This window comes from Paenibacillus sp. DMB5, assembly GCF_001517085.1.
Lineage (GTDB): Bacteria > Bacillota > Bacilli > Paenibacillales > Paenibacillaceae > Paenibacillus_AQ.
This window is the reverse complement of record NZ_LRAC01000010.1, coordinates 1-84797: the sequence shown is the minus strand read 5'-3', so window position 1 is coordinate 84797 and position 84797 is coordinate 1. Positions and strand designations below refer to the sequence as shown.

The window sequence follows — 84797 nt, the reverse complement described above, 5'->3', positions numbered from 1 at the left end:
GTACTCCGCCGCCGCGCCGGGGCTCAGCGCGGCTCCGGCAAGCAAGCTGCCCCCGTGCTGGTCCGGGGACAGCGGAAACCCCGCGGAGGCGTGGCTGATCGCCGGCTCCAGCACCTCCGCGAAGGACAGGCGGCCGTATTCACCCTGGACCGCCGCCCAGCTGTCCGCCATTCCGGGCACCGTAATGGCGCTGCGCACACCGCGCCGGGGAATCGCAGCTTCCCCGGCGTACAGGTCCCGGCGGACGCCGTAGCCGGACCGTCCGCTGCCGTTATAGGCCCGAACGCGCCCTTCGCCTGCGCTGTACGTGAGCCAAAAAGCATCGCCGCCCAGCCCCGTCATGTGCGGATATACCACGGCCAGCGCCGCGCTGACCGCCACCGCCGCATCAAAAGCATTGCCGCCTTTGTACAGGATTTCCGCACCTGCGGCGGAAGCCAGGTAATGGGGGCTGACCACCATTGTTTTTGCACCGGTCACCGGCTGTTTCATCATGCGCCATCCCCCTCTGCAGTTCGCTTAAAGTTACCGTCATTTAACCGTACGGCAAATTCCCCTGTCAATGCACTAAGAACAAACTCAAATTCAGGACACCTCTTTTTGTATACGGTGCACAAAGATTCTGGCATACCGCGTTTTCCCGGTAGTTGACCGGCAACGGCTGGTATAGAATGTTCCAAAACCATGTTCCGTTTCAGCTGCTGCATAAATGTACTATCTTGCTGAAGTCCGGCTGTCCTGCATACATCTCTTAGCAGGGGTTCTGTGAAAAAAGCCAAAAATGATTATGTACAGCTTGCCGTTGCCATGTGCAGAACAGGCATACTCGGTTACGGCGGAGGGCCTTCTGTCATTCCGCTGATCCGCCATGATGCCGTAACCCGGTACAACTGGCTTAGCGACGACGAATTCGGGGAGACACTGGCCATCGCCAACGCCCTTCCCGGCCCGATCGCCACCAAAATGGCAGCCTATCTCGGGTACAAGCTGAAGGGAGTCCGGGGAGCCTTCCTCTCCGTTCTTGCCCACATTTTACCCAGCTGTATTGCGATGATCGCCCTGCTCTCGGCCGTCAATTATTTAAGCGGCTCCCGGACAGTAGCGGGTATGATTGCTGCTGTTTCACCTGTGATCGCGGTTATGCTCGGGATGATGGCTTATGAATTTGCCCAAAAGGCGTTTAAAGGGCTGGGGAAATGGATCGGAGCTGCTTTTCTGCTGCTGGCCCTGGTGCTGCTGGAGGTGCTGCATGTGCATCCGGCCATCGTAATCGTGCTTTTTCTGGGCTATGGAACCGTTCACTACCGGATACTCGCCAAAAAGCAAAGCAAGGGGGGAAACAGCTAAATGGAATGGCTTGAGCTGATCTACGGCTTTTTTATGGCAAATCTGCTGGGCTACGGCGGCGGCCCCTCCTCCATCCCGCTGATGTATGAGGAAATTGTCCCCCATTTCGGCTGGCTGACCGATGAGCAGTTTTCCAATATGCTGGCGCTCGGCAATGCCCTGCCGGGTCCGATTGCCACCAAAATCGCTGCTTTCGTCGGCTATGACGTCTTCGGCTGGTTTGGCGTAGTCTTGGCGCTGACCGCTACAGTCCTCCCTTCGGCCGCCGCCTTGATCATCCTGCTCCGGATCATGCAGAAATACAAGCAGTCGCCTGTCGTTAAAGGGATGACGCTGCTTGTACAGCCGGTTATCGCAGTTATGATGACTGTGCTGACGATTAAAATGGCCCAAGGCCCGGCAGAAGCCATCGGGATCTGGCAGACGCTGATGATCGCCGCTGTTGCTTTTGCCGCCATGAAGTGGCTGAAGCTGCATCCCGCACTGGTGATTGTGGCCGCTTTTGCCTATGGAGCGCTCGTGCTCCCTTATACCATCTGATACTAACGCCGGAACATTATTTCAGAATATACTGTGACAGCACCGCCTGCACCTCATAAATATTGACCGATTTATTGAATGTCTTCTTCAGCGGCAGGCTACTGCCCGATACATACAGACACAGCTCCGCATCCAGATCGAAATGACCTGCCGTTTCCACAGAGTAATGGGAGATGCTTTTATAAGGGATCGAATGATATTGTGTTTTCTTGCCGGTCATACCTTGTTTATCCACGAGAATCAGCCGCTTATCGGTAAAAATAAACATATCCCGGATCAGTTTGTATGCCCGCTCGATTCTCTCGCCTGGAGCCAGAATCCGTGCGTATTCACGCTGTACATCAGCAAGCTCCACCTGGGTCGCATTCCCCAGCAGACCGTCAAAAATCGTCATATCCCCGCCTCTTTCCTCAGAAAAGTTTCCGGGCGCCGCCGCGCCCTTTTACATCCTACTTGTTCCGCCGAAGATATATGATTGCAGTAATCAGGCTTTTTTCTCTTGCATCTTTCGGCGATATTGGTTAAACTAACCTTAAATTTGTAAAAAGGAGGTGTGGGGAAATGGATCACAATGTGACTAATAGTGTTAACAGCCGGCTGATTACTATCATGTCTGGCATCGTTCATGTAAATGCCAACAACGGGAGAAGTCTGTCCATTTACAAGAACTCAATAACACTACACAATTGTGAAATGCCTTTCCAGCCACACTTCAACGGATAAGCTATACTACCGGAGAATGTTCAGGGCCGCGGGGAAATTTCCTCGCGGTCTTTTTGTGTCCATTTTCGCCCCTCTATCCGGGAGAACAGCGGCTGCAGGCATTATATAAAGGAGAATACCTATGATTATCTCATGTCAAAATGTCCAGAAATACCACGGTGCCCAGCTTGTTCTGAGCGACATCACCTTCGATATACGCCAGGGCGAAAAAATCGGCCTGATCGGCCGCAACGGCTGCGGCAAAACTACCCTGTTCCGCCTGCTGAGCGGAGAAGAACGCCCGGATCAGGGGCAGATCTCCATCCGCCGGGGCAGTATTGTCGGCCTGCTCGCACAGATTCAGGAGGCCGAGACCCGGGACACCGTCTATACCGTGCTCCAGCGCAGCTTCGCTGAGCCTCTCGCCTGGCAGAGCCGCCTGCGGGAGCTGGAGCAGCAGATGTCCGGACTTGACGCCGGGACGGATGAAGCCGCCTGGAACAGGCTGCTCAAGGAATACGGCGTCCTGCAGGAGAAATTCGAAGCAGCAGGCGGATATGAAATTGATGCCTCCATCCAGCGTGTCGCCTCAGGACTCGGCATCGCCGCCTCCCAATACGACCGCGAATTCGCTTCTCTTTCAGGCGGCGAGAAAACCAAGGTCGGCCTGGCCGAGCTGCTGCTGCGCCGTCCGGATGTGCTGCTGCTCGATGAGCCGACCAACCATCTGGATATGGGGGCTATTGAATGGCTGGAGCAATATCTCCTGGCCTATGATGGCACCGTGCTGGCGATTTCTCATGACCGCTATTTTCTGGATGCCGTAGTCAAGAAGGTTGTCGAGATCGAGGATGGCGAAGCCATCACCTATCACACCAATTACAGCGGCTATCAGGTGGAAAAGGAAGCCCGGCTGCTTCAGCAGTTCGCCGATTACCAGGAGCAGCAGAAGAAGATCAAGCAGATGCAGGAGAGCATCAAACGGCTGATTGAATGGGGCAACCGTTCCAATCCGCCTAACCCTTCCTTCCACCGCCGGGCTGCTTCGATGCAGAAGGCGCTTGACCGGATGGTCAAGATCAAGCGGCCGGTTCTGGAGCGCAAAGCTATGGATCTGCAGCTGCAGCAGGAGGACCGGACCGGCAATCAGGCCGTCACCCTCGACCAGATCAGCAAAAGCTACGGCAGCCGCACCCTCTTCACCGGCGCCAGCGACATTCTGAGATACGGTGAAACGGCCGCGCTGATCGGCGGTAACGGTGCAGGCAAGAGCACGCTGCTGCGGATGATTCTCGGCCAGGAGACGCCGGACAGCGGAAGCTGCATGCTCGGCTCGCGGGCGGCCGTCGGCTATCTTGCCCAGGAGGCTGTGCCTGAGGACGGCAAGCTGTCTGTGCTCCGCTACTTCCGCGAGGAAGCAGGCATGGAGGAAGGCGAAGCCCGCGGGCAGCTGGCCCGCTTCCTCTTCTACGGCAGCGATGTGTTCAAGACTATCGCGGGTTTGTCCGGCGGGGAATGGACGCGGCTGCGCTTCGCGGTGCTGATGCACCGCCGGCCGAACCTGCTCATCCTGGATGAGCCGACCAACCATCTGGATATCGATTCCCGGGAAGCGCTGGAAGAAGCCTTGGAGGAATTCCCGGGCACGGTGCTGGCAGTTTCCCATGACCGCTATTTCATCAACCGCTGCTTCGGAAAGCTCTGGGCGATTGAGGACGGCCGCTTCCACGCTTTTAACGGCAACTATGAGTACTACAAGGAGAAACAGGCTCAGGCGGAACAGGCTGCTGCCGCTTCCAGTGCACCTGCGGGTAACGGAGGCCTGCCTGCCGGCAAGGGCGGGCTACAGCATAAGGTTCCTTCCCCGTCAAACGGCACAGCCGACTCCCGTAAACAGCGCACAGCTGCAGCCTGGGAGCAGGAAATCGCCGCTGCCGAGGAGCGGCTCGGCCGGATTGACGCCGAAATGCTTGAACCCGGCATCGCCAGTGATGCAATGAAGCTGGCTGAGCTGCAGCATACCCGTAATACGGCACAGTCGGAGCTGGATGAGCTGTATGCAGCCTGGATGGAAGAAACTGAGCAGTGAGGCCTCCGAGGAATATTTGCCCGTCACAACAATAAAAAAATAAAGGTGATAACAATGACACAAAACACAGCAATATCGGAATATTGGAAAGCTTACGTGGAGGAGCACCCTGAGGCGGCAGATAAATTCGACAGCGCCTGGGCCTTCGGCGACAGTCCGCGGCTGGCGGATGAATTGCTGGAGCTGGTGCTGAAAGGAATCAAGACCGGGACTGCCTCAAACAAGACCGTCTATGAACAGCAGGGCATCAGCCTGCCTTTTATCGGCGGACATTCAATCCTGCTGGACGGGGAGGGCGCGCCGCAGGCGATTATTGAAACTATCCGTATCGAGACTGTCCCCTTCAACGAAGTGACTGCAGAGTTCGCTTACTCCGAGGGCGAGGATGACCGTTCCCTGGAGTCGTGGCGCCATGAGCACGAGGTCTATTTCACAAGAGAATTCAAGCGTTACGGCATGTCCTTCGATCCGGCGATGCCCGTCGTGTGCGAGAACTTCCGTGTGGTGCATGTGAAGCAGCTCCCTTAACCGGAAGCTTAAAAGGCTGGTCCCTTCTCCAGGGGGCCAGCCTTTTTTATAACAGTCATGCAGCAGTAATGCTGTTTAAACCAAAAAGGCCGCTTCTTTGTCATAAAGAAACCGCCTTTATCCGTATTAGTATATTTAGTATAGCTATTATTTAGCGATGTGTTTACCGCCAAATTCCCATGATCCAGCCGAATACCGAGATCCATAAGGGAATGCTGATCAGGACGCCCCATACAAGCCCGGTAGCAATATTGCCTTCGGCAGGACGTACTTTGCTCTCCTGTGTAAGCGGAAGTCTTAACTCTTCTTGTTCCATTGCGATCCCCTCCTAAAATATCTTATCGTCACAGTAGAGGAAAAAATGTAGACCGCCTGGCCTAAAAAGATAGAATTTCCGCAACTTATTTTTAGATACAAAGGCTCAGCGGTTTGTTTTGTAACTGCTTTCATAATAATTATTAACCAATTTTTGTCTAATAAAACTTATAATAGCCCTGCTCTTCATTATATGCAGCAGCTTAGTCCAATATGACTGGTTTTTGGGGATTTTTGAGGAATTCAAAAAGCGTTCTAATCTGCTTCTCTGTGTTACGTTCCTGGGACAGCTCCGGAAGTTCATTTTCCGCAAAAAAGCCTACTCCGTCCGTCTCCACGCCTTCGGCTGCTTCCCCGCCCGTAATCCGGCACAGAATGAAAAATTTGTAGACATGATACGGCTCCGGCGGATGCTCATGAAACTTTTTGTCCAGCACCGCCAGCAGCCTCACCGCCTCTGCCTGATACCCTGACTCTTCGGCAATCTCCTTAACCGCTACTTCACTCGGCGATAGCCCGATATCCCCCCAGCCGCCGGGTAACGCCCAGTTCCCGTCCAGGTTTTCGCGGACCAGCAGAATCTTGTTGTCCTGAAAAATAACCCCGCGGATATCCACCTTTGGCGTGCAATACCCCTCATCCCCGGCAAAAGCGAGCCGGATCTTCTCCTTGCTCTCATAAGTATAGTTCGCCAGAATATCTACACTCAGCTCTCGCAGCGCCTGGTAACGTTCAATATCATAGACATCCTTCGCATATGTCAGCCCTGTCTGGGCAATGGCCTGGATTTCTTTGGCCCATGTTAACCATTTCTCTTCCATGCTCGTACCTCCACTCCAAGGATAAAATAATATGGCGGGTCGCCTTTACTTTACACACACAGCATCAAATGGCGGGAAAAAGCACCCTTGCGGGCCACACAGCGGTCGATAATCTCAAATCCGGCCTTGCTGATCATCTCATCCATCGCCTCTATCGCAACAATGACAACCCGGTCAGCAATTCTGCGGGCGTTGACGAGAATATCAAACTGCTCCTCCGGTGTAATACTGGAGTAGAGATTATAAGGCATGTCCACAATTGCTGCATCATAATGCTCCGTTATGTCTGCGATATCCCCTAAAGTGACCGGGGCCTCGAAGCCAAAGTGGGCAATGTTGGTCCGCGCCCCCTGGGCAATGAACGGATTGATGTCCCGGCCGACGATATCGATTCCCATGGACAGCGCTTCGATCATAACCGTCCCGATGCCGCAGCAGGGATCGATAGCCCGGATACCCTCCGGCTGCGGTACAGCCATGTTGACTGCCGCACGGGCTACACGTGTGCTGAGGGCAATGGAATAGCTGCGCGGCTTCTTGATCTGGCGGAACCAGGTCGCGTTGTTCTTATGGTAGGTTCCGAAATACCAGCGGCCGCCCAACGTCACGATGCCATATACCAGCTCCGGATGATTCACATCCGCTTCCCCTTCGATACGCAGGCCGATTTCGCGCTCGATCACCCTGCGTTCGTTGTATTCTATTTTGTGCTCGGGCGGCAGATCGTTGGTCTTCACAAAAATGACCTTGAATGTCTTTCCGTTCAGCTCAACCTGCTCCGTCTGGTCATAAATCTCCGGCAGGCTGTCGCCTATGTACATAACCTCGATCATTTCCTTGATGAACGGGCTGCGGCTGGGCTCTACCCTGATTCCGCTCCCGAAAATCCCCTGCGGGATGTCCTTCCCGAACAGGCAGCGCAGCTCCATTCCGCATAAATCCTGCTCGTCCCCCGAGCAAGCATACGTATAAATATAAGCAGGATCTGCTTCCTGCCGGTTCAATTGCCCTTCCTGCTCCTTGCCTGGTTCTATGTTCACTGACACTGTCACTCCCGCTCCTGTCTGCTCATAAGTCAGTTAAGTCTAGCACGGTTATGGGGCGTAATCAATAACTGCAAGTCTGCTTTGATTCCGGGAGCTTCTCCAGTATAATGGAGGCATTACACTGCCAAACCAGCCGGTGGTCAATTAACGGCCCGGTTGAGGTTTTGAGCTTTACCTGACGGTTATGCGCAGCGAAACTCCAAGGAGGTACATATCCCTTATGTCCTATGAACAATATTTTCAGGCTGAGCGTGAAGCTCAGCTGGACGAACTGAAGCAATGGCTGTCCATTCCAAGTATTTCTGCCCTTTCTGTACACAAGGAGGACGTTCAATCCGCCGCCATCTGGCTGACTGATACCCTGAAGCGCGCCGGACTGGAAAACATCGAAATCCATCCTACAGCAGGTCATCCCGTCGTTTATGCCGATTACCTGCACGCTCCGGGAAAGCCGACTATTCTGGTTTACGGCCACTATGATGTGCAGCCGGTTGATCCGCTGAATCTGTGGACCACCCCTCCGTTTGAGCCGGAGATCCGTGACGGCAAGCTGTATGCACGCGGAGCAACCGATGATAAGGGCCAGGTGTTCATGCACATCAAGGCTATTGAAGCCATTCTCAAGCAGGAAGGCACACTGCCAGTCAACATCAAGCTTTGCATAGAAGGCGAAGAAGAAATCGGCAGCATCCATCTGCCTCCGTTCCTGGAAGCTAATCAGGACAAGCTGGCGGCTGATGCCGTACTCGTCTCCGATACAGCCCTGCTTGAACGCGGACGCCCGGCAATCTGCACCGGACTGCGCGGTCTTTGCTCCATGGAGGTTACTGTTCACACGGCTTCCACGGACCTGCATTCAGGGTCGTACGGCGGCGGGGTACCCAATGCGCTGCATGCTCTTGTGTCCCTGCTCAGCTCCCTGCATGATGACCAGGGCCGCGTAGCTGTGGAAGGCTTCTACCAGGGCGTGCCTGAGCTGTCTGCGCTGCTGCGTGAGGAATTCGCCAAGCAGGGCGTGAACGAAGAGAAGATCAGACAATCCCTCGGCCTTGAGCAGCTCTACGGCGAAGAAGGCTACAGCTTCGTTGAGCGTGTAGGCGCCCGTCCGACCCTGGAGCTTAACGGCGTCTACGGCGGATTCCAGGGTGAAGGCAGCAAGACTGTTATTCCGAAGGAAGCCCATGCCAAAATCACCTGCCGTCTCGTCGGCGACCAGGACCCGCAGCATATCCTTGATGCTGTGGAAGCTCACCTGAAGGCGAACATCCAGAAGGGTGCCACCGTAAATGTGAAGCAGATGGAAAAAGCGCGCGCCTTCAATATTGATCCTTCTGATCCGATTCTGCAGACCGCAGCGGATGCTTTTGGCAAAGTCTACGGTACACGCGCCCTCTTCACCAAAGACGGCGGTTCGATCCCGATCATGGAGAGCTTCTCCCGCATCCTGAAGGCCCCCGTTGTGCTGATGGGCTTTGGCCTGGATGACGAGAACCTGCATGCTCCGGATGAGCACTTCAACCTGGAGAACTTTGATAAAGGCCTGCTGACCATTGTCGAGTTCCTCAAAACCGTCTAATCCCGGTTACATACAACAATAAAAGCCAGGGTCTCCGCAAAACGCGGGAACCCTGGCTTCTTATTTTACAGAACTACAGTATAAAAGCCTTTGAGATGATAACCAGCAGAATAAACAGGACCAGAATTGCAGCCGTAGAAGTCATTCCGCCGAAGCCTCCGCCATAACCAGCAACGTTCTCGCTCATGGATTTCTTCCTCCTTTGCAAGTGGATACAGCTTAGAATATGCCTGCGGGCTGTATATTGATTGGGTTCACCAGATAATAGCAGCCTATTTCAGGCTTTACCGGATGAAGCATTCTGCTGGAAGACGCAAAAAAACCCTTGCTGCGCAAGAGTTCGTGAATGTAATATTGGAGCGGGTGATGGGAATCGAACCCACGCTATTAGCTTGGAAGGCTAAAGTTCTACCATTGAACTACACCCGCGTAAATACAATGAAGACAAAGAGTATTGTATCATCCCACAGAATAAAACGCAACCCTATGGCTATTGTATTTTACATTTGTACCGTTATACCAAGCAGAGGCTTCAGGAAGGCCGCTTCAAATTCTGCCGCTTTGATCGGCTTGCTGAACAGATAACCCTGGGCTTCATGGCAATGCTGCTGGCGCAAAAAGTGCAGCTGGTCCTTGTTCTCCACGCCTTCTGCCGTAACCTTCAGCTTCAGGTGATGGGCCATTGACGTAATCGTAGAAACAATAGCCGCATTGTTGCTGTCCTCCATTACATCGGAGACAAAGGAACGGTCAATCTTCAGCCGGTCTATCGGCATGTTCTTCAGATAATGCAGCGAGCTGTACCCTGTGCCGAAGTCATCAATACTGATGAAAACACCCAGCCGCTTCAGACGGTTAAGCTGGTCGAAGGCAGTCTCCTTGTCCAGGGTCATGCTCTCCGTGATCTCCAGATCAACATAACACGGATCAAGTCCGATCTCCTGCAGAAGGGCGTCTATTTTACCGGCGAGGTTCGGCTGCAGAAATTGGCGCATGGACAGGTTAATCGAGACGCAGATGTGCCGGTAGCCCGCCAGTTGCCATTCCTTGTTCTGCTGGCAGGCTGTTCGCAGCACCCAATCGCCGATTGGAACGATCAGCCCGCTCTCTTCGGCAATCGGGATAAACTCGACGGGTGAGACAATCCCCCGTTTGGGATGCTCCCAGCGCAGCAGTGCCTCCATACCGACAATTTCTTCTGTTTCAAGCTGTACCTGAGGCTGATAGACAAGATAGAATTCATTCCGCTCCAGGGCCCGGCGCAGATCATTTTCCAGCTTCAGCCGTTCTTTGGCCTTCATCTGCATGGACGGAATATAACGCCGGATTTCCACATTCTGCTCTTTGGCATTATGCACTGCCGTATCCGCATTCTGAATCAGCTGCTCTGCTGTATTTCCGTCTCCGGGATAAATGCTCATCCCCAGGCTTAACGAAATATGATACTCTCCGGACTCGAGCTGAACAGGTGTTTCAAACAGCTGCAGCAGCTTGGATGCGCGGACCAGGCAGCTTTCCACCCCTGTCCGTTCTGTCATCAGGAAAGCAAACTCATCCGCTCCCATACTGAACAGCTCCTCATGAGTCTTTACCTCATTCAGGATCCGCTGCGATACGAGCTGCAGCAGAAGATCACCGGCATTATGCCCCAGGGAGTCATTGATATTTTTAAAATGGTTGATGTTCATGATGGCTACCGCCGAAAAACCGCCATTCCCTTTTGCTTTTACACTATGGGCCATCATTTCTTCAACACGCTGCATCAGCCGCCGCCGGTTGGGCAGGCCTGTCAGATCATCATGATAAGCCAGATAGTTAATTCTTGCTTCAGCCTGCTGGTTCTCATGAAACGGCTCTTCAATCGTCAGCCGGTAAACCCCGGTCAGCATCAGATAATAGGCGACCCCGCTGCTAAGCATGCCGAAGAGATTATCCATCTCCCCCACGCTGAGCAGATTCATGAAGAATACCTGGGCCAGCGCAAAAAAGATTAAAGCACGGATAATAATGAGCATTGAAGCGGATTTTTCAATTCTGCCCGGATATACGATCATTCCCACGCTAAGCAGATAGATAAACAGAACCGCCATATCTACCAGATGCTTGACCGTACCAAGCCAGGAGGAAGCCTGTAATTCCGGTGCAAGGACATCACTGAATACCAGCACCAGCAGTGAGAGAGCGATAACGACAAGGGACACAGTAAGTACTTTTTTCTTGCCTCTTACAGATACCGGCTCGTCTTCCTTGCTGAATATAAACAGGATGCCTAGGGCGCTGGCCAGACGCGAGAAGGTAAGCAGCCAGAGGGACTGGTCCGGACTGATGATCGAGGAGATTGCCGGTATACCCACAAAGCTCAATGTGTGTAAAAAGTCAAAAGTGCACACCCCTAGAAACAAAGCGGAGATGTACAGTCTGGATTTGGATAATGTATCGGAGAAAAACAGGCTGCCTTGGGCAAAAATCGCAAAACCGAATGCTATATTGCAGCAGCCGATTATAAGATAGAGCGCCAGCATTACATCCTGGTTCTCAATCTGGCTAAGCGGAGTACGGAAAATCTGAATCAGAAGGAACAGCACCGCCCCTAAAACTGCTGCCTGAATTGTCTTTCTCTCTTCTTGTCTCATAAGTCCCTCGCGTCTGAAATGATATCTATGATTAGTATGGATAATGTATTCAAGCTCTTCTATAAATATCGGCTTTAAAGTCCTGTAAAGTTACATTCCCCCCCATACAATATAAAAGAAAAAGCACTGCCCCCGATTAGAGGTCAGTGCTTCTGCCCAGATAAAAGCTATTTATCCCCGAAAGTAACCTCAGGTGTTGTCAGCTTATCGTAAAAGTCAACAGCCTTATCCTTGTCTTCCGATGCCCGCAGTGCCATCGCCGACCGCGGATGCTCGTCCAGGGTACCCGTAATCATGTACGGAATGATATATCCCCACTCTTCCTTTTCGCGGAGCGGAATCATCAGCTGCTCAATAACATCAAGCACCGGACGCAGCGTATATTTCGTGTTCTTCAAGTGGGTAACCAGCAGCTCGGTCGGGCAGTTGCCCGCGGCACGTCCCATTCCGTAACAGGAGGCATCCAGCAGTTCTACTCCGAGCTCTGAGGCAATAAGAGTATTGGAGAAGGCCAGCTGCAGATTGTTATGAGTATGCACGCCCAGCCGTTTGTTTGGAAGGTGGGTTTTGAACTTGTCCACCAGGTATTTGATGTCATTGTGATCCAGGCTGCCGTATGAATCTACAATGTATACCACGTCTACAACGCTATCGCGGATCATATCAAAGGCTTCCAGAAGCTCATTCTCCATTACATTGGACAACGCCATAATATTAATGGTCGTTTCATATCCGCGGTCATGGAAAATCTGTACCAGCTGCAGCGCCTTGTCCACATCCTTGCTGTAGCAGGCCACACGGATCAGATCCAGCATGCTCTCGCTGCGCGGCAGAATATCATTTTCATCGACCCGGCCGATATCAACCAGCGCAGACAGTTTGGTATTGCCCTTTTGAGGAATAACCTTGCACAGAAAATCATCATTTAGGAACCGCCAAGGTCCGGCGCTTTCCGCCCCCTTTAGCAGCTTAGGGGAATTTTTATAGCCGATTTCCATATATTCAACACCAGCCTCGTTCAGACCGGCATACAATTTTTGTACAAACTCGACGCTAAAATCCCAGTTATTAACAAGGCCTCCGTCACGGATGGTACAATCGACAATTTTACTCTGATTATTCTTCACAATTTGTTCTCCCTTCAGCGTATCCTTCATTATTTCCGCCAGCATAAGCTTACTATGCAATCATTATCGTACAATCATACTTTAATGAAGAATAAAATGTAAAGATTATTCTGCTATCCTCCATATCTGTTTTCAGCCCGAACGGCCGTGATTAAAATCATGGACAGCATCCGGACAAAATGCTACATTACAAGAAATTACTGAGATTGATTATCAGTCTCTTTTGGAGGGATTATTAATGGCCTCTACATCCTGCTCTTTACTTCGCTTACAACCGGGCACGACAGGTTCCATTTATAGAATTGAAGGTATGAATCCTATTCTGCGGCGGCGCCTTGCAGATCTAGGGGTGTCTGAAGGCGTTATGATTTCCCTGAAAGGTAAAGGTCCCTTCATGGGCCCTATCACACTGGAGTGTAACGGGCAGCTGTTTGCCATACGCCGGAAGGACGCTTCCCGGATCGAGGTGAACGTATCATGAGTTCAGTCGCTCTTGTAGGCAACCCTAATACGGGGAAAACCTCGCTTTTTAACACGCTAACCTCCTCTTACGAATATGTCGGGAACTGGGCGGGTGTAACCGTCGAGAAAAAAGTCGGCAGCCTGAAGAACGGCGCCGGCAAGCTGATCGATCTGCCCGGGATTTACTCTCTTCATCCGCTCTCCCGTGATGAGGGTGTGGCTGCGCAGTATTTAATCGAGGAATCTCCGGAAGCCTTGGTTAACATCGTTGATGCATCACAGCTGGAGCGCAATCTGCTTCTCACTCTGCAACTCCTTGAGTATGGAAAGCCTACTGTGCTGGGCCTCAATATGATTGACGTTGCCAAGGCGCGCGGTATTCAGGTCAGCCCTGAAATCCTGCAGAAGCAGCTGGGTATTCCAGTCCTTCCGCTTATCGCCAGAACCGGCAAAGGCAGCGGTGAAGTGCTTACTGTCCTGAAGGAAACCTCCAGCATTCCGCCGGTAAGCTTCCGGCTTAATTATGGGGAACTTGTTGAACAGGCCATCCAGGCTATCGAGCATGAGCTGCAGCAGACCGCCGGCTTGCCGAACCACCGCTGGATTGCTCTTCAGCTGATGGAGCAGAACCCGGTAGTCCTGGAGCTGCTACGCAAACGCTTTGATACCGGACGCCTGCTCGGCATCTGCGATGCTGTGCAGAGCGAGCTGCAAAGCCGGAAGCTCGCCCTGACGCTGCCTCAATGGATCCGTTCAACCCGCAAGGAATATATTCATTCCTTATGCCTTGAAGCAATGGATACAACTGCCCAGAAGCCGCATACTCTGACGGAAAGACTGGACTCCATTCTTACTCACCGTTATTTTGGACTTCCTTTGTTCCTTGTATTTATGTATGCCATGTTCAAAGCCACCTTTGACTGGGTTGGCGGCCCCCTCTCCGATATGGTTGACGGCTTCATAGCCGGCCCGTTCAGTGACGGTGCCAACTCTCTGCTCCAGAGCATCGGGGCTTCAGAATTCACCCATGCGCTTATTGTGGACGGTATTATCGGCGGTGTGGGCGGTGTAATTGTATTCGTTCCGCAGATCTTTATCCTGTTCCTGATGATTTCCTTCCTGGAAGACTCGGGATACATGGCCCGTGTGTGTCTGCTCATGGACAGTACTATGGAACGGATGGGGCTGAACGGAAAGGCCTTTATTCCCTTTATTATCGGCTTCGGCTGCAACGTTCCGGCGATAATGGCTGCGCGCAGCATCGAACAGCCTAAAGACCGGATGCTGACAACCCTGCTGATGCCGCTGATGTCCTGCTCTGCCCGGCTGCCTGTTTATCTCCTGTTCGCAGCTGTATTCTTCCCTGCCCAGCAGGCTACCGCAGTCCTGGCAATGTATGTGATGGGCGTTGTCTTTGCTCTGATTTTGTGCAAGCTGTTCTCGAAGCACTTGTTCAAGAATGAGTCCTCCGTATTTATCATTGAACTGCCTCCTTACCGCATGCCGCAGCTGAAGACACTCGGCCGCAGCACATGGGAGAAAGGAAAGGGGTTCCTGCGTAAAGCGGGAACAATCATTCTGGCAGGCTCAGTCATTATCTGGCTAATGTCCTATGCAGGTCCAACCGGCTTCAATGTGGATATGGATCACAGCTTCCTGGCCAAATTCGGCGGGCTGATTGCACCGGTCCTGCAGCCGCTCGGCTTCGGAACCTGGCAGGCCGGATCGACGCTGGTTCCAGGCTTCCTGGCCAAAGAGGTGGTTGTATCTACGATGAATATCATTTACCACACTCCGGATAACGCCGGACTGGAAAATCAAATTGCACAAGTGTTTACACCGCTTAGCTCCGTCAGCTTCATGGCCTTTATCCTGCTTTATATTCCTTGCCTGGCTACGGTAGGTGTAATCAAGAAGGAGACAGCGTCCTGGAAGTGGACTTTCTTTTCTATGGGCTATTCACTGGCGCTGGCGTATCTGGTGTCGCTTATTATTTTTCAAGGCGGACGGTTACTTGGATGGTCGTAAAGACCTGGGATGGTCATGAAGAAAGCGGGGAATAAATAATGATAGTCAATATTGTGATCGTAGCTGCGGTTTTCGGCTATTCCGGGTGGATGATCTACCGTCATGTGCAGAAAGGCAAGCAAGGGGCCTGTGCGGGCTGTGACAAGAGCAAGAGCTGCTCGGCAGCCTCGCTGGATTCGCCTTTCTCCTGCAGCTCAGGGGCGGCTGACGGCAAACTGTAGGGCTGCCAACTTCATACAGCAGGTTTAAACACTTTGGTATCGGGGTATGTTTGTTATAAGCAATTGCAGCTAGACCACTACCTAAGGAGGAATAACTATGAATACGAAAAAAACGTTATTTACTACCGCAGCATTGGGAGCAGTATATTTGCTTAGAAACAAAGACACCCGGAACAAGTTAATGAATGGTATCCAGTCCTTCACTAATCAAGTTAAGGCTAAACGTAACGGCTGAACCGACTCAGCCCGCACACAGGAAGTCGCCAATCACAGCTAATGCATGCTAATAAGCCGTAAAGTCCGTTCCCCGGACTTTACGGCTTTTTTGTTGGCCGAACGTTTCCCCTGTCCTTTCTACCTGCGCCCAGGCAGGCCCGGACCGGATTCCTCGCTGAGCCCAAGGAGATATTCCAGCAGCGTCCGGACCATGACTCCCGTGGCTCCCTTAGGATTGACGCCCCGCTCCTTGGACAGAAATGCCGTACCGGCTATATCCAGATGAATCCACGGAGCCCCTTCGGCAAACTCGCCGATAAACAGCCCTGCTGTAGAAGCCCCGCCGAATCGGCCTGCAGCATTGCGGATGTCTGCCACCTCGCTTCTCAGCATCTCGCGGAATTCGGGGTATACCGGAAGCTGCCAGATCTGCTCCCCTGACCTCTTGGAGGCATCCAGCAGCTCCTGTAAAAACTGTTCATCGTTAGTAACAGCACCGGTAGCAGTATCCCCCAGGATAGACAGAACAGCCCCTGTAAGCGTAGCTACGTCAATGAGCCGTTCTGCTCCCCATTCTCTGGCATAGGTCAATGCATCACCGAGAACCACCCTGCCCTCGGCATCAGTGTTCAGTACCTCTACCGTCTTTCCGCTCAGCGTAGTGATGACATCACCCGGTTTGAAGGCTCCTGCTGAAGGCATATTCTCAGCGGCAGGAATGACCATGACTACATTGATCTGCGGCCGCAATCTGCCGAGCGCTTCAATGACACCGAGCACAGTCGCTGCACCGCCCATATCGCTGATCATATCCTCCATACCAGGTGCCCGCTTGAGCGAAATACCGCCGGTATCAAAGGTGATTCCTTTGCCTATAATACCTGTCACATTACTCCATTCACTGGCTCCCTGATAACGGATGACAATCATCCGCGGGGGATGTACACTGCCTTTACCTACAGCAAATAGTCCCCCCATCCCCTTCTGCTCAATCTCCCGTTCATCCAGCACCTCCGCCGGTAGTCCATGCCGCTCAGCTATTTCAATGGCAGCCGCCGCAAGCCCGGATGGGGTCAGCAGATTACCGGGGAGATTAGTCAGCTCACGCGCCAGATTGGTTGCATCCGCAAAAGCCGATCCCCGCTGTATTCCCATAAGCCAGCTCTGTTCCAGCGCATCTTCTGCAGGGAGCTTCGGCTGCATTTTAACTGTTGACGGCACCTTATAGGAAGCCTGCTCCTGCTTGTAATGCTTCCTGCGGTATTCGCCAAGCAACAGCCCTTCTGTCAGTGCCTGTGCCGCCGTTATCCCCTGAGCCAGCAGGTATTCAGGTATCTCAACGGTAAGCACTGCAGCCTTCATCCGGACAGCCACCCGGGAGATATGTGCCGCAAGCACTCTCAGCTCACCCGCACCAGGAATCTCCTTTCCGCTTCCGGCCAGAATAACTGCAGAGTATCTGGACGAATCCGCTAGCGGGAGTATATATGTCTGATTCAGCTTGCCCGCAAAGAGCCCTGCTTTGACCACAGGCTCTATACTCTTGTTCCATTCTGCCGCAAGTCTGCCGCCATCCAGCTCGGTCTCGGATACAATAATACATAACACTTCACCTTCTGGCCCGGCAGAGAGGCTCTCGTTATTCCATTCAATATTCATTGTCTTTCCTCCCGCCATTCATGAAGCCTGCGGACCCTGGTCACGCAGATAAGGCTGACTTCCCGCACTAGCCGTGCAACACAGGAATCAGCCTCTTTAAGATCATTATATTATAATGCATGGCCCGCTCAGATAACAGCCCGACTATTGTATAAGGGGCAGGGAGATAACAAACCGAGTGCCCACATTGATTCTGCTGCTGACCGAAATGCAGCCGCCGTGGTTCTTAATAATCCGGTCACTGACGGACAGTCCGAGTCCCGTCCCATTCTCCTTGGTAGTGAAAAAGGGATTAAACAGCCGGTCAAGCGTACAAATATCCATCCCTTTCCCGTTATCAGAGATGAAGATGCGGACCTCTGCACCTTCTCTGCGGGCCCCGACCTCAATCTTGCCTATACAATCATCCGCTCGCTCTGTAATCGCTTCCATTGCATTTCTTATCATATTCAACACTACCTGTTTCATTTGCTTGGCATCTCCGGATATGATCATATTATCATGAAACGGATGGAGATCAATCTGGCAGCCCTTCATTAAGGCCTCGCTCTCCGTTAGCAGTACCACCTCTTTAAGCAATGCCGATACAGGAATCAGGGTTACCTGTGGGGCAGAGGGTTTGGATGATGTCAGAAACTCATGAATGATGTCATTGGCCCGGTCAATTTCTGCGAGAATAATCTTGGCATATTCCTCCTTGCCCAGCTGATGCAGATGGGGATGAAGGAGTTGGATAAACCCGCGGATTGCCGTCAGCGGATTCCGGATCTCATGTGCAATAGAGGCGGATAATTTACCCAGCATAGCAAGACTATCATTCTGGTAGGCGGTCTGCTCGATCAGCTTATAATCGGAAATTTCCTTAAACGTATACAGGTAGCTACCCTTCATCTGTTCACCGGTATGCAGAGTCACCCGCCAGTAACGGCCATATTCATCTACAAATTCGTAATTCGGCTTACCCTTCTGCACCATTTCCCGGTATCCGCGCAGTACCTGCTTTTTCTTAAAGCGGTTCAGCTGAATATTCGCCAGCAGGTGAGTCATTGTGCAGCCCAGAAGGGAATGGCGCGGAAGCTCAAGTATACCGTACATTTGTTTATTTAAAAAAGTCAAAACTCCATCTTCATCAAACAGCATGATTCCACTGTCAATGTGCTCCAGCACATCCTCATATGTAGAGTTCATCATCATGGATTGAAACGTTCTTGGCAAAAGCAAGCTTTCCTGAAATTGGCTTATCACGATACGAAGTTCCCCCTTTTACTGCATTTGGCATAGACGCTTAAGCGACATCAAATTACTATGTAAATGAGTATATGACGAAGCCGCCAGAACATTCGGAAATCGTATTATATTATCCAACCGTTTCAACTATATTCCAATCATATCCAAGAGAAGAAGACAACGCAATCAGAGAAACTGTCGAATGGCAAAAAACTTGTTAAAATGATTCTTAAGGCATACTAATTTTATCGTGATCCTCACATAACAGCGGAAAACCCGGTTTTATTATAAAATCCACGCAAAAAAGCCTCCGCTAACACGGAGGCCTTTACTGCAATATAGCCGTATCCGGCCAAAAACAAATGGAGAATGCTGCGAATCAGGCCTTCTGCTGCAGCCGGAGACGCCGCTGGCTCATTACAGCCAGACGTTTTTTAAGCTCCCGCTCCCATTTGCTGTCCCCGATCTGCTTGGCAACAGCCAGGAGGTCAAGCGCCATGTCAATCTGGCTCCGGATAATGGCCAGCGGGTCTTCGCTCTCCATATTAATGACATTCTCAAAAATCGCTTCCTCGTCTTCCATCACATAATCCTGAAAATCAACGTCAGTAACGCCATCTCCATGAGCATATTCCGCAAGAATCTCATACTCATTCTCGACTTTGTAATGTACCTCTACCCGGTGGCATACCGGGCAAAACAGCAGGGGAACATTATGGACTTGCGTGCGATAATGTTTAAGGGTTCCCTTCGTTCCAACCATACTCGCTCCACAGCAAAAGCTCATTATTGTTCACCCTCCTTGGGTATGTTCCATTGATTTCTTATTATTGTATTACAAAATGATACCGGAGATTCCTCTCCTACAGGCATTATATTAACCTCAGCGCCTATTTTCAAACAACAATCCTGGAAGTTACAGGCATTTTGTTGCAAAAAACCCCCTTGGCGGAAAAAGATTCCGGCAAGGAGGTTCTCATTAGTCTCTCAAAGAGCAGACAACCCTTACAGGTTCTTGTCGCCCGGTTTCCAGTTCATGGCGCACAGACCGCCGGATTGCAGAGCCTGCAGTACACGGAGTGTCTCTTCCACGCTGCGGCCCACATCGTTATGATTAACGACCTGGTATTTCAGTTCGCCGTCCGGATCGATGATGAACAGCCCGCGGAGAGCCACGCCTTCTTCTTCGATCAGTACGCCGTAATCACTGGCCACCTTCTTGGTGATATCCGAAGCCAGCGGGAAGTTTACCTGCCCAAGGCCGTTCATATCACGGGGTGTATTGATCCATGCTTTGTGGCTGTGGACAGAGTCAACGCTCACGCCGAGAATTTCGGTATCCAGCTCAGCGAAATCTGCTGCTGCATCGCTGAGTGCTGTAATTTCAGTCGGACACACAAATGTGAAATCAAGCGGATAAAAGAAGAATACAAGCCATTTGCCGCGGTAGTCGGACAAGCTAACCTTACCAAAATCTTTACCGTCGCCAGTTACTGTTTCCATTATGAAGTCCGGTGCCGGCTTACCTACCAAACGTTCTGCCATTGCTTAAATTCCTCCTTTAAATATGTAAGAAAAACAACCACTAGCATGATCCCCTGCCGAGGGAATGAGGCAATATGCTCTATTGATTGAATGAATTGGCCACTTACCTGTTGCTATAGACCAAATGGTATCATCGCACTAAATCAAAGTCAATATTACACTCATTACTTTTTTATAATTATTATAAATAAGCAACATTCTGTGAAGTTTATTGTCTTTCTGCGTCAAAGAAGGAATATAGCGGCAGATTTACGCTTTGCGGATTGCTGCAACAATCAGATCGCCCATTTCGGTAGTGCTAATCGCCTTGCTCTTATCTACAGCAATATCACTTGTACGGTGTCCGGCATCAAGCACCTCTGCCACAGCGGCTTCAATAGCCGCAGCTGCATCCTCATACCCGAAGGTCATGCGGAACATCAGAGCCAGCGACAGGATGGTCGCGATCGGGTTAGCCAGGCCTTGACCTGCGATATCAGGAGCAGAGCCGTGTACCGGCTCATACAAGCCATAGCTGCCCTCACCCAGTGAAGCAGAAGCAAGCATACCGATCGAACCGGTCAGCATCGCTGCCTCGTCACTCAGAATATCTCCGAACATGTTCTCAGTCACAATGACATCGAAGCTGGACGGACGGCGCAGCAGCTGCATTGCACAGTTATCAACCAGCACATGCTCGAGCTCTACCTGCGGGTATTCAGGAGCGATCCGGTTAACGACCTCACGCCACAGGCGGGAAGTTTCCAGCACGTTCGCTTTGTCCACGCTGGCCAGCTTGTTGCGGCGTTTACCTGCAATTTCAAACGCCTGGCGCACGATGCGCTCCACTTCCGTTACATTGTAAACGCAAGTATCTACTGCTTCTTCACCGTGTTCCCCCTGCCGGCGCAGCTTGTCCCCGAAGTAGATGCCTCCGGTCAGCTCACGCACAACCATCAGGTCTGTGCCTTCCAGCACTTCCGGCTTCAGGGTGGATGCATCCTTCAGGCAGTCAAACACATTGGCCGGACGCAGATTGGAGAACAGTCCCAGCGCTTTGCGGATGCCGAGAAGTCCGGTTTCCGGCCGCAGCTCTTTCGGGTTATTGTCCCACTTCGGTCCGCCGACAGCTCCCAGCAGCACAGCATCTGCACTGCGGCAGATTTCCAGCGTATCCTCCGGAAGCGGAGTTCCCCGCTCGTCAATGGCGATTCCACCAAACAGGGCATGCTCTGTTTCAAAAGCATAGCCAAATACCTCTTCCGCTTTTCTCAATACTTTTTCCGCTTCAGCCACAACCTCAGGTCCGATTCCGTCCCCGGCGATTACTGCGATTTTTTTAACGTCGCTCATTTCCGTCACTCCTTAAATGATCTGCTGTACGCAGGCATAGTTCTTCTGTATATTGTTGTAACATAACGGTCCAAGCTGTGCCAAATACATAAAAGCAATGACCTTGATAGGAAGCACCTATGAAGCGATGCTGCACTGAATTATACCGTTCCACTTTCCCATGGCAGATTTTTTTTGCTATCATCAATACAGGCAATATAATAATGAATTACGAAGGAAATTACGGAGGGAAATCATGAAGATATCAGCCGCTATGATTATAAAAAATGAATCAAGAAGCATCATCCGGTGTCTGAGCAGCATTGTCGACGCTGTGGATGAAATCATTATTGTAGATACAGGCTCGACTGACAACACAATTGAGTTAATCAGAGAATTTGACTTGCAGCATAAAAATAATATCCACATTTATAATTTTGAATGGGTGGATGACTTTTCAGCGGCACGTAATTATTCGCTCTCTAAAACGCAGTACGAATGGAAGCTCATTATTGACGGCGATGAATACCTGCATCCTGAGGATGCCAGGAAATTAAGCGGCTTTTGCAAAGAGGCAGCTGCTGATGGCACTAAGAATATTGTTATTGATATTGAGTACATCAACATTGCGGACAATGAAGTGATCGGTGTATTTAAAGAAGGGGTTGCCCGGCTCTTTCGAGGCGGAGATATCCGTTTTGAACGAAGAATCCATGAACAGCTTACCTTAAAAGGTGTAGCAGGAAAAAGGATTTCTTTACCGATACGCCTATATCACGATGGTTATGACCCTAAGCTGGTAAATAAGGAACGAAAGGCGTTGCGGAACGTAAAGCTGCTCGGAAGCTCGATGCAGGATGATCCTGGCGACTATATGAATCATATTTATTATGCAAGAGAAATTACGCACTACAATAAGGACTTAGCGCTTCAACATCTTGAAGAGGCTGAATATTTGTACAAGCAGCAAAACGTAAGAAATGAAATTGTTGAGAATTTTATTAAATTATCCAGATCGGAAATCGTTAACTCCTGACCTATTTGCTCTTCATTCCCGGGTTGGATACAATAAACATGCTGTTGTTTTCCATGAAGCACTGGTCTATTTCATAAAAGGAGTGAATGTGAAATGCAGTATACTAAGCTTGGAAAATCCGGTTTGAAGGTCAGCCGTCTCTGTCTGGGCACAATGAATTTCGGCCCTATTACGGACGAGAAGGAAGCCTTTCGCATTATGGACGCTGCGCTTGATGCAGGAGTGAATTTCTTCGATACCGCCAACATTTACGGCTGGGGCGAAAACTCCGGGCTTACAGAGACCATTATTGGACGCTGGTTCAAGCAGGGCGGCGGACGTCGCGAGAAAGTAGTGCTTGCTACCAAGGTGTACGGTGCCATGAGCGACAAGCTTGACGGCCCTAACGATGAAAGCGGTCTCTCCTCATATATAATCCGCCGCCACCTGGAAGGCTCCCTGCAGCGCCTGCAGACCGATCACATCGAGCTGTATCAGATGCACCACGTTGACCGCAGCGTGTCCTGGGACGAGCTGTGGGGCGCGTTTGAGCTTGCCGTGAACCAGGGCAAAGTCGGTTATGTCGGCTCCAGTAATTTCGCGGGGTGGGACATTGCCATTGCCCAGTCCGAGGCAAAGGCACGCGGCTTCCTCGGCCTGGTATCCGAGCAGCATAAATACAGCCTGACCTGCCGCCTGCCCGAGCTTGAGGTGCTTCCGGCAGCGCAGAAACTCGGTCTTGGCGTTATCCCATGGAGTCCGCTGGACGGGGGATTGCTGGGCCGCAACGCCCTTATGAAGATTGAGGGCAGCCGCAGCGGCGGCAATGCCGAACGCATAGAACAGCATAAGAGCCAGCTTGAAGCCTTTGCTGAGTTAAGCCGTGAGCTTGGGGAGCCGCAGGACAATATCGCCCTGGCCTGGCTGCTGGCTAATCCTGCTGTAACAGCGCCTATTATCGGACCGCGCACACTGGAACAGTTCGAAAGCGCACTGCGCTGCCTTGAGGTTGTGCTGGAAGAGAGCGTGCTGAAGCGGCTGGACGAAATTTTCCCGGGTCCCGGCGGAGCAGCACCGAAGGCGTATGCCTGGTAACAAACCTGACTATTAGCACTCCCTTAACCTCATACAGATCAGCAAAAAGGAGCAGCACCGCCGGACAATGTCCGGGCGGCTGCTCCTTTTGTTATTCGGCTGTATCTACAGTAATTGCACCGTTACTGGTTGACAGGGAAACCTCATGTTTTCCAGTCCCCAGCACTGCTGAACCCTGGTTATCTTCATCGCGGTTCCAGTTAACATTCCCCTTCAATCCGCCGTTGCTCGTCTCTGCATTGATCTCAGCGTCTGTTGCCGCCGGCAGGCTGACGGTTATTTTGCCGTTGCTGGAGTCCAGCTCCCAATCGCCTGTAACTGCAGAGTTAACGGTGATTCTGCCGTTGCTGCTCTCTGCCGACACTGAGCCGTCAATATTGGTAAGCGTGATTGCACCATTGGAGCTGGAAAGCTCGGTTTCCCCCTGCACATTCTGTACGGAAATGGTCCCATTGCTGGTGTGGGCATCAACTCCGCCGGTGATATCATGAATATCCAGTGTACCGTTGCTGGTATCGACCTCAATGCCTGCCGCAAGATTGGCGGCTTCAACTGCCCCGTCGCTGGTCTCTATCAGGGCCGCCAGATTCTGCGGAAGGCTGATATTCAAATACGGTTCCTTGGTATAGATGCCGAAGCGAATGTTTGACAGCCAGTTCGTCTCCAGATCCAGCTTCAGAACAAGCGTATCCCCTTCTTCAGACACCTTCCATTTCTTCTCCATAGCGTCCGCTGCTTCACTTTCGTCTTTGCCCGGAAGCTCAAGCTTGCCCTCATAATCAAGGGTGTTCCCGTCAGTCCCTTGAATCATAACCTTTCCGCTTGGCAGCTCAATCTTCACGCGCTTGATCTTGGACTGAATGTCCACTGTACCACTGAGCGGGGTCAGCTGCGTCCGGCCGAAAATTCCGCCGAGTGTTCCGCCAGCCAGCACGGTCTGCCCGCCGCTTGCCAGCACCAGCACGATAATCAGCAGAATGGCCCAGCCGCTGACACGGGTTTTGACATCTGACCGGATGAACAGCCGGATCAGCATTTCCAGTCCGAACAGAATAAGTAATGCCGGCCACAAATAACCCAGGGTATCGTATGAAACCACATCATATTGAGCCAAAACTATTAATACACCCACTGCGATGCAGCCGATTGCGGCAGAGAAGCTGCCGATTTTCCATCTCCCCATGGATGAAATCCCCATTTCCTATACTTTTGAGTTTTTTTTGAGCATTCTGAAGCCGTATCCGATCAGGGCCAGCGACAGAAGAATGGACCCGATATTCATATCGGTAAGAATACGCCAGAGCCACGGAAAAGCGGTAGCCACCAGCAGCAGGAAGCCTGCCGCCACACAGCCGATGCCCAGCCATACAGGATTTACATCATCCTGCGGATACTCCGATACCGGAGGCAAACCCATGCTCCACGGGGCTCCATAGCTGTCCGGATGGAACATCATCCGCTCATGCTCGGCGATCGTCAGCTTCATCCAGGCCGCTTTTTGCAGGGCATCAAATAATTGATAGAACCAGAGAGCGGCAAGTGCGAACGGGAACACCGTCGGCATGGATGGAATAAAAATGATACACGCCGAGGCTCCGATCATATACTGCAGTCCCAGCTTTTTAAAGCCAAGATATAAATGTCCCAAGCCAGGTACAAGCGCCAGGAAAAAGGTAAGCCAGCGTTTTTTCTTAATCATACTATATCCTCCTAAAAGTTTGGTGAGCATTACTTCTTCGCTTTGTTTTCTTTCAAAATTCGTTTCGTGATTCAATATCTGATTATGCTTCTATTTATGGCCGCCCTGGGCATTAAACCATGCTGTAACGGATGTCGACATCTGTCCATTGATCTCGGTGATGCCGTAGGCCAGATTCTCAAATACCCCGAACTGCAGCAGCAGGAACGTAAGGCCCACTGCAACTCCATAGTGCATCCATGAGGTGCCTGGTGCAGTACGGCGCCGGGCTGCTGTCGCTCTGACGGCGCGCTCACGGCGGCCCGCTTCAAGCTGTCCAATATGTTCCATTACGTCATTTGTTATATCGGGAAAATCCCATGAGTCCGCCGTTTCTAATCCGGCTTCCATCTCATTCCACAGTGCCGCGAGCGCTTTAGCCTCCTCCAGCCATGATGAGCAGCCGGGACAAGCTTCGATGTGCAGACGGAGATTCAGCTCCATCTCCGGAGACAGTGTGCCTTCGATATAATGCGGCATCCATTCTTTGACTGTTGCACAATTCATCGCCATTCCTCCCCGCTTTTCCTCATCATCTGTCTGGCTCTGTAGAGCTGTGATTCTACTGTTTTGACCGAGACGCCCTTCTGTTCGGCAATTTCCTGATAGGAGTGGTGCTGAAAATAATACAGCTGCACGACCGACCGGTACGGTTCCGTGAGGCTGTTCAGATTCTGATCCAGCTCCTGTGAGGCTTCCTTGCTGAGTGCTGCCTGCTCCGGCGTATGCGAGGTAACCCAGTCATTCTCTGTATAATCCGCCGTACTGCGGTGGCGCCATTCCCTGTCATTGGCCCGTTTCCAGTCCAGACAGGTCCTGTATGCAATCCGGTACAGCCAGGTAGAGAATGAGGACTGTCCCCTGAAGGAGGGGAGCGCCTTGTAGGCTTTGATGAAGACTTCCTGGGCCATATCCTTGGCCGACTCGGCTTCTCCCGTTATTTTGATGCACACTCGGTATACCATGCCCTGATAACGCGTCACCAGATGTCCAAAAGCCTGGCTCTGCCCGTTAAGCACGGCTGAAATCCATTCTGCCTCTTCCAAGTCGTTCTCCCCTCCTTCTTCATAACGTTAGACGCCGGGCAATCCGGTTCCCCTGCAGGCCTTAACGTTTTTTCAAAAAAGATTTCTCATACCTATTTTACCGTAGAATCCCCTGCAAAAGTCCGTAAACATTCTTGAATATAAGCACAAAAAAACACCCCACCAGAAGTTGGTTCATCAGGTGGGGTGTTTCATTGCTATGAATGTTATTTATCGTTTGAAAAACTATTCCTGTTTGTTGCGCGTTCTGAATCTTACGGCCAGGAAGATACCGAGAACCATAAGTCCTCCGCCTGTCAGATACAGCGGAAGCGGACTTTCTTCGCCTGTTTTGGGAAGATTGCCGGGCAGGCCGTTAATGTCATTATCCGAGTGAGTACTATTATCTGTACCAGTGTCATTATCAGGTACCGAACCGAGCGGTACTTCATCAATATCAACTTCAATGATAATCTCCTGCTCATTGCCGTCCTCATCCGTTACAGTGACGGTGAACTTATCCTTCCCGGTAAAGCCGGGATCAGGTGTATAAGTCCATGTTCCATCCGGTGTAACCACAACCGTACCATGTGACGGCTCCTCACTGATGCTCGGAATGCCGCCCAGCGGAATCTCGCCATCAATCGGGATATCCGAAATGGTAGTAGCTGTTGTAGCCTGCGGTGTTGGGGCACTGCTCACGGCAGGCGTTGCCGGACTAGCAGTTGGTCCTGGTGTTGTCAGGCCTGGTGTTGTCAGGCCTGGTGTTGCCGTTACACCTGGTGTTGGCGTTGCAGAAGGTCCTGGTGTAACAATAGCCCCCGGTACCGTAGAAGCGGTTGGTGTCGAAGCCGGAGTACCCGGATTTGACGTAGCTGGTGCCGGTGTGGCCGTTGCCGTTGGCGCAGCTGTCGGTGCAGGTGTTGCAGGTATTGCCTTATTGGTAATCTGCTGCTGCACGTTCGGCACCGCTATAGTCAGATTAGCGCTGCGCTCGGTCCCATTCAGCATGTAACCGACCGGGGCCACCGTTTCCTTGAAGGTGTAGGTTCCAAGCTTCAGATCCTTAAACTCCACAACGCCGTTAGCGTCTGTAGTAGCTGTTGCGACCACAGCATCGCTGGAATCGTACAGCTTGAACTCTGCTCCTGACAGCTTCTTCGTCGTATCATCCTGATCGACCTTGGTCAGCTTCAATGAGCCCAGGATTTCCTTATTCGTAATCTGCTGCTGCACATTTGGTGCAGCTATAGTCAGGTTAGCGCTCCGCTCCGTGCTATTCAGCACGTACCCAACAGGGGACACCGTTTCCTTGAAGGTGTAAGCGCCTAGCTTCAGATCTTTAAACTCCACAACGCCGTTCGCGTCCGTAGTAGCGGTTGCGACCACAACATCGCTGGCGTTGTACAGCTTGAACTCTGCTCCTGACAGCTTCTTCGTCGTATCATCCTGATCGACCTTCGTCAGCTTCAATGAGCCCAGGATTTCTTTGTTGGTAATCTGCTGCTGCACATTTGGTGCGGCCAATGTCAGATTCGCGCTGCGCTCGGTTCCATTCAGCACGTAACCGACCGGAGCTGCCGTTTCCTTGAAGGTGTAGGTTCCAAGCTTCAAATCTTTAAACTCCACAACGCCGTTCGCGTCTGTAGTAGCGGTTGCGACCACAACATCGCTGGCGTTGTACAGCTTGAACTCTGCTCCTGCCAGCTTCTTGGCGGTGTTATCCCCATCAACTTTAGTCAGCTTAATCGAGCCTAAAAGTTCATTATTGGTAATTTGCTGCACAATTTGCACGGCCGAAGTAATATTAACGCTGCGTTCAGCCGAATCCAGCACATAGCCGGACGGAGCCACCGTTTCCTTGAAAGTATAGGCTCCAAGCTTCAAATCCTTAAACTCCACAACGCCGTTCGCGTCTGTAGTAGCCGTTGCTACCAAAGCCTTGCTGCTGGCGTCATAAAGCTTGAATTCTGCTCCAGCCAGCTTTTTCGCCAGGTTAGCCGAGTCGACCTTGGTTAGCTTAAGCGAGCCGAGCACTATTTTATCATTAGTAACGGTTAAAGTTTTTTGTTGTGCCGGATCAATGGTTACAGCGGTACTGCCGGCAGTAATTACATATCCGTCCGGAGCCTTCGTCTCCTTAAGAGTGTAGCTTCCACCCATTAACTTGGTGAAAATCAATTCACCGCTGGCATTCGTAGTTCCGGAACCGACCAGTGTATTGGCTGAGTTATATAGCTCAAAGACTGCTCCTGCAAGTTTAGTAGCCGTATTTTCTTTCGCCACCTTGGTTACCTTGAGCGAACCGTTGAAATCATTGGTCACTGTCAACAGAACTGGTGTGGAGGAATTGATAGTCACCGTACGTTCTGTAGTATCAACCGCATAACCGGCTGGCGCCTTGGTTTCCTTCAATATATATTTTCCCGCACGCAAATCCTTGAACTCCAGGTTACCGCCGGAATCGCTGGTCGCATACTTTGTTTCCTTCAGTTCACTACCTACGATCCGGCCCAGGGAAAATTCGGCACCAGGCAGGATTAGCGATTGATCCGCATTGGTCTTAAGTACTTTGAGCGACCCTTTTACCCCGCTGCCCGTACCGCCGGTATCAACGATAGTAAAGCTGTTGCTGTATGAAAAAGGCTTGCTTACTGATTTTGAGCCCGTTCCGGTAAAAGAAACTGCGTTGGTTACCGCTACAGTTCCTACAGCCGTAATAACAGTCTGGTATTTAAGCACGTATGGTTCGGATATCGTATTCTTAAATGTCAGCTTAAAGATGTCCTTACCGCTGGAGTCTGTCAGGAATTCAAGAGTATAGTCTGTTCCCTGGGCCAGTTTAACAGATGTTGCTGTTACTGCTCCGCTTGAGTTCACCGTTGTCTTATAAAGCTGGAAGCTGGCAGGCAGCAGCACTTGATTTGTACTCGGAGTATCCACCACCTGAGCATCGCCCACTACAGACTGGTTCGCGTTAATGGTCATGGTCCAGTTTATAATGGTCTGATCCGAGGAGTCTCTGGTTCCGGTCTTAGTCACATATTGGCCGCCGTTTGGAACACTTACCTCTGGAGAGGTTAAGGTTTCCGACACCGCATTGGACTGTGCATCATTCAAAATTGCAGTATTGGTTACCTTATCCAGATTAATATCTCCGGCTATGAACTCTGTCTGGAAAATTACATAGAAGGCATAGTCGATATCGTTCTTGAATTTAACCTTAAGCTTACGTCCATCACTGGTTACGCTCGCTTCATACTCTGCAGCATTCACAAGGCTTCCCTGTACCGGATTCCCGTTAGAAGTATAAGTAAGATCATATACTTTTACCGAGCCGGCATCTCCGCCCGCCATCTGCTGGCTTGCCGGCAGCGTGTCTACCAGCTCTGCACCAGCGGCCAGCGCTCTTTTGTTATAGTTCGCGCCAACCTTCCAGGTGATGGTCTTGCTCGTTGCATCATAACTGCCTGACTTGAGGCCATTCTTGATGACTTCGGTTCGTGGAGTGAACGTTTGAGCCGACGTTTGTGTACCTGTTGTTGTTTTTTCATCCCATACAATGGAAGCAGTATTCCTGAAGTAGCTGGAGGCTGTTTTTAGTTTGTAATAATCAAATTCAGTGCTGTATGTGATCGTATATGCCTCCGTAATGGGCTTCAAAAATTTGATCTGGAAGCCATCATTTACACTGAAATCTCCAGAACCTAAATTAGTGATTGTATAATCAACGTTTTCAACCAGCGCAGGAGAAATAACCGGTTTTCCGGTCAGCTTCAAGCCCGCATTATCAAATTTGTCTGTCAGCAACAGATTTGTCATCGTTCTGTTGTCTTCATTAACCTTAATCGTCCAGTTTACCGTTTTGTTCAAATAGTTTACACCTGAAGGCGCCTGTTTGTTTAAAATCCGTTGGGTAGTAGAAGTCGAAGCTTGAACAGTCTGGCCGTTGTATGTAACTTTATTTACAATACTTTCACCGGAATATACCCGATCCGCTACCTTGGTATCGTAGACAATCCGGTATGCTGACTGGATATCATTGTTGAACTGGATTTTAAAGCCTGCTGTAGTCGCTGTATCCGGCAGTGTAGTCACAGTATAATCTGTGCCTGCGGTCAACTGGCCATCATCAGTACCACTTCCATTTTGGTCCAGCTTCACTTTGAAAATTTTGAGCGATGCGGGAACATAGTCCTGGCTAATGTTGAAATAGTCGGTTAGCACAGCTTTATCCGCGGTAATTGTTTTTTCATCATAATTAAATTTAATTTGCCAGCTGATCGTTTCCGTTGTTGAATTATAGCTGCCTGCAGTCTTCTCAAGCGGTTTCCCGTAACTGACTCCCACGGCTGAAGACGTTCCGCTTTGGGATGCCCCGTTGCCATTTAGGGTAGCTGTGTTAGTAAAACTGGATTTACTTGTATCTGTAATGCTGGTTGAGAACTTCACCCGATAGGCTTCATTTAACGTATTATTAAATTTCAGGTTCAAATTCCTCGCGGTACTTGCAGACGTATCATACAGTGCCGGATCGAGCTGCCCCCCTTGAGTTACGTTTCCCTGTACATCCACATTCAGACCATATACTGCTATGGAGACCGTATTCAAATCCAGACCTGTTGGAATCGTATCTGTAACGGATGCATTAGCGAGCCTGCTTAGAGATGTATTCACATCCACCGTCCACTCAATCGTGCTTGCATTATATTTTTGCGGCAGCGGGACTCCGGATTTGCTGACAGCCTTTCCGTTATTGGGCTGAATCTGGAGTGTAATGGAATTACTCGCATTTCCTGCGATCGGAAAAGGAAGCACCTGCGTCGTACTGCCGGTAACTGTAGTCGAGCTCAGTTTGGACTCCACCCAAAAGCTTCCTTTTATATCAAACAAGCCATCAATATTCTTATTGAATTTAAATACGACTTTATTATCAGAACCTACCGTATAAGTGCCGACACCATCAGCAAATTCACTGTTAACCAGTATGCCAGAATAAGTCTGATCAATTTTTAACTGGGACGGAAGAGTATAGGAATAAGTAGAACCCTCTCCATATTTGGCATCCGGAAGCTCATAGGTCAAATTCAGCTTAACTGTAGAATCCAGCTTATACACGTTGCTCGTAACCTGCGTGCCGTTCTCATAGACGGACAGGGTTACGCTTTTAACAATATCCTCAGTAATTTGAGTTTCTGCTGCATCTGCATTGACATTTGAAAAGAAACCTATTGTGGTTGCAAGTGCTGTTACCAGCATAACTACTCCGAGCCAAATGGCCCATTTGTTTTGTCTTATTACTCTCAAGACTTTTCCCTCTCCCTCATCTTTTATTAAGAACAGTGTTGGAATGCTACTATTCCCCCTACAAAATCCCTATAAAGCTGGCCTTCACAACAAAAAAATGCGCGTAAGCGCAATAACGTCAAGATACATTGTAACTATTCTCGCTGATAAACCACTGATAAAATCACTTCCTTTTGCCTACTCGCCTCATCAGCACAAAAAAAAGCCATACATCCGCAAAGAACGCTTTGCAGAATGCATGGCTTTCATTAACTTCATTCTTTTTCTTCTATAAAATAGTCTTACAGCTGTGCATGATCACGGCGGGTGTACGTCTTACGCTTCTCCAGCAGCTTGTTGAGCGCATCCAGATAAGCGCGGGCGCTGGCCTCAAGAATATCTGTACTCAGTCCGCGTCCTTGTGCAGCTACTTCACCCTGGGACAGTACCACATGTACCTCACCCTGTGCATCCTTACCGCGGCTTACAGCTTTAATGGAATAGTCACCCAGGGTAACTTCCTCGCTAGTAGCCAGATCAATCGCATTATAAATGGCATCAACCGAACCGTTCCCCTCGGCAACTGCTACTATCGGCTCAGCTTCCTGGCCTTTAATGACTACCTTAGCTGTAGGAACGGACTCATTGCCGTAAGTGACATAAATGGTCTGCAGACTGAAAATTTCCGGCGTATCGCCAAGCTTTTCCTCCAGCAGGGCCAGAATGTCCTCATCGGAGACCTCTTTTTTCTTATCAGCCAGATCCTTGAATTTCGCAAAAGCAGTATTCACTTCTTCTTCCGGCAGGTCATATCCAAGATCATTTAGTTTATCCCGGAAGGCGTGACGGCCGGAGTGCTTGCCCAGCACCAGCTTACTCTCTTTGAGCCCGATTGTTTCCGGGGTCATAATCTCATAAGTGGTCTTCTCCTTGAGCATGCCGTCCTGATGGATTCCAGACTCATGTGCAAAAGCATTAGCCCCGACAATTGCCTTATTGCCCGGAACGGCCATCCCGGTCAGTCTGCTGACCAGACGGCTGGTACGGGAGATTTCCGAGAGCACCAGAGACGTCTTCGCTCCGAAAAATTCGCTGCGCGTCTCCAGCGCCAGAGCCACTTCTTCAATCGCCGTATTACCGGCGCGTTCTCCGATACCGTTGATGGTACCTTCGATCTGATCCGCACCGTTCTGAATGGCCGCCAGTGTATTGGCAGTAGCCATTCCCAGATCATTATGACAGTGGGCACTCAGCTGGACCTTCTCAATGTCAGGCACCGTATCCTTCAGGAACTTGAAGATGGCTCCATATTCCGAGGGGTTCAGATAACCGACTGTATCGGGAATATTGACCACATTCGCTCCCTCACGGATCGCCATGGCCACCATTTCCGCCATAAAATCACGCTCGGTCCGTCCGGCATCCTCCAAGGAAAACTCCAGCTTGGAAAAATACTTTTTCGCGTAACGGATCGCAGATTGTGCAGTTTCAAGCACCTGGGCTTTTTCCATACGCAGCTTGTGCTGCCGGTGAATCGGCGAGGTTGCCAGAAAAATATGAATGCAAGGGTCCTGCGCGCCTTTCAGTGCTTCTCTGACCGCGTCAATATCAGTCTCTCTGGAACGCGAAAGTCCGATAACAGTAACATCCTTTACTGCTTTCGCTACGGCGTTGACTGCTGCCAGATCGCCCGGTGAAGCTGCGGGGAAGCCTGCCTCCATCCGGTCAATTCCAAGTTTTTCAAGCTGGTAGGCGATTTCCACCTTCTCACGTGTATTCAGGTTCACACCCGGCGACTGCTCCCCGTCACGCAGCGTCGTGTCGAACACATAGATTTTCCGCAAGCTGAGCACCTCCTGAAAATTGTGCTAAAACCCTCAAATGCGGCCCGCAAAGTTACGGCCGCATCTGAGGATTACACTATTGTGTCTTACCAATTAAGTATATGAGCCTATTTCTTAATCCAATGCATCATTTCACGCAGCTGGCTGCCGACTACTTCTACCGGATGAGCAGCTTCGTTGCGGCGGGTAGCAGTCAGGAAAGCACGGCCGGACTGGTTCTCAAGGATAAAGTCACGGGCAAATTTACCCTGCTGGATATCAGTCAGTACAGCCTTCATTGCTTTTTTGGTTTCGTCAGTAACAATGCGCGGTCCAGTTACATAGTCACCGTATTCGGCAGTGTTGGAGATGGAATCACGCATAGTAGCAAGTCCGCCTTCATACACCAGGTCAACAATCAGCTTCAGCTCATGCAGACACTCGAAGTAAGCCATTTCAGGAGCATATCCTGCTTCAGTCAATGTTTCAAAGCCGGCTTTGATCAGTGCAGATACACCGCCGCAAAGTACAGCCTGCTCACCGAACAGATCCGTTTCGGTCTCTTCACGGAAGGAAGTTTCGATTACCCCTGCGCGGGTACAGCCGATACCTTTAGCATATGCAAGTCCGATTGCCTTGGCATTTCCTGTAGCGTCCTGTTCGATTGCGATCAGACCAGGAACACCGAAGCCTTCTACATAAGTACGGCGAACCATGTGGCCCGGGGATTTAGGTGCAACCAGCAGTACGTCAGCATCCTTAGGAGCAACGATCTGGCCGAAATGTACGTTGAAGCCGTGGGAGAACATCAGAGCTGCGCCGTTTTTGAGGTTAGGCTCAATATCATTCTTATATACGGATGCCTGTGTTTCGTCAGGCAACAGAATTTGTACTACGTCAGCACGGGATACTGCTTCAGCTACAGGCAATACTTCAAATCCGTCATTCTTGGCGGTTTCAAAGGATTTGCCTTCACGCAGGCCGATGACAACCTGAAGACCACTGTCGCGCAGGTTCTGTGCCTGGGCATGTCCCTGGCTGCCGTACCCGATTACTGCAACTGTCTTTCCTTTTAATACGCTAAGTTCTGCATCCTGTTCATAGTACGTTGTCACTGCCATTGTCAATATCCTCCTTTAATTTGGGACCCATCGTAAAGAGCGGGTACTTCAAGAGCGCCTGAGGCCTGCTGGTTCTGCAGCTTCTTGCTGCTCCTCAAGTCCCCGCTCCTTCGCGGGCAATTCATTATAATATTATCAAATTAATGCACACAAGCAGCAATCCGTTAAAGCTGTAAATTATACCGATTAGGCATTCCCGCGGATCATTGCGGTAACTCCGGTACGGGACAGTTCTTTGATGCCATATGGCTTCAGCAATTCAATCATCGCATCGATCTTTTGCGTATCGCCTACGACCTGGACCAATAGGCTGTTCGTACCGATATCGACAACAGAAGCACGGAACGTCTCAACTACCCCCATAATTTCAGGACGCTCAGCCGGCTCGGCTTTTACTTTGATCAGGGCCAGTTCGCGGGCAACCATTGGTTTGGAGCCAAGATCCACAACCTTGATGACATCAATCAGCTTGTAAAGCTGCTTCTCGATCTGTTCCAGCGTGTGCTGGTCGCCGAGTGTAACGATGACCATCCGGGACAATCCGATTTCTTCGGATTGCCCGACAGTAATGCTCTCAATATTGAAGCCGCGGCGTCCGAACAAGCCTGCTACCCGCTGCAGCACACCCGGCTGGTCATTCACAAGCACAGAAATCGTGTGTTTCATCACTGTCATTCATCCCCCATAAGCATTTGATCAATGGTTGAGCCCTGAGTTACCATCGGGTAGACATTTTCGTCCTTTGGAACAACGAATTCTACCAGAACGGGTCCCGGCGTTTCCAGTGCCTCTTTCCACGCTGCGCCTGCTTCTTCCTTATTCGTTGCCCGCAGTCCTTTTACACCGTAGGCTTCTGCCAGCTTTACAAAATCCGGGCTGCCGGCGAGGTCTGTGTAGCTGTAGCGTTTCTCATAAATGAGATTCTGCCACTGGCGTACCATACCCAGAACCTGGTTGTTGATGACTACGATTTTGACCGGGATATTATTGATTGCACAGATCGCCAGCTCCTGGGAACACATCTGCATTCCGCCGTCCCCGTTAATGGAAACTACCAGCCGCTCAGGCTGAGCCATTTGCGCTCCAATTGCTGAAGGGAATCCAAAGCCCATGGTTCCGAGCCCTCCGGAGGTAATCCAGGAACGCGGGTGATTAAATTTATAGTACTGTGCAGCCCACATCTGATGCTGGCCAACGTCAGTAGTTACAATGGCTTCGCCTTTGGTAGTCTCATTGATCATTTCAATGACCCATTGCGGCTTGAGCTCTGTGTCCGAATCGTTGTAGCGGAGCGGCTTCTCAAGCTTCCACTGGGCGATTTGCGTTCTCCAGGCATCCGCCTTAGCAGCGCGTGTAAGGTCCGGAATCAGCATTTCCAGTACCGTTTTTACATCGCCTACAATCGGAATATCAGGTGTAACGTTCTTGCCGATTTCTGCCGGATCAATGTCGATGTGGACAATCTTCGCTTTTGGAGCAAAGCCGTCCAGCTTACCTGTTACGCGGTCATCGAACCGGGCACCGATGTTAATGAGCAAATCACATTGCTGTATGGCATTATTTGCTGTATAGGTACCATGCATACCAGGCATTCCCATCCAGAGGTCATCTGCACTAGGGAAGCAGCCGAGTCCCAGAAGAGTTGTTGTAATCGGGATTTCGGTCCGTTTTACAAACTCTGTCATCGCTTCATGCGCTCCGGAGTAGATAACGCCGCCGCCTGCGATAATAATCGGACGTTCGGCTGCAGAAATGGCCCGGATCAGCTTATCCAGCTGAAGCTTATTAGGAACGGTGCGCGGGTTATAGCCGCGGAGGTTGACTCCCTGGTTCTGCACCGGTGTGAACAGCGTCTTTGCTGCCGATACATCCTTCGGAATGTCGATCAGTACCGGACCCTTGCGTCCAGTGTTTGCGATATGGAACGCTTCATGAATAATGCGCGGCAGATCTTCAACATCCCTTACAAGGTAGCTGTGCTTCGTGATCGGCATTGTTATTCCTGTGATATCCGCTTCCTGGAAAGCATCTGTTCCAATCAGGCTGGAGAAGACATTACCTGTGATTACTACGAGCGGAACCGAGTCCATAAAAGCCGTTGCAATACCGGTAACGAGATTGGTTGCTCCCGGACCTGAGGTTGCGATACATACGCCCGGCTTCCCGCTTGCTCTGGCATAGCCGTCAGCCGCATGAATCGCGCCCTGTTCGTGGCGGGTAAGAATATGCTTGAAATCATCGAATCCGTGCAGGGCATCGTAGATATACAATACTGCTCCGCCCGGATAGCCGAATACCGTGTCCACACCCTCGAGTACCAGACTGCGCAGCAGGATTTCAGAACCTGTTATCACCTCGGGATTTTTCCATTTCTCACGTAATTCTTCTGTAGACCGCACTTCCGGTGTTTGCGCGCTCATCAGTATTCCTCCCTTCGATAGTTAACATTCATTATGCAAATGACGGACCGTCCTTTAATCAGCATCAGGGGCTTAAAACCAAAAAAACCTTCCGCCTCCCACGCGCCAAAGCAAAGCGCGTGAGGGACGAAAGGTTTAGCTTCCGTGGTACCACCCATGTTTGCATTGCATCTCACGATGCAACGCCTTATCAGGTAACAAAAATCCATCGATGTAGGCAGGGCCCAAATCTTTGTAACCTGAAGTCCGTAACGCGGACCAAACGATTCCCCCTAATAATTCCACCGCTCTAACTGATGGACCTTTCAGGAAAACAGCTCCGAGGTGAGCTCGTATATAAGGGATTTCGGTGGAGGTTGCAGCAGATCCTCACACTCTCTGAGCAAAAGAGCCCTTAAAACTTCGTCCTCATCATTGCCGATACAAGTATGTTCGTTAAAATGTTTAGACACATTATATGATTCCTCACATGGATAAGTCAATACCCATATTTCCTAATCTGTCACAAAACGTTGTTCTGTCCTTTCCGTAACGCCCACACCCCTGCAGGCATATGATGTACGACAATGCGTGGAAAGGGGGGCGCGCGATGATTCGTTACCGCAGACCCAGGCAGGATGACAGCGTCATTATGGACTTGATTGAGAAGCAGCTCGTCCCGTTGTCGCATCTGCCGCAGACTATAATCAACCAGGTCAGAAAGGACCTGCCCCGCCGCCTGAGCCAGGGTGTAACCCTGGTTGCTTGTCCGGACTATGAGAGCGACCCGCTTGGGTTCGTCCATTTCATGCTGCACGGTGATCTGCTATACATTGATATGCTGGCCATAGCTCCGGAAGCGCGCCGCAAGCACTGGGGTAATCTTCTGATGGACCGGGCTGAGCGATTTGCATTATCCCGCGGCTGTAAGCGGGCCAAGGTAGCTGTGGACACCGGAAACACAGCAGGTATTTCCTTCTATGAAAAAATGGGCTACAGCGTAGCCGTTATCAGCCGCAGAATTATTGCTACGAGTTCGAGAAGCAGTTCAACTGAAATTTAAAAGAATCCGATAGGCGGATACGGCTTACCTCCGTAATAACCCGGACCCGGTCCATAGCCGCCATAGCCTGGCCCTGGTCCATAGCCGCCGTAAGGTACGCCGCCGTAGCCATAACCGCCGCCGTACCCGGCATATGGTGCAGTACCTACAGCAAGCAGATCAAACAGCACCAGCGGAATCAATGCATTGGTTTGCACTTTTTTACCGCTGACCCGCTGAAGAATAAGACGGTTGCCTGATACACGCACCAGTTTGCCAGTGACTTTGGAGCCGTCTTTTTTTACAGCAACGATATGTTTGCCGACAAGCTTCATAACCTGTTTCTTTGTAACCGGCTGTGCCATAATATCCCTCCTAAAAGTTTTGTTAGCTGCGCTTCCTTGGAATTTCCTTCGTACAAAACTGACTTCGGAAGCAGACGCTTAGTTTTGTTAGCTGCGCTTCCTTGGAATTCCTTCGTACAAAACTCGCTTCGGAAGCATACGCTTAGTTTTGTTAGCTGCGCTTCAATCACAGTCTATTCGGGCAGAATGCCGTTCGCCTGTACAGCTGTCCCGGCATTCCGGGCGTACCAGCGGAGTATGCGTAATCCTGCCGGAAAACGCAAAAAAAGCGTACATCCAGGAATGCCTGGACGTACGCTCTTGATGCTGCGCAGAAGCACAGCCTCGTTTATTTTAACGTTTACCCGGATCGTACGGTTCACCCAATGCTTTTGGAGCGGAGGAGCGGCCAACGGCGCTCACCAGTACGATAATAGTGAGTACGTAAGGAATCATGAAAATAAATTCCTGCGGAATGCTTTTGGACCACTCGAACAACTGTACGTAGTTGCGGATTGCCTGCGAGAAGCCGAAGAATACAGCGGCTCCAAAGGCGCCCAGCGGATTCCATTTACCAAAGATCATTGCGGCAATCGCAATAAAGCCCTGACCGGAAATGGTATTGTGCGCAAATGTGCCTGTGGTCGTCAGAGTGATGGTCGCTCCGCCGATACCGGCCAGCATACCGCTCAGCATAACACCGATATATCTCATCCGTTTTACGTTAACTCCCAAGGTATCCGCAGCACTCGGATGTTCACCGACTGCGCGCAGACGGAGTCCGAACGGAGTTTTAAACAGTACGAAGTAAATCACAATGACGAGAATAATCGCCAGGTAGGTCGTCGGGTAGGAATTGAAAATCCCTTCACCGATAACAGGGATTTTGGACAGTACAGGAACAGACACCTTCTTGAAACCTTCAATCAGCGGGGACTCGCCAGCCCCGTCGAAAAACAGCTTAACCATGTACAGTGTACTTCCTGCCGCCAGGAAGTTGATTACTGTACCGCTGATCGTCTGATCCGCTTTGAAGGTAATGGATGCAACAGCGTGAATCAGGGAGCCGAGGACTCCGACTGCTATCGCGCAGAGTACGCCAACCCAAGGAGCCCATGCTCCCAGCCCGGCATCCTGGGCATAATGCCCCCCCACCGCTGCTGCAAAGGCACCGAACATCATCAAGCCTTCAAGACCGATATTGACTACACCGGAACGTTCAGAGAAGATGCCGCCAAGAGCAGCGAAAATGAGCGCCGTGGAAAAAACAAGCGTCGTATTGAGCAATTGTCCTAACGTCAGCAGATCCATCTATGACACCTTCTCTTTCTTCCGCTTGAGATAAAAGGGCTTAAGAACCCAGCGGACAATTCCTTGTGCTGCAATAAAGAATATGATCGAACCGATTACGATGCGGATCAGCTCCGGCGGAACATCCGCCCCAAAGCTCATACCCGCAGCACCGTAAGTAAGCATACCATACAGAATCGCCGCCAGAATAACACCCAGCGGGTGTGTCAGTCCCAGCAGGGCTACAGCGATACCGTTAAACCCGTAGCCTGGAGATGCTGCAAATACAGACTGGTAATGGAATACGCCCAGCACTTCACCTGCACCTGCAAGTCCGGCAAAGGCACCGCTGATGAACATGGCTTTAACAACGTTACGGCCCACATTCATCCCGGCATATTCAGCAGCATTCGGGTTGAGACCTACTGCACGCATTTCGTATCCCTGCTTGGTTTTCCACAGGTAGACATAGAAGAAAATTGCCGCACAAATCGCAATTGCCGTTCCCCAGTGAACACGGGCATTGTCGAATACCCCGTTCAGGAAAGTCATGGACAACGAGGCCGGAATATCTTCGGAACGGTTCTGGCCTTTGAGCAGCAGGAAGTTCCGCACAATATAGTTAGACAGGTACAGCGCAATCCAGTTCAGCATAATCGTAGTTATAACTTCGTTAATCCCGCGCTTTGCCTTCAGGTAACCGGCAATACCGGCCCACAATCCTCCGGCAAGTCCGGCTGCGATTACAGCAAGCGGAACAAGCAAAAATGAAGGTAAACCGGCCAGCTGGATTCCGACAAGGGTAGCTGCCGTCATACCAATAAGCACCTGTCCGTCAGCACCGATGTTAAACATCCCTGAGCGGAAAGCGAAGGCAACAGCAAGACCGGTGAACATCAGCGGAGTCATCTCGCGGATGGCCTCACCAAAGTCATACGGACTGCCGAATACCCGTTTGAACAGCGCGGAGTAAGCGGCGATAGGGTCATAACCGCCGATCAGCATAACGATGGCCCCGACCAGGAAGCCCATTACAATCGCAACCAGAGGCACAATATAGCTGTCTGTTGCGAAGATTTTTTTAAGTCTATGCACCCGCATTTCCTCCCCGCTTCAAGCTGCCCGCCATCATCAGACCAAGCTCCTGGTCATTCGTATCCTGCGGGAATACTTCACCGACAATCTGTCCTTCATAAATAACAGCAATTCTGTCGGATACATTCATGATCTCATCCAGCTCAAAGGAAATCAGCAGTACCGCCTTGCCTTGGTCACGCTGGGCAATCAGCTGCTTCTGCACGAATTCAATCGCCCCTACATCAAGACCGCGCGTAGGCTGTGCTGCAATAAGCAGTGTCGGATTTTTATCTATTTCCCGCGCAATAATCGCTTTTTGCTGATTACCGCCGGACAAGGAGCGGGCTTTAGTCTCAATTGAAGGTGTCCGTACATCAAATTGTTTAATTAAGTCCTCAGCATGATTGTTAATGACATCCATTTTGAGGAAGCCGCCCTGGTTGTAAGGGCTCTTATAATAGGTTTCGAGCACCATGTTCTCACTGACGCTGAAATCCAGTACCAGACCATGTTTGTGACGGTCTTCCGGAATGTGAGACACGTTCATCTCAGAGATTTTACGCGGTGACAGGTTGGCAATTTCCTGCCCTGAAACCGTAATGGAACCGGAATCGATTTTGCGCAGGCCGGTAATAGCCTGAATCAGCTCGCTTTGCCCGTTTCCGTCAACGCCGGCAATCCCCAGGATCTCCCCTGCTTTCACTTCAAAGCTGAGACCGTTCAGGACAGGAACCCCATCCTTGCTCTTGCTGTTGACATTCGTCAGTTTAAGCACACTTCCTCCTACATGCGGAACCTGCTTGTCCACTTTGAAGGTTACTCCGCGGCCGACCATTTTCTCAGCCAGCTCATTCGGATTCGTTCCGGAAGTTGTAACGGTATCAATAACCTTCCCTCTGCGGATAATGGTCACCCGGTCAGAGATCTGCATAATTTCCTTAAGTTTATGCGTAATCAGGATGATTGACTTACCCTCTGCAACGAGCCGCTTCATAATCGCCATTAATTCTGTAATTTCCTGTGGCGTAAGCACAGCGGTAGGCTCGTCGAATATAAGTATATCCGCACCGCGGTACAAAGTTTTCATAATCTCTACCCGTTGCTGCATGCCAACCGAAATGTCATGAATCCGGGCATTCGGATCAACCTGGAGGCCATACTGCTCAGATAGCTTACGAACCTGTTCCGCTGCGGATTTATAGTCGATTTTAAGGCCCTTCTTCGGTTCCATCCCAAGAACGATATTCTCAGTCACCGTAAAAGGCTCAACAAGCTTGAAATGCTGGTGCACCATACCAATGCCAAGCTCAATAGCTTTATTGGGGCTATCGATAATAACTGGTTTCCCGTCGATTTCGATGCTGCCTTCATCGGGCTGGTATAGTCCGAATACGATATTCATCAAGGTTGACTTGCCTGCCCCGTTCTCACCAAGCAGCGCATGAATCTCCCCTTTTTGGAGCGTCAGACTAATCGAGTCGTTCGCGACAATACCGGGAAAGCGTTTTGTGATTTGCTTCAACTCTACGACAGGAGCCGCAGCACTCATGGAATCACCCTCATCACAGAATATATATAACCATACAGGCACGGTTAACCGCCCTGGATAGGGCGGCTATCTGCGCCTGACAAAAACCGGTGCATTAACAGGGAACAAGGCCAGCTTAAAGACCGGCCTTGTTTCTTGCTCTATGCTGTTACGCAAAAGAATTAAGACAGATATTACTCGGCAGGAACAACGATTGTTCCGTCGATAATTTGTTGTTTGTATTCTTCAACCTTAGCCAGGATTTCAGCGGAAACGTTAGCCTTGGAAGTTTCAGGAAGGCCTACACCGTTGTCTTTCAGAGTCAGTACAGTTGTAGTACCGCCTTTGAAAGTTCCGTCAACCACTTGCTGGGAAACCTTCTTAACCGCTTCGTCAACGCGTTTGATCATGGAAGTCAGCGTTACATCATCACCAAACTCCAGGGATTGGTCTTTATCTACGCCGATAACCCATACTTTGTCGCCGCCTGCATCGTTACGGGACTTGGCTTCATTGAATACACCGTTACCAGTTGCGCCTGCAGCCGGGAAGATGATGTCATTGCCATCGTTGTACAGTGTAGCAGCCAGGGACTTACCAGTATCCGGCTTATCATAAGCACCTGCATAAGTGATGCTTACAGTTGCATCAGGATTAACTGCTTCTACGCCGGCTTTGAAGCCAACTTCAAAACGTTTGATAACCGGGCTTTCCATACCGCCGATGAAGCCTACTTTGTTGGTTTTTGTAGTCAGACCTGCAACCACACCAACCAGGAAGGAACCTTCGTTCTCAGCGAATGTTACGGATTCAACGTTAGGAGCGTCAACCACGCTGTCGATGATTGCAAGGTTAGCATCCGGATTTTCTTGAGCAACTTTAAGCAGAGCGTCACCAAGATCGAAACCGATACCCCAAGTCAGGTTGTAGCCGCCTTTTACGAATTGGTTAAGGTTCGGCTCGTAGTCTGCGCTGGAGTTACTCTGCAGATATTTAATTTCAACGCCGGCTTCTGTCTTAAGGGCTTCAAGAGCTTCCCAAGCGGACTGGTTAAACGATTTATCGTTTACTCCGCCTACGTCAGTAACGAGACCGATCTTTACATCGGACTTAGGAGCTTCTGTTGCTGCAGGAGCATTGGTAGCTGTTCCAGCGTTTGCACCTGTTTCTCCGTTAGCGGCATTGCCCGAGTTAGCGTTATTGTTGTTTCCGCATCCTGCCAGGATAGCTGTGCAAGCGGTCAACATAACGAGCGACGTTTTCAAAAACTTTTTCATCGATTGTGATCCCCCTTAAGAAATTGGATGTCTTCTGTCTTCTGCTTGGACATACCATTAGCTCAAATTATACCTGCAAAAAAACCTAAAATCCAGTCCATAAATGACCTCAGGTCAATAATAATTTGCATTTTTTCACAAGAAAACGCTTCCTGTGACACGATACGTCATGTTAACCGTCATGTTGTGTAAGAATATCTCAGCTGTCTTCATTCCGGTGCAGTTGGCTATAATATTATTGCACGCCAATCCGTTTTCTATTATCATGAATGCTTACATATTGTATCAAAAGGGAGTACTGAAACCATGGAAGAACATAGCAATCCCCAAACTGTCCCGCCCTTCAAGTACAGCCGCGAATCCCGCGTCTTCAAGACTGGCCGCGTCTTTCCCAACGATGTCAATAACCACAAGACGTTGTTCGGAGGCAAGCTGATGAGCACTATAGATGAAGTCGCTTCAATCTCAGCCATGCGCCACTGCCGTAAAAATGTCGTCACGGCCTCTACCGATTCCGTAGACTTCCTGCGGCCGATCCGGCCTTCCGATTCCGTCTGCTTCGAATCCTTCGTCTCCTGGACAGGCCGTACCAGCATCGAGGTATTTGTCAAAGTCATCTCCGAGAACCTCTATACCGGCGAACGCGCCGTTGCCGCCACTTCGTTCCTGACCTTTGTAGCCGTCGAGGAGGACGGCACACCTGCGCCTGTACCAGCCATCATTCCGGAGACCGATGAAGAGAAGCTGATCAGCGAATCCGCAGGCGAGCGGTCTGAGCTGCGGAAGATCAGACGCGCAAGCAGCAAAAAACTCGCCTCACAGCTCAGCACCACCAAGTACTGGGAATAACACTCCGCAGGCCAAAGCCGCACAAAAAAGCACCGTCACACGGGTTCCCCCGCAGGCGGTGCTTTTCGGTTAATCATAACACTTACGCGTTGATCTTCTCTTTGGCTACAACAGCCAGGGAGTTGAATGCGTTCAGGTCATTTACTGCCAGGTCAGCCAGCATTTTGCGGTTCACTTCTACACCAGCCAGTTTCAGGCCGTGTACAAGCTTGCTGTAGGACAGGCCGTTTTGACGGGCTGCTGCATTGATACGAACGATCCACAGTTTGCGGAAGTTACGTTTAGTCTGACGACGGTCACGGTATGCGTAAACCATCGATTTCATTACTTGCTCTTTAGCGGTTTTGAAAATGCGGTGCTTGGAACCGAAATAACCCTTAGCCAGCTTCAATACTTTTTTATGTCTACGACGAACTACAAATCCGCCTTTAACTCTTGCCATATTAATAAACCTCCCAAAAATGTGTAATCAAACTATTTCAAGTTAGCAAGTCCTTGTTTCAAACGTCTAACGTCACCGGCAGCCATAACCGGATTGCCGTTAAGTACGCGCTTAGCGCGTTTGGACTTGTGGGACAGCAAGTGGTTCTTGTGGGCTTTGTAGCGCAGAACTTTACCGGATCCGGTGATCTTGAAGCGGCCTTTCAGGCTGCTGTGTGTTTTCATTTTAGGCATGGTGTTTCCTCCTTGATTATTATGCGGCGCCAAATTGCTAAGCAAGTGACTCCAGAATTATTGAGGCTTAGGAGCCAGAATCATAATCATGCTGCGTCCTTCCAGCTTAGGCTGGCGCTCAACAACAGATATGTCAGCCACTTCATTCTTAACGCGCTCCAGGATCTTCTGGCCGATATTCGCGTGAGTGATCTCACGTCCGCGGAAACGCACGGAGCACTTCACTTTATCGCCTTCGCCCAGGAACTTGACCACATTGCGGAACTTGGTCTGATAATCATGTTCCTCAATGTTAGCACGGAACCAGACTTCCTTGATGTCCACGATCTTCTGGTTCTTGCGCGCTTCCTTCTCTTTCTTCTGCATTTCATAACGGAACTTGCCGTAATCCATGATGCGGCATACCGGCGGTTTCGCCTGCGGTGCTACGTTGACTAAATCGAGGTTAAGATCAATCGCCATCTGCAGCGCCTCGCGGATCGGCTTGATCCCGATTTGCTCACCTTCCGCTCCAACCAGCCGGACCTCTTTGGCCCGAATTTCATCATTGATCATATGTTCCTTACTGATAACTCTCCACCTCCGGATCATCTTGGGTAATATATTTGCGGTTCTCCATAAAAAAGGGGCGCCGGTTAACTCCCGACACCCCGTGTTTGATCAACGTTCATGAACTATAACATTCATAAAGCATTGAGATCAAAACCAGCTGACATATTGCCAGTCAGGTGAGAAGCCGGTGCTTCTGCTTGCAATCCCTATGTTTTGCATACTTGAATACTATACATCATCATTCATAGCACTGTCAATACTTTTAACAAATATTAAACCTGCTTGCTCTGCACTTCCTCAAGCCGGACCACCCGCGTGTGCTTGGTATGGCTCCACTGCTTGTTGTTCTGCGTGAAGAACGCATAGAACGTAATCGGATACCATGACAGCAGGTAGATCGGAAAGACCACCAGGTACAGATACACCTTCTTGAATTTCACCTTCTCCAGCACCATTGACAGAAGGAAGGTCAGAATATTGGCTCCGATCGCGAGATAGCTCAGCCAGATCGGCAGGTGCCCGTAGATGTTCGCGATGTGCGGACCATCGAACAATGCAGTGTCGATCCACATCACTGCCGTCATTAGAAATGTCAACAGGACAATGTAGACGTTGGCTCCGTACAGAGCCAGGTCAAACTTCGTCAGGCTGCGTTCCTTGATGCTCTGCCACAGCAGCGGGAAGAAATACCTGCGGGCCACGGTGAAGTGCCCCTGCATCCAGCGCAGGCGCTGTCTGGAGGAAGCCTTAAAGGTAAGAGGCTTCTCATCGAACACCTTGGCGTCATAGTTGAACTTCGGATAGACACCCTTTGAGGCACTGCGCATAGTGAATTCCAAATCCTCTACCAGACTGGTAGCTCCCCAGCCCATTTCCTTCAGCAGGGCTGTTTCGAAGCACATTCCGGTACCGCCCAGGAAGTTCGCCATCTGCAGATTGTGGCGCGAGAGCTGCCACAGGCGGTTGATGTACCAGTAGGAGACACCATAAGCTGCAGTGATCCATGAATCCTCAGGATTCTTCGTATCAATGTAGCCCTGGATGACCCGGGCGCCGGAGCAGAGGTCATTATTCATCTCCATCAGAAATTCCGTGTGAGCCAGGTTGTCGGCGTCGAACATGACTACAGCGTCATACTGGCGCGGCATGGCCCAAAGTTCCTTGAGCATCCATTCAATGGCATAACCCTTGCCCCGCAGGTTGTTGTTGGTGCGGACACAGGCGTTCATGCCATGCTCCCTTACGATCTTTGCCGTACCGTCGGTGCAGTTGTCGCAAATGACAAATACATCGTACAGATCCTGGGGATAATTAAGCTGTTTCAGATTCTCCATCAGTGCGCCGACGACTTCTTCCTCATTGTGCGCGGCCACCAGTACTGCAAAAGACTTTTCCGGTGCAAAATGTTCCTTTTTCTTTTTCCTGTGCAGTCCGAACAGCGAGAACGTGAACTGATAAACTGCGATTGCCGCCAATATCACTTGGAGCGTAACAAACAATGCGTCTGCCATGACCTTTTGATGCCCCCTTTTCCACTCTTGATATGCCACTTTTTATGTCTATGGCATGTTAAACGATGTTGCAGACCCTTTTGTTGCATCCCTTACAATAGACAAGCGCTTACCTTTTTTTGCGGCCAGGCGTTCATTTATTTATATCCCGTTTAAAAGATGTTGTAGGGTTTTCCGGTGTGACGGATTCCTCATTTTCTCTGTTACCTTTTAAACGCGTCCGGTCCGCTTGAATCATTGTAAGGTGTCAGGGGTTCCCAAGTCAAAACTGACAAATTCCGCGCTTCACCAGAGCTTTTCCTTGAAATGGACTGCCTTTAAAACGTATGATAAAGACAGCTTCGGGGTATTAATTTGGATTGGCGGCAGAAGCGCCAGCTATCCTTAGCCGGACTATCGGAGGGACAAGATATGAGACATTTATTCATGAAATTACTTCTCTGGGAGCGCCGTCTTTTCAAATGGATCAACGGCCGCCTGCATAACCCTTTTCTGAACTTCTGGCTCTTCTATCTTACCCATCTGGGCGGCGCGACAAGCGCTATCGGCATAAATGTGATGATCTGGGCCTTTGCGCCCCAGCCGCTCAGAACGACAGGCCTTCAGGCCCTCACGGCACTGGCTGTCAGCCATCTGCCCGTGGCCATCGCCAAAAAGCTGTACCCGCGCATGCGGCCCTACCTGGCTCTGCCGGGAACAAATACGTTTCACAATCCGCTAAAGGATCATTCTTTTCCTTCAGGCCATACTACAGCTATCTTCGCCTCTACGGTTCCTTATATGGCGGCTTACCCTGCCCTTACCGTTGTTCTGCTGCCGCTGGCATGCATTGTCGGGTTCTCACGCATATATCTCGGGCTGCACTACCCGTCTGATGTAATAGCAGGCGCTGTAATCGGCAGCGGCGTTGCGGCTGGCACGGTTGTTCTGTGGTTCTGAAGCCCGCCTTGGCAAACCATTTTGGGAACAGGTGAATCAAACATTGCGCAAAAAAAGAGTATTGTTGCTGTCGGAAGGCTTCGGCGCAGGGCATACGCAGGCAGCCTACGCGCTGTCGAGCAGCCTGCGTAAACTGTCGCCGCATATCCAAACCAGGGTGCTGGAGCTGGGGAACTTTCTCAATCCAAAAATGGCTCCGCTTATTGTGTCGGCCTACCGCAAGACGGTAACCTCGCAGCCCAGGCTGATGGGGTATGTGTACCGTCACCAGAAATCGTTTAACCGTCTTACCACGCTTGCCCTGCACCGCATATTTTATACACATACGCAAAATATTGTGAGACAGCTGAAGCCCGATATTATCGTCTGCACGCATTTCATCCCGAGCGCCGTAGTCTCCAGATTGAAACGGCTGGACACGGGCTTCAAGGCGCCGCTGGTCACGGTCATCACCGATTACGATGCCCATGCCAGCTGGATCAGCCCGGAGGTGGACCGTTATTTCGTCTCCACTCCCGAGGTCAAATCCAAGCTGCGCCGGCGCGGCGTATCCGCCGCCAAAATCCGGGTGACCGGCATGCCGGTTCATCCGAGCTTCTGGGAGCATCCCGGGCGGCAGGAGATCCTGGAGCAGTTCAGCCTCCAGGATCTGCCGACTGTACTGGTCATGGGCGGCGGCTGGGGCATGATGAACGACCGCGTGGTCAACGAGGGGCTGGCCGGCTGGCGGGCAAAGGTGCAGATTGTCTTTTGTCTCGGAAGAAACGAGAAGCTGCTGGACGAGATGAAGGCAGATCCCGCGTACCGGCATCCGAACATCTCACTGATCGGCTTCACCCGCGACATTGATAAGCTGATGGAGGTCTCCGACCTGCTGGTTACGAAGCCCGGCGGGATGACCTGCAGCGAAGGTCTGGCCAAGGGCATTCCGATGCTGTTTCATAATCCGCTGCCGGGACAAGAGGAGGAGAACGTCCGTTACTTCACCTCGGCCGGTCTTGGAGAGCCGATCTCCTCCCTGGCGGTAGTCGACAAGTGGATGGAGCGGCTGCTGTACCACTACGATGATCTGCAGGCCAAGCGTAAAAGCCATCTGGAGGCCATTGCCAAATTCCATCCGCTGCAAAGCGCCCAGAGCATTATTGATATGCTCGAATAGGACAGACCAGAACAATGGGTATACAAATGCCCCCCGCAATAATCAGCTCTCTAAAATCAAAAAACGGCAGTTACGGGAAATTTCCGTAACTGCGTTTTTGTATGGCTGCCCGATAGTTGCCGGAACCGGCCCGGCTGTTACAGCCGGTATTTGTCCAGACGGGTTGCCTGATAATTCGCCAGTGCTTCCGCACCGACAATTGCCTCACAGCGGTGAATGTTTACGCCGCGGTTATAAAATTTGGTCTCGTATTCCGTCATTACATGCTCTTCATTGATGATGCCGTCCGCATGCAAATCCAGGGAGATGTTCTTCATCTGCAGACCGAAATCGGCAAACGCATTCAGCGAGAACTCAAACAGGCTGCGCGAATCCGTCTTCAGATGAATCTCACCGAGCGGGCTGAGCAGGCCGCGGTATTTGTCGAGGAAGCGCGGATGAGTCAGGCGCCGGCGGGCATGCTTGCTTTTCGGCCAGGGATCACTGAAGTTCAGATAAATCCGCTCCAGCTCGCCCGGTGCAAATACTTCCTCCGCATAATCGATGTTCGCCAGCGCCACCTTCAGGTTGGGCGGAGTCTCATGTCCCGCAGGCTCCCAAACCAGTCTTGCCTTTTCCGCCGCACGGCGGATCAGCTCATCATACATATCAACGCCGATAAAATTAATACCGGGATATTTAAAGCTCATCTGGCTGATAAACTGTCCCTTGCCCATCCCGAACTCCACATGAATCGGGTTATCGTTGCCGAACACCTCTGACCAGCGCCCTTTAAGGCTGCGTGGATCGAGGACCACCAGGTCAGTTTGCTCCTCCAGGCTTTCACGTATTCCTTTTCTTCCGCGTAAACGCATAGTATTCCTCCGCTTGTTCTCTTATACATTACTTGAAACATTGTGCCGAACTTGTCCGCAAAAGTAAAGAGATTTGCCTGAAAAACAGCAAAAAGGAATTCTCCGGTGGGCAGGAAGCGGCCGCTGGAGAATCCCTTTTCTGTTGCTTGTTGTATTTGGAATTGGGGTCCATTTTCAACAGTTCATAGTCTACCTTGCCGGCGAGTCAAAATCAAATTTCTTCTCAAATGCGTTTCTGATCTTGCGCTGCGCTTCGGTCTTGATCTTATGATTACCGTTAAACTCAACGCCGGTAAGCGCCAGGGCCTCATCGGGAGTCAGCTGTACATCAATTGAACCTTTACCTTCAGCATAAGCTGTCTGAGAATTCATCGTGATCACCTCTTGGGTTTAGTATTGGCGGGACGACACGAAAGTATGAATTCAGGGATAGAGTTTTTAAGTTGCTGCAATCGTTTTTTTACAATTTAAATATAACATAATGTGTAAGCATTAACAAGCAAAACAGCGGGTTTTCCCTGCCTATTTTTAACGTTTTTTCCCGGTGTCAATGTTACGCTTGACGCTGAATTTTGTTACAATAGACGGGTTAGAAAAGAATGGGCTGTACTTCCTTCACCGGACCCTGTGCCTGTTCGATACAAATATAAGGATATGCCGGCCCGGCAGATGATGCCCGGCTCTCCAAATAAACGTTCTTATATTTTGGAAAGGAGCTTTACCGTGAGTCTTTTACAGACCTCCACTCCGCTGATGTGGGGAGATAAACGGTTCCATACGTGGAACTACGAAATGCGCGGGGTTATGGATACCAAGGTGTTCAAGGTCATGCTGGACGCGGGCTTTACCTGTCCGAACCGTGACGGTTCAATCGCCAAGGGGGGCTGCACCTTCTGCAGCGCCAGAGGCTCCGGCGATTTCGCCGGCAGCCGCCGCGACGATCTGGTCACCCAGTTTAACAAGGTGCGCGACCGCCAGCACCTGAAATGGCCAAACGCCAAGTATATCGGTTACTTTCAGGCCTATACCAATACGTACGCACCGGTAGAGGAGCTGCGGGAATACTACGAGGTTATCCTGCAGCAGCCTGGCGTAGTCGGCTTGTCCATTGCCACACGGCCGGACTGTCTGCCGGATGATGTTGTGGAATATCTTGCGGAGCTGAACAAGCGCACCTACCTCTGGATTGAAATGGGACTGCAGACCATTCATAACTCCACTTCGGATCTGATTAACCGTGCGCATGATTCCCAGTGCTATATTGACGCAGTCGCCAAGCTGCGCGCCCACGGCATCCGCGTCTGCACCCATATCATCCACGGGCTTCCCCAGGAAACCCACGAAATGATGCTGGAAACCGTATCTGCTGTAGCCGCCATGGATGTGCAGGGTATCAAGATTCACCTGCTGCATCTCATGCGCAAGACCCCGATGGTCAAGCAGTACGAGGCCGGCCTGCTGCGCTTCCTTGAGCAGGACGAATACGTAAAGCTGATCGTTGACTCGCTGGAGCTGCTTCCGCCGGAGATGATTGTCCACCGCCTGACCGGCGATGCACCGCGCGAGGCCCTGATCGGGCCGCTATGGAGCCTGAAGAAATGGGAAGTGCTGAATGCAATCGATGCCGAGCTGGTTGCACGCGACAGCTGGCAGGGTAAGTACTGGAGGAAGGGCTGATGGGCTTCCTGTCCGTTCTCAGCTTTGCACATAAAGTCACGGCGGAGCGCCTCGCTGCCGGCGGCCTCGCCATTGACGCCACCGTGGGCACCGGTGCGGATACGCTGTTTCTCGCGAGGTGCGCAGGGCCGCGCGGCGCAGTGTACGGGTTTGACATCCAGCCTGCGGCGCTTGCGCTTGCGGAAGATCGCCTGCGGCTGGCCCGGGAGGAAGCGCCGGCAGCGCTTGCTCCCGTGACGCTGCTTGCGCGCAGCCACGCAGCGATGGAAGAGGCCGTGCCGCCGCAGTGGCACGGGGCAGTCTCGGCGGTGATGTTCAACCTCGGCTATCTGCCGTCAGGCGATGCCGACAAGACCATCATCACCGAGACCGGGAGCACGCTGGCTGCGCTGGATGCCGCCCTGACGCTGCTGCGTCCGGGCGGCATCATTACAGCCGTGCTCTACCCCGGCCACGACGGCGGCGACCGTGAAGCCGCCGCCGTGGAAGCATGGGCGGCGGGCCTGCCGCAGCGCCTGGCGCAGAGCATCATTTACCGTCAGCTGCAGCGGGCTAGTGCCCCGTATGTTATTGCAGTTGAGAAGAAAAAAGGAGCTGAATCGAACGATGGCAGTAAGCAAGCTTGAGCACATCGGCATTAAGGTAGCACAGCTTGAACAGTCCCTTGCGTTCTACCAGGAAGTCATCGGCCTTACCCTGCAGGACACTATCGGGGAACCGGGCGACAGCCTGCGGCTCGCCTTTCTGAGCTTCCCCGGCCAGACCAGCGTAGAGATTGAGCTGATCGAGCGCGTATGGACCGGCCTGCCGGATGAAGGCAAGGTCAGCCATGTCGCCTTCACCGTCGCCGGAATCGAGGCTGAGCACAGCCGGATAGCCGCGCTTCAGCTCCCCGGACTGACTGAGATCAGCACGCTGGCTAACGGCAGCCGCTATTTCTTTTTTGACGGGCCGGACGGTGAGAAGCTGGAGTTTTTTGAGTCTACACGCAGTAAATAGAGACAGGTTCAAACCAAACGGAGAGGAAGATACTATAATGACAAAAGCATATCCACTCAAGTTTCAGCCGGAGTTCAAAGAACGCGTGTGGGGCGGCCGCGCCCTGGAGAAATTCGGTCTCGACCTGCCTGAAGGCCATATCGGAGAAGGCTGGATGATCGCTGACCATCCGAATGGCGTATCCACGGTAGTTAACGGCGAGCTGGCCGGCCAGGGCCTGGATCAGATCCGCGAACAATTCGGCAAAGAATGGTTCGGCAGCAAGGGCATCACCGGAGAGGACACCCGGTTCCCGCTGCTGATCAAGCTGCTGGACTGCAACGATAACCTGTCCGTACAGGTACACCCGACAGATGATTACGAGGGATTGCCGAAGGGCGAGCTGGGCAAAACAGAAATGTGGTATGTGCTCGACGCCAAACCCGGGGCCAAAATCATCTACGGCCTGAAGGAAAATGTCACCCGCGAAAGCCTGCAGGCTGCGCTGGAGAACGGCACCGTAATGGATACCATGCAGGAAATCACCGTTGCCGCGGGAGATGCCTTCTATATTCCGGCAGGTACTGTACACGCCCTCTGTGCCGGAGTCGTTGTGGCTGAAATCCAGCAGAACTCGGACACTACATACCGTATTTACGATTACGACCGCCCGGGTCTTGACGGTAAGCCGCGTGAGCTTCATATTGAGGACTCTCTGAATGTCACCGCTTATGAAGGCGCAGGCGCTACTTCCATGAAGACAGACAGCGCTGTTGCCGGAGAATGGCTGCAAATCGCCTCCTCCCCTTATTTCATCGTGGAAAAAGGGATCGTGAACGGCGAATGGAATCTCGCCACCACCCCGGACAGCTTCACCATTCTGGTCATCTGCGAAGGCAGAGGACATCTCACCTGGGAGGGCGGCTCACAGCCTTATGCCGCAGGTGAATGCTACCTGCTGCCGTCCACACTTGGCGCATACGGGATTGAAGGACACTCCACCGTACTCCGCTCTTATTTGCCATAGAATCGGCATCAGTGCGAACAGGTTACAAATAGAACGAATGGTTAAACACACATCGTGCCTATTTCGGATCTGTCCTGCACTAAGGATGGTATAGTTTAGCTTTCGAAGCAGCCTAGTATGGCATAATCTCGCAGCAGGATTGTTGACAACACTAAGCCTGTGCTTGCGGAACAGGTTCTGTCAGACGCTATCTCCGCGAAGGATTTTCTTATACAAAACTTTCAGGAGGACCATGCAATGAGGGAGAACAGCTTTACCATGACCGACCCTTTAGGTGTCAATATTCATGTCTATGTATGGCTGCCTGAGCCGGAGGCCCCGGTCAGGGGGATCGTGCAGATTGCCCACGGCATGTGCGAGACGGCTGCCCGTTATGCACGCTTTGCTTCGGCACTGACCGCTGCCGGATACGCCGTTTATGCCAATGATCACCGCGGCCACGGCAAAACGGCAGGCAAGGTCAATCTGCTCGGTGACACCGGCGAGAACGGCTTCTACTGGATGCGGCGCGATCTGGTGCAGCTTGCGAATATCGCCCGCTCCCGGCATGAAGGCCTGCCGGTGTTCCTGCTGGCCCACAGCATGGGCTCCTTTCTGGCCCAGAAGCTGATGTGCGAGGAAGGCAGCGATGTGTATGCCGGCTATATTCTCAGCGGCACCAACGGCCCCCGCAACATGCTCAAGGCCGGAGAATCGCTTGCCGCGCTGCAGCTGAGGCTTCAGGGTGAACGCCACCGTAGCGTGCTGCTAAACGGTATCGTATTTGGAGCCTACAACCGCTCCTTTTCGCCGATCCGGACCGCTTTTGACTGGCTGAGCAGTGATCCCCAGGAAGTGGACCGCTTCATCGCCGACCCGTTCTGCGGGGCCATCTGCACCACCCGCTTCTTCCGCGATTTCTTCCGGCTGCTGCGTGATATCCACTCTCAGGAAACGCTGCTTAAGCTCTGCAAGGATAAGCCGGTCTATCTGTTCTCCGGCGCCAAAGACCCGGTAGGCATGAACGGCCAGGGTGTACTGCGTCTGGCTGAACTCTACAAGGAGCAAGGCCTCAGTGATGTGGAATACCGCCTGTACCCGGAAGGACGGCATGAAATGCTGAACGAGGTCAACCACGCGGAGGTCACCGCAGATGTGCTGGATTGGCTGGTGCGCCACCTTCCGGCAGAGTCTCTCCTTCTTCAGCCGGCGGCGACCTGAACGCCCTAAAAATTGCTTAAAACAAAGAAGCCGTTCCTGAAGCCAGTTAATGGCTGGCAGGGACGGCTTTTGTGTTATGTGGGAGGCCCGTTATACTATTACTTCTGTTGCTATACGTTCAGCAGTCACTAATCTACCAGTAACGTATAATTTTTTATCAGTCACATTGCTCCGCCAGCAGGTTAAAGGTAAAAAACAGTAGTCATTCCTCTAACGGACTCAGACACACTAATTTAGGTTGATTGGCACCAATCTGTGGATTTCTGCCTGTGATAAGAAAATATGTGACCAAGAACTTGAGGCGGCTGTTCAGCCCGAAGGATCTTCCCAAGGGATAATCTGCAGCTCCGGCCACTTGGAGTGCCATTTCTCTGCCTTGCTGCGATATACCGCCTCACTAATCAGCGCCTTATTGGGTCTTATAGTCAGGCTGTATAGATCCTCCAGACCGAAGGGTGCGTAGATTCGCCATTCTCCGGACGGCTCAAGCCTGGCTCCAAGTGAGGTTACTGATGTCGGCCAGCTGTCTATGGCTGCTTCCAGGCTGGAGTATGGCTGAAGCCTGATTCCGAATTTGTCCTCATACCACAGATGGACGCGGGCCTGATTCTTAATATCCAGCGGAACAGGAACCCCGTTAAAATGCCTCCGCCCCTCAGCTATCTGAGCACTCTCCGTCTCAAAGCTTAGATCAGCCGGGTCAAAATAAACTAGATCAATATCGCTGATCCCATACTCTGCCGGGCGTCCGGTCAGCTGGTTCCACACGGTCTGTACAAGACAGCCTGCACCGACGTAATACGGCAGAGGCTCCAGAAACTGTGCCCTGCGGAAAACTTCCATCAGCAGCGGGCTCTCCGCGAACAGTCCGGTCAGAAGTTTAAGGTGCTGCTGCTCTTGTAGATTCGCCCCGTACACTTGCTGTGAAGCCGGAACCCCGTCAGCCACCTCTGCACCTCTCCCTCCAAATTAACTCAACGGCAAAGTATAATACTGCGAACGCTGGCTCTCATCCTGCTGATACAGCACGATCAGCAGAGTGCTTCCGCCCGTGTGCGCCGGAGCTTCAGCAACCGCAGCAGAAGGGTTGCTGCCCACGCTTCCGGCAATCCCGGCCGCTGCATTAAAGGCCGCTGCAATCCCAGAGCCCTCCGGCTGTGACATAACAGCAGCCGCACCGGTATCATCTGCAGCTTCGCCTGCTAATGCAGGTGAAACTAACTGCACTGCATCCGCCCGCAGTCCGCTGATCGAATCCAGCACAGGCTCAAGCCGGAACGGCAGTACCTCCAGCACCATGAACTTTTGCAGCTCACGTTCACTATATCCTGCTTCCGCCAGTGCTGCCGAGACCCGCTCCGGATGAGCGGCAATTTCCTTCATATGGCGCGCCCACTCCGGCTTGTCCAGCGCGTTGTCCCACCAGATTTTGCGTGGCTTGTACTTGTGGCCCAGGAAGTAATCCAGCTTCATCAGCCCTGTTATAATCTCCATCCCTGGCGTACCGCTGTCGGTCAGGAACGCATGCAGCCGGGTAAACAGATCCTCAAGCTGATGCCCGATCTTCTGCCAGCCCCGCTCCTCCCAGTAATCACCGAACGCCTGGAAGAAATCAAACGGCGACTCAAAAACATGGCGGATCAGGTACTTAACGGTATGATCCAGCCGATGGCTGTTCCAGTATTTCTCCAGTACATCCTCCAGCCGCTTCAGCCGGATAATATCGGCAAAGGACATGACATGCGAGCTGAGAATCTCATAAGGCGCATGCTCCATGTACGTATATTCGTATTTGGCAGCCTGGGCGCGCAGGCCGGTGCCGCGGAGCATTTTGAGAAAGCCCAGCTGCAGCTCCTCAGGCTCCATCACGAACACATCATTGAAGGTCTTGCGGAAGGTCGCGTAATCCTCCTGCGGCAGTCCGGCAATCAGATCCAGATGCTGGTCGATGTTGCCGCTGGCTTTGATTTTCATCACGGTACGGGACAGCTTGGTGAAATTCTGGCGGCGCTTGACCAACTCATTGGTCTCGTCGTTGGTCGACTGTACGCCGATTTCAAAGCGGAAGATACCCGGCGGCGCATTTTCGGACAGAAAATCCAGCACCTCCGGCCGCATAATGTCAGCCGTAATCTCGAACTGGAACACACAGCCCTGATGGTTGTCGATCAGGAACTGGAACATCTCCATCGCATAGCTGCGGTTGATGTTGAAGGTGCGGTCCAGGAACTTGATAACCTTGGCCCCGTTATTGATCAGATAGAGCAGATCCGACTTCACCCGCTCAATATCGTAATAGCGTACCCCGACCTCAATACTTGATAAGCAGAACTGGCAGTTAAACGGACAGCCCCGGCTGGTCTCAAAATAAACAATCCGCTTGCTGAGATCCGGCAGATCATCGGCGAACCGGTGCGGTGTCGGCAGGGTGTTGAGATCGCTTTTGGGACGCGGAGGGTTGACGATCAGCTCCTCGCCTTTGCGGTAAGCGGCCCCGTAGACAAAGTGAAACTTGCGCTCATCGCGCAGCTCCTGCAGCAGGTGATGGAAGGTCTCCTCCCCGTCCCCGTTTACGACAAAATCCACGCCGGGCTCGCGCTTCATCCAGTAGAGCGGCTCGTAGGATACCTCCGGCCCTCCCAGGACAATTTTAACTTCCGGCAGCACCTGTTTGAGGATACCGACCAGCTTAATGGTCTCTTCAATGTTCCATATATAACAGGAAAATCCGATCACGTCGGGCTTCTTCTGGAATAAGTCGGACACGATATTCATCGCAGGATCCTTGATGGTATATTCAGCCAGCATAATATCCGGGAATTCATGCTCACTGTATGCCTTTAGCAGGCGGATGGCCAGCGAGGTGTGGATATATTTGGCGTTTAATGTGGCCAGGACGATTCTCATGCCTTATAACCTTCTTTACATTTCATTTTGAAAAAACTCCAGAAACGGCTTGCCGTATTTCCGGTACTTCACTTCCCCGACACCCTTTACCCTCAGCATCTCCGCTTCGGTCTGCGGACAAACCACGCTCATCTCGCGCAGGGTGGCATCATTAAAAATAATGTAGGACGGCACATGCTCGCGTCCCGCCAGGTCGCGGCGGATCAGGCGCAGCTGCTCGAACACCGTCTCGTTGACGGCAGACGGTGAATGATCGTAGCCCCGGCTGCGGCTCCGCCCGGAGCCGGCTCCGCCGGTAACCAGCGGCCGGGCCACCCGCTGCTGCACCTGACGCTGGCCGCGCAGCACCTCGGCGGCCTGCGGCTGCAGCCGTACTACCGGATACTGGCCCTCCGACAGGGCCAGATACCCCTCCGAGATCAGCACATTGATGCTCTCGGTAATTTCCTTCTCCGTGCGGCTCGACATCGCCCCGTGGGTCGGCAGCTGCTCGAAGCCGTACTGCAGCACCTTCTGGTTGCGTGAGCCCTTTAGCACCGAGGCGACCAGTGCCACCCCGAAGCGCTCCCGCATCCGGTGGATGCAGGAGAAAATCTTCTGCGCATCCACGGTCATATCGGCCAGCTCACGCTCATCCGTGCAGTTGCTGCAGATCCCGCAGGGCTTGTCCCCGTGGTCTTCGCCGAAGTAGGCAAGCTGGGCACTGCGCAGGCAACGGGTCGTATAGCAGTAATCGATCATCTGCTGCAGCTTGCGGTATTCGTTCGCTTTGCGCTCAGGATCCTGGGGATTCTGCTCAATCAGGAACTTTTGGGTCATAATGTCCTGCGCGCTGAACAGCAGGATACACTCACTCGGCTCCCCGTCCCGGCCGGCGCGTCCGGCTTCCTGGACATAAGCCTCCATATTCTTCGGCATATTGTAGTGGATAACATAACGCACGTTGGATTTGTCGATCCCCATCCCGAAGGCATTGGTCGCCACCATGACGCGGATATCGTCATATAGGAACCCTTCCTGGCTGTCCGCCCGCTCCTGGTCGCTCATCCCGGCATGGTACCGTCCGGCGGCGATTCCTGAAGCCTGCAGCCGCTGGTACAGATCATCGACCTCTTTGCGGGTCGCCGCATATACAATCCCCGGCTGATGTGAATGGCTGGCGGTGTAATCAAGCACGTACTCGCGCTTGTTCTCCCCGCGCAGCACCGACATCGCCAGGTTATCCCGGCCGAGGCCGGTCATGAACACGCCCGGCTGGCGCAGGCGCAGCAGCCGGACCATGTCCTCCATAACCTCCGGCGTTGCCGTCGCTGTAAAAGCGGCCAGAATCGGCCGCTGCGGCAGCTCCTCAACGAACGGCGCCACCGCCAGATAGCTGGTGCGGAAGTCATGCCCCCATTGGGATACGCAGTGCGCTTCATCCACAGCCACGCAGGAAATAGAAAGGCCCGCCATTTCCAGGCGGAACCAGTCCAGCTCCAGCCGTTCAGGGGCAACATAGAGCAGCTTCAGCTCGCCCCGGCGTGCGGCGCGGATCCGCTCGTTCACTTCCTTGCCGCTCAGGGTGCTGTTAATATATGCGGCCGGAATACCGGCCGTAGTCAGGGCGTCCACCTGATCCTTCATCAGTGAAATCAGCGGTGAAATGACCAGGGTCAGCCCCGGCATCAGCAGCGCCGGAACCTGGTAACAGATCGATTTCCCCCCGCCGGTCGGCATAATGCCCAGGGTGTCGCCGCCTTCGAGCAGGTGCTGCACAATTTTTTTCTGGCCTTCCCGGAAGTCCGGATAGCCGTAATATTTCTGCAGTTCAGCCTGCGCCTGTTCCATAGTGGGTGCTTGCATTTTCATCGCTATCATAACTCCTAAAAGTTTTGTGAGAATAGACCTTCTTGTATCGCTTCACACGTGCAATTTCCTCTTACGGAAGCATCGGTTTGAGTCATTCTCTCTTTAGTTTACCGGGCATCCGGCCAATGAGCAACCGCAGAACAGACAAAAACCTTCTGTACAGACAGTCTGGCTGCAGTTCCTTCTTGGCTGTGCTTACATAAAATCGGCTGCAGCAAGCAAAACTCTATAGTGATCTTCTAAACTGCCATTCTAAAGGAGGCGGACGCTCTGCAAGGCTGGAAAGAAAAGTATGCTTCCTATATTAAAAAACAGCAGCCCGGCCCCCCGCAGGCTCCTGAAACAGACGTCCTGGGCCGCAGCCTTACAGATAATCTGGAGTATCTGCAGGCTCTGCTGGGTTCTAACGGCGATCTTGTAGCCCGTGACTTCCTGCTGTTCGGCCAATATGAGGCTGTGATGGTCTTCTTCTCGTCACTCGTTAACCAGGAGCAGATTCAAGAGCACATTCTGAAGCCGCTTATGACCCGCCCGGATGATCATCCCGGTGTACCGGAAAATCTTGACGGGATCATCCATTATGTCTGGAAAATAGCGGTGCAGGTGACCCAGGGCAGTTCGGAGCAAAAGCTGAGCAGCCTGCCGCCTGCAATTGTCAAAGGCAATCTGGTTCTGCTGATTGACGGCGTTTCTGAAGCCCTGCTGCTGGACATGCGGCAGATTGACATGCGCGGCGTAGACCAGCCGCAGACTGAGCAGGTCATCCGCGGGCCGCGGGAAGGTTATGTGGAAAAGCTGGAGAACAATCTCGCTCTGCTGCGTTACCGGCTGCAGAGTACAGATCTGCGGATCGAGATCAGTCCGCTCGGAAGCCGCACCCGGTCACGGGTTGCCCTGTGCTACCTGGACAGCATCGCTGATCCTCAGCTCGTGGCTGAAGCGATGCGCAGAATCTCCATTATTGATACCGACGGCATTATTGATGCCGGATATATTGAGCAGTTCATTGAAGATCAGCCCCTCTCCCCCTTTCCGCAGGTACAGAATACGGAGCGGCCGGACAAGACCGTTGCTGCACTTCTGGAGGGACGGGTGGCCATTCTTGTGGACGGCTCACCCTTCGCGCTTATTGTTCCGGCCCTGTTCAACCAGTTTTTCCAGACGGTCGACGACTACACCGAACGGTTCATCATGGGCAGCCTGATCCGGATCATCCGGCTGATCGCTTTGGCCAGCTCGCTGTTTTTCCCGGCCCTCTACGTTTCTGTAATCTCCTTCAACCCGGAGCTGATGCCGACGGACTTCGCTGTCGCCATCTCCGGAGGCCGGGCAGGCGTCCCGTTTCCCGCAGTACTGGAGGTGCTGATTATGGAGGTATCCATGGAGGTACTGCGTGAAGCCACCATCCGCCTGCCGCAGATGATCGGCGGAGCCTTGTCCATCGTCGGCGTGCTTGTCATCGGACAGGCTGCGGTAGCCGCCGGGCTCGCCAGCCCGATTACGGTAGTCATTGTAGCGCTGACCACCATAGGCTCGTTCGCCACTCCGGCCTATAATGCAGCGATTGCCCTGCGGATGCTGAGATTTCCGCTGATTCTGTTGGCCGGCATGTTCGGTCTGTACGGGGTTATGATAGGCACCATTCTCATCATCAACCATCTGCTGTTCCTGGATTCCTTCGGCGTACCGTATATGTCCCCGTTTATTCCAGGCAAATGGCGTGACTGGAAGGATGCGCTGGTGCGGGTCCCTTTGTGGTGGATGCGCCGCCGTCCCAGCTTTTTGCATGTCCGGGACACCACAAGGCTTCCGGAAGCTGTTCCAGATATGTACGAAGACCAGATTCTCCAGCAGGGAGGTGAAGCGGATGAACCCTACCCGTCAGATCACGACACTGCGGGCCGCCGCCGTAATCGGTAGCACGATTATTGGTGTGGGCATCCTCAGCTTTCCGCGGTACATGGCTGTTGCCGGGGGGAGCAGCGCTCCATTTGTAGCTTTTAGCGGTATCGTCATCTCTATTGCCTGCTTCTGGCTGCTGGCTTCATTATGCCGGCGGTTTCCCCGGGAATCCCTGTTTGTCTTCAGCGGGCGTCTGATCGGGAAGCCGCTCTCTTATATATTCACTGTGCTGATTCTGCTGATTTTCATTCTGCTGACTGGACTGACAGCGCGCCAGTTCGGGGATGTGGCAACCACCGTGCTTTTTAAAAAGACACCTATTGAAGCAACCGTATTTCTAATGCTGCTGATCTGCCAGCTGTCCTCCAGAAGGGATATCGTTAAGTTTACGTATATTCATTTCTTCTACTTGCCGCTGATTATCGGCCCGATTCTGTTTATCACACTGATCTCGATGCGCAATATGGATCTGCTCAATCTGCAGCCGGTGCTGGTGATGCCCTCTGCAGCGTTTTGGAGAGGTGCGGTGGAAGCCAGCTTCCTGTTTCAGACCTCTTTTATCATAGTGGTGCTGGTTCCCTATATGCAAAGCCGAAGCAGGCCGTGCGGGCCGGCGTTCTCGCCATCGCTGTAACCGGCCTCATCTACCTGCTGATTGTTGTTGCCGCCATCGGGCTGTTCGGGTCGGAAGAAACGAAGCTGATGATCTATCCGACCCTGGAATCCGCACGCTCGGCTGTAGTAGGCGAAGGATTTCTGGAGCGGCTGGATGCCATTTTTATAGTACTGTGGGTGATTTCAGTCTTCACCACCCTCTACAGCACCTATTATCTCGCAGCCTGCCTGCTGCAGCAGATGTTTGCTTTCCGGGATCAGCGGATGAGCTCCACGCTTATTCTGCCGTTTACATTTATAATAGCTGCCTTTCCCGCGAACGTATTCGAGACTTATTCCTGGTCCCTTGCCTTGGGGGCCGGCTCCATGATCATTCTGTCTCTGTATCTTTTCATGCTCTGGAGCATGTACCTGATCCGCCGTACCCGAAAGCGCGGTGCAGCCCGATGAAGTCCGTCCGTATGCTTTGTTCCGCTGTAGCGGCTCTGGCTGTCCTCACTCTGCTGCTGACAGGCTGCTGGGACCAGGTGGAAATTGAGGACCGTGCACTCGTTCTCGGCCTGTCCATTGATGCAGCTACACCTGAAGAAATGGCGACAGAAGAGCAGGTAACCCATCTAGACAATATGAAGCTTCCAGGGCATGCCATCAGCGTTACAGCGCAGATTGCCGTACCGGGGCGGGTCCCCCTCGGTCCGGGAGGCGGCAGCTCCAGTGACGGTGGCAAGGCCAGTCCGGTGTGGGTGGTTACTGTAACGGGCCACACGCTGGATGACGCAATGGACAATCTGCAGCAGCAGATTGCCGATCCCCGTTATCTTGTGCATCTGCGGGTCATCGTGATCAGTGAGACGATCGCCCGCGGCAATCTGGATGAGCTGAATGACTATCTGCGCCGCAATCCGGAAATCCGGCGCAGAACCTGGCTGCTCGTCTCCGAGGGCAGAGCTTCCCGCTTCATGGACGTCGATCCGCCCTTGCAGCGGGTGCCAACCCTGTACATTCTTTCTATGATGGAAAAAGCGGTAGCCGCGGGCAAATTCCCCCCTGATTATCTCGGGCAGTTCTGGTCAGCGGACTCCAAATGGGGGCAAAGCGCTTATCTGCCTTTCGTCGCTCTCCGCGACAAAGAGAATATTCTAATTGAAGGTCTGGCTTACTTCAGCGGCAACCGGGTGGTCAATACGACAAAGCCGCTTGAAATCGGCGCCTTTATGGCATTAAAGGGCATGGACCCCGGCGGATACTCCACCCTGTTCAAGACCAGGGAGTATGGAAGTGTAATTATCAAAATCAACCGGCGTTTCACCAAGACCAGCAGTTCAATCAGGGACGGCAAGCCATATATGAAATACGAGCTATACTTTGAAGGGGATCTGGACGAGAACTTTGACAGTAAAAAGCCGGTCAACTCCTCGGCCGCCCTCCATACGATTGAGCAGGAATTCAATACACAGATCCGGGGAGTAGTCAGCAATCTTGTCGGGCGCACCCAAAAGGACCACTCGGATATTTTCGGTATGGGCGAGCTGATCCGCGCCCGGCATCCGGGCTACTGGAAGCAGCATATCCACGAAAAAAAGGACTGGGAAGAGCTCTATGGCGGAATAAAGGTGGACGTTTCACTTCATGTGCATCTGCAGAGGGTAGGACTGAAAAGCAGATAAAATTCGCTTTTTAAAGGAGGGCTCCTGATGATCCGCTTGATGGCCTGCACCGCTATGGTGCTGCTGTTCTGCGCGCTGGTACTATTGTCTGTGGACCGGAATATCTACCGGACCAGCGGCTGGGCAAGGGAATCGAGATATGCAGCTGTACTCGGCTGGACTTGTACAGGAGCAGCCGGGTTCATTCTATTCGGTCTGCTGATTTATCTGTAGCGTTTATTCTACGGCCCTGCGCCGGTTCCGTAGTATTTCTGCAGCAGCCGTGGTATATTGAGGAGTACTCTATTACAGGACGGAGAATGTGCCCATGAACACAAGAAGAAATCCTAAGGAAGCGTCCAGACGGGGCGCGGGGCCAGGTGCCTCCTCCCAGGCCAAACCACAGTCAAAACAGGGTGCAAGAACCCGTTCCCATAAACCGGGCGGCAAGCCTGGTCCGGCAGCCAGAGCAAAGGCTGCCCCATCGGTCAAAAGCTATACCGTATCAGAACCGGCCGAGCTCCTGCCGTTTCTGCTGGACACGCTCAGCGGGCGCGGACGCAATTCTGTTAAGTCCCTGCTGTCCCGCGGGCAGGTATCCGTGGACGGCAAGGCCGTTACGAAGCATAACTATCCGCTGCAGCCAGGTCAGACCGTGGCCATCGACCTGGAGAAGCAGGTGCAGGCCAAGGAGATGGCCGGCCTGACCATCGTCCATGAGGATGATGATCTGATTGTCATCCAGAAGGATGCCGGCCTGCTGTCGATCGCCACCGGTGATGAAAATGAACAGACAGCATACCGCCAGCTGATGGAGCATGTACGCCTTGGCAATCCGCGTAACCGCATATTTGTGGTGCACCGGCTGGACCGCGACACCTCCGGTATCATGATGTTCGCCAAAAGCGAAGCGGTGCAGCAGAAGCTGCAGAACAATTGGAAGGACATGGTCAAGGAACGTTCATACGTGGCGCTTGTGGAAGGAGCCGTCAAAAAAGCCGAAGGCACCGTCAGCTCCTGGCTGAAGGAAACCTCCACGCTCAAAATGTACTCCAGCCCGCATGAAGGCGAGGGCCAGCATGCTGTGACCCATTATAAGCTGATCCAGGCGAACCGCCATTTCTCCCTGCTGGAAGTGCGCCTTGAGACCGGACGTAAAAATCAGATCCGTGTCCACATGGCCGACATCGGCCATCCGATCGCCGGAGATAAGAAATACGGCGCTGAAACCAAGGCAGTCGGCCGGCTCGGCCTGCATGCCCGGGTGCTCTCCTTCATACACCCGACAACCGGCGAGCTGTTGACCTTCGAGAGTCCGATTCCGAAGACATTTCTGAAGTACACCGCACCTGCGCCTGCGAATTAAGGATAAATCCGGCTGGCGGAAGAGCATGATAAATGAACATCAAAGCACAATAAGGGGGTGTACCGGCACATATGCACGGGACACCCCCTTATCCATACTCTGCCGCCGGCCGGAACATTTCCGCTCTCTTTTGCGTCATGATACAATAAAAAGAAAAAACGTAAGAAGGTGCGTCCTTGTTCCACCCCACTGTTTTTGACAACATCAAGATTGCCTTTGAAAACCAGCTGTACGACTATGATAATCTCGATGGCATCCTGATGATTAAGGGTCGCACCGACATACTCAACCTGGCCGTAATGTCCAGAGAATTCACGCTAGCCTTCAAGCTTACGGACGGATTCAAGGTGACCTCTGAGGTCGTCCTCCTCTCCTCCGTGAAGGAGCTCAGCGATGAAATCCTGGAAACACCGGGCAGCAATCCCGGCTGCAGCCTGCTGCTCCGCTTCTATATGGAAGTTACCGACCCTCCTATCCAGTGCCCGGCGGTTGAACGCATTCTGACCGGCATTTGGGGGCCAGAGCTGAAGCCCGAGCAATCACTCAGCTTCCGCTATGGCGGAGAAGAACAGATTTACAACAACTGCATCCAGCTCACCTTCAAACGGCAGATCACCGAGGAGCAGATGGAGGATATTCCGAACCTGCTGGCCCATCTGCTGCAGAGTGCGGAAGAGCTGGAGAACGTATAAACTGACAACGGGGTGAACCGGCTATGAGATTTTTGCCAACCGCCAAAAGCAACACCTGGTTTCGCTGGATGGCCGTATACGGCCTTCTGTTCTGGACAGTGCTTCTTATTTACCGCTTTGCGGTGCTCGCTGAACCCTTTGATCTGATGATTGCCCTGCGATTCGGCCTGCTCGCACTGGTGGTGTCCGTTCTAATTAATCTGCTTGGCTGGCTCGGAGGAAGGCTGGTCTGGTGCCTGTCCACGGCCGGACTGATCACCGGACTGGTTCTGATGTTCAGCTATACGTACAGGGATATGTCCGGCTGGGAGGATCTGGCGGGCTTTCTCACTTTCGTAATGTTCACACTGGGCGGTTTTGCGCTGGGGCTCATTGCAGAAGGAATCTATTACCTGGTTAAGCGCAGGCGTAACGGCTGAAGCAGGCTTTTAACATACCCGCATTCGCTTCTGTTTCAGAGGATTCCAAGATGAGGTGACCCGAATGTCCACATCCCTTCTGACCAAAAAAGCGCTGGCCCGCTCCCTGAAGCAGCTGATGGAGCATACGCCGCTGAACAAAATAACAGTCAAGCTTCTGGTGGAGGACTGCGGATTGAACCGCCAGACCTTTTATTATCATTTTCAGGATATTTTTGAGCTGCTCGGCTGGATTTATCAGACAGAGGCGGTGGAGAGCATTGCCCGGTACCGCAGCTACAGCACTTGGACGGACGGCTTTTACAGAATCTTTTGCTATATTGAGAACAACAAAACCTTCTGCTGCAACACGCTGGATTCTCTCGGCCGAAGTCATCTGGACACGTACCTGTATGAGGTGACCAGCGATCTCGTTATGGGTGTCCTTCAGGAGCTGTCGGCCGGGATGGAGGTCAGCGGTGAGGACAAGGCGTTTATCGCCAATTTTTACACTCTGGCCTTCACAGGACTCATTATCCAATGGATGCGCAGCGGAATGAAGGAGCAGCCGAAGCACATGATTGAACAGCTCAGCGTAATGATCGAAGGAAACTTCACTCAAGCGCTGCATAAATACGAGAAAAAGCTGGTACGGCCTTAGGCTGTCCGGCTTTTTTTGCATATCCCCGTCGTTATTTCTCTACATACATTCATGTTCCTTTTCCGGTCTTGCTGTCAAAAAACTAGACACTTTATGCCAAATGACCAAATTTTGGACACTCCGGCGGTTTTGATTATACCCTCTGTTTCACTCCTGGATTACATTAGGGACAGCAAGTGAACAGCACATCAAACCCTATGGAGGCGACTTTTGTGACAAAAGAGCACGGTAACCGGCAGGTTTATTTTGTAGGCGGCGGCATTGCATCCCTTGCAGGTGCGGCTTATCTGGTCAGGGACTGTAATTTCCCCGGAGCGAACATTCACATTATTGAAGAAATGCATATTCTCGGCGGCAGTAATGACGGCGCAGGCGACGTAGAGCAGGGGTATGTCATCCGCGGCGGCCGGATGCTTAACGATGAAGCGTATGAGAATCTGTGGGAGCTGCTGAGTACGATTCCTTCCATTGACCATCCGGGACAATCTGTGCGCGAGGAAATTATCGCCTTCGATACCGCTAACCCCACCCATTCCAATGCCCGGCTGATTGACCGCAGCGGCGAGGTTCAGGATGTGCTGTCGATGGGCTTCGATATGGCCGACCGGCTGGCGATGGGCAAGCTGATCATTACTCCGGAGGAAGCGATGGGCAAGGCGCGGATTAACGACTGGTTCGGGCCGCATTTTTTCACGACGAATTTCTGGTACATGTGGGCGACCACCTTCGCCTTCCAGCCTTGGCACAGCGCAGTTGAGTTCAAGCGGTACATGCTCCGCTTCATGCATGAATTTCCGCGGATTCAGACGCTTGAGGGGGTAACCCGCACTCCGTACAACCAGTATGATTCCATTATTCTGCCGCTGCAAAAGTATCTGGAGCCGCACGGCGTGGACTTTTCGCTGAAATGTACCGTAACGGATCTGCTGTTCAAAGATGGCGACGGCATTACCGTTACAGGCATGAATGTGACGCGCATGGGCGTTGAGGAGCTGATTGAGGTAAAAGAAGGCGACCTCGTCATTGTCACGAACGGCTCTATGACTGAAAGCGCAAGCCTTGGCTCGATGACCTCAGCTCCTGAACTGAAAGGCAAGGGCAGCTCCTGGAAGCTGTGGGAGAACATCGCCGGCAAAAAGCCCGGGCTCGGCAATCCCTCCCCGTTCGCGGACTATGTGGACGAATCGAAGTGGGAGTCGTTCACCGTCACCTTTCAGGATTCCGTCTTCTTTGACCTGATGGAGAAATTCACCCGCAACCGGGCCGGTACAGGCGCACTTGTCACCTTCAAGGATTCCAGCTGGTTCATGTCGGTTGTGCTGGCCTTCCAGCCGCATTTCCGCAATCAGCCGGAGCATGTCAAGGTATTCTGGGGCTATGGACTGTATCCGGACAAGGTCGGCGATTTCGTCAACAAAAGAATGTGCGACTGCACCGGGGAAGAGATTATGCAGGAGCTGATCGGCCATCTGCATTTTGAGGCACACCGGGACGAGATCATGGCGACAGCCAACTGCATCCCGTGTATGATGCCGTACATCACCTCCCAGTTCATGCCGCGGCTTGTCACCGACCGGCCGAAGGTTGTGCCGGACGGCTCCACCAATCTGGCGTTCATCAGCCAGTTCTGCGAGATCCCGGACGATGTCGTATTCACCGAGGAGTATTCCGTGCGCGCGGCGCGGATCGCCGTCTACACCCTGCTTGGCATTAACCGTCCGGTGGAGCCGATTCACCAGTACCATTACGATGTGCGGACGCTGTTCGCCAGCTTCGTGACTTCGTTCAGGTAGGGGCCGGGGGCGCTGCTGCGAAGTTTGCTGCAGGTCGCTGCGGGTTTACTACAAAAAACGCCAGATCTCCATTTGCCGGAGATCTGGCGTTTTATTGTGTAAGCTATGCGGTGGCAATACGGAGCTCCAGTTTGTCCGGCGTGCTCCACATGGCCAAGTGCGCTCAGCTACGCTATTCAGTACTCCTGTTTCACCCGCGTTCAGCGGTATAACAATACTGCACAGCGCAGGATAACTACGCTGGTAATTCTAACAGTCAGCTCCCCATAATTCAGCATTCCCCGACCGATTGCAGTAATCCGCAGGAGATTCCGTAACCCAGCAGGGTCAGTAACCGCTGCGGGTTCAGCAATCAGATGCTGCAGGAGCCGTCATCGCAGCCTTCGCCGTCCGGAGCCTGGGATTTGGGCTGGCCGACAACCTGCAGTGCAGGCTTGCTCTGCTCTTCCGCCCAGACAGTGTCGAGTACCTCTGTAAATACCGGGCCGGGCTGTGCACCGGATACGGCATACTTATTATTGAAGACAAAGAACGGCACGCCGGTCACATTCAGCTGCCGGGCCGCATCAATATCCTGATTCACTTCGGCAGTATAGGCATCGCTGTTCAGGACTGCCGATACCTCATCAGTGTCGAGGCCCACTTCCGCAGCCAGTGAAGCCAGCACATCATGCTTGCCGATATTCACCGAATCGGTGAAGTACGCTTTTAGCAGACGTTCGGTCAGCTCTTTGTCTTTTCCTTTGGTAGCGGCATAATGACTAAGACGGTGCCCGTCAAAAGTATTCGTAGGCACAAGCGTGTCAAAGTTAAACTGCAGTCCGACGCCCTGCGCCTGCTCGGCCAGCTGTGCATTCATCGCTTTAGCCTTATCGCGGGTCATTCCATATTTGGAGGCCAGCATTTCATGAATGTCTCTGCTTTCATCCGTCCGTGCTGTCGGGTCGAGCTGGAAGCTGCGGAATACAACCTCCACCTTGTCGCGGTCCGGGAATTGGCTCAGCGCGTGCTCCAGCCGACTTTTGCCGATGTAGCAGAAGGGGCAGGCATAATCAGACCATACATCTATTCTCATTGTAAGTACCTCCTAATAGTGTGCATGCTTAGTTAATGTACCCTTAGGCATCCGGCCTGTTACGTACACCATGATTTCAATAACAAATAATATGTCACTTACTATTATATAGTTATAAACCGAAAAACACAAACCTATTCTGCGGCTTACGCCATACACCCTCAGCTCATACGAACCCCAGGCTCAGGAATATAGTGCGCGTGGCCGGAGTAGCCGGCATCATCTTGGGGCTGCTAATGCTCATTTATGGCGGGAGCGTGCCGGATCTCCTTTTTCCTTTTTTCTGAGCCCTCTATGTTAGTCCGCACCTGCAATTTTCAGAAAATCCGCAAAAAAAGTACACGAAAGTGGTATATACGGCTTTCCCGGAGGGAATGTACACTTGGATTAACAAGAAAATCCGGTGATTCCCCAAACCACTATAGCGGACGGTTCCAGCGTCCCGGAAGGAGCAGCAGCATGCATGATGTATCCATAGTCATTCCCACGCGCAACCGGATCAGCGATCTTACGCTGTGCATTGAATCCATCGGCAGGCAGACCGAGCTGGAGGATGTCTCCATTGAGCTGCTGATTGTCGATGACGGTGAGATCGGGGACAGTGTGCTTACGTATTTCCGCAAGGTGCTGGCCCAGATGCCGGATGCCGAGCTTCATTATTACCGCAAAACCAGACCGGGGGTCTGGCTCTCCCGCTATGAAGCGCTCGGGCTGATCGACGGCGAGATTGTGCTGAGCTTCGACGATGATGCCGAGCTGGACGACCCGCTCTATATCCGCCGGATGCTCGATACCTATGCATCCGATCCGTCCATTGTCGGCGTCGGCGGTATCGCCAAGGGATTATCCAGCAGTGCATCCGGGAAGCTGCTTGGCAGGCTGACCTGTCAGATGTCCGGCTCGCCGGGCAGGCTGTCGGCAAGTACCCTTGCAGGCTCGCTGCTGCTCTGGGGAGAGACGGAGAATATTTTTGAGACCGACTTTTTCCACGGCTGCAATATGTCGTTCAAGCGGGAAGCCCTGAAGGATATGAAGCCCTATCCCTGGATGACCAGCTATGCCGTGGCCGATGACATTTACATGTGCCACCTGGCCAGCAAATACGGCAAGCTTGTGATCAATCCCGAGATGAAGATCACCCATCATGAGTCGCCAAGCTCGCGCGACAAGGCCGGGCGTGTAGCCAGAGCCACTGCGGTGAATCATTACTATCTGCTTAATCTGCGCAAAGCGCCGGTCAAAAATTATGCCGCCCTCCTCTGGACGCTCACTTATCTGACCGGCAAGTCTACGCTGAAGCGCAATTTCAACGCCGTATCCGGCTATGCCAGCGGCATTTGGTTTGTCCTCAATCCACGAAAGAACAAATACAGGGAATACATGCTGGATTAGCCACACACACCATTCCTCCCCCACAGCTGCGCTGCCCGCAGCCATCCACTGCCCCGCATACCAAAACTCCCGCACCGCCTAAGCAGGCGTGCGGGAGTTTTTCATTTCATTTAAGCTGTCAGCTCTTGAGCCGGAGTTTTCGTCCGTTTGACGTTCTGGCGCAGGAAATAGAAGAACGTCAGGCATAGGAACAGAGTGGCATAGCTCAGCAGATATATGATCTGCTCGCGCATTAGGGCGTAATCGCCGCTGGCGATGATTGCTTTGTAGCCGACGATGCTGTGGGTCATCGGCAGCCACGGATTAACCTTCTGCATCCACTGCGGAAGCAGCTCCAGCGGGAAGGTTCCGGCACTGGACGTAAGCTGGAAGATCATCAGCACGATCGCCAGGAAGCGGCCCGGATTATCCAGCCAGGTCACCAGTGCCTGGACAATCATGGTAAAGGTGAAGCTGACGATCAGGGTAAACAGATAGAACAGCGGCACGCTCTGCACCTCCAGCTTCAAGCCGTACAGGAGAACCGCAACGGCAAGCAGCGACTGCAGCACGCTGACCATCACGAACATCAGCGTCCGGCTGGCGAACCGGCCCATCGGCGAAGCGTCCGGCACACTGGATTCCCGCAGGGAGAATACCGTTGTGAACACGAGAGCTCCCATAAAGAGCGCAAGCGACAAGAAATACGGGGCGATACCCAGCCCGTAGTGATCCAGCTTGCGGTCGGTGTTCTCAACCAGCTTGACCGGTTCGGCGAACATGCTGACTGTATCATCGCCGGAATTGACGCTTGCCGTTTCGGCGGCTGCGTCATTCAGCTTCTGCGCCAGCTCACCGCTGCCGCTGGCCAGCTTGCCGCTGCCGTCCTGCAGCTCTCCTGCACCGTCCGTCAGCTTGCCGGCGCCTTCCGACAGGCCGTCCACGCCTCCGGCCAGCTTGGTCAGCCCTTCAGCCAGCTGCGAAGCACCCTGCTTCAGGGCCACCGCACCGTCAGCCAGCCTGCTGCTGCCGGAGGTCGCATCATTCAGCTTGTCGCCGAATGTGCTTAAGCCTGTGACCAGCTGCGTTCCGCCGCTGCTCAGAGCCGCAGCGCCGTCGTACAGCTGCTGCTGCGCTTCCGTCAGCTGCGTGCTGCCCGCCAGCAGCTGCTCCTGGCCGCTGTGCAGCTGCACGCTGCCGTCGGCCACCTGCTTGCTCGCAGCCAGCAGCTGCTGGAACTGCTCGCTGTCCTGCAGCTCCGGCGTCGCTGCGAGCATCTGCTCAAGCCCCGCCGCTACCTGCTGCGCACCGGAGGCAAGCTGGCCGCTCGCCGCCTCGGAGGCGGTCAGCCCTGCGGTCAGCTTGCTGCTGCCGTCCTTGGCGCTCTCAAGCCCGGCGGCAAGCTGCGAAGCTCCGCTCTGCGACTTCTCCGCACCTGCCTGCAGCTGCTGCTCCGCCTTGGAGAGCTGGCTGAGGCCGCTGGCCAGGTCGGCAGTCCCGGCTGTCAGCGTGCCTGTGCCTTCATTCAGGCTGCCTGCTCCTTTATAGAGGAGCTTCAGTCCGCTCTGCAGCTCTGTTGTGCCGCTGGACAGCTTGTTCAGGTTGGTTTTCAGGGTGGACAGGCCGTCTGTCAGCTTGTCCGCGCCTTCCTGCAGCTCGCTTGCTCCGCTGCCGGCGTCTCCAAGCCCGGCAGCAATCGTATCCACTTGTTCATACATGCTGCGGGTATAAGCCTCGGTAATTTTGGCGGACAGCTTCGATTTCAGCTTGTTCATCGCACTGTTGCCAATCTGTCCGGCTACAAAGTTATAATCGCTGTTCGGCTCAAAAACAATCTCCGACTGCACCGGCTTCTCCTGCGTCAGGGTAGTCGCATTTTGCGAGAAATCGGCCGGAATTGTAATCGTCATATAATAGCGGTTGTGCGCCATTCCGTCTTCAGCTTCGGCTGCATCAACAAATTTCCAGTTAAAATCGGTATTTGTTTTTAACTCGTCCACAAAATCATTCCCGACATCCATCGTCTTGCCCTCGTACTGCGCCCCCCTATCCAGGTTGACTACAGCAACAGGAAGCTTGCCTGTATTTCCGTAAGGGTCCCAGGAGCCTTCGACGAGGAATCCGCTGTACAGCATCGGCAGTGCCGATACACCAAGCAGCGTAATCAGCAGCATCGGTTTCCCGAGCAGTATTTTTAAATCTTTCCAGAATACATTAATGGCTCTCACAGGGTCACCCTCATTCTTTTATTTGTAAATGTATGAAAATTTCATACTCATTCATTATTGCAGGAAAAAAATAGCCCTTCACAGGCTAGAATGTTCAACTTTACTTGAGAATACCGTTTGAAATAAACAGCATCATATGCTCCTTGATCCGGGTCTCATCAAGCGGCTCATGGGCTTTGTTCCATTCCGTTGTCAGCGCCAGGTATAAACGCAGAATCATAAACGCAGCCACACTGGAATCGCAGGGCTTGACTTCATCTCTGGTGATCGCCGTTTCAATCTGCTGCCGCAGAAAATCCAGCGCATAATCCTCCATCCGCTTTACCCCTTCCAGCGCCTGCACCGTACCGATGTCACGCACCTCCTGGGCCAGCTTCACGAACAGCTCGTGATCGGAGCGGAACTCGAGGATCGAATCGAGCAGATTAAACAGCTTATGTGTAAAAGTGTCCTCCTCGGCGGCAATCCGGTTCATGACAGAGGTTAACTCCTGGGTGGCCTTGTCCAGAATTTCCTCAAACAGCTCTTCCTTGGTCTTGAAGAACGTATAGATGGTGCCTTTGCCGACGTTGGCAATCTTGGATACCTGCTCCATCGTGGTCGCCTTATAACCGAACTGCACAAAGGACTTGGTTGCCGCCTGAAGAATTAACGCTTTGCGGTCGATAGACATGACTTGGACTCCCTTCCTTCTGGAAAAACACCGGAAATTGACTAAATTCATTTTTCGGTCATTCGGTCAATATGTAATTTACCATGTCAGCAGGAAGAAGACAACACCTTATTTAAAATTTATTTATTCTTCATCTTTTATATCCAACTGTTTATCCATTAGCCAGTGCGATGTTATCCGTAAAATGTCATGAAATTAGTATCCATTGCCATTCTTTCTGGGGTATGATAAGAAGGATGTGATCTAGAAACTACATTATGGATGGTGGAATATGTTTAAAAACAAAAAATTACTGCTTATTCTGGCCGGTCTGGTCATTATTGCGGCTGTCGTAATCTGGCTTGTGGCCGGTGGCAAAGGGGATGACAGCGGCAATACCGCTGCAACCGAAACCCCGGGAGGCGCAACCGTAACCGAAGAAGGCGGCACCAAAGCGCTGGCGCAGACTTTTTATATCTATGATACCGTTGTAAACATCAAGATATTCGGCAACGATGCTACCCAGCAGAATATGGATGATATTCAGGGCCTGCTGGAGCGTATGGATACCCAGTTCAGCCGGACCAAGGAAGACGGTGAATTGTATGCCGTGAACCAGGCTGCCGGCAAGGAAGCAGTAGCTGTATCCGACGAAACCATTGATATTGTGAAGCAATCCATTAAATATGCCGAAGATATGGACGGGCTGTATGAGCCGACGATCGGGCCGCTGGTGGACCTGTGGGCGATCGGGGAAGGCGGCGAGCATGTGCCTGACCAGGCAGACATTGATGCGGCCAAGAGCCTGATTAATTATAAGGATATTATCATTGATGAATCAGCCAAGACCATCAAGCTCGCCAGAGAAGGCATGGTGCTGGATATGGGCGGAATCGGCAAAGGCTACGCCGCTGACCGGATTGCCGATTATCTGAAGGAGCAGGGTCTGGACAGTGCAATGATCAACCTGGGCGGCAGCAGCATTATCGCCCTTGGCAACAAGCCTAACGGTTCCCAGTGGAATATCGGCCTGCAGGACCCGGACCAGAGCCGCGGCACCCAGCTGGGCACGATCAAAATCTCAGATGAGGTTATTGACGCTTCCGGGGTATACGAGCGTTACTTCATGCAGGACGGTGTCCGTTATCACCACATTCTGGACCCGCGTACCGGCTTCCCGTCCCAGAACGGGCTGAAGAGCATTACCATTATGAGTCCGAACGCAACAGATGCGGATGCCCTGTCCACCGGTGTATTCCTGATGGGTCTGGAAGACGGCCTGAAATATCTGGAGTCCCTGCCGGAAGAAGTTGAAGCCTTTTTCATCACCGAAGACAACAAGATCTATGCAACATCCGGTATCCGGGACAGACTGCAGCTGACCGATCCGACCTACACTTTTGCAGATTAACCTTATATATGAGTACAAGTAAGAGGGGGCGTTCAGCCCCCTTTTTTTCATAACTTCCCTCTATCCGTCACTATCCTCCGAAATCAGTTCACCCGCCGCCGTGTCCGGATTCAGCCATATTGGCTGGACCTGATTATTCTTTTTCATTTGTCAGAGAACCTTTGGGAGTGTGCATTCTATCATGTTGAATGAAATTATTTACAAGTATTTATGAATGACAAAAAAAAACGGCTGAGCCCAGGCTCCGCCGCTTGCTGTTATCTTTGTATTCCGCCAGCCCCTCAAATCAAGGGAAGTCTGCTGAACTCCTGGTAATCCGCAAAAATATAGCTCGGCACATGCTCCGTACGAGGCTGTCTGCCGCGGGGGTTGTACCAGCACACTTTCCAGCCGGCCGACAATGCGCCAACCACATCATTATCCCATGTATCGCCGACATACAGCGAGTTGTCCGGGGTGGTTCCTGTAGCCTCATTGACATGCCTGAAAATCGCCGGGTCCGGCTTCGCCAGTCCGACCGCATCCGAAATGAAGATCATCTCCGGCGGAATCAGCTTGTCGATGCCGAGGCCCCGCAGCTTGTTCGTCTGATGCTCCTTCGGCCCGTTGGTGATAATCCCTACCTTATGCCCGAGAGCCAGGAACCGCCGGATCTGCTCCTCCACCCCGTCAATCATTTCAATGGTGTACTGCCGTCCGATATATGCCGCCTGAACACGTTCAGCCTGCTCCCGGCTAAGCGCTATGCCATATTCGGCAAAAGCCAGCTCCAGCCGCAGCACCCGCGTCTCTTCCAGTTCAAGCTCACCGCTGAGGTACTTCGGCCAGAGCAGATCACTGTGATGCCGTACTGTATAAAATAATTCCGCGTAATCCAGACTGCTCTCATCCGGCGCCAGCACCTCGCGCACCGCTTCACGGAACGGCACCAGATGGTCGTACAGCGTATCATCCAGATCAAAAAAAACTGCTAATTTACTGCTGTTATCCACTACAATTCTCCTTACTTGAAGCTATCATTTAAAAATAAGATCATAAGTGTAAAATTCCTCATCCCTTACGTACCCTTGAGCCTCATACAGGCGCTGTGCCCGGATATTATCCGTCATGGTGGTCAGCGTCAATCCCTTGCTCCCCGTACTCAAAGCATACTCTCGCACACCTGACAGCAGCAGCTTGCCCAGAGCCTGCCCGCGCAAATCCTCAGCTACGTACAAGTCATTTAGCACCCACAGCCGCTGCATTGTCAGTGACGAGAACGACGGATAGAGCTGTGCGAAGCCACCGGCCTGTCTGCTGCCAGCCACATCTTTTACCGCCATAAAAATCACAGATTCCTCTGCCTTCAGCCTTTCCTGCAAAAACGCTAAGGCTCCTGCGAGATCGGGCTGCTGCCCGTAATACACCCTGTAATCGTTGAACAGCGGCGAAATCAGCTCCGCATCCTGCCACTCTGCCTGCACCAAACGGTAATTTTCCATCCTTCATTCCCTCTTTTCAGCACTCCGGCTTTATTATAGGAAAATTGTAAAATAACCTCCCCAGCCTGACCATGGAGAGAATGACGGATCATATGGATAAAAGCCCTGCCCGTTACTCTTTGGAGTCGTAGAAGACATGCCGGGCGCTGATCTTGCCCTCCTCAATATCCAAAATCCCGAAAGAGTACTGCTTCTCGCGCCGTTTGTCGGTGGGCGAACCGGGATTGAACAGCAGGACGCCGTTCTCCCTGCGCATCAGCGGCTGATGGGAATGGCCGAACAGAATGCAGTCCACCTCCTGGCCTTCAAAGGCCAGCAGTGCATTGCCGTCCGTCCCTTTACGGGAGTACGGGGCATGCCCGTGGATCAGTCCGATCCGCACCCCGTCCAGAGTAACGATCTTCTGCTCACCGAACCGCCGGATAATCTCCGGGCCGTCGTTATTGCCGGCAATCCCCTCCACCGGGGCAAGCTCGGCCAGCAGGTCATAAATCTCCAGGGCCACCCAGTCTCCCAGATGGAGGATCTGGTCTACCTGGCGGAACTCCTCTACAAGCGCCTGCGGGAGAGCCTTGGCCGACCGCGATAAATGGGTATCGGATACCACGCCTATTTTCATCTGATTCAGCTCCTAATCTGCATAATCTGCATAATAATCTTGTGCATCTATCATGACTTCAGCGAATGCATATTTTCAGATTATTGTACGATTTGCAGCAGGCAGAAGCAAGTAAAGCGCTATCATCTATGGATAGGAGAGCCTTTCCGCGAAAGGTCTGCCCCTGTTACACCAGCCTTAGCTCAACTTTAGTTCCGCCAGTTCCACAGCCGCAGCGTAAAAAGCCATGACGGCCGCTTAATCTTCAGCGGCCGTCATGGCTCAAACTATACAGCAGAGGTTCAGTAAAATCCGATCGTGGATGAGGCGTCCCGCATCCACTCCCGCTTGCGGCCCTTATCCAGCTCGCCGCGCATGCCGCGCACAAGCTGCTCGACATCGGCCGTGCCGTTCTCATGCCACTCCAGGGCGGCGCTGACATACAGCTCGCCCAGCTGGGTGAGCGAGAAATCCCCGGTCAGGCGGGCTGCCAGACTGACTCCTTCCTCACCGGCAAAAGCGGAGAAGCCGCGCAGCCGCAAAAACTCCAGCCTCAGCTCCTCATTCGGCATTTTGATCTCATAGGCCCGGTCGAAGCGCCCGGCGCGGTTCATGAGGCCGGGATCGATTTTGTCAGGATAGTTGGTCGTTCCGATCAGAAAAATCCCTTCCTTGGAGGTTGCACCGTCCAGCGTATTCAGGAAGAACGAACGGACCTCCTGCGGCATCGAGTCAATGTCCTCAATGACCAGCACCATCGGTGCCAGCCGGGCCGCAGCCTCGAACACCTCATTCACCGACTCGCTGCTGGTATATTCGGTAATCTGCCAATACACTACAGGACCAGGCACACTCCCGGCGATGGATTTTACGAGCGTGGTCTTGCCGTTACCGGGATGGCCGTAGAGAAGAATGCCTCTTTTGTACGGGATATCATATTTGACATAAAAGCTGCGGTCCGCATCAAAAAACTGGTCCAGCGAGCGGTAAATTTCTTTCTTGACGGCAGCATCCAGCACAACCTCCTCACGGGAGGCAGCCCGGGTAATCGGCTCATCCTCACGGCAGACCCCGTTACGGCGGTCGGTAAACACGGTCACCTTGTTGATGTTCTGCTCCCGCTGCCGTTTGCGCACGTTGCCGAGAAAAGCCTGCAGCTGGCTATCCGATGCGGCAAATACAAAATCCTGAAAATTAATGCCGTTTTCCTGGAATACAGGCACCCGGGCGAGCGCAACACCCATCGACGGATAAGCCAGCACATTATTGCGGATCGACAGATGGATATTGTACTCCGGCTGCTCCTTGTCATCATCGTATACGAAGGTCCTGTCTTCCAGCCGGTCAAAGATCCGTGCAACATGCTCAACCTCCGGATTGCCTGACTGCACATCATCCTGCAGCAGCTTCCAGTACTCACTGTTCGGATCATCGCTGGCGTACAGCTCATAGCGGACATTATAGCGTGTATACAGGGCTTCAAGAATACCGTCAACGAGCCGGGCATAGACGTCATAGCCCTTGATCAGACCGCCGGCACCTGCATCATAAGGAAAAACTACAGCCTGCTTCTCATACTCCTGCTTCATCCTATTTCGTCCCCTTTATCGCTGCGAGCGGCTTGCATTTGGCTACAACAGCAGCCAAGCCGGCGCCCGTAACGCTTTCTATGATCTCATCTACATTCTTATAGGCTTGAGGGGATTCGTCAATGATAGATTCCAGGGAATGCTGATTTACTACAATCTCATCCTCTTTGCCGACGTTAAGCGAACGGGAAAAATCCTGGACCGATACCAGCCGTTTTGTCGCTGAGCGTGAACGGATGCGGCCGGCCCCGTGGCAGATGGAGTAGTAATTTTCTTCTCCGCCGCTCTGCCCGACCATAATATACGACGCTGTTCCCATTGAGCCGGGGATGAGCGCCGGGTGACCGGTCGCGGCATAGACAGCAGGGTTATCCGGGTGCCCGGCGGGCAGAGCCCGTGTCGCCCCTTTGCGGTGCACAAATTTCGTGCCGGAGGAGGTCTCTTCCTCCCAGGCATAGTTGTGCATCAGATCGTACAGCGTCCGCAGCTCGCATTTGGTGCCGAACACATCACGGAAGGCCTCACGCACTCCATATGCGATCAGATGACGGTTCACTACCGCATAGTTAAGCGCGGAGTACATCAGATTAACGTACCGCTGAGCCTGCGGGTGGGCAAGCGGGGCATAAATCAGCCGCGGGTCGGCGCTGCCCAGCCCCAGCTGACCCATGACCCTGGCAAAGGCAGGCGTACAGAACTGGTTCACCATCCCGCCCCAAGCCCGGGAGCCGGAGTGGATCATCACGGCAATCTGCCCGTCCTTCAGGCCCCAGGCTTCGGCTACGGCCCGCTGCTCCTCTGCGATTTCAATGGCCTGAATTTCTACGAAGTGATTCCCGCCGCCCAGTGTGCCGAGCTGGCGGTGGCCGCGATGCCAGGCCATATCCGGCAGCTCATTTAGAATCTCTTCGTCAAAGCCGAGCCTCTTGATCTCCACATGCGACAGCGCGCTCGATTTCTTCGGTGTGTAGCTGTCGGGAATATACTTGTTCGGCAGGCCCTGCAGGCCTTTGCGGACAATATTCTCCAGCCTTATATCACTGTAATGGCCGCGCTGCTGCTGCTCCATCGGCAGGTATCTCTCGATCGCACGCACCAGCTTGCGGCGCAGCTTCACCTCGCGCAGATCGTCCTTATGCAGGTTGGTCAAGTGTACCCGCATGCCGCAGCCGATGTCGCTGCCCACGATGGACGGCGAGACATAGCCCGACGCGGCGTCCCATACTGCGGTAGTCCCGATGCAGGTTCCGACACCTACATGCACATCGGGTGTATAACTCATATATTCAATACCCGGAATCTGCAGATTATTGTTGGCCATCTCCAAAACCTTGTAATCCAGGGAGCCAAACAGCTGCTCGCTGGCATACACCTTGAGGTCGCCGCCGGGAAGGGCAACCTCATGTTTATAACGGGGCTCATAGCCCGCTTGCAGTTCTATGTTATTCATAAATTAATGTCATTTCCTCTCGGGTTGGTTAGTATGGAACAATTTTTATTAGAATACAGAATAGTCGTTACTCCCTTTCTTCTAAAGAAAATCGTTTTATACAAGTTTTATTTTTATTTGCAGATACAACAAAAAGAGCCGCAGATCAGTTTCTGATCATACGGCTCCAGGTAAGGCAGGGCAGCTTGAGGCTCCGGGCTGCGCCGGCTCAAAGCATACCCTTATTCGATTGAGACAGATGAGCACAACTGCGCATCATGTCTCCCGGACGAAGGCGCTGGGATCAGATGGTTCATATGCGGTTGTGATATGGCTTAGCGGCAGTGTCTGTACATTTGTTCCAATCATGACCCGTCGGCCTCCCTTCTGTTCTTGGTACCCTCAATATAATCGGCGCTGGTGTAAATTGTCAACCCGGCAATCCGGTAAAAAATTATTTAAATTTGTGCCAGTCCTGATTGCTATTCTCCAAAAGATGGGCAAAATCATTCTCTAAACGCTTCTGTTCGGCCTTGCGCTGGTCCTCTGCCGCTTTGCGTGCCGCTTCCTTTTTATCCTGTTCTTCAGCCTTCAGTGCATCCGACTGTGCCTTCAGCTTGCTCAGCACATCACTGCTAAGCAAGTCCTTCAGGGTAGCCGGGGCATCCGCTGCAGCGGGGCGCGAAGCGCCGGTATTCTGCTTCTTTTTAGCCATTGTAATCATCCTTTCAGCTTCTGTATTTACTTCAAGTTTGTTTTAGCAGGTAGTCTTTCCGTTTATAATGTAAGGTAAGAGGTGAGCCTTATGAAATCCGTAGACCTGTGTCCAAAGCTGCAAAAAAGCATGGATATTATCGGCAGACGCTGGACAGGCCTGATCATTTATCAGCTTCTCCAGGGACCGCAGCGTTTCAGTACGATCGAAGCCGCGCTGCCAGTCAGCGGGCGGCTCCTGTCCGAGAGGCTGAAGGAGCTTGAACAGGAGGGCATCGTGCTGCGCGAGGTCTTTCCTGAAACACCTGTGAGGATTCAATATTCCCTGACAGACAAAGGCCGGGCTCTGGAATCCGTCATGCGTGATCTGGAAAAGTGGTCGGACACCTGGATCGACTCCGCTGAATGCCCGCCGCAGTAGGAGCTGCCTTCCTCTGGGGTGCAGGCTGCTCCTGCACAGCTTAGGCGGCTATAGCTTGCGTCCGATGATAACCAGATCGCGCGGGATACCGTCCATTACGGCAACACCCGGAAGCAGCCCCCATTCCTTGAACCCGAACTTGCGCAGCAGAGCAAGGCTCGGTTCATTATGTCCGAATACAAAGCCTACCAGATTCTGGAGGCCAAGGCGCGGGCACTCCTCGAGTGCCTTGGCCAGCAAAATGCTGCCGGCCCCTTTGCCGCGGAAGTTTTCATTCACATACACGCTGATCTCAGCGGTTCCGTTATATGCCGGACGCCCGTAAAAGGACTGAAAACTGAACCAGGCAGCAATCTCATTTCCCTGCTTCAGCACCCACAGCGGGCGGTGATGGCTGTTATGCTCATGGAACCATTTAAGACGGTCTTCTACATTTACAGGCTCCAGATCTGCAGTAACCATACGCCCTGCTACGGTAGAGTTATAAATCTCCACGATTGTCCCCAAATCCTCAAGTGATGCATCTTCTATGCTGTAGTTGTTCAAGGTCATCCTACTTTTCCCCCTAGTTATTATCTATATCATTTTAACTAATGATTTGGCTGTACATAATCTATACATCTCTTATTATGCTACCCTTGGGTCGTCTACTGCTCCAATTCGGTGTGCTCCGAGCTCCATTGCCACAGGCGTGCCGCTTCTTTCGCATCTGCGGCTCTCGGCGACAGCTTCTGGATTTGGCGGCGGTAGTAGTACTGTCCGCTCACGCCGCTGACTTCTGGCGCCGCCGCCAGATAAACGGCGGTGTCCGCCCCTTGTTCGGGTGTCAGGAAAAAGTACGACAGCAGCTTCAGCACCGAACGTCCGAAGCCGGTCTCCCGGTTCACTCCGATGCTTGTTCCGACAGCCCCGGGATGAACTGCATTGACCGTAACTCCTGTGCCCTGCAGACGGGCAGCCAGCTCACGCGTAAACAGGATGTTAGCCAGCTTGGAACGGGCATAAGCCTTGGCCGGGTTGAAGCCGCGCGACAGCGTGTGGTCCTCCAGATAAAGCTTGCCGATCTTGTAGGCGCCGGAGGCGACCACAACAATCCTCCCCTGCCCGGCCTTCTTCAGCGCTCCGAGCAGCAGATTGGTCAGCAGGAAATGTCCCAGGTGATTGACGCCAAAATCCATCTCGTAGCCGTCTGCCGTCAGCTCCCGCTTAATGGTAACTACGCCGGCATTGTTGATCAGTACATCCAGCACCGGATAGGCCGCCAGAAATTCTCCCGCAAAGCTGCGGATACTCTGGAAGGAAGCCAGATCACACAGCATCAGCGTAATGTCCTCCGACCCGCTCCGGCGCCGGGCTTCAGCCAGAGCTGCTTCGCCGCGCGTCCTGCTGCGGCAGGCCATAACCACCTTCGCGCCCCGCCGGGCCATTTCAATCGTTGTAGCCAGTCCCATACCGGAGTTGCCGCCGGTGACGAGCACAATTTTGCCATGCATAGCCGCTCATTCCCCTCTCCTGCGCAGGACCCTGCCAGCTTCAGTCCCGGCCTGGCCTTTTCCAGGCAGTTGATCTAAGATAATGTTACATTATATCAGGGGTTTAAGAAAAGAATAGCCCCAAAACTTTCAGGAGGTGGTCCGGAATATCTGCCTCTACCTGCAGGAGCAGGAGCTGCTGCTTGCTGCCGATGAGCTGCGGCTGCGCGTTCTTGGCGGCGAGTGGCCGGACCATGGGATGCAGCCCCACCCGATATGCCTCTGGCGCTGCGCAGCCTGCTGAAGCTGAAGGACCTAATCGGGACATTGACCGAATCTCTGCTATAATAAGAGAATTGAGCTTTAAAAGTGTTATACGAAAGGGGAACACCTGTAATGAACGATGCTCTTGTTAGTCTGGAGCAGGGAATGGCGGGAAACGGGCTCGATGCACTGCTCGTCACCGATCCCAAGCATGTATACTATTTGACCGGCTTCGCCTCGAACCCGCATGAGCGGTTTCTCGGCCTGCTGCTGATCCGCGGCGAGGAGCCGGTGCTGATTGTTCCGGCACTCGACAGTGAGGCTGCACATGCAGCTTCCTCGGTCAAAACGATTCTGACACACAGTGATACGGATAATCCGTATGAGCTGCTTAAGTCCCGTTTTGGCGGCACAGCACCCGGGACACTCGGCATTGAGAAGGAGCACTTCTCCGTGAGCCGCTACGAGCTGTTATCCGCAGCTGTTCCGGCCGGAAGCATCAGCGATATCGGGCCTTTGCTGCGGGCCATGCGTGCCAGAAAGACTCCGGAAGAGATCAGCCGGATGAAGCACGCTGCAGAGCTGGTTGAAGAAGTACTCCGCCGAGGGCTAAGCCACATCAAGAACGGGGTAACAGAGATTGAGCTGGTTGCAGAGCTTGAATATCTGATGAAAAAAGTCGGCGCTTCCGGCCCCTCGTTTGACACGATGGTGCTCTCCGGGCCCAACACGGCACTTCCGCACGGCGTACCGGGCGACCGGATCATTCAGCCGGGCGATCTGCTGATGTTCGACATGGGCGTATACGCGGCGGGCTACGCCTCCGATATAACGCGCACCTTTGCCGTCGGTGAAATCGACAGCAAGCTGGTTGAAATCTACAACACCGTTCTGGCCGCCAATATGGCCGGGATCGCTGCATCCAGAGCCGGGGCCACCTTCGGTTCTGTGGACAAAGCTGCGCGGGATGTTATCGAAGCTGCAGGCTACGGCGAATACTTCATGCACCGTGTCGGACACGGTCTAGGCATGGACACCCATGAATATCCTTCGCTGCATGGCCTCAATACCGACATCATCGAGAACGGCAATGTGTTCACGGTCGAGCCGGGCATCTATGTACCGGGTCTGGGCGGTGTGCGTATTGAGGATGATGTGTTTATTACCGCCGAAGGTCCTGTCACTTTGACCAGCTTCCCCAAAGAGTTGACGGTTCTTCATCTGTAGGCAGCGGCAGTCCCGCTGCACCACAGCAGACAAAAAAAGCAGCAAGCCCTTTTTGATATGATCCCCCTATAGTAGACAGAAAAAAGCAAGCCGTTTAATCTGTCTACTATGGAGGGGATTTTTTTATGGGCGAAATGAGAAGAACGTACGATGAGAAGTT

At 52.4% G+C, this 84797-nt stretch carries 82 protein-coding genes, 1 tRNA gene and 1 other annotated feature; of the genes, 35 read left to right on the top strand and 48 right to left on the bottom strand.

Annotated features, from left to right (window positions below; translation table 11 throughout):
• Window positions 1-492 (bottom strand): gamma-glutamyltransferase (locus AWJ19_RS02245; RefSeq protein ID WP_241781567.1); only part of this gene is annotated, 492 nt, incomplete at its 3' end.
• A 273-nt stretch (window positions 493-765) separates the two neighbouring features.
• On the opposite strand from AWJ19_RS02245, the gene AWJ19_RS02235 reads away from it, so the two are divergent.
• Together AWJ19_RS02235 and AWJ19_RS02230 are read left to right on the top strand one after the other, a co-directional pair.
• Window positions 766-1347 carry a chromate transporter gene (locus AWJ19_RS02235; RefSeq protein ID WP_068721156.1) on the top strand — a complete coding sequence of 194 codons (582 nt, stop codon included), beginning with the start codon at window positions 766-768 and terminating at the stop codon, window positions 1345-1347.
• Window positions 1348-1887 carry a chromate transporter gene (locus AWJ19_RS02230; RefSeq protein WP_068721155.1) on the top strand — a complete coding sequence of 180 codons (540 nt, stop codon included), beginning with the start codon at window positions 1348-1350 and terminating at the stop codon, window positions 1885-1887.
• Window positions 1888-1903: 16 nt separating this feature from the next.
• Here AWJ19_RS02230 and AWJ19_RS02225 read toward each other — a convergent pair whose 3' ends face one another.
• Entirely contained in the window at window positions 1904-2281 is a 378-nt protein-coding gene (locus AWJ19_RS02225; RefSeq protein ID WP_068721153.1) for a PH domain-containing protein, read from the bottom strand.
• A 450-nt stretch (window positions 2282-2731) separates the two neighbouring features.
• On the opposite strand from AWJ19_RS02225, the gene abc-f reads away from it, so the two are divergent.
• Window positions 2732-4678, top strand: coding sequence for a ribosomal protection-like ABC-F family protein (gene abc-f, locus AWJ19_RS02220; RefSeq protein WP_068721151.1), 1947 nt, complete (start codon window positions 2732-2734; stop codon window positions 4676-4678).
• Between the two features lie 54 nt (window positions 4679-4732).
• The gene (locus AWJ19_RS02215; RefSeq protein WP_068721149.1) at window positions 4733-5206 is read left to right on the top strand and encodes an ASCH domain-containing protein; all 474 of its coding nucleotides are present in this window, start codon (window positions 4733-4735) and stop codon (window positions 5204-5206) included.
• Window positions 5207-5369: 163 nt separating this feature from the next.
• Here the strand turns inward: AWJ19_RS02215 and AWJ19_RS35040 are convergent, their stop codons facing one another.
• The 3 genes from AWJ19_RS35040 to AWJ19_RS02205 form a co-directional block, all read right to left on the bottom strand.
• A complete protein-coding gene (locus AWJ19_RS35040; protein WP_157889922.1) occupies window positions 5370-5522 on the bottom strand; it encodes a hypothetical protein in 153 nt (50 codons plus the stop codon).
• A 202-nt stretch (window positions 5523-5724) separates the two neighbouring features.
• Window positions 5725-6342 carry an NUDIX hydrolase gene (locus AWJ19_RS02210; protein ID WP_068721147.1) on the bottom strand — a complete coding sequence of 206 codons (618 nt, stop codon included), beginning with the start codon at window positions 6340-6342 and terminating at the stop codon, window positions 5725-5727.
• Window positions 6343-6392: 50 nt separating this feature from the next.
• The gene (locus AWJ19_RS02205) at window positions 6393-7346 is read right to left on the bottom strand and encodes an RNA methyltransferase (protein WP_068721166.1); all 954 of its coding nucleotides are present in this window, start codon (window positions 7344-7346) and stop codon (window positions 6393-6395) included.
• A 262-nt stretch (window positions 7347-7608) separates the two neighbouring features.
• On the opposite strand from AWJ19_RS02205, the gene AWJ19_RS02200 reads away from it, so the two are divergent.
• The gene (locus AWJ19_RS02200; RefSeq protein WP_068721145.1) at window positions 7609-8964 is read left to right on the top strand and encodes a dipeptidase; all 1356 of its coding nucleotides are present in this window, start codon (window positions 7609-7611) and stop codon (window positions 8962-8964) included.
• A gap of 73 nt (window positions 8965-9037) precedes the next feature.
• Here the strand turns inward: AWJ19_RS02200 and AWJ19_RS36100 are convergent, their stop codons facing one another.
• From AWJ19_RS36100 to AWJ19_RS02185, 4 genes are all read right to left on the bottom strand, one after another.
• Complete coding sequence (locus AWJ19_RS36100; RefSeq protein ID WP_206744042.1) at window positions 9038-9151, bottom strand: YjcZ family sporulation protein; 114 nt, start codon at window positions 9149-9151, stop codon at window positions 9038-9040.
• Between the two features lie 168 nt (window positions 9152-9319).
• Window positions 9320-9393: transfer RNA gene (locus tag AWJ19_RS02195), tRNA-Gly, on the bottom strand.
• Between the two features lie 71 nt (window positions 9394-9464).
• Window positions 9465-11597 carry an EAL domain-containing protein gene (locus AWJ19_RS02190; RefSeq protein WP_068721143.1) on the bottom strand — a complete coding sequence of 711 codons (2133 nt, stop codon included), beginning with the start codon at window positions 11595-11597 and terminating at the stop codon, window positions 9465-9467.
• A 167-nt stretch (window positions 11598-11764) separates the two neighbouring features.
• The gene (locus AWJ19_RS02185) at window positions 11765-12724 is read right to left on the bottom strand and encodes an aldolase catalytic domain-containing protein (RefSeq protein ID WP_198536449.1); all 960 of its coding nucleotides are present in this window, start codon (window positions 12722-12724) and stop codon (window positions 11765-11767) included.
• 238 nt (window positions 12725-12962) lie between these two features.
• Between AWJ19_RS02185 and AWJ19_RS02180 the strand changes: the two genes are divergently transcribed.
• The 4 genes from AWJ19_RS02180 (at window position 12963) to AWJ19_RS35550 (ending at window position 15670) form a co-directional block, all read left to right on the top strand.
• Window positions 12963-13205 (top strand): FeoA family protein, encoded by a 243-nt coding sequence (locus AWJ19_RS02180; protein WP_068721141.1) that lies wholly within the window; start codon window positions 12963-12965, stop codon window positions 13203-13205.
• Window positions 13202-15214 carry a ferrous iron transport protein B gene (feoB, locus tag AWJ19_RS02175; RefSeq protein ID WP_068721139.1) on the top strand — a complete coding sequence of 671 codons (2013 nt, stop codon included), beginning with the start codon at window positions 13202-13204 and terminating at the stop codon, window positions 15212-15214. The genes AWJ19_RS02180 and feoB overlap by 4 nt, the downstream gene beginning before the upstream one ends.
• 38 nt (window positions 15215-15252) lie before the next feature.
• Window positions 15253-15435, top strand: coding sequence for a FeoB-associated Cys-rich membrane protein (locus AWJ19_RS02170; RefSeq protein WP_068721137.1), 183 nt, complete (start codon window positions 15253-15255; stop codon window positions 15433-15435).
• A 97-nt stretch (window positions 15436-15532) separates the two neighbouring features.
• Entirely contained in the window at window positions 15533-15670 is a 138-nt protein-coding gene (locus AWJ19_RS35550) for a hypothetical protein (protein ID WP_167360763.1), read from the top strand.
• Between the two features lie 119 nt (window positions 15671-15789).
• On the opposite strand, the gene AWJ19_RS02165 is transcribed toward AWJ19_RS35550, so the two are convergent.
• From AWJ19_RS02165 to leuB, 5 genes are all read right to left on the bottom strand, one after another.
• Complete coding sequence (locus tag AWJ19_RS02165) at window positions 15790-17310, bottom strand: leucyl aminopeptidase (RefSeq protein WP_082707653.1); 1521 nt, start codon at window positions 17308-17310, stop codon at window positions 15790-15792.
• Between the two features lie 144 nt (window positions 17311-17454).
• Entirely contained in the window at window positions 17455-18555 is a 1101-nt protein-coding gene (locus AWJ19_RS02160) for an ATP-binding protein (protein WP_068721134.1), read from the bottom strand.
• 361 nt (window positions 18556-18916) lie between these two features.
• Window positions 18917-19324, bottom strand: a complete 408-nt coding sequence (locus AWJ19_RS02155; protein WP_068721132.1) for a hypothetical protein — start codon at window positions 19322-19324, stop codon at window positions 18917-18919.
• A 218-nt stretch (window positions 19325-19542) separates the two neighbouring features.
• Window positions 19543-20082, bottom strand: coding sequence for a peroxiredoxin (locus AWJ19_RS02150; protein ID WP_068721130.1), 540 nt, complete (start codon window positions 20080-20082; stop codon window positions 19543-19545).
• A gap of 249 nt (window positions 20083-20331) precedes the next feature.
• A complete protein-coding gene (gene leuB / locus AWJ19_RS02145) occupies window positions 20332-21414 on the bottom strand; it encodes a 3-isopropylmalate dehydrogenase (RefSeq protein WP_068721128.1) in 1083 nt (360 codons plus the stop codon).
• 235 nt (window positions 21415-21649) lie between these two features.
• Between leuB and AWJ19_RS02140 the strand changes: the two genes are divergently transcribed.
• Both AWJ19_RS02140 and AWJ19_RS02135 read left to right on the top strand, forming a co-directional pair.
• Window positions 21650-22429: a glycosyltransferase family 2 protein gene (locus tag AWJ19_RS02140; RefSeq protein ID WP_068721126.1), complete on the top strand. Its 780-nt coding sequence runs from the start codon at window positions 21650-21652 to the stop codon at window positions 22427-22429.
• A gap of 93 nt (window positions 22430-22522) precedes the next feature.
• A complete protein-coding gene (locus tag AWJ19_RS02135) occupies window positions 22523-23503 on the top strand; it encodes an aldo/keto reductase (protein ID WP_068721124.1) in 981 nt (326 codons plus the stop codon).
• 91 nt (window positions 23504-23594) lie between these two features.
• Here the strand turns inward: AWJ19_RS02135 and AWJ19_RS02130 are convergent, their stop codons facing one another.
• The 9 genes from AWJ19_RS02130 to ilvB form a co-directional block, all read right to left on the bottom strand.
• Window positions 23595-24686, bottom strand: coding sequence for a DUF4097 family beta strand repeat-containing protein (locus AWJ19_RS02130; RefSeq protein WP_068721122.1), 1092 nt, complete (start codon window positions 24684-24686; stop codon window positions 23595-23597).
• An 18-nt stretch (window positions 24687-24704) separates the two neighbouring features.
• The gene (locus tag AWJ19_RS02125) at window positions 24705-25202 is read right to left on the bottom strand and encodes a hypothetical protein (RefSeq protein WP_068721121.1); all 498 of its coding nucleotides are present in this window, start codon (window positions 25200-25202) and stop codon (window positions 24705-24707) included.
• A 90-nt stretch (window positions 25203-25292) separates the two neighbouring features.
• The gene (locus AWJ19_RS02120) at window positions 25293-25748 is read right to left on the bottom strand and encodes a zf-HC2 domain-containing protein (RefSeq protein ID WP_068721119.1); all 456 of its coding nucleotides are present in this window, start codon (window positions 25746-25748) and stop codon (window positions 25293-25295) included.
• On the bottom strand, window positions 25745-26287 hold the full coding sequence (locus tag AWJ19_RS02115) for an RNA polymerase sigma factor (RefSeq protein WP_068721117.1): 543 nt from the start codon (window positions 26285-26287) through the stop codon (window positions 25745-25747). The genes AWJ19_RS02120 and AWJ19_RS02115 overlap by 4 nt, the downstream gene beginning before the upstream one ends.
• A gap of 225 nt (window positions 26288-26512) precedes the next feature.
• Entirely contained in the window at window positions 26513-31573 is a 5061-nt protein-coding gene (locus AWJ19_RS02110; protein WP_128083476.1) for a SpaA isopeptide-forming pilin-related protein, read from the bottom strand.
• A 281-nt stretch (window positions 31574-31854) separates the two neighbouring features.
• Entirely contained in the window at window positions 31855-33396 is a 1542-nt protein-coding gene (locus AWJ19_RS02105; RefSeq protein ID WP_068721113.1) for a 2-isopropylmalate synthase, read from the bottom strand.
• Window positions 33397-33503: 107 nt separating this feature from the next.
• Entirely contained in the window at window positions 33504-34496 is a 993-nt protein-coding gene (gene ilvC / locus AWJ19_RS02100; RefSeq protein ID WP_039870627.1) for a ketol-acid reductoisomerase, read from the bottom strand.
• 186 nt (window positions 34497-34682) lie between these two features.
• Window positions 34683-35171, bottom strand: coding sequence for an acetolactate synthase small subunit (gene ilvN / locus AWJ19_RS02095; RefSeq protein ID WP_068721111.1), 489 nt, complete (start codon window positions 35169-35171; stop codon window positions 34683-34685).
• Window positions 35168-36916 carry a biosynthetic-type acetolactate synthase large subunit gene (gene ilvB, locus AWJ19_RS02090; protein WP_068721109.1) on the bottom strand — a complete coding sequence of 583 codons (1749 nt, stop codon included), beginning with the start codon at window positions 36914-36916 and terminating at the stop codon, window positions 35168-35170. Before ilvB ends, ilvN begins: the two co-directional genes overlap by 4 nt.
• A gap of 589 nt (window positions 36917-37505) precedes the next feature.
• Between ilvB and AWJ19_RS02085 the strand changes: the two genes are divergently transcribed.
• Window positions 37506-37958, top strand: coding sequence for a GNAT family N-acetyltransferase (locus tag AWJ19_RS02085; RefSeq protein WP_128083475.1), 453 nt, complete (start codon window positions 37506-37508; stop codon window positions 37956-37958).
• Here AWJ19_RS02085 and AWJ19_RS02080 read toward each other — a convergent pair.
• The 5 genes from AWJ19_RS02080 to AWJ19_RS02060 form a co-directional block, all read right to left on the bottom strand.
• On the bottom strand, window positions 37955-38302 hold the full coding sequence (locus AWJ19_RS02080) for a hypothetical protein (protein WP_068721107.1): 348 nt from the start codon (window positions 38300-38302) through the stop codon (window positions 37955-37957). The two genes, AWJ19_RS02085 and AWJ19_RS02080, sit on opposite strands and share 4 nt — an antisense overlap.
• A gap of 333 nt (window positions 38303-38635) precedes the next feature.
• Window positions 38636-39592, bottom strand: coding sequence for an ABC transporter permease (locus tag AWJ19_RS02075; RefSeq protein ID WP_068721105.1), 957 nt, complete (start codon window positions 39590-39592; stop codon window positions 38636-38638).
• Window positions 39593-40666, bottom strand: coding sequence for an ABC transporter permease (locus AWJ19_RS02070; RefSeq protein WP_068721103.1), 1074 nt, complete (start codon window positions 40664-40666; stop codon window positions 39593-39595).
• A complete protein-coding gene (locus AWJ19_RS02065; RefSeq protein ID WP_068721101.1) occupies window positions 40659-42197 on the bottom strand; it encodes an ABC transporter ATP-binding protein in 1539 nt (512 codons plus the stop codon). Before AWJ19_RS02065 ends, AWJ19_RS02070 begins: the two co-directional genes overlap by 8 nt.
• Before the next feature lie 173 nt (window positions 42198-42370).
• A complete protein-coding gene (locus tag AWJ19_RS02060; RefSeq protein ID WP_068721099.1) occupies window positions 42371-43453 on the bottom strand; it encodes a BMP family ABC transporter substrate-binding protein in 1083 nt (360 codons plus the stop codon).
• 306 nt (window positions 43454-43759) lie between these two features.
• Here AWJ19_RS02060 and AWJ19_RS02055 point away from each other — a divergent pair, with 306 nt between their 5' ends.
• On the top strand, window positions 43760-44302 hold the full coding sequence (locus tag AWJ19_RS02055) for an acyl-CoA thioesterase (protein ID WP_068721097.1): 543 nt from the start codon (window positions 43760-43762) through the stop codon (window positions 44300-44302).
• Between the two features lie 82 nt (window positions 44303-44384).
• On the opposite strand, the gene rplT is transcribed toward AWJ19_RS02055, so the two are convergent.
• The 4 genes from rplT to AWJ19_RS02035 all read right to left on the bottom strand — a co-directional run bounded on the left by rplT (window position 44385) and on the right by AWJ19_RS02035 (window position 47040).
• The gene (rplT, locus tag AWJ19_RS02050) at window positions 44385-44744 is read right to left on the bottom strand and encodes a 50S ribosomal protein L20 (RefSeq protein ID WP_068721095.1); all 360 of its coding nucleotides are present in this window, start codon (window positions 44742-44744) and stop codon (window positions 44385-44387) included.
• A gap of 32 nt (window positions 44745-44776) precedes the next feature.
• Entirely contained in the window at window positions 44777-44977 is a 201-nt protein-coding gene (gene rpmI / locus AWJ19_RS02045) for a 50S ribosomal protein L35 (RefSeq protein ID WP_062320217.1), read from the bottom strand.
• Between the two features lie 57 nt (window positions 44978-45034).
• Window positions 45035-45532 carry a translation initiation factor IF-3 gene (infC, locus tag AWJ19_RS02040; protein ID WP_068721093.1) on the bottom strand — a complete coding sequence of 166 codons (498 nt, stop codon included), beginning with the start codon at window positions 45530-45532 and terminating at the stop codon, window positions 45035-45037.
• Between the two features lie 57 nt (window positions 45533-45589).
• Window positions 45590-45734: a sequence feature (ribosomal protein L20 leader region), on the bottom strand.
• A gap of 67 nt (window positions 45735-45801) precedes the next feature.
• Window positions 45802-47040, bottom strand: a complete 1239-nt coding sequence (locus tag AWJ19_RS02035) for a glycosyltransferase family 2 protein (RefSeq protein WP_068721091.1) — start codon at window positions 47038-47040, stop codon at window positions 45802-45804.
• Between the two features lie 411 nt (window positions 47041-47451).
• Between AWJ19_RS02035 and AWJ19_RS02030 the strand changes: the two genes are divergently transcribed.
• Complete coding sequence (locus tag AWJ19_RS02030; RefSeq protein WP_068721090.1) at window positions 47452-47979, top strand: phosphatase PAP2 family protein; 528 nt, start codon at window positions 47452-47454, stop codon at window positions 47977-47979.
• A gap of 43 nt (window positions 47980-48022) precedes the next feature.
• Window positions 48023-49138 (top strand): glycosyltransferase, encoded by a 1116-nt coding sequence (locus AWJ19_RS02025; protein ID WP_068721089.1) that lies wholly within the window; start codon window positions 48023-48025, stop codon window positions 49136-49138.
• 137 nt (window positions 49139-49275) lie between these two features.
• Here AWJ19_RS02025 and trmB read toward each other — a convergent pair whose 3' ends face one another.
• On the bottom strand, window positions 49276-49992 hold the full coding sequence (trmB, locus tag AWJ19_RS02020) for a tRNA (guanosine(46)-N7)-methyltransferase TrmB (protein WP_068721088.1): 717 nt from the start codon (window positions 49990-49992) through the stop codon (window positions 49276-49278).
• A gap of 189 nt (window positions 49993-50181) precedes the next feature.
• The gene (locus AWJ19_RS02015; protein WP_039870595.1) at window positions 50182-50364 is read right to left on the bottom strand and encodes a hypothetical protein; all 183 of its coding nucleotides are present in this window, start codon (window positions 50362-50364) and stop codon (window positions 50182-50184) included.
• A gap of 381 nt (window positions 50365-50745) precedes the next feature.
• On the opposite strand from AWJ19_RS02015, the gene AWJ19_RS02010 reads away from it, so the two are divergent.
• From AWJ19_RS02010 to AWJ19_RS01990, 5 genes are all read left to right on the top strand, one after another.
• Entirely contained in the window at window positions 50746-51669 is a 924-nt protein-coding gene (locus AWJ19_RS02010) for a TIGR01212 family radical SAM protein (protein WP_068721162.1), read from the top strand.
• The gene (locus AWJ19_RS02005; RefSeq protein ID WP_068721085.1) at window positions 51669-52295 is read left to right on the top strand and encodes a class I SAM-dependent methyltransferase; all 627 of its coding nucleotides are present in this window, start codon (window positions 51669-51671) and stop codon (window positions 52293-52295) included. The genes AWJ19_RS02010 and AWJ19_RS02005 overlap by 1 nt, the downstream gene beginning before the upstream one ends.
• Complete coding sequence (locus tag AWJ19_RS02000) at window positions 52276-52668, top strand: VOC family protein (RefSeq protein ID WP_068721083.1); 393 nt, start codon at window positions 52276-52278, stop codon at window positions 52666-52668. Before AWJ19_RS02005 ends, AWJ19_RS02000 begins: the two co-directional genes overlap by 20 nt.
• 37 nt (window positions 52669-52705) lie before the next feature.
• Complete coding sequence (locus AWJ19_RS01995; RefSeq protein ID WP_068721081.1) at window positions 52706-53674, top strand: type I phosphomannose isomerase catalytic subunit; 969 nt, start codon at window positions 52706-52708, stop codon at window positions 53672-53674.
• Window positions 53675-53911: 237 nt separating this feature from the next.
• The gene (locus AWJ19_RS01990; RefSeq protein ID WP_068721079.1) at window positions 53912-54874 is read left to right on the top strand and encodes an alpha/beta hydrolase; all 963 of its coding nucleotides are present in this window, start codon (window positions 53912-53914) and stop codon (window positions 54872-54874) included.
• Between the two features lie 309 nt (window positions 54875-55183).
• On the opposite strand, the gene AWJ19_RS01985 is transcribed toward AWJ19_RS01990, so the two are convergent.
• The 3 genes from AWJ19_RS01985 to recQ are packed head-to-tail and all read right to left on the bottom strand — an operon-like array spanning window position 55184 to window position 59632.
• On the bottom strand, window positions 55184-55822 hold the full coding sequence (locus AWJ19_RS01985) for a nucleotidyltransferase family protein (protein WP_241781564.1): 639 nt from the start codon (window positions 55820-55822) through the stop codon (window positions 55184-55186).
• 21 nt (window positions 55823-55843) lie between these two features.
• Window positions 55844-57781, bottom strand: coding sequence for a B12-binding domain-containing radical SAM protein (locus AWJ19_RS01980; protein WP_068721077.1), 1938 nt, complete (start codon window positions 57779-57781; stop codon window positions 55844-55846).
• 15 nt (window positions 57782-57796) lie between these two features.
• Complete coding sequence (gene recQ / locus AWJ19_RS01975) at window positions 57797-59632, bottom strand: DNA helicase RecQ (RefSeq protein WP_068721075.1); 1836 nt, start codon at window positions 59630-59632, stop codon at window positions 57797-57799.
• A gap of 303 nt (window positions 59633-59935) precedes the next feature.
• On the opposite strand from recQ, the gene AWJ19_RS01965 reads away from it, so the two are divergent.
• From AWJ19_RS01965 to AWJ19_RS01925, 10 genes are all read left to right on the top strand, one after another.
• Window positions 59936-61552 carry a spore germination protein gene (locus AWJ19_RS01965; RefSeq protein WP_347231079.1) on the top strand — a complete coding sequence of 539 codons (1617 nt, stop codon included), beginning with the start codon at window positions 59936-59938 and terminating at the stop codon, window positions 61550-61552.
• Complete coding sequence (locus AWJ19_RS33790) at window positions 61500-62168, top strand: GerAB/ArcD/ProY family transporter (protein ID WP_157889921.1); 669 nt, start codon at window positions 61500-61502, stop codon at window positions 62166-62168. Before AWJ19_RS01965 ends, AWJ19_RS33790 begins: the two co-directional genes overlap by 53 nt.
• Entirely contained in the window at window positions 62138-62599 is a 462-nt protein-coding gene (locus tag AWJ19_RS33785; RefSeq protein ID WP_157889920.1) for a GerAB/ArcD/ProY family transporter, read from the top strand. The genes AWJ19_RS33790 and AWJ19_RS33785 overlap by 31 nt, the downstream gene beginning before the upstream one ends.
• Complete coding sequence (locus AWJ19_RS01955; protein ID WP_068721069.1) at window positions 62596-63816, top strand: Ger(x)C family spore germination protein; 1221 nt, start codon at window positions 62596-62598, stop codon at window positions 63814-63816. The genes AWJ19_RS33785 and AWJ19_RS01955 overlap by 4 nt, the downstream gene beginning before the upstream one ends.
• A gap of 27 nt (window positions 63817-63843) precedes the next feature.
• Window positions 63844-64029, top strand: coding sequence for a CLC_0170 family protein (locus tag AWJ19_RS01950; protein ID WP_068721067.1), 186 nt, complete (start codon window positions 63844-63846; stop codon window positions 64027-64029).
• 94 nt (window positions 64030-64123) lie between these two features.
• The gene (locus AWJ19_RS01945) at window positions 64124-65161 is read left to right on the top strand and encodes an RluA family pseudouridine synthase (protein WP_068721065.1); all 1038 of its coding nucleotides are present in this window, start codon (window positions 64124-64126) and stop codon (window positions 65159-65161) included.
• Window positions 65162-65337: 176 nt separating this feature from the next.
• Window positions 65338-65853: a hypothetical protein gene (locus tag AWJ19_RS01940; RefSeq protein WP_068721063.1), complete on the top strand. Its 516-nt coding sequence runs from the start codon at window positions 65338-65340 to the stop codon at window positions 65851-65853.
• Between the two features lie 23 nt (window positions 65854-65876).
• Window positions 65877-66272, top strand: a complete 396-nt coding sequence (locus tag AWJ19_RS01935) for a hypothetical protein (protein WP_068721061.1) — start codon at window positions 65877-65879, stop codon at window positions 66270-66272.
• Window positions 66273-66336: 64 nt separating this feature from the next.
• Window positions 66337-66912 carry a dihydroxyacetone kinase transcriptional activator DhaS gene (gene dhaS, locus AWJ19_RS01930; protein WP_068721059.1) on the top strand — a complete coding sequence of 192 codons (576 nt, stop codon included), beginning with the start codon at window positions 66337-66339 and terminating at the stop codon, window positions 66910-66912.
• 212 nt (window positions 66913-67124) lie between these two features.
• On the top strand, window positions 67125-68705 hold the full coding sequence (locus AWJ19_RS01925; RefSeq protein WP_082707645.1) for an oleate hydratase: 1581 nt from the start codon (window positions 67125-67127) through the stop codon (window positions 68703-68705).
• Between the two features lie 352 nt (window positions 68706-69057).
• Here AWJ19_RS01925 and AWJ19_RS01920 read toward each other — a convergent pair whose 3' ends face one another.
• Window positions 69058-69780: a DsbA family oxidoreductase gene (locus AWJ19_RS01920; RefSeq protein ID WP_068721055.1), complete on the bottom strand. Its 723-nt coding sequence runs from the start codon at window positions 69778-69780 to the stop codon at window positions 69058-69060.
• A gap of 459 nt (window positions 69781-70239) precedes the next feature.
• On the opposite strand from AWJ19_RS01920, the gene AWJ19_RS01915 reads away from it, so the two are divergent.
• Entirely contained in the window at window positions 70240-71172 is a 933-nt protein-coding gene (locus AWJ19_RS01915; protein WP_068721053.1) for a glycosyltransferase family 2 protein, read from the top strand.
• A 110-nt stretch (window positions 71173-71282) separates the two neighbouring features.
• Here AWJ19_RS01915 and AWJ19_RS01910 read toward each other — a convergent pair whose 3' ends face one another.
• Window positions 71283-73379, bottom strand: a complete 2097-nt coding sequence (locus tag AWJ19_RS01910) for a YhgE/Pip domain-containing protein (protein ID WP_068721051.1) — start codon at window positions 73377-73379, stop codon at window positions 71283-71285.
• 100 nt (window positions 73380-73479) lie between these two features.
• Complete coding sequence (locus AWJ19_RS01905; protein ID WP_068721049.1) at window positions 73480-74052, bottom strand: TetR/AcrR family transcriptional regulator; 573 nt, start codon at window positions 74050-74052, stop codon at window positions 73480-73482.
• Window positions 74053-74323: 271 nt separating this feature from the next.
• Here AWJ19_RS01905 and AWJ19_RS01900 point away from each other — a divergent pair, with 271 nt between their 5' ends.
• Window positions 74324-75442: an FAD:protein FMN transferase gene (locus AWJ19_RS01900; protein ID WP_068721047.1), complete on the top strand. Its 1119-nt coding sequence runs from the start codon at window positions 74324-74326 to the stop codon at window positions 75440-75442.
• A gap of 281 nt (window positions 75443-75723) precedes the next feature.
• On the opposite strand, the gene AWJ19_RS01895 is transcribed toward AWJ19_RS01900, so the two are convergent.
• The 6 genes from AWJ19_RS01895 to AWJ19_RS01870 all read right to left on the bottom strand — a co-directional run bounded on the left by AWJ19_RS01895 (window position 75724) and on the right by AWJ19_RS01870 (window position 81254).
• A complete protein-coding gene (locus AWJ19_RS01895; protein ID WP_241781563.1) occupies window positions 75724-76434 on the bottom strand; it encodes an HAD family hydrolase in 711 nt (236 codons plus the stop codon).
• Between the two features lie 24 nt (window positions 76435-76458).
• On the bottom strand, window positions 76459-76923 hold the full coding sequence (locus AWJ19_RS01890) for a GNAT family N-acetyltransferase (protein ID WP_068721044.1): 465 nt from the start codon (window positions 76921-76923) through the stop codon (window positions 76459-76461).
• A 112-nt stretch (window positions 76924-77035) separates the two neighbouring features.
• Window positions 77036-77542, bottom strand: a complete 507-nt coding sequence (locus AWJ19_RS01885) for a metallophosphoesterase (RefSeq protein WP_068721042.1) — start codon at window positions 77540-77542, stop codon at window positions 77036-77038.
• Between the two features lie 281 nt (window positions 77543-77823).
• Window positions 77824-79110: an AAA family ATPase gene (locus AWJ19_RS01880; RefSeq protein WP_068721041.1), complete on the bottom strand. Its 1287-nt coding sequence runs from the start codon at window positions 79108-79110 to the stop codon at window positions 77824-77826.
• A 1-nt stretch (window position 79111) separates the two neighbouring features.
• On the bottom strand, window positions 79112-80560 hold the full coding sequence (locus AWJ19_RS01875; protein WP_068721039.1) for an RtcB family protein: 1449 nt from the start codon (window positions 80558-80560) through the stop codon (window positions 79112-79114).
• Between the two features lie 433 nt (window positions 80561-80993).
• Entirely contained in the window at window positions 80994-81254 is a 261-nt protein-coding gene (locus tag AWJ19_RS01870) for a YqkE family protein (protein WP_068721037.1), read from the bottom strand.
• A 90-nt stretch (window positions 81255-81344) separates the two neighbouring features.
• Here AWJ19_RS01870 and AWJ19_RS01865 point away from each other — a divergent pair, with 90 nt between their 5' ends.
• On the top strand, window positions 81345-81674 hold the full coding sequence (locus tag AWJ19_RS01865; RefSeq protein ID WP_068721035.1) for a helix-turn-helix domain-containing protein: 330 nt from the start codon (window positions 81345-81347) through the stop codon (window positions 81672-81674).
• A gap of 48 nt (window positions 81675-81722) precedes the next feature.
• Here AWJ19_RS01865 and AWJ19_RS01860 read toward each other — a convergent pair whose 3' ends face one another.
• Both AWJ19_RS01860 and AWJ19_RS01855 read right to left on the bottom strand, forming a co-directional pair.
• Window positions 81723-82226: a GNAT family N-acetyltransferase gene (locus tag AWJ19_RS01860; RefSeq protein ID WP_068721033.1), complete on the bottom strand. Its 504-nt coding sequence runs from the start codon at window positions 82224-82226 to the stop codon at window positions 81723-81725.
• A gap of 95 nt (window positions 82227-82321) precedes the next feature.
• Complete coding sequence (locus AWJ19_RS01855) at window positions 82322-83167, bottom strand: SDR family oxidoreductase (RefSeq protein ID WP_068721031.1); 846 nt, start codon at window positions 83165-83167, stop codon at window positions 82322-82324.
• Window positions 83168-83303: 136 nt separating this feature from the next.
• On the opposite strand from AWJ19_RS01855, the gene AWJ19_RS35035 reads away from it, so the two are divergent.
• Both AWJ19_RS35035 and AWJ19_RS01850 read left to right on the top strand, forming a co-directional pair.
• Window positions 83304-83450 carry a hypothetical protein gene (locus AWJ19_RS35035; protein ID WP_157889918.1) on the top strand — a complete coding sequence of 49 codons (147 nt, stop codon included), beginning with the start codon at window positions 83304-83306 and terminating at the stop codon, window positions 83448-83450.
• A 92-nt stretch (window positions 83451-83542) separates the two neighbouring features.
• Window positions 83543-84637: a Xaa-Pro peptidase family protein gene (locus tag AWJ19_RS01850; RefSeq protein WP_068721029.1), complete on the top strand. Its 1095-nt coding sequence runs from the start codon at window positions 83543-83545 to the stop codon at window positions 84635-84637.
• Window positions 84638-84797: the final 160 nt, after the last annotated feature.

Coding starts and splice junctions, on each gene's coding strand:
- AWJ19_RS02230 (WP_068721155.1), top strand. CDS start 1,348: ATGGAATGGCTTGAGCTGATCTACGGCTTTTTTATGGCAAATCTGCTG.
- AWJ19_RS02225 (WP_068721153.1), bottom strand. CDS start 2,281: ATGACGATTTTTGACGGTCTGCTGGGGAATGCGACCCAGGTGGAGCTT.
- abc-f (WP_068721151.1), top strand. CDS start 2,732: ATGATTATCTCATGTCAAAATGTCCAGAAATACCACGGTGCCCAGCTT.
- AWJ19_RS02215 (WP_068721149.1), top strand. CDS start 4,733: ATGACACAAAACACAGCAATATCGGAATATTGGAAAGCTTACGTGGAG.
- AWJ19_RS35040 (WP_157889922.1), bottom strand. CDS start 5,522: ATGGAACAAGAAGAGTTAAGACTTCCGCTTACACAGGAGAGCAAAGTA.
- AWJ19_RS02210 (WP_068721147.1), bottom strand. CDS start 6,342: ATGGAAGAGAAATGGTTAACATGGGCCAAAGAAATCCAGGCCATTGCC.
- AWJ19_RS02200 (WP_068721145.1), top strand. CDS start 7,609: ATGTCCTATGAACAATATTTTCAGGCTGAGCGTGAAGCTCAGCTGGAC.
- AWJ19_RS36100 (WP_206744042.1), bottom strand. CDS start 9,151: ATGAGCGAGAACGTTGCTGGTTATGGCGGAGGCTTCGGCGGAATGACT.
- AWJ19_RS02190 (WP_068721143.1), bottom strand. CDS start 11,597: ATGAGACAAGAAGAGAGAAAGACAATTCAGGCAGCAGTTTTAGGGGCG.
- AWJ19_RS02180 (WP_068721141.1), top strand. CDS start 12,963: ATGGCCTCTACATCCTGCTCTTTACTTCGCTTACAACCGGGCACGACA.
- feoB (WP_068721139.1), top strand. CDS start 13,202: ATGAGTTCAGTCGCTCTTGTAGGCAACCCTAATACGGGGAAAACCTCG.
- AWJ19_RS02170 (WP_068721137.1), top strand. CDS start 15,253: ATGATAGTCAATATTGTGATCGTAGCTGCGGTTTTCGGCTATTCCGGG.
- AWJ19_RS35550 (WP_167360763.1), top strand. CDS start 15,533: ATGAATACGAAAAAAACGTTATTTACTACCGCAGCATTGGGAGCAGTA.
- AWJ19_RS02165 (WP_082707653.1), bottom strand. CDS start 17,310: ATGAATATTGAATGGAATAACGAGAGCCTCTCTGCCGGGCCAGAAGGT.
- AWJ19_RS02155 (WP_068721132.1), bottom strand. CDS start 19,324: ATGAGCTTTTGCTGTGGAGCGAGTATGGTTGGAACGAAGGGAACCCTT.
- AWJ19_RS02150 (WP_068721130.1), bottom strand. CDS start 20,082: ATGGCAGAACGTTTGGTAGGTAAGCCGGCACCGGACTTCATAATGGAA.
- leuB (WP_068721128.1), bottom strand. CDS start 21,414: ATGAGCGACGTTAAAAAAATCGCAGTAATCGCCGGGGACGGAATCGGA.
- AWJ19_RS02140 (WP_068721126.1), top strand. CDS start 21,650: ATGAAGATATCAGCCGCTATGATTATAAAAAATGAATCAAGAAGCATC.
- AWJ19_RS02135 (WP_068721124.1), top strand. CDS start 22,523: ATGCAGTATACTAAGCTTGGAAAATCCGGTTTGAAGGTCAGCCGTCTC.
- AWJ19_RS02130 (WP_068721122.1), bottom strand. CDS start 24,686: ATGGGGAGATGGAAAATCGGCAGCTTCTCTGCCGCAATCGGCTGCATC.
- AWJ19_RS02125 (WP_068721121.1), bottom strand. CDS start 25,202: ATGATTAAGAAAAAACGCTGGCTTACCTTTTTCCTGGCGCTTGTACCT.
- AWJ19_RS02120 (WP_068721119.1), bottom strand. CDS start 25,748: ATGAATTGTGCAACAGTCAAAGAATGGATGCCGCATTATATCGAAGGC.
- ilvC (WP_039870627.1), bottom strand. CDS start 34,496: ATGGCAGTGACAACGTACTATGAACAGGATGCAGAACTTAGCGTATTA.
- ilvN (WP_068721111.1), bottom strand. CDS start 35,171: ATGACAGTGATGAAACACACGATTTCTGTGCTTGTGAATGACCAGCCG.
- ilvB (WP_068721109.1), bottom strand. CDS start 36,916: ATGAGCGCGCAAACACCGGAAGTGCGGTCTACAGAAGAATTACGTGAG.
- AWJ19_RS02085 (WP_128083475.1), top strand. CDS start 37,506: ATGATTCGTTACCGCAGACCCAGGCAGGATGACAGCGTCATTATGGAC.
- AWJ19_RS02080 (WP_068721107.1), bottom strand. CDS start 38,302: ATGGCACAGCCGGTTACAAAGAAACAGGTTATGAAGCTTGTCGGCAAA.
- AWJ19_RS02075 (WP_068721105.1), bottom strand. CDS start 39,592: ATGGATCTGCTGACGTTAGGACAATTGCTCAATACGACGCTTGTTTTT.
- AWJ19_RS02065 (WP_068721101.1), bottom strand. CDS start 42,197: ATGAGTGCTGCGGCTCCTGTCGTAGAGTTGAAGCAAATCACAAAACGC.
- AWJ19_RS02060 (WP_068721099.1), bottom strand. CDS start 43,453: ATGAAAAAGTTTTTGAAAACGTCGCTCGTTATGTTGACCGCTTGCACA.
- AWJ19_RS02055 (WP_068721097.1), top strand. CDS start 43,760: ATGGAAGAACATAGCAATCCCCAAACTGTCCCGCCCTTCAAGTACAGC.
- rplT (WP_068721095.1), bottom strand. CDS start 44,744: ATGGCAAGAGTTAAAGGCGGATTTGTAGTTCGTCGTAGACATAAAAAA.
- rpmI (WP_062320217.1), bottom strand. CDS start 44,977: ATGCCTAAAATGAAAACACACAGCAGCCTGAAAGGCCGCTTCAAGATC.
- infC (WP_068721093.1), bottom strand. CDS start 45,532: ATGATCAATGATGAAATTCGGGCCAAAGAGGTCCGGCTGGTTGGAGCG.
- AWJ19_RS02035 (WP_068721091.1), bottom strand. CDS start 47,040: ATGGCAGACGCATTGTTTGTTACGCTCCAAGTGATATTGGCGGCAATC.
- AWJ19_RS02030 (WP_068721090.1), top strand. CDS start 47,452: ATGAGACATTTATTCATGAAATTACTTCTCTGGGAGCGCCGTCTTTTC.
- trmB (WP_068721088.1), bottom strand. CDS start 49,992: ATGCGTTTACGCGGAAGAAAAGGAATACGTGAAAGCCTGGAGGAGCAA.
- AWJ19_RS02015 (WP_039870595.1), bottom strand. CDS start 50,364: ATGAATTCTCAGACAGCTTATGCTGAAGGTAAAGGTTCAATTGATGTA.
- AWJ19_RS02010 (WP_068721162.1), top strand. CDS start 50,746: ATGTGGGGAGATAAACGGTTCCATACGTGGAACTACGAAATGCGCGGG.
- AWJ19_RS02005 (WP_068721085.1), top strand. CDS start 51,669: ATGGGCTTCCTGTCCGTTCTCAGCTTTGCACATAAAGTCACGGCGGAG.
- AWJ19_RS02000 (WP_068721083.1), top strand. CDS start 52,276: ATGGCAGTAAGCAAGCTTGAGCACATCGGCATTAAGGTAGCACAGCTT.
- AWJ19_RS01995 (WP_068721081.1), top strand. CDS start 52,706: ATGACAAAAGCATATCCACTCAAGTTTCAGCCGGAGTTCAAAGAACGC.
- AWJ19_RS01990 (WP_068721079.1), top strand. CDS start 53,912: ATGAGGGAGAACAGCTTTACCATGACCGACCCTTTAGGTGTCAATATT.
- AWJ19_RS01980 (WP_068721077.1), bottom strand. CDS start 57,781: ATGAGAATCGTCCTGGCCACATTAAACGCCAAATATATCCACACCTCG.
- recQ (WP_068721075.1), bottom strand. CDS start 59,632: ATGAAAATGCAAGCACCCACTATGGAACAGGCGCAGGCTGAACTGCAG.
- AWJ19_RS33790 (WP_157889921.1), top strand. CDS start 61,500: ATGAACCCTACCCGTCAGATCACGACACTGCGGGCCGCCGCCGTAATC.
- AWJ19_RS01955 (WP_068721069.1), top strand. CDS start 62,596: ATGAAGTCCGTCCGTATGCTTTGTTCCGCTGTAGCGGCTCTGGCTGTC.
- AWJ19_RS01950 (WP_068721067.1), top strand. CDS start 63,844: ATGATCCGCTTGATGGCCTGCACCGCTATGGTGCTGCTGTTCTGCGCG.
- AWJ19_RS01945 (WP_068721065.1), top strand. CDS start 64,124: ATGAACACAAGAAGAAATCCTAAGGAAGCGTCCAGACGGGGCGCGGGG.
- AWJ19_RS01935 (WP_068721061.1), top strand. CDS start 65,877: ATGAGATTTTTGCCAACCGCCAAAAGCAACACCTGGTTTCGCTGGATG.
- dhaS (WP_068721059.1), top strand. CDS start 66,337: ATGTCCACATCCCTTCTGACCAAAAAAGCGCTGGCCCGCTCCCTGAAG.
- AWJ19_RS01920 (WP_068721055.1), bottom strand. CDS start 69,780: ATGAGAATAGATGTATGGTCTGATTATGCCTGCCCCTTCTGCTACATC.
- AWJ19_RS01915 (WP_068721053.1), top strand. CDS start 70,240: ATGCATGATGTATCCATAGTCATTCCCACGCGCAACCGGATCAGCGAT.
- AWJ19_RS01905 (WP_068721049.1), bottom strand. CDS start 74,052: ATGTCTATCGACCGCAAAGCGTTAATTCTTCAGGCGGCAACCAAGTCC.
- AWJ19_RS01900 (WP_068721047.1), top strand. CDS start 74,324: ATGTTTAAAAACAAAAAATTACTGCTTATTCTGGCCGGTCTGGTCATT.
- AWJ19_RS01890 (WP_068721044.1), bottom strand. CDS start 76,923: ATGGAAAATTACCGTTTGGTGCAGGCAGAGTGGCAGGATGCGGAGCTG.
- AWJ19_RS01885 (WP_068721042.1), bottom strand. CDS start 77,542: ATGAAAATAGGCGTGGTATCCGATACCCATTTATCGCGGTCGGCCAAG.
- AWJ19_RS01880 (WP_068721041.1), bottom strand. CDS start 79,110: ATGAAGCAGGAGTATGAGAAGCAGGCTGTAGTTTTTCCTTATGATGCA.
- AWJ19_RS01875 (WP_068721039.1), bottom strand. CDS start 80,560: ATGAATAACATAGAACTGCAAGCGGGCTATGAGCCCCGTTATAAACAT.
- AWJ19_RS01870 (WP_068721037.1), bottom strand. CDS start 81,254: ATGGCTAAAAAGAAGCAGAATACCGGCGCTTCGCGCCCCGCTGCAGCG.
- AWJ19_RS01865 (WP_068721035.1), top strand. CDS start 81,345: ATGAAATCCGTAGACCTGTGTCCAAAGCTGCAAAAAAGCATGGATATT.
- AWJ19_RS01860 (WP_068721033.1), bottom strand. CDS start 82,226: ATGACCTTGAACAACTACAGCATAGAAGATGCATCACTTGAGGATTTG.
- AWJ19_RS01855 (WP_068721031.1), bottom strand. CDS start 83,167: ATGCATGGCAAAATTGTGCTCGTCACCGGCGGCAACTCCGGTATGGGA.
- AWJ19_RS01850 (WP_068721029.1), top strand. CDS start 83,543: ATGAACGATGCTCTTGTTAGTCTGGAGCAGGGAATGGCGGGAAACGGG.